The 113,939-nt window shown below is 61.4% G+C and carries 103 protein-coding genes and 8 pseudogenes (1 of these 111 running past the window's edge); 41 read left to right on the plus strand and 70 right to left on the minus strand.

Annotated features, from left to right (window positions below; translation table 11 throughout):
• Positions 1-187: 187 nt before the first annotated feature.
• Together C4N04_RS06845 and C4N04_RS06850 are read right to left on the minus strand one after the other, a co-directional pair.
• Complete coding sequence (locus C4N04_RS06845) at positions 188-1,066, minus strand: FkbM family methyltransferase (RefSeq protein WP_106795660.1); 879 nt, start codon at positions 1,064-1,066, stop codon at positions 188-190.
• Positions 1,066-2,778 (minus strand): adenylate/guanylate cyclase domain-containing protein, encoded by a 1,713-nt coding sequence (locus C4N04_RS06850; RefSeq protein ID WP_106795661.1) that lies wholly within the window; start codon positions 2,776-2,778, stop codon positions 1,066-1,068. Before C4N04_RS06850 ends, C4N04_RS06845 begins: the two co-directional genes overlap by 1 nt.
• 180 nt (positions 2,779-2,958) lie before the next feature.
• Between C4N04_RS06850 and C4N04_RS06855 the strand changes: the two genes are divergently transcribed.
• A complete protein-coding gene (locus tag C4N04_RS06855) occupies positions 2,959-4,050 on the plus strand; it encodes a glycosyltransferase family 4 protein (RefSeq protein WP_106795662.1) in 1,092 nt (363 codons plus the stop codon).
• Positions 4,047-4,799, plus strand: a complete 753-nt coding sequence (locus C4N04_RS06860) for a polysaccharide deacetylase family protein (RefSeq protein WP_077989504.1) — start codon at positions 4,047-4,049, stop codon at positions 4,797-4,799. Before C4N04_RS06855 ends, C4N04_RS06860 begins: the two co-directional genes overlap by 4 nt.
• Here the strand turns inward: C4N04_RS06860 and C4N04_RS06865 are convergent, their stop codons facing one another.
• From C4N04_RS06865 to pcaD, 8 genes are all read right to left on the minus strand, one after another.
• Positions 4,800-5,675, minus strand: a complete 876-nt coding sequence (locus tag C4N04_RS06865) for an alpha/beta hydrolase (RefSeq protein WP_106795663.1) — start codon at positions 5,673-5,675, stop codon at positions 4,800-4,802.
• Positions 5,672-6,046, minus strand: a complete 375-nt coding sequence (locus C4N04_RS06870) for a GFA family protein (RefSeq protein ID WP_040140894.1) — start codon at positions 6,044-6,046, stop codon at positions 5,672-5,674. Before C4N04_RS06870 ends, C4N04_RS06865 begins: the two co-directional genes overlap by 4 nt.
• Positions 6,047-6,196: 150 nt before the next feature.
• Positions 6,197-7,027, minus strand: a complete 831-nt coding sequence (locus tag C4N04_RS06875) for an MBL fold metallo-hydrolase (RefSeq protein ID WP_010060644.1) — start codon at positions 7,025-7,027, stop codon at positions 6,197-6,199.
• 301 nt (positions 7,028-7,328) lie between these two features.
• Positions 7,329-8,375, minus strand: a complete 1,047-nt coding sequence (locus tag C4N04_RS06880) for a 3-carboxy-cis,cis-muconate cycloisomerase (protein WP_106795664.1) — start codon at positions 8,373-8,375, stop codon at positions 7,329-7,331.
• 161 nt (positions 8,376-8,536) lie between these two features.
• Positions 8,537-9,148 (minus strand): protocatechuate 3,4-dioxygenase subunit alpha, encoded by a 612-nt coding sequence (pcaG, locus tag C4N04_RS06885; RefSeq protein ID WP_106795665.1) that lies wholly within the window; start codon positions 9,146-9,148, stop codon positions 8,537-8,539.
• Positions 9,148-9,897: a protocatechuate 3,4-dioxygenase subunit beta gene (gene pcaH, locus C4N04_RS06890; RefSeq protein ID WP_106795666.1), complete on the minus strand. Its 750-nt coding sequence runs from the start codon at positions 9,895-9,897 to the stop codon at positions 9,148-9,150. Before pcaH ends, pcaG begins: the two co-directional genes overlap by 1 nt.
• A 9-nt stretch (positions 9,898-9,906) precedes the next feature.
• On the minus strand, positions 9,907-10,305 hold the full coding sequence (gene pcaC / locus C4N04_RS06895) for a 4-carboxymuconolactone decarboxylase (protein WP_010060636.1): 399 nt from the start codon (positions 10,303-10,305) through the stop codon (positions 9,907-9,909).
• A complete protein-coding gene (gene pcaD, locus C4N04_RS06900) occupies positions 10,302-11,111 on the minus strand; it encodes a 3-oxoadipate enol-lactonase (protein WP_106795667.1) in 810 nt (269 codons plus the stop codon). The genes pcaC and pcaD overlap by 4 nt, the downstream gene beginning before the upstream one ends.
• A gap of 891 nt (positions 11,112-12,002) precedes the next feature.
• On the opposite strand from pcaD, the gene pcaQ reads away from it, so the two are divergent.
• From pcaQ to C4N04_RS06915, 3 genes are all read left to right on the plus strand, one after another.
• Positions 12,003-12,920 carry a pca operon transcription factor PcaQ gene (gene pcaQ, locus C4N04_RS06905; protein ID WP_106795668.1) on the plus strand — a complete coding sequence of 306 codons (918 nt, stop codon included), beginning with the start codon at positions 12,003-12,005 and terminating at the stop codon, positions 12,918-12,920.
• A 71-nt stretch (positions 12,921-12,991) separates the two neighbouring features.
• Positions 12,992-13,504: an MbcA/ParS/Xre antitoxin family protein gene (locus tag C4N04_RS06910; RefSeq protein ID WP_009991053.1), complete on the plus strand. Its 513-nt coding sequence runs from the start codon at positions 12,992-12,994 to the stop codon at positions 13,502-13,504.
• Positions 13,501-14,193 carry an RES family NAD+ phosphorylase gene (locus C4N04_RS06915; protein WP_106795669.1) on the plus strand — a complete coding sequence of 231 codons (693 nt, stop codon included), beginning with the start codon at positions 13,501-13,503 and terminating at the stop codon, positions 14,191-14,193. Before C4N04_RS06910 ends, C4N04_RS06915 begins: the two co-directional genes overlap by 4 nt.
• Here C4N04_RS06915 and C4N04_RS06920 read toward each other — a convergent pair.
• Positions 14,190-14,828 carry an alpha/beta fold hydrolase gene (locus C4N04_RS06920; protein WP_077989496.1) on the minus strand — a complete coding sequence of 213 codons (639 nt, stop codon included), beginning with the start codon at positions 14,826-14,828 and terminating at the stop codon, positions 14,190-14,192. The two genes, C4N04_RS06915 and C4N04_RS06920, sit on opposite strands and share 4 nt — an antisense overlap.
• Before the next feature lie 68 nt (positions 14,829-14,896).
• Here C4N04_RS06920 and C4N04_RS06925 point away from each other — a divergent pair, with 68 nt between their 5' ends.
• Together C4N04_RS06925 and C4N04_RS06930 are read left to right on the plus strand one after the other, a co-directional pair.
• A complete protein-coding gene (locus tag C4N04_RS06925) occupies positions 14,897-15,079 on the plus strand; it encodes a hypothetical protein (RefSeq protein ID WP_010039227.1) in 183 nt (60 codons plus the stop codon).
• A gap of 477 nt (positions 15,080-15,556) precedes the next feature.
• A complete protein-coding gene (locus C4N04_RS06930) occupies positions 15,557-16,258 on the plus strand; it encodes a DUF899 family protein (RefSeq protein ID WP_040140908.1) in 702 nt (233 codons plus the stop codon).
• Positions 16,259-16,270: 12 nt separating this feature from the next.
• Here C4N04_RS06930 and C4N04_RS06935 read toward each other — a convergent pair whose 3' ends face one another.
• The 6 genes from C4N04_RS06935 to hutI form a co-directional block, all read right to left on the minus strand.
• Positions 16,271-16,900 (minus strand): J domain-containing protein, encoded by a 630-nt coding sequence (locus C4N04_RS06935; RefSeq protein ID WP_040111341.1) that lies wholly within the window; start codon positions 16,898-16,900, stop codon positions 16,271-16,273.
• 174 nt (positions 16,901-17,074) lie between these two features.
• Positions 17,075-17,650 (minus strand): HutD family protein, encoded by a 576-nt coding sequence (locus C4N04_RS06940; RefSeq protein WP_106795670.1) that lies wholly within the window; start codon positions 17,648-17,650, stop codon positions 17,075-17,077.
• 5 nt (positions 17,651-17,655) lie between these two features.
• Positions 17,656-19,329 carry a urocanate hydratase gene (gene hutU / locus C4N04_RS06945; protein ID WP_106795671.1) on the minus strand — a complete coding sequence of 558 codons (1,674 nt, stop codon included), beginning with the start codon at positions 19,327-19,329 and terminating at the stop codon, positions 17,656-17,658.
• 16 nt (positions 19,330-19,345) lie between these two features.
• The gene (gene hutG / locus C4N04_RS06950; protein WP_106795672.1) at positions 19,346-20,149 is read right to left on the minus strand and encodes an N-formylglutamate deformylase; all 804 of its coding nucleotides are present in this window, start codon (positions 20,147-20,149) and stop codon (positions 19,346-19,348) included.
• A 183-nt stretch (positions 20,150-20,332) separates the two neighbouring features.
• On the minus strand, positions 20,333-21,868 hold the full coding sequence (hutH, locus tag C4N04_RS06955; RefSeq protein ID WP_106795673.1) for a histidine ammonia-lyase: 1,536 nt from the start codon (positions 21,866-21,868) through the stop codon (positions 20,333-20,335).
• On the minus strand, positions 21,865-23,127 hold the full coding sequence (gene hutI / locus C4N04_RS06960; protein WP_106795674.1) for an imidazolonepropionase: 1,263 nt from the start codon (positions 23,125-23,127) through the stop codon (positions 21,865-21,867). The genes hutH (C4N04_RS06955) and hutI overlap by 4 nt, the downstream gene beginning before the upstream one ends.
• Before the next feature lie 122 nt (positions 23,128-23,249).
• Between hutI and C4N04_RS06965 the strand changes: the two genes are divergently transcribed.
• Together C4N04_RS06965 and hutC (C4N04_RS06970) are read left to right on the plus strand one after the other, a co-directional pair.
• The gene (locus tag C4N04_RS06965) at positions 23,250-24,596 is read left to right on the plus strand and encodes a formimidoylglutamate deiminase (protein WP_106795675.1); all 1,347 of its coding nucleotides are present in this window, start codon (positions 23,250-23,252) and stop codon (positions 24,594-24,596) included.
• Between the two features lie 61 nt (positions 24,597-24,657).
• Positions 24,658-25,380 carry a histidine utilization repressor gene (hutC, locus tag C4N04_RS06970; protein WP_106795854.1) on the plus strand — a complete coding sequence of 241 codons (723 nt, stop codon included), beginning with the start codon at positions 24,658-24,660 and terminating at the stop codon, positions 25,378-25,380.
• A gap of 31 nt (positions 25,381-25,411) precedes the next feature.
• Here hutC (C4N04_RS06970) and hutC (C4N04_RS06975) read toward each other — a convergent pair whose 3' ends face one another.
• Positions 25,412-26,167 carry a histidine utilization repressor gene (hutC, locus tag C4N04_RS06975; RefSeq protein ID WP_106795676.1) on the minus strand — a complete coding sequence of 252 codons (756 nt, stop codon included), beginning with the start codon at positions 26,165-26,167 and terminating at the stop codon, positions 25,412-25,414.
• 195 nt (positions 26,168-26,362) lie between these two features.
• Between hutC (C4N04_RS06975) and C4N04_RS06980 the strand changes: the two genes are divergently transcribed.
• The 5 genes from C4N04_RS06980 (at position 26,363) to hutH (C4N04_RS07000) (ending at position 31,043) form a co-directional block, all read left to right on the plus strand.
• Positions 26,363-27,205, plus strand: coding sequence for a transporter substrate-binding domain-containing protein (locus C4N04_RS06980; protein ID WP_106795677.1), 843 nt, complete (start codon positions 26,363-26,365; stop codon positions 27,203-27,205).
• A gap of 105 nt (positions 27,206-27,310) precedes the next feature.
• Positions 27,311-28,036, plus strand: coding sequence for an ABC transporter permease subunit (locus C4N04_RS06985; RefSeq protein ID WP_040140925.1), 726 nt, complete (start codon positions 27,311-27,313; stop codon positions 28,034-28,036).
• A 10-nt stretch (positions 28,037-28,046) separates the two neighbouring features.
• The gene (locus tag C4N04_RS06990; RefSeq protein ID WP_040111352.1) at positions 28,047-28,751 is read left to right on the plus strand and encodes an ABC transporter permease subunit; all 705 of its coding nucleotides are present in this window, start codon (positions 28,047-28,049) and stop codon (positions 28,749-28,751) included.
• A gap of 25 nt (positions 28,752-28,776) precedes the next feature.
• The gene (locus C4N04_RS06995; RefSeq protein ID WP_106795678.1) at positions 28,777-29,553 is read left to right on the plus strand and encodes an ATP-binding cassette domain-containing protein; all 777 of its coding nucleotides are present in this window, start codon (positions 28,777-28,779) and stop codon (positions 29,551-29,553) included.
• The gene (gene hutH / locus C4N04_RS07000) at positions 29,550-31,043 is read left to right on the plus strand and encodes a histidine ammonia-lyase (protein WP_106795679.1); all 1,494 of its coding nucleotides are present in this window, start codon (positions 29,550-29,552) and stop codon (positions 31,041-31,043) included. The genes C4N04_RS06995 and hutH (C4N04_RS07000) overlap by 4 nt, the downstream gene beginning before the upstream one ends.
• 14 nt (positions 31,044-31,057) lie before the next feature.
• Here hutH (C4N04_RS07000) and C4N04_RS07005 read toward each other — a convergent pair whose 3' ends face one another.
• Positions 31,058-31,600, minus strand: a complete 543-nt coding sequence (locus C4N04_RS07005; RefSeq protein ID WP_106795680.1) for a hypothetical protein — start codon at positions 31,598-31,600, stop codon at positions 31,058-31,060.
• Positions 31,601-31,787: 187 nt separating this feature from the next.
• Here C4N04_RS07005 and C4N04_RS07010 point away from each other — a divergent pair, with 187 nt between their 5' ends.
• Complete coding sequence (locus C4N04_RS07010; RefSeq protein WP_096762944.1) at positions 31,788-32,528, plus strand: phosphatase PAP2 family protein; 741 nt, start codon at positions 31,788-31,790, stop codon at positions 32,526-32,528.
• A gap of 197 nt (positions 32,529-32,725) precedes the next feature.
• The gene (locus tag C4N04_RS07015) at positions 32,726-33,628 is read left to right on the plus strand and encodes a LysR family transcriptional regulator (RefSeq protein ID WP_106795681.1); all 903 of its coding nucleotides are present in this window, start codon (positions 32,726-32,728) and stop codon (positions 33,626-33,628) included.
• A 59-nt stretch (positions 33,629-33,687) separates the two neighbouring features.
• Here C4N04_RS07015 and C4N04_RS07020 read toward each other — a convergent pair whose 3' ends face one another.
• The 9 genes from C4N04_RS07020 to C4N04_RS07065 all read right to left on the minus strand — a co-directional run bounded on the left by C4N04_RS07020 (position 33,688) and on the right by C4N04_RS07065 (position 42,676).
• A complete protein-coding gene (locus C4N04_RS07020) occupies positions 33,688-34,320 on the minus strand; it encodes a nucleotidyltransferase family protein (protein WP_106795855.1) in 633 nt (210 codons plus the stop codon).
• A 14-nt stretch (positions 34,321-34,334) separates the two neighbouring features.
• Positions 34,335-35,345 carry an XdhC family protein gene (locus tag C4N04_RS07025; RefSeq protein WP_106795682.1) on the minus strand — a complete coding sequence of 337 codons (1,011 nt, stop codon included), beginning with the start codon at positions 35,343-35,345 and terminating at the stop codon, positions 34,335-34,337.
• 139 nt (positions 35,346-35,484) lie between these two features.
• A complete protein-coding gene (locus tag C4N04_RS07030; protein ID WP_096762895.1) occupies positions 35,485-35,859 on the minus strand; it encodes a cytochrome c family protein in 375 nt (124 codons plus the stop codon).
• 6 nt (positions 35,860-35,865) lie between these two features.
• A complete protein-coding gene (locus C4N04_RS07035; protein ID WP_106795683.1) occupies positions 35,866-38,022 on the minus strand; it encodes a molybdopterin cofactor-binding domain-containing protein in 2,157 nt (718 codons plus the stop codon).
• A gap of 14 nt (positions 38,023-38,036) precedes the next feature.
• Positions 38,037-38,489 (minus strand): (2Fe-2S)-binding protein, encoded by a 453-nt coding sequence (locus tag C4N04_RS07040; RefSeq protein WP_106795684.1) that lies wholly within the window; start codon positions 38,487-38,489, stop codon positions 38,037-38,039.
• 537 nt (positions 38,490-39,026) lie between these two features.
• On the minus strand, positions 39,027-41,588 hold the full coding sequence (locus C4N04_RS07045) for an FAD-dependent oxidoreductase (RefSeq protein ID WP_106795685.1): 2,562 nt from the start codon (positions 41,586-41,588) through the stop codon (positions 39,027-39,029).
• A gap of 259 nt (positions 41,589-41,847) precedes the next feature.
• The gene (locus tag C4N04_RS07055; protein WP_106795687.1) at positions 41,848-42,087 is read right to left on the minus strand and encodes a hypothetical protein; all 240 of its coding nucleotides are present in this window, start codon (positions 42,085-42,087) and stop codon (positions 41,848-41,850) included.
• 10 nt (positions 42,088-42,097) lie between these two features.
• A complete protein-coding gene (locus tag C4N04_RS07060) occupies positions 42,098-42,358 on the minus strand; it encodes a hypothetical protein (protein WP_106795688.1) in 261 nt (86 codons plus the stop codon).
• A complete protein-coding gene (locus C4N04_RS07065) occupies positions 42,359-42,676 on the minus strand; it encodes a hypothetical protein (protein WP_106795689.1) in 318 nt (105 codons plus the stop codon).
• A 197-nt stretch (positions 42,677-42,873) separates the two neighbouring features.
• Between C4N04_RS07065 and C4N04_RS07070 the strand changes: the two are divergent.
• Positions 42,874-43,931: pseudogene (locus C4N04_RS07070) on the plus strand (methyltransferase domain-containing protein).
• Positions 43,932-43,956: 25 nt separating this feature from the next.
• Here the strand turns inward: C4N04_RS07070 and C4N04_RS07075 are convergent.
• Positions 43,957-44,799, minus strand: a complete 843-nt coding sequence (locus C4N04_RS07075; protein ID WP_106795856.1) for an AraC family transcriptional regulator — start codon at positions 44,797-44,799, stop codon at positions 43,957-43,959.
• 244 nt (positions 44,800-45,043) lie between these two features.
• On the opposite strand from C4N04_RS07075, the gene C4N04_RS07080 reads away from it, so the two are divergent.
• The 6 genes from C4N04_RS07080 to C4N04_RS07105 all read left to right on the plus strand — a co-directional run bounded on the left by C4N04_RS07080 (position 45,044) and on the right by C4N04_RS07105 (position 54,101).
• Positions 45,044-46,510, plus strand: coding sequence for an alpha-glucosidase/alpha-galactosidase (locus C4N04_RS07080; RefSeq protein ID WP_106795690.1), 1,467 nt, complete (start codon positions 45,044-45,046; stop codon positions 46,508-46,510).
• Between the two features lie 124 nt (positions 46,511-46,634).
• Complete coding sequence (locus C4N04_RS07085) at positions 46,635-48,722, plus strand: ABC transporter substrate-binding protein (protein WP_086156550.1); 2,088 nt, start codon at positions 46,635-46,637, stop codon at positions 48,720-48,722.
• Positions 48,723-48,882: 160 nt separating this feature from the next.
• Positions 48,883-49,890 (plus strand): ABC transporter permease, encoded by a 1,008-nt coding sequence (locus C4N04_RS07090; RefSeq protein ID WP_106795857.1) that lies wholly within the window; start codon positions 48,883-48,885, stop codon positions 49,888-49,890.
• A 1-nt stretch (position 49,891) separates the two neighbouring features.
• A complete protein-coding gene (locus tag C4N04_RS07095; protein ID WP_086156552.1) occupies positions 49,892-51,028 on the plus strand; it encodes an ABC transporter permease in 1,137 nt (378 codons plus the stop codon).
• A gap of 10 nt (positions 51,029-51,038) precedes the next feature.
• Entirely contained in the window at positions 51,039-52,706 is a 1,668-nt protein-coding gene (locus C4N04_RS07100) for an ABC transporter ATP-binding protein (protein WP_086156553.1), read from the plus strand.
• 24 nt (positions 52,707-52,730) lie between these two features.
• A complete protein-coding gene (locus C4N04_RS07105; protein WP_106795691.1) occupies positions 52,731-54,101 on the plus strand; it encodes an alpha-glucosidase/alpha-galactosidase in 1,371 nt (456 codons plus the stop codon).
• Between the two features lie 100 nt (positions 54,102-54,201).
• Here C4N04_RS07105 and C4N04_RS07110 read toward each other — a convergent pair whose 3' ends face one another.
• Positions 54,202-54,501, minus strand: a complete 300-nt coding sequence (locus C4N04_RS07110; protein ID WP_106795692.1) for a hypothetical protein — start codon at positions 54,499-54,501, stop codon at positions 54,202-54,204.
• 82 nt (positions 54,502-54,583) lie between these two features.
• On the minus strand, positions 54,584-55,636 hold the full coding sequence (locus tag C4N04_RS07115) for an HNH endonuclease domain-containing protein (RefSeq protein ID WP_106795693.1): 1,053 nt from the start codon (positions 55,634-55,636) through the stop codon (positions 54,584-54,586).
• A gap of 219 nt (positions 55,637-55,855) precedes the next feature.
• Here C4N04_RS07115 and C4N04_RS07120 point away from each other — a divergent pair, with 219 nt between their 5' ends.
• The gene (locus C4N04_RS07120; RefSeq protein ID WP_106795694.1) at positions 55,856-57,817 is read left to right on the plus strand and encodes an elongation factor G; all 1,962 of its coding nucleotides are present in this window, start codon (positions 55,856-55,858) and stop codon (positions 57,815-57,817) included.
• 50 nt (positions 57,818-57,867) lie between these two features.
• Here C4N04_RS07120 and C4N04_RS07125 read toward each other — a convergent pair whose 3' ends face one another.
• Positions 57,868-58,428, minus strand: a complete 561-nt coding sequence (locus C4N04_RS07125; RefSeq protein ID WP_106795695.1) for an N-acetyltransferase — start codon at positions 58,426-58,428, stop codon at positions 57,868-57,870.
• 411 nt (positions 58,429-58,839) lie between these two features.
• Positions 58,840-59,301 carry an NUDIX hydrolase gene (locus C4N04_RS07135; RefSeq protein WP_106795696.1) on the minus strand — a complete coding sequence of 154 codons (462 nt, stop codon included), beginning with the start codon at positions 59,299-59,301 and terminating at the stop codon, positions 58,840-58,842.
• Between the two features lie 102 nt (positions 59,302-59,403).
• Between C4N04_RS07135 and C4N04_RS07140 the strand changes: the two genes are divergently transcribed.
• Entirely contained in the window at positions 59,404-60,855 is a 1,452-nt protein-coding gene (locus C4N04_RS07140; protein WP_106795697.1) for a CHAD domain-containing protein, read from the plus strand.
• 62 nt (positions 60,856-60,917) lie between these two features.
• Here the strand turns inward: C4N04_RS07140 and C4N04_RS07145 are convergent, their stop codons facing one another.
• The 5 genes and pseudogenes from C4N04_RS07145 to C4N04_RS07165 form a co-directional block, all read right to left on the minus strand.
• Positions 60,918-61,229, minus strand: a complete 312-nt coding sequence (locus C4N04_RS07145) for a hypothetical protein (protein ID WP_077990374.1) — start codon at positions 61,227-61,229, stop codon at positions 60,918-60,920.
• 173 nt (positions 61,230-61,402) lie between these two features.
• Positions 61,403-61,795: a hypothetical protein gene (locus C4N04_RS07150; protein ID WP_009994560.1), complete on the minus strand. Its 393-nt coding sequence runs from the start codon at positions 61,793-61,795 to the stop codon at positions 61,403-61,405.
• 339 nt (positions 61,796-62,134) lie between these two features.
• Positions 62,135-62,476 (minus strand): hypothetical protein, encoded by a 342-nt coding sequence (locus tag C4N04_RS07155; RefSeq protein WP_225880864.1) that lies wholly within the window; start codon positions 62,474-62,476, stop codon positions 62,135-62,137.
• A gap of 255 nt (positions 62,477-62,731) precedes the next feature.
• Positions 62,732-62,872 (minus strand): annotated as a pseudogene (locus tag C4N04_RS32085) (ATP-dependent DNA ligase); the annotation flags it as partial.
• A 10-nt stretch (positions 62,873-62,882) separates the two neighbouring features.
• Positions 62,883-63,239, minus strand: coding sequence for a response regulator (locus C4N04_RS07165; protein WP_086156556.1), 357 nt, complete (start codon positions 63,237-63,239; stop codon positions 62,883-62,885).
• Between the two features lie 508 nt (positions 63,240-63,747).
• On the opposite strand from C4N04_RS07165, the pseudogene C4N04_RS32090 reads away from it, so the two are divergent.
• The 4 genes and pseudogenes from C4N04_RS32090 to C4N04_RS07200 all read left to right on the plus strand — a co-directional run.
• Positions 63,748-63,943 (plus strand): annotated as a pseudogene (locus tag C4N04_RS32090) (thermonuclease family protein); the annotation flags it as partial.
• Between the two features lie 172 nt (positions 63,944-64,115).
• Positions 64,116-64,397 (plus strand): hypothetical protein, encoded by a 282-nt coding sequence (locus tag C4N04_RS31555; protein WP_141399513.1) that lies wholly within the window; start codon positions 64,116-64,118, stop codon positions 64,395-64,397.
• A 265-nt stretch (positions 64,398-64,662) separates the two neighbouring features.
• Positions 64,663-64,965: an ATPase inhibitor subunit zeta gene (locus tag C4N04_RS07185; RefSeq protein WP_009995593.1), complete on the plus strand. Its 303-nt coding sequence runs from the start codon at positions 64,663-64,665 to the stop codon at positions 64,963-64,965.
• 937 nt (positions 64,966-65,902) lie between these two features.
• A complete protein-coding gene (locus C4N04_RS07200; RefSeq protein WP_077990367.1) occupies positions 65,903-66,118 on the plus strand; it encodes a hypothetical protein in 216 nt (71 codons plus the stop codon).
• A 45-nt stretch (positions 66,119-66,163) separates the two neighbouring features.
• Here the strand turns inward: C4N04_RS07200 and C4N04_RS07205 are convergent, their stop codons facing one another.
• Complete coding sequence (locus C4N04_RS07205; RefSeq protein ID WP_096762898.1) at positions 66,164-66,529, minus strand: hypothetical protein; 366 nt, start codon at positions 66,527-66,529, stop codon at positions 66,164-66,166.
• Between the two features lie 454 nt (positions 66,530-66,983).
• Here C4N04_RS07205 and C4N04_RS32585 point away from each other — a divergent pair, with 454 nt between their 5' ends.
• Positions 66,984-67,130, plus strand: coding sequence for a hypothetical protein (locus C4N04_RS32585; protein WP_348628311.1), 147 nt, complete (start codon positions 66,984-66,986; stop codon positions 67,128-67,130).
• Between the two features lie 141 nt (positions 67,131-67,271).
• Here C4N04_RS32585 and C4N04_RS07215 read toward each other — a convergent pair whose 3' ends face one another.
• The 3 genes from C4N04_RS07215 to C4N04_RS07235 form a co-directional block, all read right to left on the minus strand.
• The gene (locus C4N04_RS07215; RefSeq protein ID WP_009992481.1) at positions 67,272-67,538 is read right to left on the minus strand and encodes a BON domain-containing protein; all 267 of its coding nucleotides are present in this window, start codon (positions 67,536-67,538) and stop codon (positions 67,272-67,274) included.
• Between the two features lie 38 nt (positions 67,539-67,576).
• Complete coding sequence (locus C4N04_RS07220; RefSeq protein ID WP_009992482.1) at positions 67,577-67,843, minus strand: DUF1488 domain-containing protein; 267 nt, start codon at positions 67,841-67,843, stop codon at positions 67,577-67,579.
• Positions 67,844-68,390: 547 nt separating this feature from the next.
• The gene (locus tag C4N04_RS07235) at positions 68,391-69,164 is read right to left on the minus strand and encodes a hypothetical protein (protein WP_106795698.1); all 774 of its coding nucleotides are present in this window, start codon (positions 69,162-69,164) and stop codon (positions 68,391-68,393) included.
• A 777-nt stretch (positions 69,165-69,941) separates the two neighbouring features.
• Here C4N04_RS07235 and C4N04_RS07240 point away from each other — a divergent pair.
• The 5 genes from C4N04_RS07240 to C4N04_RS07265 all read left to right on the plus strand — a co-directional run bounded on the left by C4N04_RS07240 (position 69,942) and on the right by C4N04_RS07265 (position 74,731).
• Entirely contained in the window at positions 69,942-70,187 is a 246-nt protein-coding gene (locus tag C4N04_RS07240) for a hypothetical protein (protein WP_096769658.1), read from the plus strand.
• A 508-nt stretch (positions 70,188-70,695) separates the two neighbouring features.
• Complete coding sequence (locus C4N04_RS07250; protein ID WP_106795699.1) at positions 70,696-72,813, plus strand: carboxy terminal-processing peptidase; 2,118 nt, start codon at positions 70,696-70,698, stop codon at positions 72,811-72,813.
• A gap of 106 nt (positions 72,814-72,919) precedes the next feature.
• Positions 72,920-73,216, plus strand: a complete 297-nt coding sequence (locus C4N04_RS07255; protein WP_106795700.1) for a DUF1778 domain-containing protein — start codon at positions 72,920-72,922, stop codon at positions 73,214-73,216.
• Positions 73,213-73,707: a GNAT family N-acetyltransferase gene (locus C4N04_RS07260; protein ID WP_106795701.1), complete on the plus strand. Its 495-nt coding sequence runs from the start codon at positions 73,213-73,215 to the stop codon at positions 73,705-73,707. The genes C4N04_RS07255 and C4N04_RS07260 overlap by 4 nt, the downstream gene beginning before the upstream one ends.
• Before the next feature lie 127 nt (positions 73,708-73,834).
• A complete protein-coding gene (locus C4N04_RS07265) occupies positions 73,835-74,731 on the plus strand; it encodes a GGDEF domain-containing protein (protein WP_106795702.1) in 897 nt (298 codons plus the stop codon).
• Positions 74,732-74,750: 19 nt separating this feature from the next.
• Here C4N04_RS07265 and C4N04_RS07270 read toward each other — a convergent pair whose 3' ends face one another.
• From C4N04_RS07270 to C4N04_RS07325, 12 genes are all read right to left on the minus strand, one after another.
• Positions 74,751-75,125 (minus strand): hypothetical protein, encoded by a 375-nt coding sequence (locus tag C4N04_RS07270; protein ID WP_106795703.1) that lies wholly within the window; start codon positions 75,123-75,125, stop codon positions 74,751-74,753.
• Between the two features lie 30 nt (positions 75,126-75,155).
• A complete protein-coding gene (locus C4N04_RS07275) occupies positions 75,156-75,623 on the minus strand; it encodes a hypothetical protein (protein ID WP_106795704.1) in 468 nt (155 codons plus the stop codon).
• 19 nt (positions 75,624-75,642) lie between these two features.
• Positions 75,643-76,863 (minus strand): hypothetical protein, encoded by a 1,221-nt coding sequence (locus tag C4N04_RS07280; RefSeq protein ID WP_106795705.1) that lies wholly within the window; start codon positions 76,861-76,863, stop codon positions 75,643-75,645.
• Between the two features lie 42 nt (positions 76,864-76,905).
• On the minus strand, positions 76,906-77,739 hold the full coding sequence (locus C4N04_RS07285; RefSeq protein WP_348628312.1) for a TfuA-like protein: 834 nt from the start codon (positions 77,737-77,739) through the stop codon (positions 76,906-76,908).
• On the minus strand, positions 77,660-78,817 hold the full coding sequence (locus C4N04_RS07290; protein WP_106795707.1) for a YcaO-like family protein: 1,158 nt from the start codon (positions 78,815-78,817) through the stop codon (positions 77,660-77,662). Before C4N04_RS07290 ends, C4N04_RS07285 begins: the two co-directional genes overlap by 80 nt.
• Positions 78,818-78,826: 9 nt before the next feature.
• Positions 78,827-81,823, minus strand: coding sequence for an AAA family ATPase (locus C4N04_RS07295; protein WP_106795708.1), 2,997 nt, complete (start codon positions 81,821-81,823; stop codon positions 78,827-78,829).
• Positions 81,824-81,931: 108 nt separating this feature from the next.
• A complete protein-coding gene (locus C4N04_RS07300; protein WP_077989745.1) occupies positions 81,932-84,541 on the minus strand; it encodes an AMP-binding protein in 2,610 nt (869 codons plus the stop codon).
• A 125-nt stretch (positions 84,542-84,666) separates the two neighbouring features.
• Complete coding sequence (locus C4N04_RS07305) at positions 84,667-85,170, minus strand: SRPBCC family protein (RefSeq protein ID WP_106795709.1); 504 nt, start codon at positions 85,168-85,170, stop codon at positions 84,667-84,669.
• Positions 85,163-85,510 (minus strand): metalloregulator ArsR/SmtB family transcription factor, encoded by a 348-nt coding sequence (locus tag C4N04_RS07310; RefSeq protein WP_077989785.1) that lies wholly within the window; start codon positions 85,508-85,510, stop codon positions 85,163-85,165. The genes C4N04_RS07305 and C4N04_RS07310 overlap by 8 nt, the downstream gene beginning before the upstream one ends.
• A 61-nt stretch (positions 85,511-85,571) precedes the next feature.
• Positions 85,572-86,387, minus strand: a complete 816-nt coding sequence (locus tag C4N04_RS07315) for a carbohydrate ABC transporter permease (protein WP_096762910.1) — start codon at positions 86,385-86,387, stop codon at positions 85,572-85,574.
• Entirely contained in the window at positions 86,384-87,325 is a 942-nt protein-coding gene (locus tag C4N04_RS07320; RefSeq protein WP_179363832.1) for a sugar ABC transporter permease, read from the minus strand. The genes C4N04_RS07315 and C4N04_RS07320 overlap by 4 nt, the downstream gene beginning before the upstream one ends.
• Positions 87,326-87,441: 116 nt before the next feature.
• The gene (locus tag C4N04_RS07325) at positions 87,442-88,782 is read right to left on the minus strand and encodes a sugar ABC transporter substrate-binding protein (protein WP_106795860.1); all 1,341 of its coding nucleotides are present in this window, start codon (positions 88,780-88,782) and stop codon (positions 87,442-87,444) included.
• A gap of 386 nt (positions 88,783-89,168) precedes the next feature.
• On the opposite strand from C4N04_RS07325, the gene C4N04_RS07330 reads away from it, so the two are divergent.
• Genes C4N04_RS07330 through ssuD form a run of 4 tightly spaced genes read left to right on the plus strand, consistent with a single transcriptional unit; the run spans position 89,169 to position 94,377 of the window.
• Positions 89,169-90,578 (plus strand): LLM class flavin-dependent oxidoreductase, encoded by a 1,410-nt coding sequence (locus C4N04_RS07330; RefSeq protein WP_077989742.1) that lies wholly within the window; start codon positions 89,169-89,171, stop codon positions 90,576-90,578.
• Positions 90,579-90,609: 31 nt separating this feature from the next.
• Positions 90,610-91,878: an SfnB family sulfur acquisition oxidoreductase gene (locus tag C4N04_RS07335; protein WP_077989741.1), complete on the plus strand. Its 1,269-nt coding sequence runs from the start codon at positions 90,610-90,612 to the stop codon at positions 91,876-91,878.
• A gap of 6 nt (positions 91,879-91,884) precedes the next feature.
• Positions 91,885-93,147 (plus strand): SfnB family sulfur acquisition oxidoreductase, encoded by a 1,263-nt coding sequence (locus C4N04_RS07340; protein ID WP_077989740.1) that lies wholly within the window; start codon positions 91,885-91,887, stop codon positions 93,145-93,147.
• Between the two features lie 60 nt (positions 93,148-93,207).
• The gene (ssuD, locus tag C4N04_RS07345; protein WP_086156561.1) at positions 93,208-94,377 is read left to right on the plus strand and encodes an FMNH2-dependent alkanesulfonate monooxygenase; all 1,170 of its coding nucleotides are present in this window, start codon (positions 93,208-93,210) and stop codon (positions 94,375-94,377) included.
• A gap of 72 nt (positions 94,378-94,449) precedes the next feature.
• On the opposite strand, the pseudogene C4N04_RS32095 reads toward ssuD, so the two are convergent.
• The 11 genes and pseudogenes from C4N04_RS32095 to C4N04_RS07400 form a co-directional block, all read right to left on the minus strand.
• Positions 94,450-94,613, minus strand: a pseudogene (locus C4N04_RS32095) (ABC transporter ATP-binding protein); the annotation flags it as partial.
• Between the two features lie 26 nt (positions 94,614-94,639).
• Positions 94,640-95,026 (minus strand): annotated as a pseudogene (locus tag C4N04_RS07355) (adenylate/guanylate cyclase domain-containing protein); the annotation flags it as partial.
• 74 nt (positions 95,027-95,100) lie between these two features.
• The gene (locus C4N04_RS07360; RefSeq protein ID WP_096762947.1) at positions 95,101-95,829 is read right to left on the minus strand and encodes an SDR family oxidoreductase; all 729 of its coding nucleotides are present in this window, start codon (positions 95,827-95,829) and stop codon (positions 95,101-95,103) included.
• Between the two features lie 22 nt (positions 95,830-95,851).
• Complete coding sequence (locus tag C4N04_RS07365; RefSeq protein ID WP_106795710.1) at positions 95,852-96,580, minus strand: SDR family oxidoreductase; 729 nt, start codon at positions 96,578-96,580, stop codon at positions 95,852-95,854.
• Positions 96,581-96,605: 25 nt separating this feature from the next.
• Positions 96,606-97,676, minus strand: a complete 1,071-nt coding sequence (ugpC, locus tag C4N04_RS07370) for a sn-glycerol-3-phosphate ABC transporter ATP-binding protein UgpC (protein WP_106795711.1) — start codon at positions 97,674-97,676, stop codon at positions 96,606-96,608.
• A 46-nt stretch (positions 97,677-97,722) separates the two neighbouring features.
• Positions 97,723-97,839, minus strand: a pseudogene (locus C4N04_RS07375) (SDR family oxidoreductase); the annotation flags it as partial.
• A 97-nt stretch (positions 97,840-97,936) separates the two neighbouring features.
• Complete coding sequence (locus C4N04_RS07380) at positions 97,937-98,977, minus strand: NAD(P)-dependent alcohol dehydrogenase (protein ID WP_106795712.1); 1,041 nt, start codon at positions 98,975-98,977, stop codon at positions 97,937-97,939.
• A gap of 4 nt (positions 98,978-98,981) precedes the next feature.
• A complete protein-coding gene (locus C4N04_RS07385; protein WP_106795713.1) occupies positions 98,982-99,188 on the minus strand; it encodes a DUF2160 family membrane protein in 207 nt (68 codons plus the stop codon).
• 1 nt (position 99,189) lies between these two features.
• A complete protein-coding gene (locus C4N04_RS07390; protein WP_077989734.1) occupies positions 99,190-100,023 on the minus strand; it encodes a carbohydrate ABC transporter permease in 834 nt (277 codons plus the stop codon).
• Complete coding sequence (locus C4N04_RS07395; RefSeq protein ID WP_064692242.1) at positions 100,020-100,898, minus strand: sugar ABC transporter permease; 879 nt, start codon at positions 100,896-100,898, stop codon at positions 100,020-100,022. The genes C4N04_RS07390 and C4N04_RS07395 overlap by 4 nt, the downstream gene beginning before the upstream one ends.
• A gap of 126 nt (positions 100,899-101,024) precedes the next feature.
• Complete coding sequence (locus C4N04_RS07400; protein WP_106795714.1) at positions 101,025-102,455, minus strand: extracellular solute-binding protein; 1,431 nt, start codon at positions 102,453-102,455, stop codon at positions 101,025-101,027.
• A gap of 243 nt (positions 102,456-102,698) precedes the next feature.
• Between C4N04_RS07400 and C4N04_RS07405 the strand changes: the two genes are divergently transcribed.
• Positions 102,699-103,625: an AraC family transcriptional regulator gene (locus C4N04_RS07405; RefSeq protein WP_106795715.1), complete on the plus strand. Its 927-nt coding sequence runs from the start codon at positions 102,699-102,701 to the stop codon at positions 103,623-103,625.
• Between the two features lie 94 nt (positions 103,626-103,719).
• Here C4N04_RS07405 and C4N04_RS07410 read toward each other — a convergent pair.
• Positions 103,720-104,148, minus strand: a pseudogene (locus C4N04_RS07410) (adenylate/guanylate cyclase domain-containing protein); the annotation flags it as partial.
• An 89-nt stretch (positions 104,149-104,237) separates the two neighbouring features.
• Between C4N04_RS07410 and C4N04_RS07415 the strand changes: the two are divergent.
• Positions 104,238-104,624 (plus strand): annotated as a pseudogene (locus C4N04_RS07415) (GGDEF domain-containing protein); the annotation flags it as partial.
• 18 nt (positions 104,625-104,642) lie between these two features.
• Here C4N04_RS07415 and C4N04_RS07420 read toward each other — a convergent pair.
• The 4 genes from C4N04_RS07420 to C4N04_RS07435 form a co-directional block, all read right to left on the minus strand.
• Complete coding sequence (locus C4N04_RS07420; RefSeq protein WP_106795716.1) at positions 104,643-111,290, minus strand: hypothetical protein; 6,648 nt, start codon at positions 111,288-111,290, stop codon at positions 104,643-104,645.
• Between the two features lie 429 nt (positions 111,291-111,719).
• Positions 111,720-112,475, minus strand: a complete 756-nt coding sequence (locus C4N04_RS07425) for an ATP-binding cassette domain-containing protein (RefSeq protein WP_106795861.1) — start codon at positions 112,473-112,475, stop codon at positions 111,720-111,722.
• 47 nt (positions 112,476-112,522) lie between these two features.
• Entirely contained in the window at positions 112,523-113,512 is a 990-nt protein-coding gene (locus tag C4N04_RS07430) for an ABC transporter ATP-binding protein (protein ID WP_106795717.1), read from the minus strand.
• Position 113,513: 1 nt separating this feature from the next.
• Positions 113,514-113,939, minus strand: the end of a protein-coding gene (locus tag C4N04_RS07435; protein WP_106795718.1) for an ABC transporter permease. Its footprint extends 432 nt past the window's final position; 426 of the gene's 858 nt are visible here — the last part of the coding sequence; the start codon falls outside the window, past its right edge — the gene reads right to left on this strand; the stop codon is at positions 113,514-113,516.

Below are 113,939 nucleotides of genomic sequence, written 5' to 3' on the forward strand. Positions count from 1 at the left end.
CCGCTGCCGCCTGCCTGCGGCAACAACGCATCAACAAAGCTGAATTGACCCGTCTGCTTCACCGCCATCCAAATCATCTCCGTTCAAAAACAACGGAATCATATTCTCAGCATTTTGCAACAGTCCCCAGCGGGGAGAAGGTGGCCCGAAGGGTCGGATGAGGGGGCCGCACGCACAAGGCCCGCCTCTACGGCAAAAACAGCACATTGTACTGATCGATGTCCGGTGGCAGATCCCGCACCTTCATCTCCTCCTCGTGATCCTCGAAGAGCACGAGGCAATCCTCGTAAAAGCCGGCAAGCATCGAGATGAAGGCTTTCGTGCCCTTGGGCCCATAGAATAGCGGCGTGAACTCCATGTGGAGCGGCACGCGGCGGGCAAGCAACGGCTGCATCGAGCGGCAGGCGACCGGCTCATAACCCTCAATATCCATCCAGACGAGGCCGATGGCGGCCGGGTCGGTCGCCAGGTCGGCAAGGATTTCGGATACCGGTTTCACCGGCACGCTGATCTTCGTGTCGGTCGCACTTTGGCGGATGGCGCTGCTCTTGCCGTGATTGTTGCGATTGAGGAAAAAGTCGATCTCGCCTTGGCGCTCGCCGGCGGCGCAATTGACCAGCCGCACTTTCTCTTCCAGCCGGTTCTGGCGGATATTGAGGGCAAGGAGCGGGAAATTGCGCGGGTCGGGCTCGATGCTGACGATCCGGGCGCAAGTGCCGCTCAAGGCGAAATAGACGGTCTGGGTGCCGATATTGCCGCCGATCTCGAGCAGCGTCGCATCCTTTCTGAGCAGGCCGCGCTCGCGCAGGATGACGATCAGCCGGTCCACGGCATCGCGCTCGAAATGGCCCTTCCGGAAGACCTTGCGGCCGATATAGTCGGCCGGTGAAAAGGTCATCAGGTGATCGCCGGCGTCGACCGTCATCGAGACGACGCGCGGGCCGATGTTCTCGATCAGCAGGCGGCGGCCGAAGCGGGTGTCGAAGAAGCGCGAGGCGGCGGCATTGCGCGCCTTGCGCAGACGGCGGCTCCAATATTTGGCGGTGAGCCAGGGCTTGCCGGGCATCAGTCTTTTCCTTCGAGCGGTTCTGCCGCTTTCTCTCTCGGAATCACATAGACTTTCAAGGGTAGGGCCCGGCCGCGCACGCTGATTTCACGACTTTCGATGCCGGAGAGATTGGCGTCGGCAAGCTTCGCCACCGGCTCGGAGATGACGATCGCCGCCTCGAATTCCTTGGCGGCACTTTCCAGCCGGCTTGCGACGTTCACCGTATCGCCGATCGCCGTCATGCTGCGCACCCTTCCATATCCCATCGTGCCGACGACGGCCGGGCCGGTGTGGATGCCGATCGCGATGCGTAGCGGCAGCGTCAGTTCGTCGGCGAGTTCTGCGGCGAGTTTTTCGATCTCGGCGACAATCGCCGCGGCGGCGTTAAGCGCCTGGCGGCAGGCCTCTTCCGGTGCGGTGTTGAGGCCGAAGAGCGCCATGGCGCCGTCGCCGATGAACTTGTCGAGCCGCCCGCCCGCCTGCTCCACCGCCTTGCCGATGATGGCGAAATAGCGGTTCAACAGGAAAACGACGTCGAAGGGCAGGCGCGTTTCCGTCAGCGTGGTGAAATGGCGGATATCGACGAAGAGCACGACGATCTCGCGTTCGCGGCCGGGGCTGGTCTCCTGGCTGTTGGCGGGAAGGGCGGTTTCGACCGCCGGCACGAGCAGCGGCGCGACTGCGAGGTCGCGGTCGGGACGAAGCTGACAGGCGAGACGCACATCCGGGCCGGCATTGATGCGCCTCAGTGTCGTCTGTTCCATCTTGTCGGCGGGCGGCAGGCTTTCGTAATCGCCGAGGATCTGCACCCGGCAGGTGGAGCACTGGCCCTTGCCGCCGCAGACGGAATAATGCGGCAGGCCGCCGAGCCGGCTTGCCTCCAGCACGGTGAAGCCGCGCGGCACGCGGATCACCTCGCCGCCCGGATAATGCACCGCCACCTGGTCGAGCCGCTCCTTCAGCCGGCGCCGGGCGCGGGCGGCAACGACGATCAGCAGCGAGGCTGAGAAGGCGCCGTAGAGGCCGGCGCGCACCGTTGCGACATCGGCGCGCACTTGCGGGTCGGAGAGAAAACGGGCGTTGAGGTTCACCTCGTAAGGATTGGTCGACAGCTGATAGGAAGGGTCGGCGAGCGTGCGGCCCATCTGGACGAAACCGAGCAGCGAGAGCACCGGCACGAGGATTGCCAGCGCCAAGAGCGGCGCGGAGACGTTTGCATACCATGCGCGGTAACGCAGCCAGAAATGAATGCCGATGCAGCCGTGGATCCACACCACGATGACGGCGACAGCCTGGCGCATGCCGGTCGCCGGCGACTTGATCCACTGCTGTTCGACGATCGTCTGGTAATCGTCGATATAACCGTAGAGTTCGTGGCCGATGCGTGTGCCGATGACGTGATCGATCAGAAGCAGCGGAATGAGCAGGCCGAGCAGGGTCTGGGCTGTTTCGCCTTTCGGCATCACCAGGCTGCGGCGCATGTAGATGGCGCGCAGCACCAGCGCCATATGGATCAGCACCGAGGAATAAAACACCGCGGTGCCGACGGGATTGCGCCAGATGCCGATAAAAAGATGGCGAGCGTTATCAGCGGCGGAAAGCGAAATCAGCCCCAGCGCATGGTTCGACAAATGCAATAGGACGAAGGTGAAAATGACGAGGCCGGATCCAAGCCTCGCCCTTCTGATCGTCCGTTCCGAAAAAATCCCTGTGGCCGAGACCGTCGTCATTCATTCCCGTTCTTGTCGATGCAACCGCAGGCCCATAGAAATTGAGAAGGAGGCGGAATTGCTTCCATCGCGATCACATTCCATATGCTTATGCGCAAGTTTTCGGGAAATGGACAATAGCGGAGTTTCGCCAGCGGCCAGGCCGATTGGAAACAGTGTGTCTTTACGTGAGGAACGCGGATGCGGGTGGCTTTCTACGCGCCGATGAAATCGCCGAACCATCCGGTGCCGTCGGGCGATCGATTGATGGCGCGGCTGCTGATCCGGGCGCTGAAGCTGGCCGGGCACGAGGTCGAGGTCGCCTCCGAATTCCGGACTTATGCCGCAACGCCGGAGGCGGCAGCCGCGCTCGCGCCCGCCATCAGCGCCGAAGACGAGCGACTGCGGCTGAAATGGCAATCGGCGCCGCGCCCCGAGCTCTGGTTCTGTTACCACCCCTATTACAAATCGCCCGATCCCTTCGGGCCGGCGATCTCAGCCGAATTCGCCATTCCCTATGTCACCGCCGAGGCCTCCTACGCGGCAAAGCGGGACGGGACCGGCTGGGCGGCCCAGCAGCAGCGCGTGGGTGAGGCGGTCCTGCAGGCGGCAGTCAATATCTGCTTCACCGATCGCGACCGGGTAGGCCTTTCCGCCGCCTTTCCGGCGGCGCGGCTCGCCGGCCTGAAGCCCTTTATCGATGCGGCGCTCTTCGAAGCGCTGCCACCCACGCCGGATCCGCGCCGGCTGGTGACGATCGCAATGATGCGGGCGGGCGACAAGATGGAGAGTTACGCGATGCTTGCAAAAGCATTGCGCCTGATCGAAAGCCGGACGTGGAGCCTTTCGGTCATCGGCGACGGGCCGATGCGGCATGAGGTGCAGGTGCTGTTCGCCGGCCTTTCCGGCCGGATTGAATGGTTGGGCGCGCTTGGCGCGGGCGAAATTGCCAAAGTCCTCGGGCGTGGCGGCATCTATGTCTGGCCGGGCTGCGGCGAGGCTTACGGCCTTGCCTATTTGGAGGCGCAGGCGGCCGGCCTGCCTGTCGTTGCGCAAGCAACGGCCGGCGTGCCCGCCGTCGTCGAGGCTGGTGCGACCGGTCTTTTGACGCCGGATGGAGACGTTGCCGCTTATGCCGCGGCGGTGGCCGCCCTGCTCGAAAACGGTGAGACGCGTGATGTGATGGGGCAGGCGGCACGGCGCTTCGTGCTCGAGGAGCGCTCGCTTGCGACGGCTGCGCGCGCCTTGGACGGAATTTTGCGTGAAAGCGCCGGAACAGGAGCAAGAGAATGAGCGAAGGCAAGAGCTGGGAGCCGCTGCGCCGCGAGCTTGACCGCTGGCAGGCCACCGGCCGCGTGGCCCGGTTCTGGCTGCGCGATGACGATGCCGTCGCGCCGACGCAGGATCTGGAAACGCTGCTGGCGCTGACCGGCACGCATGACATTCCGCTGACGCTTGCCGTCATTCCCGCTTTGACCGGCGAAGCACTGGCCGCGCGGCTGGCGGAGGAAGCAGCCGTCGCCGTCGCGGTGCATGGCTGGTCTCACACCAATTATGCCGGGCGTGAGCGCAAGAAGCAGGAACTCGGCAGCGAGCGGCCGGCGGACGTGGTGCTCGGTGAATTGCGCGACGGTTTTCGGCTGCTGCAGCGGCTGCATCCCGCCCGCTTCGTGCCGGTGCTGGTGCCGCCATGGAACCGGATCGACGCGGCGCTCATCTCGGCATTGCCCGAAAACGGCTTTTCGGCGCTTTCGGTTTACGGGCGGGCAAAGCCGGGCGGCCGGGTGCGGCTTCTCAACACCCATGTCGACATCATCGACTGGCACGGCACGCGCGGCGGGCGCGGCGACGAGGAGCTGGTGGCCGAGTTGGTGGCGGAACTCCGCGACCGTTTTGCCGGCAGCGACGAACCGATCGGTCTTCTCACCCATCACCTGGTGCATGACGCCGCTGCCTGGGACTTCCTGTCGGCCCTGTTTGCTGCGACCGGTCGGCATCCCGCCGTCCGCTGGTCGCCGGCGCCGGCGCTTCTGGATGCATGATCAGCCGGGGTGAACGCGTCCGAGAAAGTCCCGCATGAGGGCTGCGACTTCATCGAGATGCGTCTCGAGCAGCCAATGCCCGCCTCCGAGCAGATGCAGTTCGGCATCGGGCAGATCACGCAGATAGGCTCGCGCCGACTTTTCCGGCATGTAGTGATCGTTCGGTCCCCAGACGATCAGGGTTGGCGGCCTGTTTTCCCCAAGGTATTTCCGGTGCTCGGGAAACCAGGCGCGGTTCTCCCTCAATCCGGCGATCAGGTCGATGGCGATTTCCTTGCGCCGCTGGGTGATCAGCGACCAGTGCAGCTTCCACATGTCAGGCGGGATCGTATCGGCCAGAGGCGGCGCCAGATCGTTGAGAAACTCCTCCCTGAAGGTCTCCTCGCTGATTGCTTCGCCCAGCGCTTTCCTCATCTCGGCGGGCGGAAGTGCCCAGGTCGCCTCGATGTCATTATATTTCGGGCCGAGGGCATCTTCATAGGGGATATCGCCGTTCTGGATGATCAGCGCCGTGATCCGCCTGGGATTTCTGATTGCCAGCCGCGCCCCGATCGGCGAGCCGAAATCATGGAGATAGAGGGCGAAGCGGTCGGCATTCACGGCGCCGACAAAAGCCTCCAGCCAGGCGGCATAGCCGTCGAAGCTGTAGTCGAAATCATCAGGCGTACCGCTGTAACCTGCACCTGGGAAATCCGGAGCGATCAGGTGCCAGCGGTCGGCCAGGCGCGGCATGAGATTGCGGAATTCGTAAGACGAGCAGGGATAGCCATGCGGCAGCAACAGGACCGGCGCGTCCGGCCGACCGGCCTCGCGATAGAAGGTCTCGATGCCGGCAACGGTGATCCGGCGATGCCGGACGAGCGTAGCCGGGTTCACCTTCGGTCCTCCTCATACTGCTCTGCGCCCTCCACCGGTCGCAGCCATGGTTCGCGGCGCTTGATCCAGAGTTCATAACGCGGCACGAGCGGTGTCGGGGCTTCGGACAGGACGCCGAGTTTGATTTCCGCCTCTTCCGCATCGGCGGAAAACAGCCGCGAGCCGCAGCCGGTGCAAAAACGCCGGCCCTGGAACTCGCCCGTTTCTCCGGAATATTCGAACTGGCCGGCCGGCCAGATTCCATAGAAGGTGAAGGCCGAGCCGCTCTCCTTCCTGCAATCGGTGCAATGACAAATGCCGACGCGCAACGGTTCGCCGCGAACAGAAAGCTGCACCTGCCCGCAAAGGCATTGTCCTGACAACACGGTCATGGTTGATCCCCGCTTCATCGATCTTGCGCTGCCGGGGAAACGGTCGGGCCAGGCAACTGTTCCGTCAGGAAAGCGCAAGCACACGGGCTGCGATAGGCCGAGGTGTCCCTACCTTGCCCTGGGGCGGAGAAAGGAGCGGTTCGGCAGCGGTCAGATCACCACGGTCTGATTGTCGCGCGCGGCAAAGGCGCCGGGGAAGGCGGCCTCGGCCTGCGCTTCCATCTGCGCCAGCTGTTCGTCCGTGCGGGAGGGGGCGTGATGGAATAGCGCGAAGCGTTTGGCACCGGCCATCTTCGCAAGCTCGGTGCCATGCTGCCAGGTCGAATGGCCGAAACCCTTGAAACGCTGCATCTCGTCTTCATTGTAGGTGCAGTCGTAGACGACGAGATCGGCGCCCTGCATCATTTCCAGCGAGACGGGATCATAGCTGCCGGGATTGTGCTCGATGTCGTAGATCAGAGCGATCGAACGGCCCTGCCATTCGATGCGATAGCCGATGGCGCCGCCCGGATGGTTGAGCGTGAAGGTTTTGATCTCGATCCCCTGATGCGGGGTCAGAACCTGACCGGCATGGAAGTCGCGGAAGTTCATCGTCGCCTGACAGATGTCGGTCTTGACGGGGAACCAGGGCGGGCTGATGAACTGCTCGACCATTTCCCGTGTGCTCATCTTGCCGTCGAGATGGCCCGACCAGATGTTGACGTTGATCGAGGGATAGTAGATCGCCTTGAAGAAGGGCAGGCCGATGATGTGGTCGTAATGGCAGTGGCTGAAAAACAGATCGACGTCGCTGACGCCGTCGGCAAGCAACGACAGTCCCGCCTCGCGCAGACCGGAACCTGCGTCGAAAAGCATCCGATGTTTTCCGCAGCGAATTTCGATGCAGGAAGTGTTACCGCCGTAGCGGTCGAACTCGGGGCCCGATACGGGAATACTGCCGCGGACGCCCCAAAATTTTATCTGAAACAGTTCTGTCGTCATCGTTTTTCAAACCGGCCTTCCCGCATCGCCATCGTACTCATAGTTCATCCCGATGCGAAGCAGCAGAATTCCACGGGTTTGCCTGCGCCCCCTCTCATTCTCCTAACCGCTAGCGGAAGAAGAAGTATATTCTCCTAAGCAATCGGCTTTCGCGTCGGAAAGCAACCCAGTATGGTTGGTTTTCGGTAAATGGGCTGCCGGGGCGGGGCGTTTTCCGCAAGTCATGCCTATTAGATGGTTGCACGCGATCGAAAAAACAATTGCCGCCTCTTGTGCCGTTGTCTCTGACGTTGCGACAGGCTCAGGCGCTTCCCAGACGCTTGATATTGCCAGCCAATTCTCCCGCCAACCTCAGGCTGGCAGCCGTTGCCATGGCCATTTGCGGCAGCAGCAGCCATTCGAGTGTCCATGCCGCGCCCGAGCGTTCCTGTTCATGGACGAGGGACTGGTGGATGCCGGACAGCGCCGTGGCGTTGAAGCGGGCAAGCGAGACCAGGACTTCGGCGGCGACGGGATTCTGCTTGTGGGCCATGGCCGAGGAGGTGCCGCCGCCTGCCATTTCGATCTCATCACCGGCTTGGGCGAGCAGGGCGATATCCTGGCCGATCTTGCCGAGGCTGCCGGAGATCGAGGCGAACAGGCCGGCGAGATCGGCGATCACAAGGCGCGTGCTCTGCCATTGCGCGACGTCGGTGAGGCCGAGCTCCTGGGCGAGCGAGGCGCGCACGGCTGCGGCCTGCGGCCCAAGCTTGTCGAGGGTGCCGGCGGCGCCGCCGAACTGAACGGGGAAATTCTGCTCGGTCAGGCGGTCCCGATAGGTCGTCAGCGGCGCGCGCCAGGCAGCGAGACGGTCGGCGGCGGTGATCGCGATCGCCGCCTGCATGCGGGTATGCCCCATCAGCCGGTTGTCGCCGAACAGGCGCTCGAGTGCATCGAGGCCTTTGACGATGGCGGAAAGCCGGCCTGCAAACAGGAAGGCGATCGCCTTCAGCCGGATCATCAGACTGGTGTCGATGACATCCTGGCTGGTGGCGCCGAAATGCAGGCTCTTGCCCGCTTCCTCGCCGACCGCGGCGCGCAGCTGCTTGATGAAATCGGGGACGACAACGCCATCGCGCGCCGTTGCCGCGCGAAGACTGGCGAGATCGGGAGAAAAGCCCGCGCAGGCTTCGGCGATCTTTCTTGCCGCTTCGCCGGGCAGGACGCCGTGTGCGGCTTCGGCTTTGGCGAGCGCGGCCTCGAAGGAAAGCATGGCGCGGAGATCGGCTTCAGCGGAGAAGTAAGGCGCGATTTCATCGTCGCCGACGAGGCCGGAGAGGAAGGGATGGTCGAAGGGCGATGCGGTCATGGTCTGCTCTTTGTGGCTGCGGCCCCCTCATCCGGCTGCCGCCATCTTCTCCCCGAGGGGAGAAGGGATTTGAGGCACTGTTCCCCTCTCCCCTCGGGGAGAGGGCAGGGTGAGGGGGCTACTTGCGCAAGACTTCGTGAAAAAGCAATTCGCGAGCCCACTCAAATATCCAAAAACACCGTTTCGTCAGGACCCTGCAAACGGATGTCGAAACGGCAGATAGCCCCGTCGCGGGTGGCGACCATCGTCGCGACGCGTTCGCGATGTTCGATGCGCGACAGCAGCGGATCGGCGGCATTGGCCTCTGTCTCCTCCGGGAAATACATGCGCGTCTGCAGGCCGATATTGATGCCGCGGGCGACGATCCAGACGGTGATGTGCGGGGCTTGTCTGCGGCCGTCCTTGAAGGGGACGCGGCCGGGCTTGATGGTCTCGAAGCTGTAGACGCCGTCCTCTGCGCGGGTCGGGCAGCGGCCCCAGCCAGTGAAATTCGGATCGGCGGCGCCGCGCATTTCCGAGGGGCTGTTGTAGAGGCCGGCGCTGTCGGCCTGCCAGATCTCGACGACCGCGTCGCGCACCAGGGCGCCGGCGCCGTCGAAGATGCGGCCGGTGACGGTGATGCGTTCGCCGAGCGTCTTGTCGTTGACCATCGCCACGCCGAGATCGCTGTCGTAAACGCCGGTTATGTCGCAGAAATTCGGCGTCAGGCCGATATGGACATAGGGACCGGCCGTCTGCGACGGGGTTTCCTTGAGATAGCCGAGCTGCTGCATCAATTGCCCTCCAGCCTGTTTTCGAACATCGTCGAGCGGCGGCCGCGCAGCACGATATCGAATTTATAGGCGCGTGAATCCATCGGGATCGTGTTGCCCCAGTCGAGCAGCGCGATCAACTGCTCGATCGCCGCCTTGTCAGGGATCGTGCCGACGATCGGACATTTCCAGATCATCGGATCACCCTCGAAATACATCTGGGTGATCAGCCGCTGGGCAAAACCGTGGCCGAAGATCGAGAAGTGGATATGGGCGGGGCGCCAGTCGTTGACGCCGTTCGGCCAGGGATAGGCGCCGGGCCGCACTGTGCGGAAATGGTAGCGGCCTTCCTCATCGGTGATGGCGCGGCCGCAGCCGCCGAAATTCGGGTCGATCGCCGCCAGATAGCTTTCCTTCTTGTGGCGATAGCGCCCGCCGGCATTGGCCTGCCAGAACTCGACGAGGGCGCCGGCTACCGGCTTTGCGCGCTCGTCGAGCACGCGGCCGTGGACGATAATGCGTTCGCCGATGGCGCTTTCGCCGGGCCGCGCATAATTCAGGATCAGGTCGTTGTCGAGCTCGCCGATCATCGAATGGCCGAAGACCGGACCTGTCGTTTCGGAGATCGTGCCGTCGAGCGACAGCAGGGCGCGCTGCGGCGCCCGCAGCACCGACGTCTTGTAGCCGGGCGTCAGCGCCGGCGCATGCCAGGCGCGGTCGCGGGCGAAGAAGGCGCCGGTCTCCGGCTTGCGATTGACCAATTCGGACATGTTTCCCCCTCAGGCCGCCTGCTCGGCGTCCATTTGTGCAAAGGTCTGCTTGGCGATCTTGATCGCATGGTTGGCGGCGGGAACGCCGGCATAGATCGCCACATGCAGGAGCGCCTCGCAGATATCCTCGCGGGTCGCTCCGGTATTGGCCGTGGCGCGCACATGCATAGCGACCTCGTCATCCTGGCCGAGCGCCGCCAGCAGCGCGATAGTGACGATCGAGCGCTCGCGCTTGGTCAGGACAGGGCGTGACCAGACATGGCCCCAGGCCGCTTCGGTGATCAGCTCCTGAAAGGGGCGGTCGAACTCGGTTGCCGTTGCGGCGGCACGGTCGACATGGGCGTCGCCGAGCACGGCGCGGCGGGTCGCCATGCCCTGCCGGTAGCGTTCGGAGGGAGTCTCGTTCATGGGCTGCTTTCTCCAGGCGAAATCGATGTGAGGAAGGCGAGGATGATCGCCGTCAGCGCTTCCGGCTGTTCGACGCAGGGAATGTGGGCGCAGTCCGCGATGACCTCGTAACGGGAGGCCGGGATCAGCTTGGCGGTTGCAAGCACGAGATCGGGCGGCGTCGAGCCGTCCTGGTCGCCGACGATGCAGATGGTCGGAACCGTGATCCTCTTCGCCGCCTCGGTGAAATCGGCATCGCGGATCGCTTCGCAGGCGGCGATATAACCTTCGACCGGCTGGCGCGTCAGCATGTTGCAATAGCCTGCATAGGCTGTGTTCTCGGGCCGGCGGAAGGCGGGTGTGAACCAGCGCTCCATGACGGCGTCGACGATGCTGCCGATGCCGTTTTTCTCGACCGCGGCGATGCGGGCATTCCAGCTCTCTGCCGTGCCGATCTTATGGGCGGTGTCGCTGAGGATAAGGGCGCGCACGAGATCCGGCCGGCGCTGATAGAGCGACTGGGCAATCAGGCCGCCGACGGAGAGGCCGCAGATGACGGCATCCTTCACCGACAGCAGATCGAGCAGGCCGGCAAGATCGGTCGCATGGTCCTCGATCGATGCGGGGAGCTGGCCGACATCGGACAGGCCGTGGCCGCGCTTGTCGTAGAGCAGGATGGCGACGTCGCCGGCGAGCCGCACCACGACGTCGCGCCAGATGCGGAAATCCGTTCCGAGCGAATTGATGAAGACGATCACCGGCCGGTCGGCGGGCGCGCCGATGACCTGATAATGGATCGTCACGTCGTTTATGCGGGCGAATTGCACTTCAATCTCCTCAATTCAGCGGGGGGCGGGCCCCTCATCCGGCTGCCGCCACCTTGCCTGGGTCGATCCACGCGTCTCGATCCGTCTTTCAGACCCCCGCCAGCGGGAGAAGGACATATGCCGCGCCGTCTCCCTCAACCTCGACGCTCCGTTTGGCACGTCCCCTCGCCCCGCCTACGGGGAGAGGGTTAGGGTGAGGGGCGTCCATTGGCGTTTCCGTTATGCGGCATCCACCAAGCCGCGCCATGGATCCTCGGGTCAAGCCCGTGGATGACGGAGAGTGGGGCGGCGTCTCGCCCAACTCGCCAGCCCTACAAAGCACACCGCGTTTCGGATGCTTCACTAGGCTGGCTTTCACTTCTCCCCTCATCCGGCTCTACGCCGCGAAAAGCTCGATCCGTCCCCCCGCCCTCCGTCATGCTCGGCCTTGAGCCGAGCATCCACACGACACCCACCAGCATTTGCGCCATGGATTCTCGGGTCAAGCCCGAGGATGACGGAGATTGGGTTTGGCCGCCCCTAATCCTAGCGTGCCGGAATCGAGCCCCGCGCGTCTCGACCCGTCCCTCGGCCCCGGCAGTGGGGGCGCGAGGGGCTATGCCGCACCGTCTCCCTCAATCTCGGCGCCGCGAATGTCTTTATCGCCTACCCACCCTCCGTCATGCTCGGCCTTGAGCCGAGCATCCACGCGGCATCCACCAAGCAGCCGTGGAATGGATCCTCGGCTCAAGGCCGAGCATGACGGAGGGCGGCGTTGGCTTTTGCCAAACTCGCCCCGCCGCACGGCGCCCATCCAACAGTATATACTCCTACTGATAAAACTGACCGGTTGATCCGGTTAAGTAAAATGATATTTTCTAGCTTTTCGATAACCAGGGAGTTATGCGAACAATGATCGACAGCCGCATCAAGTTTCGCCATCTGCAGACCTTTGTCGAGGTGGCGCGGCAGAGGAGCGTGATGAAGGCGGCCGAATTGCTGCATGTCAGCCAGCCGGCGGTGACTAAGACGATCCGCGAACTGGAGCAGGTGCTGGGTGTCGACGTCTTCGAGCGCGACGGCCGCGGCATCAAGATCACCCGCTACGGCGAGGTTTTCCTGCGGCATGCCGGGGCGGCGCTGACGGCGCTGCGCCAGGGTCTCGATTCCGTGTCGCAGGAACAGTTCGCCGAAGCGCCGCCGATCCGCATCGGCGCCCTGCCGACGGTCTCATCGCGCATCATGCCGCGGGCGATGGAGCTTTTTCTTCAGGAGAAGACCTGGAGCCGCGTGAAGATCGTCACCGGCGAGAACGCGGTGCTCTTGGAAGAGCTGCGCGTCGGCGACCTCGATCTGGTCGTTGGGCGCTTGGCCGGCGCCGAAAAGATGGCGGGCTTTTCCTTCGAACACCTTTATTCCGAACAGGTGGTGTTTGCCGTGCGCACCGGCCATCCGCTGCTTGACGGCCGGCAGTCGCTGTTCGCAGTCTTCGGGGACTATACGGTGCTGATGCCGACGCGCGGTTCGATCATCCGGCCGGTTGTCGAAAATTTCCTCATCGCCAACGGCGTCTGCAGCCTGCCGAACCAGATCGAGACGGTGTCGGATTCCTTCGGCCGCGCCTTCCTGCGCTCGAGCGACGCGATCTGGATCATTTCCAACGGCGTGGTGGCCGGCGATGTCGCCGACGGGCGGCTGGTGCTTCTGCCGGTCGATACCGGCGAGACCAAGGGGCCGGTCGGGCTGACGATGCGTGCCGATGCCGTGCCGTCGGCGCCGCAGTCGATCCTGATGCAGACGATCCGTGAGGCGGCGCGGGAGCTTTCCTGACCTCACCTCTTCAAATCCGCTTGCTGAATGCCCAGATTTGGACTAAATCTAATTCAAGACAGGAGAGCATCATGCAGCAGGCGCGACGCAGGGAGCAAGAGCCGGAACGGCTGGAAACGGAGCGGTTTGCGCCGGCAAACCGACGGAGGCTGAGCCCGCCGGCCTTGCGGACCTTTTTGGCGATCGCCGATCTCTGGGGCTTAAGCGAAGAGCAGCGCCTGCTGGTGCTCGGCTATCCCTCCCGCTCGACCTATCATAGCTGGGCCAAGCAGGCGCGCGAACACGGGGCTTTCACGCTTGATGTCGATACGCTGACCCGGATTTCCGCTGTGTTCGGCATTCATCAGGCGCTTGGTGTGCTGTTTTCCGACGAACGCGCCGGCGTCGCCTGGCTGCGCACGCCGCATCAGGCGCCGGTTTTCGGCGGCCATCCGCCGCTGGATATCGTCACCAACGGAACCCAGGACGGGTTGATGACCGTGCGCCGGTTCCTCGATGGCGCCCGCGGCGGCCTCTACATGCCGCCGAACCGGCTTGACGAGGCCTTCACGCCGTATGAAGACGCGGACATCGTCTTCCGGTGAGCGAGCGTTTTGCCGAGGCGCCGCGGCCGTCCTATCGGCTGATCCCGTCGCAATTTCCGCCGATCGGTCTCTTCGATACGGTGGCGAGGGCGGCCGATCTCGAAGCCGTGATGGAGCTCGTCGGCTGGACCAATGATCGGCTCGTGGCCGACCGCATCCGGCGGCTTCCCGAGACCGAATGGGTCTACGGCACGCCCAATGCCAGCATCGTCATGGCGGCCTTCCTGCATGTCACGCCCGGCGGCATGCGCTTCAACGGCCCCGATCTCGGCGCCTGGTATGCCGCCGACAATCTCAAGACTGCCGCCGCCGAGGTCGGCCATCATCTCCGGCGCGAGGCTGTCGCGCGCGGGGTGACGACGATGGCGCGCACTTATCGAAGCTACACCTCCACCCTGGTCGGCGACTATCTCGACATTCGCGGTGAACAGACGCTGCGGCCCGATGTCTATGACGGCGCGAGCTATGCGGCCTCGCAGCTGCTTGGAGAACAGGTGCGTTCGAGCGGCGGCGCCGGCATTCTCTATGACAGTGTCCGGCTGAGGGGCGGCGTCAACATCGCCGCGCACCGGCCGCGCAACATTCGCGACGTGGTTCAGGCCGATCATTTCGAAATCACCGTATCGGCCACTGATCGGCGCATCGATGTCCGCAAGCTCGCAAGCCGGCGACGACAGCCGAAAGCCTAAGCAGGCAACCGTTCGGCCCATGCCTTGGCCGCCTTGGCCATCGTGGCAAGGTGATCGGCAGTTGAGAAGCCGGAGATCTTCTTGCGCGGCTTAAGGTCATGGTCGCCGTCCTCGAGCCAGAGGATCTCGATCCGGTCGGAGAGATCGTAGCCCGGCACCTCGTCGCGCGTGCCGAATTCGTCGCGCGTGCCCTGGCAGATCAGCGCAGGCGTCGCCAGCCGCTTGAGATGGCCGGTGCGCAGCTTGCCCGGCTGGCCGGGCGGATGGAAGGGATAACCGAGGCAGAGGAGGCCGGCGATCTTTCCCTTATCATGGAGATCGTCGGCGACCATGCTGGCGACCCGGCCGCCCATCGACTTGCCGCCGATGATGAGGGGGCCTCTTGCGCCGAGCGCGGCAATCGCCGCCTCATATTCGGGATTGAGCGTTTCGGCGCGCGGCGGCGGCTTGCGGATTCCGCTGCGGCGGGCAGCCATATAGGCGAATTCAAACCTGATAACGCGGAAACCGACATCGGCAAGCGCTTCCGCCGCCGCCGTCATCGACGCCGAATCCATCGGCGCGCCGGCGCCGTGTGCAAGCAGGATCGTGAAGCGCGCATCCTCGGGGCCTTGCAGCAGAAACCTGTCAAGCATCGGCAATCCTCCATCCGCCATCGGAACCATGTCGATGGCCGTGACTTCTTCCTGGAAAGGAGATGACAATGTCGACGAATGACGAAAACGTAAAGCCGGAGCAGCGCCGTCCCAAGGATGTCGCCGCTGTTCCCGAGAAACCCGAGCCAGCCGACTCAGAATCGGTGGCGCCGCCAGCCGTGCAGCCGGCCGGAGAAGGGGACAAAAGCGAACGGCCGGTGGTCAACCCCGTCACCGGTGTCGCCTTTTAGGGGATCGCAAAAGTATCGTGCAGACCGGCCCTTGAAACGGCGACGCAAAGGGCGCATATAGCAGCCCTGCCTGAAAAATGGATGCCCGGGGTATCGACGTCGTCGAACCCTTTGCTGTCCAACAGGATAAGGGCGCTCCCCGCAAGGGTCGAGCGCCCTTTTTGCTTTCGGACGTTCTCGAGGCCTCGCTTCGAAGCTGGGCGATCTTGAGGAACTCCCACCAAAATCTAATATAGCACTTCGGAATCCCGAAATTGGCTGTGGGACTGATATTATTACATATTTTTGCGCCGCGGCGGGGCAAAAAAGCCCGCGCATTTCGGAATTCCGAAGCGGGGGAATTTCGGGATTCCGAAGTGGGACTTTTTCTTTAGGCGCTTTTCTGCGCCGTGCTGTCGATTTTCGCATCCGCCGTTCGTCATCTTAACGATGTGCTGCAGGTCAGCACGTTCTCAGGCAATTGTAGGAGATATGAATATGAATAGTCAGAATCTCGTACCCGCCGCCGTGCTTGCGGCAAAGAACGGCGTCCATTTCCCCAACGAAAGCGAGGAATATCGCATCGCCCGCGATGCGCTGCTCGCGGAGGAGATCGAATTGCGCCGCCACATCGAGCGCGTGGCGAGACAGCGCCGGGCGTTGCCGCCGGGCGGCGAGGTGACGAAAGACTACCGCTTCGAAGGCAGCAATGGGCCGGTATCCTTCAGCGAGCTCTTCGCCGACAAGGACACGCTCGTCGTCTACAGTTACATGTACGGGCGTGAACGCGAGCGCCCGTGTCCGATGTGCACCTCGCTGCTGTCGGCCTGGGATGGTGAAGTGCCCGATATCCAGCAACGGGTGGCGCTTGCCGTCGTCGCCCGCTCGCCCATCGAAAGGCTGCTCGCTTTCAAGAAGGAGCGCGGCTGGCATCACCTGCCGCTCTATTCGGATATGACCGATGAATACAGCCGTGATTATCACGCGATCGGCAGGGATGGCAGCGATGGTGCCGCCTTCAACGTCTTCACGCGGCGCGACGGCACCCTCCGTCATTTCTGGAGCGAGGAGATGGGCGAGGTGACGGCCGATCCCGGCGAGGATCCGCGGGGCGCGCCCGATCTGATGCCGCTCTGGACCGTGCTCGATGCGACGCCAGAAGGCCGGGCGCCGGACTGGTATCCGAAGCTATCCTATTGAGGCTGCAGGCCTTCAGCCGGTGGAGCGGTTTCTCGACGCCTCGGCCCATTCGAGGTTGGTGATCGACGCCTCCGGCAGCGGCGGCGGATCGATGTCGTAGACATAGCCGGCGAGCATATCGGCGGCGCGTTCCGCTGCCTTGATCTTCGCCTCGGTTTCCGCGACCGCCTTGCCGATCGCTTCGATGCGGGCGCGGAACATATGGGCGAGCACATCGCGGCCGGACTGTTTTTCGAGCCGTTCCAGATGCAGGCCGATGCGCGAGGCGTGGCGTTCCAGCTCGCTCTTGCTGAAGCGCGCTTTCCGCAGCTCCTCCGAAAGGCTGTCCTGCATGACGGCGACGGGATCGAAGCTTCCCGGCGCCCGCTCGTCGAGCACTGCATCGGTGACGAGCTTCTCGATCATGACAAGCGCCTGCAATTCGGCGGCGTCGGCGAATTCGACGTCGTAGCCGGTATCGTCGTAAACCTTGCGGCGGACCGGATCGAGAAGCAGCGCATAGGCCTTCTGCAGATTGTCGAAGGCTTGCGAATCGCCGCCCGAATCCGGGTGGGCGACCTTCGCAAGCTTCCGATAGGCTGCCTTCAATTGCGCATCGTCCGCATCGCGTTCAACGCCGAGAATATCGTATGGATCCGTCACGCCTGCTCCCCTGCTGCCCCGGTCTCGCGGGCAGTCTAGGTCTTCTTCTGCATCAGAAAGGCGAAGTTTAGACCGAAAGCACGAATGACGTCCATGGCCCGACACGGAAATAGCCGATGCGAAGGCCGGGACTATTCTGCGATTGTCAAATCTTTCCAAACCGTTGCGTCAGGATCAGCGTGCGGCGATCGAGATGAGATAACATTCGGCCTCACCGTCGATTTCAAGCACGCTTTCCCCAGCATTCTCGATCAGCAGCGCATCGCCGGCCGCGAGCGCGACGGTCTCGTCGTCCCGCCGGAACGACAGGGTGCCGCGATGGCAGAGCAGCAGGCATGTCGATGACGTCAGCGGCACCGTCTTGCAGCCGGCGATCTCGATGCGGACCAGCCCATGGGGAATGCCGTCGCGGCGGGTCATGACATTGAGATCGGTGATTGCGCCGTCCTGGAGTTTTGCCGTGACCGGGATATCCGCCGGGAAGACCAGCGGGTCGCTCGCCGTCGTCAGCAGCACCGGCGTCCTGCCTTCGATGTCGAGCACCATGCCGTTGCCGTCGAGGATCGCCAGCGTGCGGTCGATGCCGGGAAAGATCGAGAACGGCCCGTCGGCTGCGACGGTCGCCATGCTGACGCGCCAGTCGAAGCCGGGCAGGCCGGCATCATCAGGCGAAACGGCGATCTCCACCGTTTCGCCGCCGCCGTTTTTCCACGGCATGCGCTTGTGATCGGCAGCGCGCAGGATCTTCACGGGTCTCAGTTCCCGAGAATGCCGGGCAGGCGCAGGCCCTTGTCCCGGGCGCAGTCGAGGGCGATGTCGTAGCCGGCATCGGCGTGGCGCATGACGCCTGTCGCCGGGTCGTTCCAGAGCACCCGCTCGAGACGCTTGGCCGCATCGTCGCTGCCATCGGCGCAGATGACGACGCCCGAATGCTGGGAGAAGCCCATACCGACACCGCCGCCATGATGCAGCGATACCCAGGTGGCGCCCGACGCGGTGTTGAGCAGGGCGTTCAACAGCGGCCAGTCGGAGACGGCGTCGGAGCCGTCCTTCATCGCCTCGGTTTCGCGGTTCGGTGAGGCCACCGAACCGGAGTCGAGATGATCGCGGCCGATGACGATCGGAGCGGAAAGCTCGCCATTCCTGACCATTTCATTGAAGGCCAGAGCCAGGCGGTGACGGTCGCCGAGGCCGACCCAGCAGATGCGCGCCGGCAGGCCCTGGAAGGCGATGCGTTCTCTCGCCATGTCGAGCCAGTTGTGCAGGTGCTTGTTGTCGGGCAGCAGCTCCTTCACCTTGGCGTCGGTTTTGTAAATATCCTCGGGATTGCCTGACAGGGCCGCCCAGCGGAAGGGGCCGATGCCGCGGCAGAACAGCGGTCTTATATAGGCCGGCACGAAGCCCGGGAAGGCGAAGGCGTTTTCCAGGCCCTCGTCCTTGGCGACCTGGCGGATATTGTTGCCGTAGTCGAGCGTCGGAATGCCGGCATCCCAGAAGGCGATCATCGCCTCGACATGCTCGCGCATCGAGGCGCGCGCCGCCTTTTCGACAGCCTTCGGATCGCTTTCGCGCTTGGCCTTCCACTCGGCCATCGTCCAGCCCTTCGGCAGGTAGCCGTTGATCGGGTCGTGCGCCGAGGTCTGGTCGGTGACGATATCGGGACGGATGCCGCGGCGGACCATTTCCGGCAGGATTTCGGCGGCATTGCCGAGCAGGCCGACGGATTTGGCTTCGCCCGCCTTGGTCCAGCGGTCGATCATCTCGAGCGCTTCGTCGAGCGTCTCGGCCTTGGCGTCGAGATAGCGGGTGCGCAGGCGGAAATTGATCGAATCGGGGTTACATTCGACGGCAAGGCAGCAAGCGCCGGCCATGACGGCGGCCAGTGGCTGGGCGCCGCCCATGCCGCCGAGGCCGCCGGTCAGGATCCATCTGCCCTTGAGGTTGCCGCCGTAATGTTGGCGGCCGGCCTCGACGAAGGTCTCGTAGGTGCCCTGCACGATGCCCTGCGTGCCGATATAGATCCACGAGCCGGCCGTCATCTGGCCGTACATGGCAAGGCCCTTCTTATCCAGCTCGTTGAAATGATCCCAAGTCGCCCAGTGTGGCACGAGGTTGGAGTTGGCGATCAGCACGCGCGGCGCATCCTTGTGGGTGCGGAACACGCCGACCGGCTTGCCGGATTGGACGAGCAGGGTCTCTTCTTCCGTCAGCGTCTTCAGCGTCGCGACGATGCGGTCGAAATCTTCCCAGGTGCGGGCGGCGCGGCCGATGCCGCCGTAAACGACGAGTTCGTTCGGATTTTCGGCGACGTCGGGATCGAGATTGTTCATCAGCATGCGCAGCGGCGCTTCGGTCATCCAGCTCTTGGCATTGAGCTCGTTGCCGCGGGGTGCGCGGATTTCGCGGATATTATGGCGTGGATTGCTCATGGCGGTTCCCCTGTCGTTATCGTTTCAGGCCCGGCGCGATCTGCTCGATGCGCACCAGAATGTCTTTGAGATGGACGCGAAGCCTGTCCGACTTGGCGGTGTCGTAGGCGAAGGGCGGTGCCTCGGTCTCAAGATGAGTCGATTGCGCGAGCTCCATCTGGATCGCATGCACGCCGGTTTCCGGCCGGCCATAATGGCGGGTCGTCCAGCCGCCCTTGAAGCGGCCGTTGAGCACGCTGTCATAGCCTTCAGCGGCTTCGACTACGGTGAGCGTCGCCTGCTCGATCGACCCGTCGCAGGTCCGGCCCATATCGGTGCCGATATTGAAATCCGGCAGCTTGCTTTCGAAGAGGAAGGGAATGTGCGAGCGGATCGAGTGGCAGTCGTAGAGGATGGCGACGCCATGGATTGCTCTGACTCGCTCGATCTCTGCGACAAGGGCGGCATGATAGGGCGCATGAAAATCCCTGAGCCGCGCCGCGATATCGGCCTCATCGGGCGCCTGCCCATCCTTCCAGATCGGCTTGCCGTCGAAGTCCGTTTCTGGAACGAGGCCGGTGGTGTTCTGGCCGGGATAGAGGCTGACGCCCTGGGGATCGCGATTGGCGTCGATCACATAGCGGTGGAAGGTGGCCCGTACGGTCGTCGCGTCGGGCAGCAGCCCGTCATAAAGCTCGTGGATGTGCCAGTCGGTATCGGCAAGGATCCGGCCGTTGTCGTTGAGGCGATCGTAAATCGCCGGCGGCACGTCGGTGCCGGTGTGGGGGAAGGCGAGGATGACGGGGGAGGTGCCTTGGTGGATTTCGTATGGTGTGGTCATGGCAAAAACCCCTCCCCAACCCCTCCCCACAAGGGGGAGGGGCTAAGCTGTGGCACCGGCTCGCAAAACAACAAGCCGGCTGCATATGCTGCGCTCAAGAGTGAATACGGCGAGGGCCGCAGGTTAAGCCCCTCCCCCTTGCGGGGAGGGGTTGGGGAGGGGACTTTTTCTTTCCCGATCATTTCAACCCTCCAGAACCGGCAAGATGCCTGACGAAACCGAGGCGTTCAGCGCCCCCGTCGCCACCAACTCAGCCGCGGCGGCGAGATCGCCCGCCATGTAGCGGTCGACGTCGAGGCTCGGCACCTGGCTGCGGATCGTGGCGATTGCCTTCAAAAGCTCCGGGCTCGTCGAAAGCGGCGCGCGCAATTCGACGCCTTGCGCGGCGGTCAGCGCCTCGATGCCGATGATGCCGAACAGGTTTTCGGTCATCTGCAGAAGGCGGCGGGCGCCATGGCAGGCCATGGAGACGTGGTCTTCCTGATTGGCCGAGGTCGGGGTCGAATCGACCGAGGCGGGGTGCGACATCTGCTTGTTCTCAGACATCAGCGCTGCCGAAGTGACCTCGGCAATCATCAGGCCGGAGTTGAGGCCCGGCTTCTTGGCGAGGAAGGCAGGAAGGCCGTAGGAGAGCACCGGGTCGACCAGCAGCGCGATGCGCCGCTGCGAGATCGCGCCGATCTCGCAGACGGCAAGCGCGATCTGGTCGGCGGCGAAGGCGACGGGTTCGGCGTGGAAGTTGCCGCCGGAGACTACCGAATTGTCCGACAGCACCAACGGATTGTCGGTGACGGCATTGGCCTCGATTTCGAGGGTGCGGGCGACCGAACGCAAGAGATCGAGGCAGGCGCCGTCGACCTGCGGTTGGCAGCGGATGCAGTACGGATCCTGCACGCGCTCGTCGCCCTCGATATGGCTCTGGCGGATGACGGAGTTTTCGAGCAGGCCGCGGAGCGCGGCTGCGGTATCGATCTGGCCCTTATGGCCGCGCAGCGTATGGATATCGGCATGGAAGGGCGCCGAAGAGCCCATGGCCGCGTCGGTCGACATGGCGCCGGTAATGAGCGCCGATTGCGCGGCGCGATGGGCGCGGAAGAGGCCGGCGAGCGCCAGCGCCGTCGAGGTCTGCGTGCCGTTGATCAGCGCCAGGCCTTCCTTGGCGGCGAGCACGATAGGTTTCAGTCCGGCCCTTTCGAGGGCTTGCGCGCCCGAAAGACGTTCGCCGGCGAAGAAGGCTTCGGCCTCGCCCATTATCACCGCCGCCATATGGGCGAGCGGCGCAAGATCGCCGGAGGCACCGACCGAGCCTTTTTCCGGGATCAGCGGAATGACGCCCCTATCCAGCATGGCTTCGATCAGCCGCACCAGTTCCAGCCGCACGCCGGAGGCGCCGCGCCCGAGCGAAACCAGCTTCAGCGCCATGATCAGCCGGACGATATTTTCCGGCAGCGGCGCGCCGATGCCGCAGCAATGCGACAGGATGAGATTGCGCTGCAGCGTGGCGACATCGGCGCTGTCGATCTTGATCGAGGCGAGTTTGCCGAAGCCGGTATTGATGCCGTAAACCGGTGCATTGCCGGCGGCGATCTCGGCGATGCGGTCGGCGGCCTTGGCGATGCCGGCATCGAAGGCGGGATCGAGCCTTGCCGGCGCGCCGGTCCAGTAGATGGTTTCCAGATCCCTGAGCGAGACGGAGCCCGGGTGGAGCGTGATGGTCATCGACCGTTCCTTTCGCCTTTGAAGACGCGTGTATGAAGCGGGTTGAAGCCGATGCGGTAGACGAGCTCGGCGAGGCTTTCGATATTCCAGACGGCGAGATCGGCGGATTTGCCGGCTTCGAGCGTTCCGGTCTCGCCGATGAGGCCGAGCGCGCGGGCGCCTTCGCGGGTGGCGCCGGCGATGCATTCCTCGACGGTCAGGCCGAAAAGCGTCGCCGACATGTTCATCGTCAGCAGCATCGAGGTCAGCGGCGAAGTGCCGGGATTGCAGTCGGTGGCGATGGCGATCGGCACACCGGCCCGGCGCAGCGCCTCCACCGGCGGTTTCTGTTTTTCATGGATGGCGTAGAAGGCACCGGGCAGCAGCACGGCGACGGTGCCGGCAGCGGCCATTGCGGCAACGCCGTCCTCGTCGAGATATTCCAGATGATCACAGGAAAGCGCGCCATAGGCGGCTGCCAGCCTGGCGCCGCCGAGATTGGAGAGCTGCTCGGCATGCAGCTTGACCGGCAGGCCGAGCGCCTTGGCCTTGTCGAAGACGCGGGCGATCTCGGCTGTCGAAAACGCGATGCCTTCGCAGAAGCCGTCGACGGCATCGGCAAGGCCGAGATTATACATGTCGTCGAGACCGGGCAGCACGACATCGTCGAGATAGTCGCCGTTGCGGCCCTTATAGTCGACAGGCGTCGCATGGGCGCCCAGATAGCTGGTGGCGACGCGGACCGGCCTGACATGGCCGAGCAGGCGGGCGCTCTGCAGCATCTTCACTTCGCCGCTGCGGTTGAGGCCATAGCCGGATTTGATCTCGATCGTGGTCACGCCTTCGGCCAGCAGCGTATCGAGCCGCGGCAGCGCCGTGGCGACGAGTTCTTCGACCGACAGCGCATTGGTCGCCTGAACCGAGGAGACGATGCCGCCGCCGGCCCGTGCAATCTCCTCATAGGTCGCGCCTGCAAGGCGCATTTCGAACTCGCGGGCGCGATTGCCGCCGTGGACGATATGGGTGTGGCAGTCGACGAGACCCGGTGTGACCCAGCGGCCTTCGAGATCGACGATGTCGGAGCGTTCGATGGCCGATGCCGGCAGCTCGCTTTCGGCGCCGGCAAAGGCGATGCGGCCATTTTTGGTGAGCACGGCGCCCTTTTCGACGATGCCGAGCCCCGGACGATCGGCCGCGAGCGTCGCCAGCCGGGCGTTGCGCCACAGCACCGGCCTGACGTCGGCGGATACGGTTTCCTCAGAAAAATTGTTCCCGGTCATCAGCTTTGCGCCTTTCCTTATGCCGAAACATGTATATACATAATAAGCAGGTGACAAGAGAAATTTTGCGCGCTCTTCTGGAAAAGAAAGATCGGCGGCGCGGCAGAAGGGGAGAAGAGGCCATGACCATACTTCACGCGAGGACGGCGCTGACGCCGCAAGGCTGGCGGAAGGACGTGCGGCTGACGCTCGAAGCCGGGCGCCTCGCGCGGATCGAGGTGGGCGTTGCCGCCGCACCCGGCGATGAGCGCCATGCCCTGATCGTCCCGGCCATGGGCAATCTGCACAGCCATGCCTTCCAAAGGGCGATGGCCGGTCTTGCCGAAGTGCGCGGTCCCGCCAACGACAGCTTCTGGAGCTGGCGCACCGTCATGTACAAATTCGCTTTGGCGATGACGCCGGAGCATGTCGAGGCGGTCGCGGCCAAGCTCTATGCGGAGATGCTCGAGGCAGGCTTTTCCCGCGTCGGCGAATTCCACTATCTCCATCACGACAGGGATGGCGGCGCCTATGCCAATATTGCCGAGCTTGCCGAGCGCATCGGTGCGGCGAGCCAGGAGACCGGCATCGGTCTGACGCTTCTACCGGTTTTCTATGCCCATTCCGGCTTCGGCGGCGCTCAGCCGATCGACGGCCAGCGGCGCTTCATCAATTCGCTCGAAAGCTTCGAAAGGCTGATAGAGGGATGCCGGGCGGCGACCGGCCGGCTCGATGGCGCCGAACTCGGGCTTGCGCCGCACAGCCTGCGCGCCGCGACGCCCGATGAATTGGCGATGCTCGTGCCGATGGCGGGCGACGGCCCGATCCATATCCATGTCGCCGAGCAGGTGAAGGAGGTCGAGGATTGCGTCGCCTGGTCGGGCGCGCGGCCTGTGGAATGGCTGCTCGACCACATGCCGGTCGATCAGCGCTGGTGCCTGATCCATGCGACTCATATGACCGAGGACGAGACGCGGCGGATGGCGAAAAGCGGCGCGATCGCCGGCCTCTGCCCGATCACCGAAGCCAATCTCGGCGACGGCGCTTTTGCCGCGCCGCTTTTCCTCGAAGAAGGCGGGCGGTACGGCATCGGTTCGGATTCCAACGTGCGGATCTCCCTGCCGGAGGAGCTACGCCAGCTCGAATATTCGCAGCGTCTGGCGCTGCGCGCCCGCAACGTCATTGCCGCACCCGGCGGTTCGACGGCGCTTTGCCTGTTCAACCAGGCGCTTGCCGGCGGCGGCGCGGCACTGAAGGCGCCGGCCGGTCTCGCCGACGGCCATCACGCCGATCTCGTTTCGCTCGATACGTCGGCCGTTCCCTATCTCTCCGCCGACCAGATTCTCGATCACTGGCTGTTTGCCGGCGGCGTTTCCGTCGATTGCGTCTGGGCGCGCGGCCGCAAGCAGGTGGAAGGCGGCCGTCATCTCAAGCGCGAGGCCATCGACCGGCGTTTCCTCGCGGCAATGGGCGAATTGCTGGCCGGCTGAAAAAGCGCTTTTCATGGGCGAGGCATTCGGACTAGATCGGGAAACCAATCGGAACGTGGCGATGAATCAAAGCAGGGACCCCACCTTGCATCAGCGCATCCTGAGCGACATCGAGGGCCGTATCGTCTCGGGCGAATGGCCGCCGGGCCACCGCATTCCCTTCGAGGTCGATCTCGCCACCCAGTATGACGTCTCGCGGATGACGGTGAACAAGGTGCTGACCCAGCTCGCCAAGGCTGGCCTCATCGAGCGCCGCAAGAAATCCGGCAGCTTCGTCACCCAGCCGCAGGCGCAATCGGCCATTCTCGAAATCCACGACATCAAGGCCGAGGTGCAGTCGCTGAACCTGCCCTATTCCTATGCGGTTGCGAAGAAGGCGAGCCGCAAGGCCAAGGCGGAAGACAGCCGCCGGTTGGAACTGCCGGTCGCTTCCTCCGTCGTCGAGATCGTCTGCATCCACAATGCCGGCGCACGTCCCTTCTGCCTGGAAGAGCGGCTGATCAGTCTTGCGACCGTGCCGGAGGCCGCCGACGCCGATTTCCTGACGGTGGCGCCGGGGCCGTGGCTGCTCAATCAGGTGCCGTGGAGCGCCGCCGAACACCGGATCCACGCCGTCCCCGCCAATGCCGAGGTGGCCGCCGCCCTCGACATCGCCCGCAACGCCGCCTGCCTGGTGGTCGAGCGCCGCACCTGGAGCGGCGCCGGCCCGGTGACCCATGTGCGCTTCACCTATCCCGGCGATCGTCACGCGCTGGTGGCGCGGTTCACGCCGGCGTCACAATAAGCAAGGTTCCATATACAAGATAACGGGTGTTTTAGTCTTCGAACATCTTGCCGCTGCGCGCTTCGAGCCGGTAGCGATAGCCGGGATAGACGAGGCGGGCGGTCGAAACCACCTGTTTTGCCGACCATGTGCGTCGGCGGATCGTCAGGCAGGGCTCGCTCTTCAGAATGGTCAGTAGCTTGCATTCCCAGGCCTGCGGCATCGCCGCCTCGACGACGTGCTCGGAGCCGCTGAGCGGGGCGGCGGCCGTCAGATAGGCGTTCGGCGTCAGCGTCGTGAAATCCTGCTCGAGATATTCGGGAGCGGCCTCCGGATGGACGAACCGGTCCTCGATCTGCACCGGAACGCCGTTTTCGCTGTGGACGATCAGCGAGTGGAAAACGGCGGCGCCGATTGCCAGTTCCAAGGCGTCGGCAATCTCGGGAGAGGCGGTTTCCCGGGCGAGAATGACGACGGAGGCCTCATGGACATGGCCGCGTTCGGCGATTTCCTCGGCGATGTTGCGCACCTCGAACAGCGCCGAATAACCCTTGCGCTCGGCGACGAAGGAGCCGACGCCCTGGATGCGCACGAGCTCGCCCTCATTGGCGAGTTCGCGCAGCGCCCGGTTGGCGGTCATCTTGCTGACGCCGAGCTCGACGACCAGCTCGTTTTCCGACGGCACGCGGTATTTCGGCGGCCATTCGCCGCTGTGGATGCGATCGAGGATCACCTGCTTGACGCCGGCATAGAGCGGCGTGCTGTCATTTCCCGCCAGGTCGCGCTTCATCTCGCCGGACCGCTTCATTGCCTATTCCTTATGCACGGATTCAATTTGCCACATAATCGACTTTCCTCTTGCATATCACAAATTTTTTCATATGGTACCATATACAACCACCCCAATCGGTCCTTGAGACGAAAATAGGACGGAAAGGGCAAGCCGGCGAAGATCGGCGGAAGGTGCCGCAGGTCTGTTTCAACTCCAGAGGAGAATTCATCAATGAAATTCAGCGCAATCCTGTTTTGCGGCGTCGCCGCTCTTTCCGCCTTTGCCGCCCCCGCCTTTGCCAAGGACTGGACGAAGGCCACCATCACGCTTGAAGGCGCCTATGCGCCTTGGAATCTCACCAATGCAGACGGCACGCTCGGCGGCTTCGAGCCGGAGCTTGCCAAGGTGCTTTGCGAACGCGCCAAGATCGAATGCACGCTGGTCGCCTCCGACTGGGACGGCATGATCCCGGCGCTCAATGCCGGCAAGTTCGACGTCATCATGGATGCGCTGTCGATCACTGAAGAGCGCAAGCAGATCATCGATTTCACCATCCCCTATGCCGCGACGCCCGCTGCCTTCGCCACCGCCAAGGACAGCCCGCTGGCCAATGCCGCCGGCACCGGCGCCACGATCAAGATGACGCCCGGCCAGACCGGCGTGAAGGAGATCGACGCGCTGAAGGAACTCTTCAAGGGCAAGACGATCGGCATTCAGGCGGCGACCGTCTATGCCAAGTTCGTCTATGACAATTTCGGCGATATTGCCGAGATCCGCGAATACAAGACCGGCGCCGACCGCGACCTCGACCTGCAGAACGGTCGTATCGACCTCGGTTTTGACGATGCCGTCTATTTCGCCAACGCCTTCAAGGCCGCCAACGACACGCTTGCCTTCACCGGTCCCGAGATCGCCGGTCCGATCTGGGGCGAGGGCGAAGGCCTCGGACTGCGCAAGGCCGATACGGACCTGCGTGACAAGTTCAACGTGGCGATCAAGTCAGCGCTTGCCGACGGCACGGTCAAGAACCTCTCGATGAAGTGGTTCAAGATGGACGTCAGCCCCCAGCAGTAAGCGTTTCGGCCCTTCGGCCGCAGACACGGGTCTCCGGCTTTATCGCCGGGGACAGCGTGTTATTGTCAATCCACAAAACACTGCCGCGGACGGGGAACGGACGATATGGCAAGTTTGGAACTGCTTGGCTTCGGCTCGACGGGATGGGGCGCGCTGCTTATTTTCGCCGCCTTGATGACGCTCGCCGTCACCGCGACGGCGCTGGCGATCGGCGCGGTGCTGGGCGCGATCGTCGCGGGTGCGAAGCTCTCCGGCAATCCCCTCTTCGTGGCGCTCGGCAATGTCTATACGACCGTGTTTCGCGGCGTGCCGGAATTGCTGATCATCTATCTCATCTATTTCGGCGGCTCTTCGGCCGTCACCTCGATCGGCAAGGCGATGGGTTATGAGGGTTTCCTCGGCCTTCCCTCCTTTGCCGCCGGCGCGCTTGCCGTCGGCATCATCTCCGGCGCCTATCAGGCGGAGGTGTTCCGCGGCGCTTTCCTCGCCATTTCCAAGGGTGAGCTCGAAGCCGCTTCGGCGATCGGCATGCATCGCGGCATGCGCTTCCGTCGCATCATCATCCCGCAAGTGCTTCGCTTCGCCATTCCCGGCCTCGGCAATGTCTGGCAGCTCAGCCTCAAGGATTCCGCGCTGATCTCGGTCACCGGTCTTGCCGAGCTGATGCGCACCAGCCAGGTGGCGGCGGGTTCGACCCGGCAATATTTTCTGTTCTTCATCGCCGGCGGCTGCCTCTACCTGATCCTCACCAGCCTTTCCGACCGCATCTTCAACGGTGCGGAGCGCCGCGCCAACCGCAGCATGCCGGCTTCCGCCATGGGCCAGGCGTAAGGAGGCGATGATGGATTTCACCTTTCTCGCCTCGACCATGGTAACGCTGCTGAAAGCCGTGCCGACGACGCTGATCCTGTTTTCGCTGTCGATCTTCTTCGGCGGCCTGCTGGCGCTCGTCATCGTCACGATGCGGGTCAGCGGCAACCGCTATCTGTCCGGTTTCGCCAAGGGCTATATCTTCGTCTTTCGTGGCTCGCCGCTGTTGATCCAGATGTTCCTGGTCTTCTACGGCCTCGGCCAGTTCGGCGTCATCCGCTATTCCTTCCTTTGGCCGTTCCTGCGCGAGCCGATGGTCTGCGCCGTGCTGTCGCTGGCGCTCTGCACCGCCGGCTACACGGCGGAGATCTTCCGCGGCGGCATTCGCGCCGTTTCGCCGAAGGAGATCGAGGCGGCGCGCTCGATCGGCATGTCCGGCTTCCTGATGGTGCGGCGCATCCTGGCGCCGATCGCCTTCCGCCACGCGTTGCCGGCCTATTCGACCGAGATCGTGCTGATGATGAAATCGACGGCGCTCGCTAGCCTCGTCACCGTCTGGGAGGTCACCGGTGTCGCCCAGCGGCTGATCTCGCAGACCTACCGGACGATGGAAGTCTTCCTCTGTGCGGCGATCATCTATCTCGTTTTGAACTTCATCATCCTGCAGGGCATGGCCCTGCTGGAATATTCGCTGTCCCGACACCGCCGCGCGGCCCCGCAGCCGCTGAAGGCGTAAGCGATTTGACCTGATTGGAGCAACCATGCCAGGCGTAACCCGACTTTCGGTCCGCAATATCCGCAAGAGCTTCGGCACGCACGAGGTGCTGCGCGGCATTTCCCTCGATGCCGAGGATGGCGACGTAATTTCGCTGCTCGGTGCCTCCGGCTCCGGCAAATCGACCTTTCTGCGCTGCATCAACCTCCTCGAAACCGCAAGCGACGGCGAGATCTGGGTCGATGGCGAGCACATCGAGATGGTTCACAAGAACGGCAAGACAAGGCCGGCGAGCCAGAAGCAGGTCGACCATATAAGATCCGAGCTCGGCATGGTGTTCCAGTCCTTCAATCTCTGGTCCCATATGACCATCCTGCAGAACGTCATTGAAGGCCCGATCCATGTGCTGAAGCGGCCGCGCGCCGACTGCATCGCCGAGGCCGAAGCGCTGCTCGAAAAGGTCGGAATCGCAGACAAACGTCACGCCTATCCCGCCCATCTCTCCGGCGGCCAGCAGCAGCGCGCCGCAATCGCCCGCGCGTTGGCGATGAAACCGAAGGTGATGCTTTTCGACGAACCGACCTCGGCGCTCGATCCGGAATTGGTCGGCGAGGTGCTGCGCGTCATGCGCGCACTTGCCGAGGAGGGCATGACGATGCTCGTCGTCACCCACGAGATGAGCTTTGCCCGCAATGTCTCCAACCGCGTCGTCTTCATGCGCGAAGGATTGGTCGAAAGCAGCGGCAAGCCGGACGAGATGTTCACAACAGGCGCCACACCCGCCTTCCGCCAGTTCATCGGCCATTTCGGAACAGGGCAATGACGGTCATCATCGATCAAATACTGACCTGGCGCGACGTCGCGCGCGTCGGGGCGGGCGAAGCACTTGCGCTGTCGGCGGCCGCCTGGGCGCGTATCGAACAGGCAAGCCGTATCGTCGAGCGCATCGTCGAGACCGGCCTGCGCGCCTATGGCGTCAATACCGGCGTCGGCGCGCTCGCCGATACCGTCGTCGACCGTGCCTCGCAGAGCCTGTTGTCGCGCAGCATTGTTCTCAGCCATGCCTGCGGTGTCGGGCCGCTGCTCAACGCCGGCGAGGTGCGCGCCATTATCACCGCCCAAATCGCCAACTTCGCTCACGGCCATTCCGGCGTGCGCCGCGAGATCGTCCAGCATCTCACAGCCTTACTGGAGCATGATTGCATTCCCGACGTGCCGTCGAAAGGCTCAGCCGGTTATCTCACCCACAATGCCCATACAGCGCTCGTGCTGATCGGCGAAGGCAGCGCCAGTGTGGCCGGCCGGCGCATGAGCGGCCGTGAGGCGCTGGCGGCGATCGGCCTTCAGCCGCTGGTGCTCGGCGCCAAGGAGGGCTTGAGCCTCGTCAACGGCACGGCCTGCGCCACCGGGCTCACCGCCACGGCACTTTCGCGCGCCGAACGGCTGCTCGACTGGGCCGATGCCATCGCGGCGCTGACGCTGGAAGCGGCAGGCTGCCAGATCGCCGCCTTCGACGAGGCGGTGCTGGCGTTGCGCCCGTCGACGGGAATTGAAAAGGTCGGCGCCGCGCTCCGCGCACGCCTTGCCGGCAGCGGCCTCGTCGCCGCCGCCTTCGGCCGGCGCACGCAGGATGCGCTCAGCCTGCGTTCGGTGCCGCATGCCCATGGCGCCGCCCGCGATGTCTTCGACAATTCCGCCCGCATTGCCGATCAGGAGCTTGCCTCGGTGACAGACAATCCGGCCGTCTCGGGCACGCCGGAGCAGCCGATCGTCTCCTCAGAGGCGCATGCCGTCGCCCCGGCGCTTGGGCAGGCCGCCGACAGCCTCTCTATTGCGGTGGCGCAGATCGGCGCGATCAGCGAACGTCGCATGGACCGGCTGGTCAATCCGCTGGTGAGCGGCTTGCCGCCGTTCCTGGCAAGCGATGCCGGCAGTCACTCCGGCTTCATGATCGCCCAATATACCGCCGCCGCGCTCAGCAACGAAAACCGCCGGCTCGCCGCGCCGGCAGCCCTGGACGGTGGCCTGACCTCCGGTCTGCAGGAGGATTTCCTCGCCCATCCGGCAGCCGCCGCCGCCAAGCTGCTCGCCGTCATCGACAATGCCGAATATATCCTGGCGATCGAGCTGATGGCCGCGGCCCAGGCACATGATTTCCTGGCAGCGACGGCGGCGCGGGCGGTCGGCACCGATCTCATCTACAAGGTCGTGCGCGAACATGTCTCGCATTATGGCGACGATCGGCCGCTCAATGGCTATATCGAGGCTGTGCGCAGCCTGATCCGCGAGACGCGCCCGCCACCGATCGACTGAAGCGGGCGAGTGCGTCAGAAAGGCTTGCTGCTCGCTGAATCCTGCTTGGCCTTGTCGCCGACCTCGAGGCGTTTGAGGCATTGGGCGAAGGTGGGATAGAGCTGGTCGACCCTTGAGAGCGGCAGCGTCCAGTCGCCTTCATCGCCGGCAAAGGTCAGTTGCACGTCAGGGGTTCCGGAAAAGGAATTCTTGATAAGCTTCTTCAGACCGCCGCTGCCCTTGCTGCCTTTGGGCCAGAGGCGAAGCGTATTCTTGTCGAAGAATTCGGCGGCGACCACCTTCGTTATATTGCGATCGGTCAGCGTCACCTCGGTCTTCGTGCCGGCGGGAATGTCCCATGTGTTCTTTCCCACCAGCCAGAAAGTTTCGCTGGCGCTCTGACGAAATTCCATCGTCTTGCCCAGTTCGCTGTCCCACAGCAGCCGGCAAGAGGCGGGATGTTCGCTGGCAAAGCCGACCGACCATTGCCTTGCGCCGCCCATCCATTCGGTCTCGCCGAAGGCCGAGACCGGCGGCAGGACGGCTGCCATCAGAACCATCGCGGTCAGAATTTTCATCGCCGAACATCTCCAGGACAATCGGCTCCAGCCATAGCAAAAGAAGGTTGAGCCTTTGCTACCGCGCGTTCCGATATTGTCGGCGACAGCCCCAAGGTTGTTCCTCAATGCCGCAAGGCCTTGAATTTCCGGCTCACCTTGCCGATCTCGCGGGGATCGGCAGGATGAAGGGAGTTCGATGGCAGGCATGAGTGAGATGCAACGACGCGGATTTTTGGCGAGGCTCACGGCATATGAGCCACTGACACTGATCACGCTGGCATCGGTCGCGGGCGGCCTGTTCGTGCTGCAGCGGCTGACGAGCGAGGTTCTAGAGGGAGAGACCTTCAGGTTCGACGAGGCGATCTTGCTGGCGTTGCGCCGGGCGGACGATCTGGCAATGCCGATCGGACCGGCCTGGCTGACGCATGCCGTCGACGACATCACCAGCCTGGGCGGCGTAACGGTGCTCACCCTGCTGACGGTTCTCATCACCGTCTACCTTTTGCTCGACCGGCGCTGGCCGATCGCGATCTTCGTCTTTTCCTCGGTGTTGACGGGCTGGCTCGCCAGCGCCCTGCTGAAGATCCTCGTCGCGCGGCCACGTCCCGACGTCGTGCCGCATCTCGTCGAGGTCAGCGATCTCAGTTTTCCCTCTGGCCACGCGATGGTTTCGGCTGTGACTTATCTGACGCTGGGTGCACTCGTGGCGCGCACCCAGCGTTACCGCTCGACGCGAATCTTCGTGATGGCCTCCGGGGTCTTCCTGGCCGTCATCATTGGTCTCAGCCGGATATATCTCGGGGTCCATTATCCGACCGATGTCTTCGCCGGATGGTGCGCCGGTGCGTTGTGGGCACTCGGCTGCTGGCTTCTCTCGAAGCGGTTCATTTCAAGCCGTTCTGTCGACGATGGCACCTCAAGTGGGGTAAGCAAGATAGAACGGTGATGAGTCAAAGCGGCTCTCGACAGTGTCAGATAAGCGGGCGCCAAACGACTTGCGAGTGGTTCTGCGACACTGACATCCACATCGGCAGCCACGATGACCATTGTTTAGATTTACATCCTAATGCCAATGGTACTAAATAGAAAAAGCTGGTTCTGCTTCGACGATTCCATGAACAAGCCGCTGACAGAAGGGACGGAATGGGCCGCGAGAAAACATTCGATGGTGTGCCCGAGTTTCTCGCTGTCGCAAAGCGGCAGAGCGTTCGGAAAGCGGCCCTCGAGCTCGAAGTGACGCCGGGCGCTATCAGCCAGGCGCTGCAGAAGCTCGAGCGGCGTCTCGGAGTCCCCCTCTTCTACCGCACCACCCGCCGCATTGCATTGACGGAGGCGGGGGAGGCTTTGCTCGCAAAAATAGCCCCTGCGGCACAACTAATCGAGACAAGTTTAGGGGATGCGGTTCAGTCGTCCAACGAACCGTCCGGCACCCTGAAACTCATCGTCGAGCGCCTCGCACTGCCCCATGTCATAGAGCCGATTTTGCCAGCTTTTCGCAAAGCGTGCCCTAACGTAAAAATCGATATCACTGTAAGCAATTTGCACGGCGACATCGTTGCCAGCGGGTATGATGCCGGTATCATGATCGGATCATATATCGCCAAGGAGATGATAGCGGTGAGGCTTTCACCTTCGTTTAAATGGGCGGTGTTCGGGTCACCTGAGTACTTCAGAGAAAATGGCCGTCCGATGGCGCCCAGTGATCTTATCAAACACCAATGTGTCCGATTTCGTCGACCAGAGAAGGGCGATATTTACCGGTGGGAGTTCATCGAAAATGGACAAAATGTCAGCATGGAGCCGAACGGGCCCATTACAGTGAACGATGGGGAGCTCATGCGGAAGATTGCGTCTCAAGGCTTGAGCCTGATCTATTCATCAACCTTCCACGCATCACGAGAGCTCGCGAACGGGCAGCTTGAACCGGTCTTGCTCGACTATTCGCCGGGAACTGACGGGCTATTCCTATACTTTACCAAGACAAAGCAACACCAGCCGAAGCTCCGTGCATTCATTGATACGTGTTCTCAACTGAGGCGCTTGTAGGTCATCTGAAGTCCAGCGAAGAAAATTCGAATGATGCAGCCGTTTGCGGAGTTTCGTGGTCAGGCCTTGAGCATGCCGCCGGCCGCAACGATGGCCTCGGCAGTGTCGACGTCAATATGCGCACCTTGCCCGATATCAACTTGGATGCGAGCAAGTTTGGAATTCCCGATGACCCCGCGGGCGCCGCGATCTCCCTGCAGGTCTAAGATCGCCTGGTGCAGCGATCTTGGCAGGATCACCGGATTGCCTGGTCTTCCTTGCCCAGCAGCCTGCACGATCGCACGTCCCCCAGCGTCTTTGAAGGCAGCGATCAATCGATCGAGGTCCAAGCCCGATATGAACGGCATGTCCGCGAGCATGATCAGGCATCCGTCGGCCCCGCCCGCATAGGCGGCCTGCCAACCCGCTATGATCGAGCTTGCGATGCCGGATCCAAAATACGGATTGAATACCACGGTTACATCGACGCCTTCGAGCGCGGCTTCTATCTCGGGACCGCGGTAACCAGTGACCGCAAAGACCGCCGAGGCTTGGCTCGCGCGGGCGACGATCGCGGACCTGCGAACGAGTGATACGCCATCGAATTCAGATAAAAGCTTGTGCCGATGATTGTCACCCAAGCGCGTTGATCTGCCGGCGCAGAGCAGAACGATCGAAACCCCAATGTTTTGAGACCCCTGTGACCCCTCCACAACAGGCAGCGCCTTCAATGCTCGTTCATCACGCGGAGAACTTCCGCAATGACCGAGACGGCAATGGCGAAGGGACTTGATCTGCCAACGGGCAGCCCAACGGGAGATCTGAACTTGGCAATCTCTTCCTCGCTCAGCCCAAACTCCCTCAACCACCTGTCTTTCGCTGGGCGCTGTCTTTTGGCCCCCACCATGCCGACGTAACCGGCTTTCGAGCTCAGCGCTCTGGCAACGTCTTCCCTGCTGGCCTCGAAGTCATGATTGGCAAAAACGACAGCGGTCCGATGATCAAGCCGGAACTCTTCGAACACTTTCTGCGGGTTCGTCGTACGATAGAGTTGGGGCGCGATAGGGGGTGGCAAGTTCGGACCATGCGGCCGCACGAAAACGACCTCGAATTCTGCATCTTTTGCAAGTTTCGCGATAGCGAGCGCGGTCGGATCCGATCCGATGACGATAAGCCTTGTTCGGGGGCGGTATCGCACCCAATAGCGCTCAGCGTCGATCTGGCCTGCCTGCAGCGATTCCAGCTGACTTTGTTCGACGCCCACCAACTGAAATGACGGGTCAGTCTGGCATGAAGTGGTTATCCTGGACCTGCCATCGGAAATCCAGATCACTTCCTCTCGCCTCGCCATCGCTTCAAGGAGGCTTTGAACGACGGGATCCGAGGGGAGAACGCGCTCTACCGCAATAGTGATAGAGGCTCCGCACTGAAGTTGGATGTCGAGGAATGGGCTTCCTTGCCCATAGATCAACCTCCGCGGCTGTCCGTCAAGAAGCGCTGCCCCGGCATGAAGGGCGACATCCGCCTCTATACATCCCCCGGATAGAAAGCCCATCTTCCGGCGATCCGTGAAAGCCATCTGCGTTCCCACGGGGCGTGGCCCTCCTCCATCGGAATGGATGATGGTAGCAAGCGCAATTTTTCTCCCTCCGGTCAAGTTCGAGAGTGCAAACTGCAACGCGTCTTCCTTAACTCCAAAGATGGGCCACTCGGGATATGCCCAACCGGTAGGGGCCATGTGCAACTTGAATCCTTCCTTGAAAGTCAGGTCGGGCGAGGAGCGTGGTTTGGTAGCCAAGTCTGAAGGATACCGTGGCGCTGGGGGCGGGCGGGGCCCCGCGGCGCACAAGGCTTGGCGGATGCATCATGATGCCACCTCACTGAGCGGGAAGTGTCCTGAGATACGCTACGATGTCCGCACGATCGGCCTCGCTCAAAACACTCGTCGTCATGCGTGTGCCCCGCAGCATCTTAGAGGGTCCCGACAAGAAGGCATCGAGCGTTTCATCACTCCAGACGACAGCCGAATTCAAGAGGGCTGTCGAATAGCGATAGCCTTCCACAGCGCCGGCTTTTCTGCCGAACACGCCATTCAAGGCGGGTCCGGATTTGTTTTGCCCTTCGACCGAATGGCAAGCTGCACACCGGCTGAAGAGCTGCTCGCCACGAGCGGCATCTCCTTCCGCGAGCACTGTAGCGGGGCAGACGAGACTGATGATCGACACTGAAATGAGAGTGCTCAGAACCTGCATGACAATCTAGGCCTTCAACTCATCGGTATTGACCGGAAGTGTCCGCACCCGCTTGCCCACAGCCGCGAAGATGGCGTTGGTGACCGCCGGGAACACTGCCGAGGTCGCCGCCTCGCCTATTCCTCCCGGGGGCTCGGCGCTTGGAACGATGTGAGTTTCAACATGCGGCGCTTCTTCGATGCGCAGCGGCTGGTAGTTGTCGAAATTGCTCTGTTCGACACGACCGTCCTTCAGCGTGATGGCGCCGTGGAGAGCCGCCGTCAGACCATAAAGGGCGCCGCCTTCCATCTGCGCCGCGATCGTATCCGAGTTCACGGTCAGGCCGCAGTCCACAGCGGTGATTATGCGTAAAACCCGGACGGTGCCGTCCGCTCCCACAGTGGCGTCGGCAATCATTGCGAGGTAAGTGCCGAATGCGAATTGCACGGCAACCCCACGGCCCCGCCGGCTCGGCACTGGTTTGCCCCACTCAGCCTTCTCCGCGGCCAAGTCCAGCACTCTTAGCGCACGCGGGTTTTCGGTGAGCAGTCTTTTGCGGTACTCGACCGGATCGGCCTTGGCGGCGGCGGCAAGCTCGTCAATGAAGCTCTCCACCACAAACACGTTGTGCGAGGGGCCGACACCACGCCACCAGCTCGTGAGGACGCCCTGCGGTTCAACCTGCTTGAATTCGACGTGTATCGCTGGGAGCTTGTAGGGAGGATGGGCCGCGCCTTCCACCCCATCGGGATCAACGCCGTTCTGCATTGCGCCTGGCGCAATTCGAGCGAAGATCGAAGATCCGGAAACGCGATGCTTCCAGGCGACCGGGTTTCCGTCGGCATCGATCGCGCCTGACATTCGATCATAGTAGTACGGCCGGTAATAGCCGTGCTGGATATCTTCCTCGCGACTCCAGATGACTTTCACCGGCCCTTTGACCTGCATTGCCACCTTGACCGCATGGGTGATGCCGTCGACCTCGAGGCGGCGGCCGAACCCGCCGCCGACAATGTGATTGTTGATAATGATCCTTTCGGGCGCCAGTCCCGTAACCGTGGCTGCCGCCTGTTTGGCCGCGGAGAGATTCTGCGTTCCGACCCAAAGCTCGCACGCGTCCTCGCGTACGTGAACGGTGCAGTTCATCGGCTCCATCGCCGCGTGGGAAAGAAAGGGCAGTTGATATATGGCCTCGACTCGCGCCACCGCGTTGTCCAGTCCTTTCGCGACGTCACCCTCGCTCCGTGCTACGGCACCGGCTTCGAGGGATTCCTGATCCAGCTGTCTTATAATGTCTGCGCTGGACACTTGGGCATTGGGACCGTCGTCCCACTCGACCGCTGCCGCTTCCAGCCCCTTCTTGGCCGCTGCCGTATGATCCGCCAAAACCGCCACGGCGCTGTCAGTGAGCACCACCTGTCGCACCCCCTTGACCTGCAGCGCAGCCTGTTCGTCGACGGACTTCGGCTTCCCGCCGAGAACGGGCGAGATGGAAATCGCCGCGATCTTGGCACCATTGGGAAAAGCGTCGATACCGTACTTGAGAGATCCGTCGACCTTGCCAGGCGTATCCAGCCGCTTTGCAGGGGTTCCCAGGAGCTTGAATTCGCGGGGGTCCTTGAGTTTTACCATGTCTGATGAAGGCGCAGGAAGTGACGCGGCAGTGTCGACCAGTTGTCCGTAGGCCAGTTTCCGGGCTCCGCTATACTCGAAAACGAAGCCATCTTGCGCATGGCAAGTTGCGGGATCAGTATTCCACTCCTTGGCTGCTGCCTGAACGAGCAAGGTGCGGGCCGTCGCGCCGGCTATACGCAAGGGCGTCCAGAACGCGCGTATTGACGTGGAGCCGCCCGTCATTTGACGCCGGAGCATTGGATGGCCGTAGAGAGCCTCGTTAACGGGCGCTGGTTCCAGCTTTACAGCTTCAAGTGCGACTTCAAGTTCTTCAGCGAGCAGCATTGCCTGGGCGGTGTAGATACCCTGGCCCATTTCCACTTGCGGCATGACAAGAGTGACTGCTCCTTCGCGGTTGATACGAATGAAAGCGTTGGGAACAAAATCGCCCGCAGCCAACGCAAAAGCAGGACCGAGAGTGAGATTGACAACGAGACCGCTACCCATTGCAGCGCTGGCCTTGAGGAATTGGCGCCGATCCAATCGAGAGCCGAGAGTGCTGTTCGACATGATCTTTTCTCCCTTCACGCGCTTGCCTGTTTAATGGCAGCGCGAATGCGCTGATAGGTCCCGCAGCGGCAGACGTTTCCCGACATGGCATCGTTGATATCCTCGTCGGTCGGTCTGGGGTTTTCGGACAGCAGCGCGGCGGCGGACATCAGTTGCCCTGACTGGCAGTAACCGCATTGTGGGACCTCAAGCTCAATCCACGCCTGCTGAAGCGCCTTGCCGTGGGCAAGCGTATCCAATGCTTCGATCGTCGTAATTTGGCTGTCTCCCACCATCTCTATCGAAGTGATACATGAACGTGTGGGAGCACCGTCGACGTGAACGGTGCAGGCGCCGCAAAGAGCCTGGCCGCATCCAAATTTGGTGCCCGTCATGCCGAGGATGTCCCGGATCACCCAGAGAAGCGGAGTGTCACCGTCCACGTCTACCGAGTGTGTGCGTCCGTTGATTTGGACCGTAAAATTCATGGTCGTGCTCCGGCTTCACCTCTTGCTTGGCAAAAGATGGCCGGATTAGCGGCAAAGATAAACGTGCTGTCCGTGCACTGGGTGTATAGCTGCGCTGAACAATAGCTGCAAAAATTGGAGGTAGGCGATGAGTGAACGGTCACCTTGCAGCGTGATGTGCGCGATGCAGCGGAAATCGGTTGAAGGCAGCAATATCGACGTCACCGCACGTCTCGGTCTCAGGCCGGGCGCAGTGACGCGCGAGCAGGAAGCCGGCGTTCACTTTGTGGCCGAATGTCTAGCCGGATCCACAACAGGGAATGCAGTGGGTACCAGCGAGCTCAATCGAGCCGCCGTTCAACGTGACCCTTCCGATCGACGCGGAGCGGTGGGCCGGTCTCGATCCCGCGCGTCGGTCCCAGGCCCAAATCGCAGCAGAAAGATCGACCTGACGTGCGCCGACTATAACAATCCCGAATTGCCTGCTCTGGCGTTCGGGCGACTGAGTTTGTGGCGCCGCCTTGCTGCGGCGCCACATGTGCTTGAGTGCGTGAGCGCTTAGGTGCGCGGCTTCAGATTTTCCGGGTCGTAGATTGGCTTGTAGCCGACGCCGACGACCTCCACCGGATAGCTCTCGGCAAAATACTCGACATTCAGCTTGCGTCCGACCTGGCAATGCGACCACGGCAGATAGGCCAAGGCAATGTTCTTTCCGACCGTCGGGCCGTAGGCAATCGAGGTGGTGTAGGACCGGCGGCCAAGCTCGTCGACCAGGACCTCTCCCGTGGCGGGATCGACAACCGGAAGGTTTCCGACGGGATAACGCTTCACGCCTGTCTTGTCGGTATTCTCGGTCATCACGAGCGTGCAGAGCATGGCGGGCTGGTGCTCACGCGCCTTGTATTCCAGATGCTTTGCCTTGCCGCGGAAATCGGCTTCCTTGACCTTCGGACGGGCGAGATCGGCTTCGATCAGGTTGTACTGGGTCAGGAGGTCGGCGTTCTGCAGGCGCAGGCTCTTTTCCATGCGGCGCGAGTTTGCATAGGTTTCCACACCGAAGGCCATCACGCCGGTCGAGCGCAGCGCATCCCAGACGGCGAGGCCGTCTTCGTACTTCATGTGCAGTTCCCATCCCTGTTCGCCGACATAGGAGATGCGGAAGGCGGTGACGGTCTTGCCGGCGATTTCGATCGGCTTGATCGCTGCGAAGGCGAAGTTTTCCTGATCGAGACCGACCGGATCGGCAACCACCTTCTTCAGCGTCTCGCGCGCATTCGGTCCCCAGATGCCGATCGTCACGAATTTTTCCGAGACGTCGGTGATCGTCACATCAAGGCCGCGATCCTGGGCGACGCGCTTCATATAGTGCAGGTCGCGCGGGCCGGCATCGGCGCCGTTGACGAGACGGCAGCGGTCGGCCATGCGGAAGACGGTGAAGTCGGCGCGCACCATGCCTTCGTCGTCGAGGAAGTGGGTGTAAACGCCTTTGCCGATATTGGCATCGCCGCCGATCTTGGCAGCGCACAGCCATTCCATCAGCTCGACATGGTCAGGTCCTTCGATATCGACCATGTGGAAGTGGCTGAGATTGACGATGCCGCAATCCTCGCTCATCGCCAGATGCTCGGCATTCGACACGCGCCAGAAATGCCGGCTGTCCCATTCGTTCTCGCGAACGGGCACACGGTCGCCGTATTTTTCCAGCAGGTGCTCGTTGGCGGCGTAGCCGTGCGCACGCTCCCAGCCACCCAGCTCCATGAAGTAGCCGCCCAGCTCCTTTTCGCGCTCGTAGAAGGGCGAGCGCTTGGCATTGCGGCCGGATAGATAGGGTTCGCGGGTGTGGACAGCCGGGAAATAGATCTTCTGGGCGGCTTCGTAGCAGCGGCCTTCGATGAACTCTTCGGTCAGCTGATGCGGATAGAAGCGGGCGTAGTCGATGCTGTTGTGGTCGATTTCCGTGCGGCCATCGGTCATCCAGTCGGCGATCAGCTTGCCATAACCCGGGCCGTCCTTGACCCAGATGGCAACGCAGTACCAGAGACCGCGCACCTTCTGGCTCTCACCGCAGGATGCGCCACCGCCGGCGGAAACCTGCAGCAGGCCATTGAAGGAGTGACCTTCGTTATAACCGAGTTCGCCGAGGATCGGCGTCAGTTCCATGGCGCGCTCGAGCGGCTCGAGGATCTGTTCCATCTCGAGGTCACGCTGCGAGGGCGAAAGCCGTGCCTCGTGTTTTTCGAGAAGCTCGCGCGGATGGCACATGCGCGGATTGGTGGCTTCGTAATAGCCCCACTCGATCTGGCCGCCCTCGGTCGTCGCCGGGTCGCCGGTATCGCGCATATAGGCCGAGTTGCCCTGGTCGCGCAGCAGCGGGAAGCCGATTTCCTTGCCGGTGCCTTCGAACTCGTTATAGGGGCCGAAGAAGGTGAGCGGGTGGTCGACCGGCATGACCGGCAGGTCTTCGCCGACCATCTCGGCGATCAGGCGTCCCCAGAGGCCGGCGCAGACGATGACGTGGTCGGCCATGATCGTGCCGCGATGGGTGACGACGCCCTTGATGCGGCCGCCTTCGACGATCAGCGATTTGGCCGGCGTATTGCCGAACACCTGCAGCTTGCCGGCCTTTTCGGCGGCATCGACCAGCTTGCCCGCAACGGTCTGCGAGCGCGGAATGACCAGGCCGGCATCCGGATCGAAGAGGCCGCCCATTACCTGATCTTCCTCGATCAGCGGGAACTTTTCCTTGATCTCGGAGGGGCTGACATAATGGGCGCGCGTGCCGAAAGCGCGCGCCGAGGACAGCTTGCGCTTGATTTCCTCCATCCAGGCATGGTCGCCGGTGCGCGCCACTTCGAGGCCGCCGATGCGCGCATAATGGCCCATCTTCTCGTAGAAATCGACCGAATATTGAGTCGTCCAGACCGACAGATAGTCGTGGCTCGTGGTGTAACAGAAGTCCGAGGCATGGGCTGTCGAGCCGATATCGGTCGGGATGCCCGACTTGTCGATGCCTACGATATCGTCCCATCCCCGCTCGACGAGATGATGCGCGATGGAGGCACCGACGATGCCCCCGAGCCCGATGATGACGACCTTTGCCTTTTCCGGAAATGCTGCCACGTGCTGTTCCTTCTACTTATGGCACGAATTAAATAACCTAGCCGCGCTTGGTTTGCGCTTCACGCATGAGATCCAGGAGCCATGTCAGCCTCGTAAGCGTGTCACGTTTACCGAAGCTGCAAAACCCCCAGGCCTCTTCGCAAGGAAGCTGAGATGAGGGCATTATGCCTAAGGCTCATGATCGTCATTGGTCCTACGCCGCCGAGTAACGGCGCAATTGCGCTAGTCCGGATCGCCGCTGAAGCAAAGCGCCTCCCCGTCACGCCGCCGAAATCGCCTGGAGCCGGTCGATATCGACGCGCACGATATCTTCCGATACAGGCTCGCGATTGTGCAGCCGGAACCATTCCATCGCTTCGCGCACCCGGTCCCCATGCGGCGGTGGATAGGCGCCCAGTCCGAGAACCCATTCGCGCACGGTTTCGCGCTCCATCCGCCCGCCCCGGTATCGGTCGCAGACGGTTTTCGCCGAGGCGACGAGATCATTGATGCTTTTCACGAGCTGCCCCTCAATGCACGGAAGGTTCTTCGTCTTCGAGAAAGGATTGGATGCCGTCGCGGGCCACCACCGCCAGGAATTCGTCGAAAGCCTCCCGGTCGGTCGCAAACGGCTCGTCCCAGCGGATCAGATCTTCAGACTGGGTGACGACCTCCATCGTCCAGTCCTCGTTGCTGCCGGCGGTTCGAAAGATATCGACGAGCACGGTAATCCCCTCATCGGTGAATTCCCCCGCCAGTTCGGAATGCTCCAATTTCTGCTTCTTTGTCATTCAGCCGCCAGCGCCGGGAGGGGCGTCGTTTTTGAGATATTCTTCATATTGAACCGTCTCGGTCTCGTCCGTGTCTATAGAAGCCGACGCCGGTTTTGCCAAGCGAACGCCGGCGCCGCCGCCATTCTCCGCGATGAAAAGCACGCCGGCGTCTTCCAGGGCGCGCTTGATATGCCGCAGCGTTCGCTCGTCAGGGGAAAGCCTTCCTGCCTCGAAACCGGCAATCGTCGCCTTGGTTATCTGAGAGGCTGCGGACAGATCCTGCTTGGACCAGGCGATGAGAGCACGCGCGGCACGGCATTGGGCTGGAGACAGCATGAATATCCACCTGGCATTGAGACCCTGATCTGGCGCTGGGACAGCTCTATAAAAATGTGAGCGCGCCCGCAGAAGGCAAGCCGATGCAATTGCTCCGACCTTCGATGCCTAGCCTCATTGGGCGATGGGGTGGGTTGATTGACTGCATATTATTAGAGTCTAATTTACTGCCCTTTTATCACGCCCGGGAGGCAACGATGCGTGAGCCAGATATGCAGAAACTCGATGCACTTGTCGGCCGTCTCGTCGGCGATGTCGGCGCCGCCATGTCAGGTGCCTTGGTCGTGCTTGGCGACAAGGTGGGGCTCTTCAAGGCGATGGCGGACGGGAAGCCGGTGAGCGTTGAGCAGCTTGCCGCCAAGACCGGGATCAAGGAGCGCTATGTCCGGGAATGGCTCAGCGCCCAGGCGGCTGCGGATTATATCGTTTACGATGAAAAGACCGATCGCTTCAGCCTGACGGCGGAACAGGCGATGGTGTTTGCCGAGGAAAACAGCCCGGCCTTCTTCGTCGGCGCCTTCGAGGTCGTGCAATCCATGTGGATGGACGAGCCGAAGGTCACCGAAGCCTTCCGCACCGGCAAGGGTCTCGGCTGGCATGAACACAGCACCTGCCTGTTCCGCGGCACCGAGCGGTTTTTCCGGCCGGGCTACAACAGCCATCTCGTCAACGAATGGATTCCGGCGATTGCCGGGATGGAGGAGAGGCTGAAAGCCGGCGCCAATGTCGCCGATGTCGGCTGTGGTCACGGCGCCTCGACAATCCTGATGGCGCAGGCCTATCCCGCCTCGCATTTTACCGGCTTCGACTATCACAGCCCGTCGATCGAAAGAGCCAAGGCCGCCGCCAAAGAGGCCGGCGTCGCCGAGTCACCTTCGAGCAGGGCAAGGCGGCGGAATTTCCGGGTCGCGGCTATGATATGGTCGCCATGTTCGACTGCCTGCACGACATGGGTGATCCTGTCGGCGCCGGCCGGCATGTCAAGGAGACGCTGGCGCCGAACGGCACCTGGCTGATCGTCGAGCCTTTTGCCCATGACCACCTCAAGGACAATCTCAATCCTGTCGGACGCGTCTATTACGGCGCCTCGACGATGATCTGCACGCCGGCATCGCTCTCCCAGGAGGTGGGGCTCGGGCTTGGCGCCCAAGCGGGGGAAATGAGGTTGCGCAAGGTGGCGCTCGACGCCGGCTTCAAGCATTTCCGCCGGGCGACCGAAACACCGTTCAACATGGTGTTCGAAGTCCGGGCCTGAGAAGCCGGCGGCGGGGCGGCCGGCGCTATTTCGGCCGGCCGATGCTGGCATACATGCCAGTCGTGCGGAATTCGGTGGGATTGGTGCCGTAGACGCGGCGGAAGACCTTCGAGAAATAATTGGCGTCCTCGAAGCCGCACATGATGGCGACTTCCTTGACCGGCAGGAAGTCCGCCTTGGTCAGCAGCTTGACGGCGCGCTGCAGCCGCTGCTGCAGCACGAATTCGGCCGGCGGCACACCTTCGCTCTCGGCGAAGCTGCGGGAGAAATGGGCGCGGCTGAGGCCGACGATGGCGGCGAGTTCATTGACCGGCAGCGGCTTGTCGAGATTGGCATTGATATGGTCGATCACCGGCTGCATCAGGCTGAGCTCGGCGGCAAAGGCCGATGAGCCGAAGACGTCGTCATAAAGCGCCATCGCCGCTTCATAGGCGATCGCCGAGGCGGCGCCCGGCGAGGTCGCGCCCTTGACGAGGCGCAGGCTGCAATCGGCGAGATGATCGATGGTCGAAGGCTGCAGTTTCAAGACCGGGCCGGCGGTGGACAGCACCAGCTGGTGGATGCGCAGGGTTTCCTCGCCATTCATCGAGATCCAGAAATACTCCCAGCGTTCGCCCTTCTCCAGCCAGTAGCGGTGATTGTGCGGGACGAGCACCAACAGCGTGTCGCCGCCCTGGAGGCGATAATTGCGATTCAAATAGCGCAGCCGGCCGCTGCCGCTGATCGTGTGCTGCAGCACCGTGAAGGGCGTCTGGCCGCGCCGTCGACCGTCCCAGTCATAGGTTTCGTTCTCCCGCACTTCATAGCCGGCGCTGGTCGGCATGGCGTGCAGACGCTGGCGGCCGCGGGGCAGCGAAACCGTCCTCATCGACTGTCCGTTGGCGATCAAATCCTGCAGCACAAAATTACCCCTGAAAGCATAATCCTTCTCTGGTCGGCCCGCCGGATTCGGGCATAATCCCGCTCAACAAAAAGAGGAGAACGCGGCCGATACGGCGGCCGGGAGGAAAACAGGCAGGTTTTACGGCTTTTTCAACCACATGCGCCGGCATGCGGCCTGATCCCTCACAACCATCTTTTCTCTAGCATTCCATTGGGTCGAGGTGAAGATCATGAGTTTCAAAATCGCTATCATCGGTGCGGGCAGCGTCGGTTTCACCAAGAAGCTGTTCACCGACATATTGTGCGTGCCGGAGTTCCGCGACGTCGAGTTCGCGCTGACCGATCTCAGCGAACACAATCTCGAAATGATCAAGGCGATCCTCGACCGCATCGTCGAGTCGAATGGGCTGCCGACCAAGGTGACGGCGACGACCAACCGGCGCCAGGCGCTGGAAGGGGCGCGCTATATCATCAGCTGCGTGCGCGTCGGCGGGCTCGAGGCCTATGCCGACGATATTAGAATCCCGCTGAAATACGGCATCGACCAGTGCGTCGGCGATACGATCTGCGCCGGCGGCATTCTCTACGGCCAGCGCAACATCCCCGTCATCCTCGACTTCTGCAAGGATATCCGGGAGGTCGCCGAGCCGGGCGCGAAATTCCTCAACTATGCCAATCCGATGGCGATGAACACCTGGGCGGCGATCGAATACGGCAAGGTCGACACCGTCGGTCTCTGCCACGGCGTCCAGCACGGCGCCGAACAGATCGCCGAGGTGCTCGGCGCCAAATCGCTTGGCGAGCTCGACTATGTCTGCTCCGGCATCAACCACCAGACCTGGTTCATCGACCTGCGCCTCAACGGCCGCAAGATCGGCAAGGACGAGCTGGTGGCCGCCTTCGAGGCGCATCCCGTCTATTCGCAGCAGGAGAAACTGCGCATTGACGTGCTGAAGCGTTTCGGCGTCTATTCGACGGAGAGCAACGGCCACCTTTCGGAATACCTACCCTGGTACCGCAAGCGGCCGGAGGAAATTACCCGCTGGATCGACATGTCCGACTGGATCCACGGCGAGACCGGCGGTTATCTCCGCTATTCCACCGAAACGCGCAACTGGTTCGAGACGGAATTCCCGCAATTCCTGGAATCCGCCGGCAAGCCGATCGATCCGGCCAAGCGCTCGAACGAACATGCGAGCCATATTCTCGAGGCGCTGGAGACCAACCGGGTCTATCGCGGCCATTTCAACGTCAAGAACAATGGTGTCATCACCAACCTGCCGGCCGATGCGATCATCGAATCGCCGGGCTTCGTCGACCGCTTCGGCATCAACATGGTCTCCGGCGTCACCCTGCCGGAAGCCTGTGCGGCCACCTGCATTGCCTCGATCAACGTCCAGCGCATGTCGGTGCATGCCGCGATCTCCGGCGACATCGATCTGTTGAAGCTTGCCGTGCTGCACGATCCGCTGGTCGGCGCCGTCTCGACGCCGGAGGAGGTCTGGCAGATGGTCGACGAGATGGTCGTTGCCCAAGCGCGCTGGCTGCCGCAATATGCCGAGGCCGTGCCGGCCGCCAAGGAGCGGCTGTCGAAATCCAAGGTGCAGACCCGAGACTGGGCCGGGGCCGCACGCCGCAGCGTCCGCTCGATCGAGGAACTGCGCGCGGAAAAGGCGGCGCTGAAACAGGCCGGCTGATTTACGTGAAGGATGGGTCGTCATGGATTTCCGGGAGGGAAATCCATGACATCAACCCGCCGTCACGCCGTTCGAGGAGAAAGGAGCCGGCTGCCCCCGTGCTCCGAAACAAGAGGGAGAAACGATGATGAATTTCCGCAAAGCAGGCATTCTGGCCGGACTGGCGCTCGGCGTCTCGGTCTTGGCGCTGCATGCCCATGCTTCCGAACCGACCGTGCCGCCGGTGCCGCCGGAATTTCCGGCCGAAGGCAAGATCAACTATGTCGCGCGCGACTCCATTCTGGAGTTCAAGGCGCTGCCCGAATATCACGAGCCCGACTGGGTGACGAAGAATTTCGTCTCCGCCGGCAAGCTTCCCCCCGTGAAGGATCGTCTGCCGAAGGAGCCGATGGTCTTCAAGACGGGCAATATGCCCGATGGCGTCGGCGTCTACGGCGATACGATGCGCCATGTCATCGGCGGCCGGCCGGAAGGCTGGAACTACGGCGCCGGCCAGACGCAGGGCTGGGGCGGCATCGATATCGGTCTATCCGAATGCCTGACGCGCACCGCGCCGCTGTTCCAGGTGAAAGCCCAGGACACCGAGCCGCTGCCGAACCTGGCCAAGAGCTGGGATTGGTCCGAGGACGGCCACAAGCTGACCATGCATCTGATCGAAGGCGCCAAATGGTCGGACGGCGCGCCCTTCAATGCCGACGACATCATGTTCTACTGGGACGACGAAGTGATCGACCCGAACGTCTCGCCGCTCGGCGGCGGCGCATCGCCTGAGGCTTTCGGTGTCGGCACGACGCTGAAGAAGATCGACGACTACACGGTCGAATGGACCTTCAAGGAGGCCTTCCCGAAGCAATATCTCTACACGATGGCCTATCCGAACTTCTGCCCGGGTCCGTCGCATATCCTGAAGCCCCAGCACCCGAAATACTCGAAGAACACCTACGACCAGTTCAAAAACGCCTTCCCGCCGGAATATATGAACATGCCTGTGATGGGCGCCTGGGTGCCGGTGGAATATCGCTCCGACGACATCATCGTGCTGCGCCGCAACCCCTATTACTGGAAGGTCGATGAGAAGGGCAACCAGCTGCCTTATCTCAACGAGCTGCACTACAAGCTCTCGACCTGGGCCGATCGCGACGTTCAGGCCGTGGCAGGCTCCGCCGATATCTCCAACCTCGAGCAGCCGGAAAACTTCGTCGCCTCGCTGAAGCGGGCCGCCGAAAAGACCGCGCCGGCCCGGCTTGCCTTCGGGCCGCGCCTGATCGGCTATAACCTGCGGATGAACTTCTCCGCCAATGGCTGGGGCAACCCGGATGAGCGCGGCCAGGCGATCCGCGAGCTCAACCGCAACGAGGACTTCCGCAAGGCCGTCACCATGGCGCTCGACCGCAAGGCGATCGGCGACTCGCTGGTCAAGGGGCCGTTCACGGCGATCTATCCCGGCGGGCTTTCCTCCGGCACCAGCTTCTACGACCGCAACTCCACCGTCTACTATCCCTTCGATCTCAAGGGCGCCAAGGCCGAGCTTGCTAAGGCCGGCCTCAAGGATACCGACGGCGACGGCATCGTGAACTTCCCGGCCGGCACGGCGGGCGGCAAGAATGTCGAAATCGTCATGCTGGTCAACAATCAGTACACGACCGACAAGAGCCTTGCCGAAGGTGTGGTCGGCCAGATGGAGAAGCTCGGGCTGAAGATCGTCCTCAATGCACTCGACGGCGCCAAGCGTGACGATGCGCATTATGCCGGCCGCTTCGACTGGCTGATCCAGCGCAACACCACGGAACTGTCGTCGGTGGTGCAGAATACCGAGCAGCTCGCCCCGGTCGGCCCGCGCACCAGCTGGCAGCATCGCGCCGGCAAGGATGATCAGCTCGATCTGATGCCCTTCGAAAAGGAACTGGTCGACGTCGTCAACAAGTTTACGACGAGCCAGAACAATGACGAGCGCGTCAATCTGATGAAGCAGTATCAGAAGATCTCGACCGAGCACGTCAACACCGTCGGACTGACGGAATATCCGGGCGCGCTCATCATCAACAAGCGCTTCTCGAACGTCCCCCAGGGCACACCGATCTTCATGTTCAACTGGGCTGAAGATTCGGTGATCCGCGAACGCCTGTGGGTGGCCGCCGACAAGCAGGGCAAATACGAGCTGTTCCCCGAGCAGCTGCCCGGCAAGCCCGGCGATAAGGGTCCGATCAACTAATGTGAAAAAAACGCACGTCGCACCTCGTGCGACGTGCGGGAAAAAGTTCCCTCCCAGCTGAAGCGAGAGTCAGGCCGCGCGTGGCGCGCGGCCTGATATGACCAACAAGCCGGCCGCGCCGACAAGGAGCGACTGGCAGCAAGGAGAAGCGGACCGTCCGATGTTACGATTCCTGCTCGTGCGCATAGCCTCCGCGATCCCCGTTCTGTTCATCCTGAGCGTGGTGACCTTCGCGATCATCCAGGCTCCGCCCGGTGACTATGCCGATTACATAAGATCCCAGCTGATCAACCAGGGCGGCGCCTCCTACGCCCAGGCCGAAGCGCAGGCGCAGGCCTACCGGGTCGAGCACGGCCTCGACAAGCCGCTGGTCGTGCAATACGTCAACTGGATCGGCGGCATCGTCACCCGCGGCGATTTCGGCTACAGCATGTTCTACAACAAACCGGTTGCCGACGTCGTCGGCGAGCGCCTGCCGCGGACATTGCTGCTGGCCCTCGTCTGCCACATCTTCGCTTCCGTGCTCGGCATCGGTTTCGGCATCTGGGCGGCGACGCGCCAGTACAGCTGGATCGACAGCCTGCTTTCGGGAATTTCCTTCCTCGGCATGACAGTGCCGCGCTTCCTGATGGCGCTGATCATCGTCTATCTCCTGGTCTTCCAGTTCAACGTCTCCGAGATCGGCAGCTTTTTCTCGCCGCAATATGGCGGCGCGCCCTGGTCCTGGGCGAAATTCGTCGATCTCGTCCGCCATGTCTGGCCGGTTGTAGCGATCGCCACCTTCGGCGGGCTTGCCTACAATATGCGCGTCATGCGCGGTAATCTGCTCGACACGCTGAATGCCCAATATGTCGAAACCGCCAAGGCCAAAGGTCTTACGGGCGGGGCGGTGGTGATGCGCCACGCCGTGCCGAACGCGCTGCATCCGCTTGTCATGTATCAGGGCGTCGTGCTGCCCTACATGCTGACCGGTGAGATCGAAACCGCGATCATCTTCGCGCTGCCGACCGTCGGGCCGGCGATCGTCGGCTCGATGGCGGTCGGCGACGTCTACGTCACCGCGACCTTCATGATGGTGCTGTCGGCAACGCTGATCGTCGGCAATATCATCGCCGACATGCTGCTTGCCTTGCTCGATCCACGCGTCCGCCAATTCGGAGGAGCCTGAGATGCTTGCCTTCGACTCTTCCGACACGCCTCCGACAACCGAGCGCGCGATCAAGAAGCCTCCGCACGGCAATGAGAGCTATCTGGCGCTCGTCTGGCGCCGGCTGCGGCGCTCCTGGACCGGCATGGCCGGGCTGGTACTCGTCGGGCTGCTGCTCCTGATGGCGGTCTTTGCCGATTTCTTCGCGCCGATGGATCCGAAGGCGACCGATGTCGGCTTCGCGCCGCCGCAGGTGATGAGCTTCCACGACAAGGACGGCAATTTCGTCTTCCAGCCGCGGGTCTATGCGCTTTCGGATTCCGAGGAGCTCGACCCGGTCACCTTCCAGCCGATCGTCGGCATGGATTACGACAATCCGCGCCTGCTCGGCTTCTTCGTCAAGGGCGCCGAATACAAGCTGTTCGGCCTCATTCCGGCCGACCGCCACTTCTTCGGCTCGACCGACGGCCAGCCGGTGCATTTCCTCGGCACCGACAAGTTCGGTCGCGATGTGCTGTCGCGCGCCATCATCGGCTCGCGCATCTCGCTGATGATCGCGCTGACCGTCGTCTTCATCGTCACCCTGATCGGCACGACCGTCGGCATGGTGTCGGGCTATTTCGGCGGCACCTTCGATATCTGGCTGCAGCGCTTCGTCGAGCTGGTGCTCGCCTTCCCGCAGCTGCCGCTCTATCTGGCGCTGACCTCGCTGATCCCGGTGACGGCGCCGACCAATGTCTTCCTCGGTTTCGTGATCGTCGTGATGTCGGCGCTCGGCTGGGCGCAGATGTCACGCGAGGTGCGCGGCAAGACCCTGGCGCTCGCCCGCATCGACTATGTGAGGGCGGCGATGGCCGTCGGCGCCACCGACCGGCGCATCATCATGCAGCATATTTTCCCGAATGTGATGAGCCACGTCATCGTCGCGGTGACGCTGGCCATACCGAGCGTCGTGCTCCTGGAATCCTTCCTCGGTTTCTTAGGCTTTGCCGTCAAGCCGCCGCTGATCTCCTGGGGGCTGATGCTGCAGGATACGGCGACCTACTCGGTCATCGGTTCCTATCCCTGGATTCTCTCCCCCGTCGGCTTCGTGCTCGTCACCGTCTTCGCCTTCAATGCGCTCGGCGACGGACTGCGCGATGCTGTCGACCCCTATTGAGGTGATTGATATGGCTCTTTCCCTGGTCAATTCCTTCGCCCCACCCGTCCGTCATGACCATGATGGCCGGTCGGAAACGCCGATCATCGATGCGCGCAACGTGGCGGTGAATTTCAAGGTCGAGCATGGCATGGTCGAAGCCGTCAAGGACGTGTCCTTCCAGCTCTATCGCGGCGAGACGATCGCCATCGTCGGCGAATCCGGCTCCGGCAAATCGGTGACGGCGCGCACGGTGATGGGGCTCTTGTCGAAACGTGCCGTCGTCTCCGACAAATCGACTGTTTCCTATGACGGCAGCAATATCCTGAAATTCTCCGAGCGGGCCCGCCGCAAGCTGCGCGGCGACCGGATCTCGATGATCTTCCAGGAGCCGATGAGCTCGCTGAACCCGATCTATACGATCGGCAGCCAGATCGTCGAGGCGATCCGCGTGCATCGGCGCATGAGCCGCAGGGATGCGCAAAAGCGGGCGCTGGAACTGCTGGAACATGTGCAGATCCCCGATCCCGCCGCTAGGCTCATGCAATATCCACATCAGCTTTCCGGCGGTCAGCGCCAGCGTGTAATGATCGCCATGGCGCTCGCCAACGATCCCGATGTGTTGATCGCCGACGAGCCGACGACGGCGCTCGACGTCACCGTGCAGGCGCAGATCCTCAACCTGATCCGCAACCTGCAGAAAGAGTTGGGGATGGCGGTCATCCTCATCACCCACGACCTGACGGTGGTGCGGCAGTTCTCCGACTACGTCTATGTCATGCAGCATGGCGAAGTGCGCGAGCACAATGTCACCGAAGCGCTGTTTGCCAATCCGCAGCACGCCTATACCAAACACCTGCTCGCCTCCGAACCGCGCGGCCAGGCCAATCCGCTGCCGGAGGGATCCGATATCATCCTCGACGCCAAGGGTGTGCGCGTCGGCTTCATGATGCGCCACGGCACTTTCCTGAAGCCGGAGATGCGCGAACTCGTCGCCGTCGACAGCCTGAGCCTGACGCTGCGCCGCCACGAGACGCTCGGTCTCGTCGGCGAATCCGGCTCCGGCAAGACCACCTTCGGCCAGGCGATCCTGCGGCTCAACACGCCGCAGGCCGGCGAAATCCATTTCGACCGCCAGCCGATCCACGGCCTCTCCCGCGCCGAGATGCGCCCCTTCCGCGCTCGCATGCAGATCGTCTTTCAAGATCCGTTCTCATCGCTCAACCCACGCATGACGATCGGCCAGATCATCGAGGAAGGCCTCGTCGTCAACCGGCTCGGCGCCACCAGGGCCGAGCGGCAGGACCGGGTGCGCGAGGCGCTTGTTGCCGCCGGCATGCCCGGCAATATCCTCTCGCGTTTCCCGCATGAATTTTCCGGCGGCCAGCGCCAGCGCATCGCCATTGCTCGCGCCATCGCGCTGGAGCCGGAATTCATCCTGCTCGACGAACCGACATCGGCCCTCGACCTCTCCGTCCAGGCGCAGATCATCGAACTCTTGCGCAAGCTGCAGGACGAGCGGGGCTTGAGCTACCTCTTCATCTCCCACGACCTCAAGGTCGTCAGGGCGCTCTGCCACCGCGTCATCGTCATGCAGCATGGCAAGATCGTCGAGGAAGGTCCCGTCAACGAAGTTCTCACCCATCCCAAGACCGCCTACACCGAACGGCTCGTCAAGGCCGCTTTCGAGGTAGCATGATTGACCCGCATGCCGGAGGTTATAATGGCTGCAAATCCCAAAATCACGTTCATCGGAGCAGGCTCCACCGTCTTCATGAAGAACATCATCGGCGACGTGCTGCAGCGTCCGGCGCTCTCGGGCGCAACGATCGCCCTTATGGACCTCAATCCGCAGCGGTTGGAAGAAAGTGCCATCGTCGTCAACAAGCTGATCTCGACGCTCGGCGTCAAGGCCAGGGCCGAGACCTATTCCGACCAGCGCAAGGCGCTGGCCGGCGCCGATTTCGTTGTCGTCGCCTTCCAGATCGGCGGCTATGAGCCCTGCACCGTCACCGATTTCGAGGTGCCGAAGAAATACGGGTTGCGCCAGACGATCGCCGACACGCTCGGCGTCGGCGGCATCATGCGCGGCCTGCGCACCGTGCCGCATCTCTGGAAGGTCTGCGAGGATATGCTCGCCGTCTGCCCGCAAGCGATCATGCTGCAATATGTCAACCCGATGGCGATCAACACCTGGGCGATTGCGGAGAAATACCCGACCATTCGCCAGGTCGGCCTCTGCCACTCGGTGCAGGGCACGGCGATGGAGCTCGCCCACGATCTCGACATTCCCTACGAGGAAATCCGCTACCGCGCCGCCGGCATCAACCACATGGCCTTCTATCTCAAATTCGAGCATCGCCAGGCCGACGGCTCCTACCGCAACCTGTATCCCGATCTTTTGCGCGCCTATCGTGAGGGCAGGGCGCCGAAGCCCGGCTGGAATCCGCGCTGCCCGAACAAGGTGCGCTACGAGATGCTGACGCGGCTCGGCTATTTCGTCACCGAAAGCTCGGAGCATTTCGCCGAATACACGCCCTATTTCATCAAGGAGGGCCGCGAGGACCTGATCGAGAAATTCGGCATTCCGCTCGATGAATATCCGAAGCGCTGCATCGAGCAGATCGAGCGCTGGAAGGGCCAGGCGGAAGCCTATCGCAGCGCCGACAAGATCGAGGTTCAGCCGTCGAAGGAATATGCCTCCTCGATCATCAACTCGGTCTGGACCGGCGAACCCTCGGTGATCTACGGCAACGTCCGCAACAATGGCTGCATCACCTCGCTGCCGGACAATTGCGCCGCCGAAGTGCCTTGCCTGGTCGACGCCTCAGGCATCCAGCCAACCTTCATCGGCGACCTGCCGCCGCAGCTGACCGCGCTGATCCGCACCAATATCAACGTGCAGGAGCTGACGGTGCAGGCGCTGAAGACGGAAAATCGCGAGCACATCTACCACGCCGCGATGATGGACCCGCACACGGCCGCCGAACTCGACCTCGACCAGATCTGGTCGCTGGTCGACGACCTGCTCGCCACCCACGGCGACTGGCTGCCGGAATGGGCCCGCACATCGAAGAAAGTCCAGGCCGCCTGACCTCTTTCTCCCGGGTTAGGCATCAAGGAGCCCCGCGGTGTGGCAACGACCGCGGGGCTTTTGCTTGGAGGCGCCTGTCGGCATTTATTTGCCGAAAACTCTAAATCCCCGACCCATCGAGCTGCTCGTCGTCATCGCCTTCCCAGGGCGAAGGCATCGAGGTGCGATTGGCCGATGGCATCGGCATCCAACACTTCAACTCCGGCTCGGCATATTCGATGATGTGCCCGGGCGAGGAATCCGAGGCGCGCCAGCCTTCTCCCGCGAATTGATCTCCATGCGACCAATAGGCGAGATCAACTTCCGCCGGCCCCTGCTCGGACGCCCGGATCGTCACCAGGATCCGACTGCCGTCCTTCGGTGCGGTTGCCATATTGCGCCAGCGGTCTGGGTCATCCATCGATTTTTCCTCCTGCCTTGCTGCTGGGGCAAGTGTTGCTTCGTCATCGACAGCGGTCAACCCAAACTTTATGGACTCTCTGTCATGAATGCCGCCAGTCGGGAAAACGTTTCCGGGCGAGATTCACCAGCGGCTGCAGTGTCTCGTGCATGGCTGCTTCGAACGCCACGGGATCCGCAAAGGTCTCGGACGTTATTCCAAGATCGTCAAGATATTCTTCCCTCATGTCTTCCATCTTCGGTATTGAAGCGTCGAATGCTGCCTTCAGGGCGCTAAGATGTGCACGGGCGACGGACGGTATCAGGCCAGGATCTGGCACGCCCACGCCCTTCCTGAGGTTGATTTCCGGCACGACGGGAACGAGGTTCCACAGTCTGTCGTGGGCCACGAAGCGGCGCGGCACGAAGTGATCGAGATGAAAGTTCTCGGGATCTAGTGGCGTCCCTGTGTAGAGACATGTGGAGGATGTCTTCCGCATCGCGTTCTTCCAGAATAGGCGTTGGTTCCGGAGACCCGGCCTTTCCTCCTCCCGCAGCTTGAGCGATATCGCGGGCACATTCGGGTTGCGCCGCTGCAAGTAATTTATGTATGCCATGTCGGCCCATCCATCGAGGAGAGCCATGTTGCTAGCCACATATCCTTTGAATGTCCGGTCGAGCCTCAGGCCGTCTGTCTCCACATCGTAAGGCAGATAGATCGCGCACGCAGCGCTTGAGATGGCTGTTCGTCCCAGTTTTACATCAAGCGGCGGCTTCCTGCCGGCGACATGGAACCAGGGTCTGAGAAAAACCGAAAGCGGCCACCGGAAAATCCGCTCCTGCGTCTGTCGCCCGAGATCAAGATGCGGGAGCGCCTGCTGAAATGTGCCGTAGAGACGAACGTCTTCGGGAACAGCATCGAGGAGCTGGGAGAGCTGGTCGGTCTGACCGAGCGTGTGACGGAAGCGGGCGACGGGTATCCAGATTGACTCGAGGATACTGCGCAGGAGGGCATCGAACGGAACGAAATCGGATCCTCCTGCCTGCACATGGCGGAGAATCGCCTTGACGAGAACTATCTTGTAAGAAGCAGTCGTGTGGTCGAGGGTCTGTCCGAGGAGCTCTCCATGGACGGGCCCCTTATCAGGCAGTGTCAACAGCACCTCCACGGCTCAGTCAAGATCAGCGTATTCCATCCATTCAGATTTGAATAGAGCGGGCGAGAAAGAACGCTCCGGCCCGCCCAGAACACACGACGATAAATGCAAGTCCTGGCCAAAAGCGTTGTGAAACTGAACACCTCTGGCGCCTTGCAGCGGTTCAGGGCATCCTATGATGGCTGAACATTGTGTTTTATGGCAGTTGGAGGAAGGCCGATGCGTTGCTTTACCGTGCTTGGACCCTCGCAGACCGGAAAATCGACAGTCGTGGAAAAGCTCGGCTCACTGGAGGGGACGCCGAGAAAATCCAGCTCCCCTTATGGATTGAACCTGACAGAGTTCACCTTCGGAAACGAGGCGTGGTGTGCACTGGATGCGCCAGGACCCAACGAAGCATTGGCGCATGCGCAGCACGCGCTTCTTGCCAGCGACGCCTGCATATTGTGCGTTTCATCGGCACCCGAGGAGGCCGTGCTCGCCGCGCCCTATCTCAGGATCGTCGAAGCCTCGGGGACGCCTTGCATCCTCTTCGTCAACCGGATGGACGAACCGAGAGGGCGGTTGAGGGACGTGATCGCCGCGCTTCAAGACTACGCCAGCCACACCCTTTTGCTTCGCCAGATCCCGATCCGCGAGGGGGACAGGATCATTGGCAGTTGCGATCTAATTTCGGAGCGGGCGTGGCGCTATCGGGAAGGCCAGCCTTCGGCGCTGATCGCAATCCCCGAAAGCACTGCCGAACGCGAGCACGAAGCGCGCACCGAACTCCTGGAACACCTGTCCGAATTTGACGACTGGCTTCTCGAGGAACTGATCGAGGACCGAGAGCCATCCAGCGACGCGCTCTATGCCATTTCATCACGGGTTCTCAGGGAAAACAGGATTATCCCGGTGCTGATCGGTGCTGCAAGTCACGGCAACGGCATGATGAGGCTGATGAAGGCGCTGCGCCACGAGGCGCCGCCGGTGGGGGTTCTTCGGCAGCGTCTCGCTCAAACGGGAACTGTCGATGAAGGCAAGCTGGTGGCCGTCAGCTTCCATGCCTATCATCGCCAGAATGTCGGCAAGACGGTGCTGGTGCGCGCACTTGGCGAGGGACTGCGGCAAGGCGCATCTCTCGGCGGCTCCGGCCTCGGCGCCGTCCAAAATCTCGCAAACGGGCGGTCCAATTCGGCGGTTCTGCCGGCACCCGGGGATGTCTTCGCCACCGTCAAGTCCGACCACCTGCCCGTCCCTTCGCTGTTGGCCTCCGGCGCGGTGGTCGCCCCGCCTGAGTGGACGGAACCGCCCACGCCGATGCTTGAAAGGATCCTGGTTCCGGGCAGCGAGCGCGATGAAAACAAACTTTCCGAAACGCTGGCGAAACTTTCCGAGACGGATCGCGGTCTGAAAGTCTTGCAGGAGGAAGGCACGGGCGCTCAACTCGTCCGCGCCCAAGGGCCGGTGCATCTGCGTGATCTCTGCCGAACGCTGGCCGAAGTCTTTCACATCTCCGTGACCGAGCGGACGCCCAGCCCGATCTACCGCGAGACGATCGCCAAACCATCGGAGGTTCATTACCGCCATCGCAAACAGACCGGCGGCGCCGGGCAGTTCGCGGATGTGAAGTTGAGCATTCACCCCAACGAGCGCGGCCAGGGCTTCACCTTTGGCGAAACCGTCAAGGGCGGCGCCGTTCCGCGCAATTACTTCCCCGCCGTCGAAGCGGGCGCGCGCGAAGCGATGGAGAAAGGACCCCTGGGCTTCGAAGTCATCGATGTCGGCGTAACGCTGTTGGATGGTCAGCACCATGCCGTCGACAGTTCGGAACACGCCTTCCGGACTGCGTCGAAAATGGGGGTGCGACAGGCGCTTTCTGAAGGATCCCCCGTCTTGATGCAGCCGGTCTTCCGCACCGAGTTCCACATCCCGTCGGTCTATTCAGGCAGCCTCGTCCAGATCGTTGCCGCTCTCAACGGCCAGGTTCTCGGCTTCGACCGTGATGAAACCGCCAAGGGATGGGACATCTTCCGGGCGCTCGTTCCGGGCGGCGCACTTGAAGATCTGGCGCGGGCGCTGCGCTCGGCGACGCAGGGCATTGGCTATTTTTCCAAGAACTTCGATCACTTCGAGGAACTATACGGCAAGGAAGCGGACGCCATCCTGAGGGCAAAGGAGAAAGCGGGCACCGCCCACTGAAATGTTGGCGGCACTTCAAGGCGCCCAAGCACGGTCGGATCGAACCGAGCTCAATGGGGCGGCCGCAGCATCGGCACGAGCGTCGGCGATGACCCGGCCTGGATCGCGCCGAGCGGTTCGAAACCGTAGCGCCGGTAGAACGGAATGTTGCGCGGGTTCGAGGATTCCAAATAGGCTGGCGCGTTATCGCGATCGCACCTTGCGAGTGCGTACACCATCAAGGCGTCGCCGTGACCTTCGCCTTGATGCGCCGGGTCGACGCCGATCAGGGGCAGATACCAATGTGGTTCCGTCGGGTGATACGTGGCCATCTGCTCGAATATGACCGTGGTTTCGGGGGTGAGAGAGGGTGCAACGGTGCTTGCGAGCACCGCGCCAAGTCCTTCCTCGTCAGAATGCACCCCGGGCGGCAGCCACAGCGCCGCCCCGGCGTAACCGTCGGTGCAAAAGGCGCTTCCGTTGGAGAAGGCGCTGCTCCCGAACGCCCGGATCATTCGCGGCATGGCCGCAAGGTACTGGTGTGCATTGGGCCAGGTCCATCGCGCCATAGGATCGGCTGCAAACGCCAACAACACCGTTTCGACCGCAAGATCTTCCTCGGCCGCGGCCATCAATCTCACTGTTGGGCTCACACTGGCCTCCTAAGTTAGGTGGTCGGACTAGGCGCCTACACCCGTTCTCAGCCACGCATCGTAACCCGGATGGCGTGGGAGCGACACCGGTTGCTGCGGGCTCAGCGGTTCCGGCTTCGCTTCGGTCCATTCTGGCCCTCGACAGGAGCGAAAGGAAGTTGCGGAATGCCTGCTCAAGTTCAATTCGGAACGGATGACGGCTCTCACTGCCGACGGCCACGAATATCCCGAGGATCCAATTCGAGGATCGATCTCGCTCCAGACCTACATAGGCAAGCTCGTCGCGGCTCATCGTGACGCGTCCTGATGGTCGAGCAAGTTCGGAAAATCTACCGTCTCAACGTCGTAGTCCAGCACCTCTTGGAACATATCGGCCGCGACGCGGACCCTTCAAAAGGAAGGAACTCTCATCGAATTGGCAAGTTTCATCATCAGCGCCCTCAGTCCCGGCTGAGATGCTTCGGTGACCGCAGCGTCAAGCGGGAACCAGGCCTTCTTGCGGATCGTTTTCTCCGGATAGTCGTCCGAAATACCCGTCACCTCGAGAAGGTGAACGGCGACATGGTAGCGATGCGGGGTGCTGTCCTTCCGGTAGGTAAGGGAGCCAAATACCGCTCTGTCGACACTGCCGATGACGCCTGCTTCTTCGAACGACTCGCGGCTCGCGGTGAGGTCGCTGCTCTCGCCGGCGGCGAGATGTCCTTTCGGCACGCCCCACCTGCCGTTCCGACGGCTCCCGACCATGAGCACTTCAAGTCGTCCGTCGCCGGCCCTGCGATAACAGATCGCGCCCGCCTGCGCAATTTCGCGGGCGAGATCGCCGCTCGGGGACTTATTGTCGTTTGCGAGCATAGCCGTTTTAGATTTCTTTCTATTTCATCAGGTCGCAGTAACACCGTACTATGACAGTCAGATCCGCGTTGGAAGTCCGTCGTCAAGCAGGAGGAGTTCATCATGTCGTCAGAAACCGAAATCAAACTTGATCTGTCACATGAAGCCTTCGATGCCTTGATTGGTTCCGATCTCCTGGGCGAACCCGCTGAGGTTGTCCAGCAAAGCTCTGTTTACTTCGATGCCGCCGACCGCAGGCTTTGGAACAATGGCTACACCCTTCGCATACGGAAGGTAGAGACCGCGAGAACGCAAACGGTAAAGGTTACTGGCCCCAGTCGTGCACTTTTTGCCAGATCGGAATGGGAGACCCCCGTCGAAAACGACGAACCCGTCCTCGACCACACAAGCCCGCTTTTGGCAGAGTTTGGTGGCGAGCTGAAGCTTGTACCTCTGTTCGACGCGGTCTGCGAAAGACGGCTCTGGAAGGTGGAAGAAAATGGTTCTCGGATCGAGGTCGCCGTCGATGCCGGACAAGCTGTTTCAGGGGACCGGCTCTCTCCTTTCCTCGAAGCTGAGATCGAGCTGAAGGACGGCAGCTCCAACGACTTGTTCGTGTTCGCCAGAAAAATCGACGCAGTCGCCGGGTTCAGGATCGGCGTCCGGTCGAAGGCAGAGCGAGGCTTCGGCCTGATCGAGGCGCAGAAGACAGCGTACAAGTCGGAGCCTGTGGATCTTGATCGGAATATGGATGCCGCCGTGGCCTTTCGAGCCATCTCGCTGTCGTGTTTCCGCCAGTTCCGATTGAATGAAGAGGTTCTCCTTCATCGGCGCAACCCGGAGGCGCTTCATCAAGCGCGGGTGGCGCTGCGGCGTCTCCGTTCGGCTTTTTCGCTGTTCAAGCCAATCATTCCCGGAAACGAGCCGCTGCGGCTGAAGGATGAGCTGCGCTGGCTAGCAGTCGTACTCGGCGAGGCGCGCAACGTCGACGTCCTTCTGACGAAAGCGACGGACCCTGATCTCGTGTTCAAGCTCAAGTCGGCTCGGGAAAGTGTTTACCGCGACGCTATCGATGCTCTGAATTGTTCGCGGTCTCGGACCTTGATGCTCGACCTGTTCGATTGGCTGGAGTGCGGCGACTACCTTCCTAGCAACGGCGCGGCGTCAGTGGCGATTCCCAGCGCTCGGGGCTTTGCAGAACGTGTATTGGACAAGCAGCGGAAGCGGCTGAAGAGGGACGGCGGCTCCTTGGCGACGCTTGACGACGACCACAGACACGAGGTTCGCAAGGATGCGAAGAGATTCAGATACGCCGCCGAGTTTTTCGCCTCACTCTTCGACGACGCGCGGGGCGTCCGTCGTCATAAGAAATTTCTTGCGGCCATGGAAGCGCTTCAGGACGATCTGGGTGCATTGAACGACCTGGTAACCGGCCCGGAGGTTCTGGACAAGCACGGTCTGTCCGGACATCCGGCGAAAGATTCGGTCATTTCCCATGCGGACAAGGAAGCCCTGATCGAACGAGCGCAAGCATCTCTCGATGACGTTCTCGACAGCGAGCGTTTCTGGCGATAGCAGCATGCATCTTCGATAGCTCGCGCGCCCCAAGAACGCTTTAAGGTGAGTGATTACTGGGCTTAATCCTTAAGGCGGTCCATATTGCGAGACCAAGGGAAAGAAATCACCGGTTTCTGCGCAACGGGCGTATGTTCGCTTGGTGCTTCCTGTTCAGCAGATCCGGCATCGCGCAGTGCCTCGCGAAGAGCCTGACCTTGCGGATGATCGCCGAAGTGCTCCAGAAAGCTCGAAATCGGCCATCTCGTCTCAGTGCCGCCGGAGGCGTCGTTGGCGCGATGGATCACGATATGCTGGTCCGCAGTTCCGTTATGTCCGAGATACCATTTGTCTCCGTTTGTGCTCGCTGCAAATTCCTTTCGTGCTTCTCGCATTTCAGCCTCCTCTGATGGTGCCCATTATTGTGCCGTTTCCCGGCGCACTGTTGCCGATTTATGGTTTCGGCAAGTGCAGCAACGGGCTTGAGTGAACGGCTTGGTCGCTCTGCCGGGCTACCCCGATGATATAAAGCAGCAGGTTCATCTGCTGGGGGCATTCCGACGCCGTGTCACTGAGTTGCAGGCAGTTCATGGCACGGAGCGTCGATGACTTCCTGCGCCGCCGATGCTTGCGCGAGGGCGATGAGTGTCTGTTCAGGCGCCGGGGGCGCCTTAACCACAACAGCTGAACGGATCCCCTGGATCGACTTGCGATTTTTTTCGAACTCCGCGGATGATTTCGAGGACAGTGGTGTTTTTCCAAAGTGCCGGCTGAGTTCGATGGAAAGGGCGGCAGGCGAGGTCATTCCATCATTATAAAGATTGAACAGCAATTTGACGGCGATGTTGTAATATTTCGGATCTGCGAGGCTACTTGTGGAATCGTATCCGGCGTCGTCGAGGACGCCTTGCAATACAGCCAGGTCAGAGGTCCGCACAGATATGTGGAGATTGGAAGACATGCTGTCCTCCTTCAATTTGGGGCGAAGGCAACAACCGACCTCCACGCAGTAGCGCCCTGAGAAACAGCTACTGAAGACCTACCATGCGCCTAATCAACACGGCTGGCAAACTGTATATTCCGGGGGGCAGCAAAAAGCGGTCAGGCCTGTGAGTGTTCGCGCCTCCGCCATTCCCGCCCGAGCCACCCATCACTGTGCATTGCGCCTGAATATGCACGCACCACTTCTGCAAAGCGGGCGAGGGCGAGGTTCTTCTAGGAAAGATTAAGAACGAACTAAAGGAAAATGCAGCCACTGTTTGACATGAGGTGCTGTCGAGGCGGATCATCCTTCATTGGATCAAAGCTCGTGCATCAGCTTCGCTATACTCTTGCGGTCGAAAGGTATGTCGCGACCGTGAGCGCGGATGCGTAGAACTATCTCGAGCGGGATAGGGGACAATGCCTTCAGGTAATCGACAGCATCTCGCATGGTCGGGAAGGTCTTTTCCTCAGTGAAGAATTCATCCCGAACGAATGTAACGGTGGTTTCACTCTCACCGTATATAGCGAAGGTTTCTTTGGCGCTGAAGTTTTCGCTCATCTCATCTGCTCCGATTGCAAGCAAACCATCCGGCTGCAGCACCGGCGGTAGCGCCCACAGCAATCCCGAGTGGAATGTTCCCGAGAATGGCGGCACCAAGAACCACTCCTAGTCCCACGCCTATCCCGGCACCTAGTGCCATTTGTCCCTGCGGTTTGTTGGCCGCGCTCGCTCGCGGCCGGGCGCCGCCGCAATGTCACCTATGGCTGCCCCGGCGCGAAAAAAGCCGGACGCGCCGCCGCCACGATTGCCACGGTGATGAAATAGCTAGCCCGGGTTTCATGCCTTTCGCGGCTGTTTGCTCCGTGTTGCTCATGCGGAGAACAACATCGATGAAGTATAGAAGTTCCAGCCGAGTATCGCGGTGGAGACGGGAGGGCGTTTTGCCTCGGCCGCGATCGCAGGGAAGCGATCGGTCCAATCGTGGCGCCGCGCGTGAACACGGACGTCGGACGGCTCGATGTGGACAGCCAGGCGAGAGCCGTCCCATTTCAATACCCGTGACCTACAGAGACCGAATTGTCTCGACGAGCCGCTGCAAATCTGTTGGCTTGCCGAGATTCAAAGCATCGGCAAAGAGGAATGCCGATGCCAATCCCGTTTTGTCATACGCTGTGGCGAGGACATACGGCACTTTGAGCGTCTTTAGATGAAGTGCTACAGGTACAACATTCTCGCGGCCCAGATTGAAATCTAATACCGCTGCATCGGGCCGTTCACTGTTGATCAAATCAATCGCCTCCGTAACTGTTGCCGCTGGCCCAAGCACCAGAAATCCTCCTGCCTCGAGTGCGTCTTGGAGTTGGTGTGCAATAAAAAATTCGTCCTCGACGACCAGCACGGAGTGGATGCGTTCTGCCATTTCCCTCACATCGTTGTTTTGCCCAGGGCACGACTCAAAGTTCTGCGCCCGCTCTAACTTGTCAGATCGGCCTCAGTTCCTTACTTGTTGTCTCCAAGCATCTCGTGGCTCTCGTTCATTGGCTTTAATCCCGGCGACTTGGCGCATCAGGAATTGATTTAAAAGTATTGGGGGCCACCGTCGCCAAGTCATTCATCGCGGCGTATAGTGACCGAATGGGTAGCGATGAGACGCCGGCCGAGATGGCCTTAAGGCACGTACTCGAGGGCGAGAAGCACATCGCTGACCAGATCGCTTTGATTGAGCGGTGGCGCCTCATGGGTTTACCGACCGAAGACGCTGCGGATTTATTGGAACGCTTCCACCTGTTGCAGGCCCAGCACGAGGAGCATCTGCGCAGGATCTCAGACGAGTGCGAGCTCGGGCTCCGGGACAAACAAGGCCATCTCCTCCCACCGGCGGCAGCGATGAGGCGCTGAGGGCGCTCGTTGCCCAGCGTTGCGGTATCAAGCTGGCGTTGATTGCGAAGGGCCGCCTAAAAGAGTTACTGGCCCAAAAGGGATTGCGTGTGATGTTCAGCGGCGCGGTGGACAAGACGCCATCGCACCGGCCGCTCGTTAATATCTCTCGAGACGAATTGCGAAAAGATCGGGAAGAAGCTGCGGAAGGAGGGCTTGCCGGGACATAATGGTTGGTGCGATTGATCTTAGACCCATCGCTTGCTCAATTCCCAACACACCTGAAAGGTGGGTGCTGGATTTCGAGCATGGCTTGAAATGGATCGGCGTCGCCTTATCTCAGAATAAGCTTATCCGGAGAATGGTTGTCGCCACTTCTCGGTCATCTTTCGGACAGCACCCTCTTAAGGAGTGCACCATGTCCCATAAAATGCCTTTGGAAGATATGAGCAGGGAACGCCGCGAGGCGGTCATACGCGCCCTGGCTTCAAAGCTCCAGTCTTCGGCCGAAATCGCCAAGGTTCAGCAAGATCCTAACTGGCCTCAGTTGGAGGAATTGGCGGCAACGCTGTTTCGAGATTCCTCGGATCTTGCCCGAGCTGAACCGGAAACCGCGAGAACCTCTGTCATGGAAGGCATCCGGTTGCTAGGTCAGTTCCAGATGAGCCAAATCGCAATAAAACCGCGCATAGCTCATTGACTCAACGACGCGATCTATTCCGTGGAACTTCTGGGACATCAGGGGTGGTTTAGGGCAAGGGTGTAATGCACCGTCGACATCGTTCCCGACATTCACATATACCACTTTGCCCTGCGAGCATTGCGGGCGTTTTTTCTTTGACCCAGTCCCAAGATTCGGAGCGATCTTTGGGGTCGACCCTCGGAAGTTGGGAGCGCGTCAGCCCGGTTCCTATCCGCAAACTCAGGCGTTGAGGGGGTTCGATAACAAAAATCAGGAGGAAAATATGGTCGACTTAAGAGACCGAGAAAAGGGAATGGAAGATCAATACTTTCGGGACGCAGAGAGGGTCCTCAAGCTCAAATCGCGTTGCGACAAGCTTTTAGCGAAGTGGGTCGCAGGACTCATTGATCGAGATGACTTTGTAGCTTATGCCGATGAGATCACTGATGCCCGCTTCAAAGGTGGGGACCCTGGCGTTCTCTCGAAAGCGCTATCTGATCTTCAAGCGGCAGGTCGCAATCTCAGCGAGCAGGACGTCGCAACAAAGATGCGCGAATTTATGTTCGAGGCCACTGAACAGCTTTGAGCACAACTGGTCAAATGGCAGCATTATTGCTGTGAAGAAGCAGCGGGTGCAGGCGTCGGATTGCTGTCCGTCGGAGCCGTCGGTTTCACTGGTGCCGGTGCTGGCTCAGAAGCGGTGGTGGAAAGGAAATAGTCGTCTGCGGGTCAGTATCCGGCGCGTCTAGCTACTCGGTGATTGCGAACCCAGCCGCGGCGACGAGCGCGATCATGGCCTCGCTAAATCGCCTCGCGGCGTCATCAATTTTTCTTGTCCGCAGGCGGGTGCACAGCTCGTGTGGCGCCTCCTTCGTTCTCCCATGATGCCAAAGCCTCAGGGTCGGCATGCAGCTTCCGCCGTCTCGAAGAGGGGTAGGCGGGCGTCAGGATCGTCGCCGCCCTGATGCGTCTTATCACCATCGCCTCTTCGTGATGGTCGCCATTTTCTGAAGCCGCGAGATCTGTCGTCGCGTCGTCCGCTCGCTTGAGGACGGACCGCAGCCGCCAATTCTCGTCGCGTTTCGCAGCAGTTCCAGTTGTGATGATTACTACCATAACCATCCTCTCAAAATTAAACTAATGATGACGGCGAAGCTCGCCAGGATGGAAGCCCTGAATAAGAAGTCACCGTAAGCCACGATATGAGAAGAGCGCTTGAAGGTGGAAGACATCTTGTCCTCCTTTGATTGGGGCGAAGGGAGCCACCCCTTGATCGGCAGCGCCCGTTTCATTGGCTGCCGATATGCGAATATGCGCCTCCATTGCGCTTTATCCAAGGCAAAAGCGACGAACGCTGTGCCAGGCGCCCTATAATGTTCCGTCCTGGGGCCACTCGGTCACGGGGCGAGAGGGGCGGGCTCTGTCTCGGCTCGTTCGGCGACGGCAAACCAAGCCGGCGGCCGCGATGATACGGGAGCCGCGAAATGAATCCCACTGTCGCCGCCTGCGTGCTATAGTCTCTCATGACCTATTCCCTGCAGGACTTGGAAGTCGCGCGCCGGCGAGTGATCAAGGACCGGCAGATGATTTGCGCTCAGCAGAGCCTGATCGACGGAATGCGGGCGCGAGGCGAACCCTCGGGGCTGGCCAGCGAAAGGCTGGTCAAATTGACAGAGGATTTGCGCAGCCATTGCTTCCATCAGGATCTGATTCAGGCGTCGATCCGATTGGAGCGCTGAGCCAGCCGCCGCCCACGGGGGGCGGTCGGCGGGTCTAGTCCTCGTTCACTCGCCGGCTTTTTCGTCAGGCTCCTCGGCACGCCTCTCGGCTTCCCGGGTGGCGATCTTCCTGCTGTGATCGGTCCGCGCCTGCTCGAGTTCTCCCATCGTAGGAAGATCCCGGACAGCCAGACTCTTATCATCGGCCTCAGTGCTTCGGCGCTTTGTGAACCGATGCCGCAAGTTCTTTGCTTCACGCAGTTCCTCAACTGCGCGCGCTTCCTCGGCCGGCACGGCGAGGTCCGTGCGTGCGGCGACGGCATAGGCGATCAATTCCTTCGCGGAGGGATTGCCGTCCGGTCGCTTTGCGTTAGCGCCGAAGTCGTGGCGGTCACTGGCGGTAAGGAGCTTGGCGTTGTTATGTCTCGACATTTGAATGCCTCTTTTTTCATGAAGTCATGAGCCTGCCGTTCGCGCGGGACGCGCTTTCGTGGCCGGCCTCCTGCTTGTCGAGCAGGCTGGGGAAGGTTGTGTATATATTCTGCAAATTCCGATCTTTGGACTTGCTGGATTATGTATTTCAGGAAAATAACGCAATAAAAAGGCGAAGACGGCTTTATTCTGCGGCTAGTTTAATTTAATTTTATCCAGGATAATATTTTATATTTGACCAGTAAATCTGAATAAAACCTTCAATTTAGGATTTCGTCCCAGTTGTGACGCAATTGGGGCGTAGAAGTCTCCTATCGTCGTTTGGCCCTGTGGCTCTCGTCCGTGTCAGAGACCTGAGGACTATCATCGCTCCGAATTCCGATCGCCATGCCAATGCCCGGAAGGAAGTATTCAGCGGGTCTTGGCTAACCGCCTTCAACTGGAGCCTTTCACCATGTCCGACATATCATCCACACGCACGACGGACACCATCGTCCACTTCTCCGCCCCTTTCGCGCTTCCCGATCTTGTTGGCGAGATGCATCCGGCAGGCGACTACAAGATCGAGCAGGATGAGGAGCCGATCGAAGGCCTGTCGTAGCTTGCCTACCGCCGCGTCGCGACCTACATTCATCTGCCGTCGATTGCAGAGGGGAACCGCTTGCGCAGGATCGTCCGGATCGAGCCGATGGCCCTCGCTGATCTCTTGGCAGCTGCGAACGCGACGCCGGACGGACTTGCCTCATAATTCCGGCGACAGTTCATTGTGAACCTTGCGCACGCCGTTGGTTCTCAGTGTAATCTCCTCAGCCCGTGACACCTCAGCTTTCAAATGCACCCATCCGGCCAGCGTGATGTCGCGGCCGCGCGCGGTGACGAAGATATAGCTGGGGTCGAGATCGCCGGCATGGGCGAGCGCGCTGTAGACGGCCGATTCAAGATCGCCCTGGTCGGGACAGCGGGTCGCCACGCGGCCCGCGACACTGAGATGTTTTCTGTCGACTGACATGGGTTCGTCTCCTGCACGGCATTGCCGGGTGTAAAAGTCTACCGGCGGATATCCTGCGCCGTCAGGGTGTATCGGTCTTTGCCGCCGCGGCCGTAGGCATGGGTGGCGGCTTCCAGAATGATCTCGCGCGCCATGTCGAAGGCTCTCAGGCACTCGTCCTCGGAGCGGCCGGGCTGGCTCGCGGTCCGCAAGGCGTTAGCTTCGACTAAAAACCGCACCTCGAACATGCCGTCATAACCGGAGAAGCGGACCGCATTCCGGCTCTCATCAAAACTACGGCTTTTATTGGGAAAGGTCAGTGTCACGCATTCTCTCCCGGAGGATCAGTAATGCCCAATCCATTCGGACTGTAGCAAGAACATGCTGTTGGGGACGGAGTAGCCGGTCTCGCCTAAGACGCGGCAGGGCTGGTCAAACTGCCGGTGTGCTACGGATGCAGAAACACCATCATCCTCCTGCGGGGCGCCTGAATTCCCGCAAACGGCTGCAGCTTCGCAGTTCCGCTCCTATAGAAATATGGGGCGCGGCATTCGAATTGCAATGTAGGCCGGGTGGCTAGCCGTCTGCGCTTGAGGCGGTGACTATGGTTCCCGCTATTAAGCGCGCTTACCTAAGCTTAATTCTGTAGGAATCGCTGAAGGCGATGATCTCCTCGGGCTTGGCCGTCGCCGACATGCTGCAGATGATTGCATCGAACTTGCCGGCGATAAGCCTCGGGATCTGACGCTCTGCGTCTGCAGGTCCGTCCCAGGCGTTCAGTCGTTGCTTTCCGAAAGGCAAAAAAGTGCAGGCTGATATCATCAGCCATTTTGAGAGCGAGGGAGGCGCCGGACAGTGGACTTCGGCTGATCTTTAATCGCTCATGCAGGCACCACTGCGAAGCTGGTACGGACGATTGCAGTCCCAGCCGTTGCCCGCCGAGTTAAGATGTGCGTTTTCGGGAAGCTTGACCTGCAGGCATTGATTGCTCCTCGTCTGGAAGCCTCGGTCGCATTTCCATTTTTGCCCGTAGGGCGTGTCGACGAAGATGGCATTCTCCGGAACCTGGACGGCGACACACGCCTGATCCTTCTTTTCAAAGCCTCTATCGCACCTCCACTCATTTCCGCCGGTTGTCAGATAGGCGTGGGCGGGGAGTTCGAGCTTGAGGCATGCTTGTTGTGTCGCGCGATAACCTCTTTCGCATTCCCAGCCGGATCCTGTGGTGGTATCGGACAGGAATGCTTTCTCCGGGACCTTAATAAGGTCGCAACCCACATTGGTTTGACGGTATCCACGCAGGCATCTCCAGCGGTCGCCGGAAGATGGGTCGAGATATGCATTGGTCGGAATTTGGACGGCGAGGCACCGATCCCCCTTCTCGAGAAAGCCGTAATGGCAATCCCAGCCATTGCCAAAGGAGGAGTTCGTCAGGAACGCGTTGTCGGGAAGCTGCACCTCGAAGCAGGTGTCATCCTGCCTTCGAAAACCACCGTTGCATGTCCAGCCGGAGCCGTAGCGGCTTGCCTGAGCATTTTCAGGCACCGGCCTTGCGGTCTGGCCGAACGCCGAGGAGCTGAGTCCCGATGCAGTTTGCAGGAGGACGGTCATCGTGAGGGCCAGCGCTCTGTAATATGATTGGCGCATGAGTTGTCTCCAAAGGCCTGCATCTGCGATCTCCAGATCCGAGATACAACGCTGATGGTTAAAGAGGGAAGACAGATACGGTGCGAAGCTACCAGAGCCTTACTTTTTCTCGGGAGCTTTCTCAGGAAAAATGGGCGTCGGACGTATCTCACGACCGACAAGTGACGAGCCATGAAGCTGCCGTCTCTTGCGAACCATCGGAAAGGCCCGATGGACTTCCCGATTGCATGGATTGTGCCTGCTTTCGCCGTTGGCGTTCAGGAGCATTTTCTGAAAATAAAGCAGGAAGCAGGCATGTGAGGATCGGGACGTCATCGCGTCCTCCTCTTGTCGGGGCTAGGGCGCGCGCATGTCCCTCAGGCGGCAGCGCCCTGACCAGTTGCAGCCGACATCGCACTCTGGGCTTCATTTCCGCCTTTGGCAAGTAAGGTTTGCTATTCATGTGGTGCCTTGAAAGAGGCTGATCAAACCCTTACATAAACTGCACGTTTTCAGCCTTTCGGCTACCTGATCCTCCCGGCTGCGTCGGTTGCTTGGCAAACCCTGATTTTGCGAACGTTGCGAATTTCGCCATACTGGCTGGAGCGGTTTGTTTCGGATGTGTTCGTCCGGCAGGATTTCCTCAGCCGATAAGTTCTCCGGAGGCGAGAGAGATACGCCAAGATGCAGCAGCGTCTGCTGAACGGTTGGCCTGACTTCTTTTTTCCGTTGATACCGCAGACAGGACGGTGATGATCAACTGTCCTCGACAATCGCACCAATCGCAAGGATCAGGTTATGACCGTTTTCGACTATAGTGCCGGCGCGGGGCTTTACCCGTGCAAGACAATCAAGAGAAAAAGCAGCCTCGCTTACAAAAGGTTCGATTCCGTCGCCGAAGCTCTTCGCTTTGCGATCGAGGACATGCCGGCCTCTCTCCTTCGCGGATCCGTGCTCGAAGTCGAGGAGGCGCGCTTCGATGGTTTGCAGATGCGCAAACTCTATGAAGCCGAGGCATATCCGCTGACGCGCCGGAAGTCGTGAGGCGGTGGTGCCAATCCGACTGTTTGGCCGCTGTCTCTGGATCCTTCGAGCGCAGCAGAGGGACCGTAGGCGACAATTTCCGATATTTCTACCAGTGCCAGGCTAACTGCGAAAACAATCACGCCGACACCGCCCAGACCAGAGGCTTGAAGCTCGCCAAAGGAAGGCGACCTGTTTCCACGGGACGCGAATTGGACGCATTGCGATGCCTCCATCATCGATGCCAGAGCGACCGATTCGGGGAGCGGCCGCAAAAGGTCAAGTTTGTGACGTCGGCGACCTTAGGCTCATTGTTGGAGCGCGGACTGCTGCGCAGTCTCGATTCGGACGGGGGGACGCAAGGAGCAGCACGGTATCACCATGGCCGGTAAGATGTGGCTGCCTCCCGGCTGAATATTAAAATGGCTCCCCAGACGCATCCCGTTTGCCAGCTGCTTGCCAAAATACCATAATTGCGCCACCTAAATCACCCATCGACAAAGCAGCATAAGAATTGGATCCACGCTGAATGCGCATAGCCTACGTTTTTCTTGGTGCATTTCTTGCAATTGCGCCGTCCGCATATGCTGAAGTTGCACCGCCGCCTGTTTTGAAGCCGCTGGAGCGGCAGGCGGATGCGGCTTTGTTGAGCGCGCAGTTTCTGTCGCGCTATAGCTACAAGCCGGTGGCGCTCGACGATGCCTTGTCGGCGAGGGTGATGGATGGGTTCATCAAGTCGCTGGATCCCGACCGCATGCTCTTCCTGCAGGCCGATATCGACAAGTTTATGGCGGACCGCAGCAAGATCGACGATTCGATCGAGCGGAAGGATCTGAAGATCCCGTTTGCGATCTTCAATGCCTATGAGCAGCGCGTTGCCGACCGCATGACCTATGCGCGCAGCCTGCTGAAGCAGGGTTTCGATTTCAGCGTGAAAGAAGATTATGCGGTGCTGCGCGAGAAGGCGCCCTGGCCGCAGTCGGAAGCCGAGAGCAACGAGCTTTGGCGCAAGCGCGTCAAGAGCGACTGGCTGCGGCTGAAGCTCGGCGGCAAGGCGGATGCGGCCATTCGCGAAACGCTCGACAAGCGATATGAAAACACGCTCGAGCGCGTCTACAAATTCAAGAGCGACGATGTTTTCCAGTCGTTCATGGATGCCTATTCGAACGCGATCGATCCGCATACGGATTATTTCGGCGCGGCCGCTTCGGCCGATTTCAACGTCTCGATGAAGCTGTCTCTGTTCGGCATCGGCGCGGTGCTGCAGGAGCGCGACGACTATACGACGATCCGTGAGCTCGTGCCCGGCGGGCCGGCGCAGCTCTCCGGCAAGCTTGCCGTCGGCGACCGCATCACCGGCGTCGGCCAGGGCAAAGACGGGCCGATCAAGGAAGTGGTGGGCACGCGCCTCGACGAGGTCGTGCAGATGATCCGCGGCAAGAAGGGCACCGTCGTGCGCCTGGATATCCTGCCGGCCGATGCCGGCGCCGATGCCACGCATCGCGTCGTCAGCCTGGTGCGCGACAAGATCAGCCTCGACAAGCAGGCGGCCAAGAAGACGGTGCTGTCGGTCAAGGCGGGCGACGCCACGCGCAAGATCGGCATCATCACCCTGCCGGTCTTCTATGAGGATTTCGATGCCAAGAACAAAGGCGACAAGGATTATAAGAGCGCCAGCCGCGACGTCGCCAAGCTGCTCGAGGAACTGAGCCAGGAGAATGTCGACGGCGTTCTCATCGATCTGCGCAACAATGGCGGCGGTTCGCTGGACGAGGCGATCGATCTCACCGGCCTCTTCATCGGCAAGGGTCCGGTCGTTCAGCAGCGTGCCGGCAACGGCAAGATCGTGGTGAAAAGCGCGGATTTTTCAACCCCCGCCTGGACAGGTCCGATGGGCGTGCTGATCAATCGCGGTTCGGCCTCGGCGTCGGAAATCTTTGCCGCGGCCATCCAGGATTACGGGCGCGGCGTCATCATCGGCGAACCGAGCTTCGGCAAGGGCACGGTGCAGACGGTCGTCGATCTCGACGAGGTGGTTCACAACAGCAAGCCGGAGCTCGGCGAGCTGAAGGTGACGATTTCGCAGTTCTTCCGGGTCAATGGCGGCACAACGCAGCTGCGCGGCGTCACCCCCGATATCAGCCTGCCCGGGCTCTCTGATCCCAGCAGCTTCGGCGAGACGAGTTATGACAATGCCCTGCCCTGGGCAGAGATCAAGCCGGCGAAATATACGCCGGAAGGCGATATCACCGCCTTGCTGCCGGCTCTGCAAAGCCGCCATGAGGCGCGGGTCAAGAGCGATCCGGATTTCCAGCGGCTGATCGAGGATATTGCCGAGCTGAAGGCGCAGCGCGAAAAAGGCGTCGTGTCGCTGAACGAAGCCGAACGGCGCAAGGAGGCGGCGGCCCGCGAGAAGCGGTTCAAGGACCGGGCCGAGGCGAGCGACGGCGAGGATCCCACAGGCGATGATGGCCTGCAGTCGGACGAGCGCAGCCTGAGCGCCGATATCGCCATGGAAAACGCCCGCAAGAAGGCCAAGGACGTCCTGCTCGACGAGGCGGCCGCCATTGTTGGCGACGAGGCGGATTTGCAGCAGGGCGGCGTCAACGCAGCGACGACACAATCGGGAAAGACCAAGGGAAACTAGGGGCCTGCGCCGCGCGAACGAGGGGTAGCGTAACGGCGATATCTTGACGATGCTTGTAAAGATGGTGTCGTTACGCTATCTGTAAAGCTCCAGACAGGAGTTTCCCGTGCCCGCCTCGTCTACAAACAAAAATTCAGAGGCAAGCGTGCCGCTGAATATGCGCATCAAGCCCGCGACCCGCAATTTGATCGACCGCGCCGCCGAGCTGCTTGGCAAGACACGCACGGATTTCATGCTGGAGGCTTCGGAGCGGCGCGCCGAGGAGGTGTTGCTCGACCGGACCGTATTCACGGTCAGCCCCGAGATCTATGCCGAATATCTTGCCCGCCTTGATGCGCCGGCTGAGCCCAATGAGCGTCTGAAACGGACCATGTCCATCAAAGCGCCATGGGATGAAGCGTGACTTTCAGCCCGCCGGCGCCGTTGGCCGATCATCACGAGCTGGCCGAATTCAGTTCCGGCGTGGCTGAACTGGATGAGTGGCTGCGTCGCCGCGCCCGCGCCAATCAGGCAGGCGGCGCGTCGCGCACCTTCGTCGTCTGCCGGGGAAACCGGGTCATCGCCTATTACGCGCTCGCCTCCGGGGCGGTGCGGCAGCCGGAAGCGCCTGGCCGTTTTCGGCGGAACATGCCCGATCCGGTTCCGGTTGCGGTGCTCGGCCGCCTCGCCATCGATCAATCCCACCAGGGGCGCGGCATCGGCAGGGCATTGGTGCGCGATGCGGGTTTGCGCCTGCTCAACGCCGCAGAAATCCTCGGAATCCGCGGTCTGCTGGTGCATGCGATTTCCGACGACGCGCGAGCCTTCTATGAGGCGGTCGGCTTCCTGCCCTCGCCATCCGATCCCATGATTCTGATGGTTGGGCTGCATGATCTCAATGGCGCGCTGCGCTGAAGCCGGTCGCGGCGCTGTTTGTTGACGTTTCCGTAATCACGGGTGGCGCCTTCGCTTGCCGCAACCGGCCCTTTCCTCGTAAGATTTCTGCGCCATGTCATGCCAGGACAACCAGACAGGGTACGGTATGGACGCGCGTGTCGAACAGCTTCTCAACCTTTCCGCACAAACCGAAACGCTGATTGCGGTCTATGACGGCGATGATCGGCTGCAATATGCCAACAGCGCCTTTCGTTCGGCCTATTTCATCGAGCCGGATGAGACGCCGCTCTGGCCGGATCTCATGCGGCGCAATTTCGAGCTGAACCGGGGCACGGTCCTTCGGACCGATGATTTCGAGGCGTGGCTGCGCTCGACCCAGTCGCGCCGCGGAAAGATCGGCTATCGCGCCTTCGAGACCGATCTCACCGACGGCCGCTGGCTGTGGATGACCGAGGCCGTGCAGAGTAACGGCTGGATGCTGTGCATCGCCAGCGACATCACCCGGTTGAGAGCGCAGGGCAGGACAGTCCGGCAGGATCGCGATCAGGCGATCAAGGCGTCCTACACCGACGAACTCACCGGGGTCGCCAACCGCCGCTTCGTCATGGCCCGCGTCGACGACATGCTGGCCGCCGCCCGGACCGGCGGCAGCGGCTGCCTCGCCGTCTTCGACATCGACAATTTCAAGCGCATCAACGATCGGCTCGGCCACCACGCCGGCGACCTCGTCCTGCGCGATTTCGCCCATCGCATTCATCAGAATGTTCGGCGCAACGACTGTTTCGGCCGGGTCGGCGGCGAGGAATTCCTGCTCGTCATGCCGGCAACCGGCCCGGAAGACGCCTTGGTCATGGTCGAGCGCATGCTGACGGTGATCCGCTTCTCGCGGCCACTCGTTGACTCGCCTGACTTCAGCTACACCTGCTCCGCCGGCATCGCCGCCTGTCTCCCGTCGGACAGCGTCTCGGATCTCTATCGGCGCGCCGACGAGGCGCTCTATGCCGCCAAGATGAGCGGCCGCGATAGGGTGCGCGCGGCGTAGTGTGTCGGGGTATAACGCTCTACTCCCCCGGCTTGTTGCCCGCGTTTTTCTGCTCTAAAGCCTTGATCCTTGCGTCAAGGTGGTCGAGATCGCTTTGCATCGGGACCTTTTTTTGGGATTTAGGGAACGTGATTTTTCCGGTGTCATCGAGGTCCGCTGGAATTTTGTAGTCGGAAGGCACAGGAGTGACACCTGCTACCGTGTCATAGATGATAACGCCACCTACGCCTTTTTTCTGGCCAATCCATACCTCGAGGGTAGCGGACGAGTTTACCGGGAGGTTTTCGATTTTGTTACCCGTTTTGGTGTCCTCGCAGGGAGTATTGCTAAGCCAATCTTTCACCGTGATCGCTGCGTAGGTATTCGCAAAGTAAACGCCAACTCTATATGCCATAATTGCCCTCCCGTTGCTGTAGAATCGGAGCTAGTCGTTATTGAGGCGACCATTGCGATGCGCCATCCTTAGGGTAATGGCGTAGGAACTAGGAGATCTCTTACCAGGCAACTGCGAATCCAGAATGAGGCTCCTTGCGTCGCCAAAGGCCGTTGAGATTTCGAGGATTTGTTCAGATGCGGTGATCCGCCACATTTTGTAACCCGCAACTTTGTCGAAGCCGCACCCCGCTGCCTCCTCGGCAATCGGACCTGTAATAATAAAAATGCGAGTTGAATCCAGTCTGTAGCAGTGGCCGTCGAAAGCGTAGCCATAAGCAAGCACTGTGTAGGCGGTCACTATTCCGGCATCCAGCTTTATTTGCAGGTCTCCTTCATCTACGAGCCCGACGTCCAGATGGGCGACGCCGTTGGCGTCGTTCAAATCTATGCCGTAGAGTATGATCTCATCCGCGATATAGCGGGGTCCAGGCGGTGCTGGAATGCCGTCGTCTGTCATCGATGCCTCCCGTCGTTGGTTAAAGAATGCCGCGCCACCTCATGCAATCGTCAAGCTGGTCGAGATAGGAGATCCCGCGCCCGCGGCTCGCCGCCTCGAGGAAGGCCAGGGCCGCCGCTTCAAAGGTCAGGCTGTTGGGGTCGAGGTATTTCCAGGAGCGAATGAGCGCTTCGCCGATGATGTCGCGCGCCTCCTGCAGCGCGGCTTTGGCGGCGAAATGCATCAGCTCGTAGGATGCTCTGTCGCCGCGCAGTCCTTCTTCCATCAGGGCCGGCGCCATCTGCTGGCGCAGGTCGCTGAACTGCCTCGGATCGATAGTAGACAGTCCGCGCTCGAACAGCAGCGACTGATGGACCTCGATGAGGCAGTCGAAGAGGCCGGCTGCAAAGGGTTTCGACCGGTCGTGCACTTCCTGGCTGACATCGCCGATGCGAAGCGAATTGTTGAGTGATCTGACCTGCTTCTCGTCACTGAGCTCGGCAAATTTGTCGAGTTCGTTGTGCAGCAGCAGATTGCCGCCGGTGCGGCGCAGCAGCCGGTCGAGCGCCGTGTCGAAGTGCAGCAGTCCGAGCAGCGAGATGAAATCGGCGATGGCTTCATGATAGGCAAAGAAATCGCAGCTCGATCCGTCGCTTTCGAGGATGCCGAGTTCGCTGAGCAGAATGAGGTGACCCATTTCGTGGGCGACCGCATCGAAATTCAGCGCGAAATAGGATGCCCGGCCATGCTCCTCGCTTTCGCCGAGTTCGAGAAAGCCGAAGCCGGATTGGGCGTTGCGCCAATGCGGGATGCGGGGAACGATTTCCAGCCGTTCCAGCGTCGGCTGGAAGAACCAGACGATCGAGCGGCCGAGATAGCTTTCGCAGATGTCGAGAACGCGACGGGTGCAGGCATAGCTATGGGTCGCAAGGAAGCCCGGTGAGCCGGGCCCGATGTGATCGAAATGGCCGTCGGGGCCGGGTTCGGCCGGCGGCTGCAGCAGGCCGGGATAGGGCGGGATATAAGGCGCCGCATAGGGCGATTTTGCCTCGAGCGGATTTGCCACATAGATGCGGGCGTCGGACGGCCCCGCAAGGATCGGCCCTGCCGAAGGCCCGATCCACACCACTTCGGGTTTTTCGTAGCCGGGAATGAAGGATGGCTGGGGAAAGACAAGGAAACGTGTCCCAAGCGGCCGCTCTGCAGCTGCCCCTTGTCCTGCGCCCTCGTTATGCGTGATGGCATCCAATGCTGCCCCCACCGCTCGTTGCCCAACGTCAAGCGATCGTCAACTATACCAGTACTACGTGCCTTTCGACAAGACAGTACCGAGCATGTTGTAGTATTCCATGTCGTTGGCGAACGATTCCGTAAGTTCAAACTCGCGATGAATGGGTTTATTCGGACTGCTGATATTTTGCTTGGCCAGATATGTGAGCAGATTTACCGCATCGGTCCTTTTCTGGTTTGCAGCCCCAATTTTCAGCCAAGCCTTTAGTGCTTGAAGCGCGCCGGCCGGGGCATGGTTGTTTTCGGCCGCCGTCAGAAGCCTGGCGAATGATCGTTCGCTGAAGTGAAGCGCGCGCGCCAGCGTTTCGAGATCGCATCGCAGGCGTCTGTCGATGACGCCGGCGCGTTCGGCTCCTTTGAGCGTCAGCCTGATGTCGATAAGGGCGTCGCCCAATGCGCGCGATCCGAGTGCGGCGGGCGCCATCGGCACCGTCACGTCGGCATCGTCGGCGAGCGGGTGCCTCCGGTACCAGCGGTAGATCAGTCCATGGCCGATCATGCCCTCAGGCGCGAGTTCGGCCGCCCGCAGCGCGCCGATGCTGGCGGCGCCGTAGATGCGCACGCCGCGGGTCATCGCCCAGAGGATTTCCTGGTGGCGGACCGCCGGAAGCTCTCCGAAGACGCCGTCGATCAGCACGATCGCCGCGGGCGTATATTCGGCCACGGCCCGCACGACATCCGCGCAGCCGACGGGAGGACGATAGACCGCATCCAGATAGGTCCGGGCTTCCCTCTCGGAGAGAGTCGGGCCGAGAAAAACCACGATATCATCGCGCAAGATCGGCCTCCGGATTGGTTTCCAGCGGCGGCGCAACGACGCGGACGACGTGAAGCGGAATGCGGTCATCCGAATGAAGAACCACAAGGACGGCCGCATGCGCCCCGGCCAGCTTCAACGCTTCGATGACCGGCCGTAGGGACCGGTCGCCGGCGCCGGAACCGGGGGCATAGGAGCGGCCGCTTTTTGCGAGTTGTTCGCGCCACGCGGCCAGTTCGCTCACGTCGGCATGGCCGTAAAGCTCCGTCCTGATATCGTCGCGCGCCGCTGAAATGACGCCGAGGCGGGACTGGCAGGCTTCGAGCAAGGCGCTGGTCAGCGCCCTGTCGTGGCTGAAATCGCAGCCGAAGCCTTCCGCCGGCAAAGGCGCAAAGGGGGCGTGGCTCGCATCTTCCATGACGTGACACCAATAGACCGGCAACGCGTGCGGCGCCGGGATCTGCCAGATTCCGACGACAAAACCTGTTTGGGCGAGCCGCTGCATGATGTCGCCGGCGCTTCCCCATTGCACTGACCGGCTGTCGATCTGGAAGCGGTCGAAGAAATGCGGCGTCTTCATCGCCGTGCAGCGCGCCTGCCGTTCCAGAATTTCCAGGCAGGCATGCAGGACGGCGCCTTGCAGGCTCGTGCCGGCGGCGAGGCCCGTCGTGTCGCGGGCGATCCAATGGGGATGCGGCGACGGGACGATGTAGGCGGTATCGACGAGGGCAAGCGGAACGGCCATTTGCCGCCCCGAAAGGAGATCCAGCCCGGCAATCCAGGAGAGCATCTCCTGGTCCCGTCCGATGCCGAGATGCGACCAGTCTCCCCGTGCGTTCATGGCGCGCAGGCTTGCCATGAAGGTACGCTCCGGCTCAATCCGCTCCGAGGCCCAGCCTTCCAGCGACTCCATCAGGCCGGAGATCGCCGCCAGGGGAAAGGTCAGCCCCTTGCCCTGGCTGACGGTGACGGAGCGTGAGCGCGGCCGCACGACCTGGACGACCGGGACGCCGATCCGGTCGAGCCCGGTGATCGAACCAAGCCGGGTGATGCCGTATTCCGCTTTGCGCGCGAGGATATGCTGCACCGTCTGCCGGGGATCGGGAGGAGAGGGGGGCTCGGTATCAGCGAGGATATCGGCGATGTTATCGAGCATCCCTATGTCCATCGCATCCCTCTATCTCGAGCCAAGCAGTCCATCCAGGCTGCTCTTTGCCCTTTCGGCCAGCCAGGCGGCCTTTTGTCCCTCGGCAATCTGGATCGCGCGCGTGAGGTCTCTTCTGATTGATGACGGCGCACCGTTGAGATCGCCCTTCAGTTTGGCGCTGAGGCGATAGAGTTCGCCGAGCCAGAACCACTGGCCGCTGCTGCGCCCGACATTGATGGCATTCTGGACGATTGCCAGCGCTTCGGCAGGCTTGCCGAGCCGCTGCAGCACCTGCGCATGCATGTCGCTGTGCATGGAAAAATTATCGTCGGTGCCCAATTGCTGCTGCAGCAGCAGACCGGCCTCGAAGCGCGCCTCGCCGCGTCCCGCCGGTGAGCTCATCAGCTCAGCCCAGCCGCAATACATATTGGCTCGCGCCTGGCTTGCCGCCAGCCCGTGCCGCTCGGCGAGCGACAGCATCTGTTCGCCCAGCGCGTGGACCTCGGCATATCGGCTCTGGCAGCGGGCAAGCACCATGGCGTAGTAGAGCGCATGCACCATGCTCCCGGCGTGATCGGTCGCCGTCCCCCATTCCAGGCATTCTCGGATCGCATCCTCGCTGGCGCCGGTTTCGTTGAGCAGCAGGTAGGAGAGGGCGCTCTCGCCCAGCCCGCAGACCTTTGCGTCATGTCCGCCGAAGAAAGCGCGATTGCGCACCGCGCTGTCGGCCTCGTAAAGATCGAGGCCCTTGGCGACACAATCGAGACAGAAGGCGTGCTCGCCGGCATGGAAGCTCGTCGCCCAGCCGCAATGATAGGACTGCAGCCTCGTCTCCCGATCCTCGACCGCCTGCATGTCGCCGACGACAACCCGCGCGCGCGACTGCTGCGTCAGAATATTCGGCGCCGTGAACCACCATCCCCAATAGACCGGGAAGTGTTTCATCCGAACGGCCGGCGGCTGTTTCTTCAGGAGCTGCATGGCGCGGGAATAGACCCGGCGGGCGCTCTGCGAACCCTCGCCCTCGAGGGCTGCCGCCACGACGCCTCGCAGTTCGAACAGGCTCAAGGCGAGCTCGGTGCGGTCGGGATGGCGCCGCGGCAGGCTGTCGATCTCCCGCCCGCAGAGCTCCAGCGAGACATTTGCCTCGCGCATGGCGGAGCGAAGCACGCAGGCTTCCGCCGCCGCCAGGGCAAATCGGGCGGCTGCATCATGCAGGCCCGCCTCGGCACATTGCCAGGCGGCGATCGCTGACGGCAGGCTCGGCTTCGCCTCGCCGATCAGGCGATCGGCGATCCGCCTGTGGATGCGACGCCGGTCGCTCCTCAATAGGCTGCCATAGGCCGCCTCCTGCGCCAGCACGTGCCGGAATTGAAAGGAGCCATGCGTGACGGAAGAGGGCTCGATGATGCCCTGAGCGAGAAGCCGCTCGATGTCGGTCTCGACCTTCTGGCGGCTCACGCCCTCGAGAAGGTAGGTTAGCAGCGAAATGCTGAATTCGCGGCCGATGACGCTGGCAAATTGCGCCGCCCGCCGCGCCGAACCGGTCGCTGCCAGTCGGGCGGACAGCAGATCATTGAGCGAGGAGACGCCGCCTTCCCGCAGCAGCCCTTTCCACTCGGACAGCGACTTGCCGAGCGGCTGCCGTTCACGCAGGAAATTGGTCAGCTCTTCGGCGTAAAGCGGCATGCCATCGCATTGATCGAGAACAAAATCCGACAGGCCGGGCGGGGGATGCTCGCGCCAGATCGAGGCGACGAGATCGCGAACAGCAGCAGCGGTCAGGCCCGACAGCTCGATCTCGGTTGCGAGCGCGAGGGATCGTCTGATCCGCGATGTCTGCACGATGAGCAGCGGCAGCCCGACCGCCAGCGCCCCCAGCCGGTCGATCAGCTCCAGCGTCATGTCGTCGGCCCAGTGCACATCCTCGAAAATGAGCAGCGTCGGAACGTCGGGCGCTTTGCATGTCAGCACGCCGGCGGCCGCTTCGATGACCTTGCGCCGGAAGGCGCGCCCGGCCAGATCGGAGACACGAATATTGCGCGACGGCGCCGCAGATTGGTCGGCGGTGAATGCAAGGATCGTCTCGACCGCGGCTGCGTCCACCTCTCGGCCGGATGCCTGAAGCGCCCGCATGAAGGCGCTGATGTTGCCATCCTTCAGAACCGAAGCGTCGCCGACGAGCCGCTCGAGAAACGAAACGAACGGATGCAGCGGCTGGCTCTCCAGCCGCCTGCCGCACTGAAAGACCACGGCCTCATGCTGGGTTGCCTGCAGATTTCGCGCGAATTCGCCGACCAGCCGGGATTTGCCGATACCCGCCTCGCCGACGACGGCGATCAGGCTGCCCTTGTTCTGGAGCGCCGAATTCCAGGCGCTCGCAAGAGCGGCAAGCTCTCTTTCCCTGCCGCGAATAGGCCGGTCCGGCTCCGCAGATGGCGCCGGTTCCCCGGCCGCAGGATCACGCTCCTGCGGGCGCCAGAGCCCGATCGGCTCGACAAAGCCTTTCAGCCTCGCCTCCCGCAACAGGGCGTAATCAAATTTGTGCCGTGTCAGCTGAACGGTGGAATCGGCGACAAGCACTGAATTGGGCTCGGCCTCGGCTTGCAGGCGCGCCGCCAGAACCGGCGCCGCGCCGACGATCTCGTCACCTTCTGTCGAGAAGACGACAAGGCCGGTGGCAACGCCGATCCTCAGCCGGAAGGGCGTGCGCGCCTTGCCCTTGGCCCCGGCCGCCGCGATGCGCAGCAGCTCCAGCGAGGCCCGCACCGCGCTTTCGGCGGCATCTTCGGATTGCTCGGGATAGCCGAAGAAGCAGCATCCGCCATCGCCGAGCCGCTGATGAAGAAATCCGCCGTGTTTCCGGATGATCGTTTCGGCGCTCTGATGTAACGCCGAAACCGATCGGAAGAATTTCTCCGGTTCGCTGCGCAGCAAAAGCTCCGTCGAACCGACAATGTCATAGAATAGGGCCGTGACCTGTCGCCGCTCACCTGTAAACCGAATTCGTGCGTCGAGGGTTTTCATAGCGGGGCGCCCAACACCACTGAAGCCGTGTTCAGGACATCCGATTTAATGCCTGCATGCAAGCTTTTCGTGCGGTGATGCTAATATATTCTGCTATTCGCTTGCGGTTCAGGCAGTCTCCGCCATGACAGTACGTCCGCCTGTTCCGCGGGCCATTGCTATCCCGCCAAGCAGATTGCGAAGGTCGGCCGCGATTTTGTTGGCGACGACGCCGAGCGCCAGGCCACCTGATATTGCCAGCAGATGAAAGAGGGGAACCGGCAGCACGGCCGCTGTCTGCGGCATCAGCAGTTCCGGCACGAAACGGTGCAGCAGGTAGGTGGGAAAGGCCGAGACGGCGCTCAGGCTCACGAGACGCCCCAGCCGCACGGGCAAGTGAATGCGCGGCAGGTAGAGAAGGGCGAGAAATGCAGCGAAGATCGTCAGATATTTGACCGTCGTTCCGATCCAGAGCGTTTCCCAGAAGGCGAGATAACCGAGCACGGCGGCGGCAACCGCCGTCAGGATGATCCGTTGCGTCTTCTTGCCGGCCAGGCCCGCGCACCAGCCGAACATGCCGAGATGCAGGCCCCAGTAGATGGTGAAAATCTGCCGCCTGCCGACATCGAAGAGGAGCGGCAGCGAAAACCGCGCTGTGACCGCCAGCGCCAGGAGGGCGAGCGAGAAGACGAAGGGTTGCGATCGCGCCAGCCTTCGTACCGCAGGCACGGCGAAAATCAGTGAGAAGACCAGAAGCGTCTGCGCATAGGCTTCGATGAACCAGTAGAGATAGGGAAGCATCTCGTGGCGCTCCGGCTCGGCATAGCCGAAATTGCCGGTCAGCGTAACCGAGGCCCAGGGAACAGTACGCCAGGCGAGCCCATAGGCGGCAACGATGAGAAAATAGGGAAAGAGAACATTGATTGCCGGCCGCAGCGCCTGGCGAAAATTGCCGGCGAGGAAATGGCCCGACTGGAAACGTGCCAGGCTGAAGCCGACGAGGAGCAGCATCACGCCCGATCCGCCGGGGATGGGCCAGAGCATTTCGTGATGGGTGACGACGAGCAGGATGGCGATCGCCCTCAGCACCAAATCGGTCGGCAGCGCCCTGACCTCTGCGATGTCAGTCCGTGCAACCTGCGGGCCGATATCGAGCTCGGCGATGGCCGTCTGCTCCCAGCCTTCCGGCAGCTCGATGCCAAGCCTGTCGAGTTCCATCGTCAATTGCAGGAAGCGGAGGGAATCGCCGCCGAGCGAGACGAAGCTGTCGCTGCGGCTCACATTGTGGGGGTAGAAGACCCTGATATAGGCATCGAGCACGCTGACCGCCGCGGCTCGTCTCGTCTCGCGCGTCGCCAGCATCTCCTCGTGGAGGCCGGCATAGTCGATCTTGCCGGAGGCAAGCCTCGGGAGCTCTCGTCGCACACTGACGGCGACCAGGCTCGCCGGAAGATGGCTCGCCTCGACGAGCATTCCGAGCGCCCGATCGGCGGAAGCGGCATCTGTCACATAGGCCTGCAGACCGTGATCGTCACCGACAACGGCAGTCGCGATTCCCTCCTCGGCCAGAACCTGTTCCATGATGTCGAAGCCGATCCGGAGCCCGGCGACCTTGGCGAAACGGCTCTTGCGGCCAACAATCCGGAAGAAACCGTCCTCGTCGCGCATGGCGATATCGCCGGTCTTCAATGCCGCGACCTCGGCGCCGCGCTGAAGATCGGCGCGCTCGGCGCCGTAGCCCATCATCACGTTCGGGCCGGCATAGACGAGCTCTCCGGCAACGTCAGGTCGGTCGAGCGGATGCCCGTCATCGCCGACGAGGCTGAGGCTGCCGCCGGGAATGGCGATGCCGATCCGCTCCTCATTGTCGGCCAGGCTTTCCGGCGGCACGAAGGCGATGCGGGCGGCCGCCTCGGTCTGGCCGTACATGACGAAGAAGCGGCCGCCGTTTGCGCGCATATGGTCGCGGTAGAGGCGGATAAGTTCGGGCGCCAGCCGCCCGCCGGCCACTGTCATGAAGCGCAGCGCCTTCAGCTCGTGGCTTCGGAAGCGCGTCCTTTCCATCAGCTCATAGGAATAGGGCACGCCCGAAAGATTGGTGCAGCCGCTTTCGTCGAGCAGTCTTGCAAAATCCTCGCTCACCACGGAGACGCCTGGAATGAAGATGCTGCCGCCGGCAACGAGGTGGGAATGGAGGACGGAGAGGCCGTAGGAATAGTGAAGCGGCAGGACGAGCGCGGTTCTGTCGGCAGGGGAGAGTTCGAGATAACCGGCAATCGCGCGCGCATTGGCGTCAAGATTGGCATAGGAAAGACGCACGGCTTTCGCGAGCCCGGAACTGCCTGAGGTCATCAGCAGCAATGCGAGATCCGGATGCAGCGGCGCGTCGCGTTGCCCGGGCCGGCTTTCCCGGACGAGCCGCCAGCGGCCGCCGGCGGGGCGGTAGGTGAAATCAGGCCGAAAGGCAGCCAGAAACTCTTGCCACAGCCTGTCATCGCAGGGCGGCAGCATCGCCACTGCATGGCCGGCGCGCAGCGCGCCGAGATAGGCGACGATCACATGTTCCGAAACGTCAGCCGAAATCGCCACAAGCCGCTTATCCCCGCGTCCCAGCCGCTCGGCAAAACGCAGCGTCCGGGCATTGACGTCGCCGTAGGAGAGCGTCCGTCCGTCGGCGAAGATAAGGGCCGGGCGCTGATCGGCGCGAGCGATTTCAGGAAACAGGTCGGCGGGGGTCATGCTCGCGCTTCGAATGGCAGAAACTGGCCGAAGCGCGTATAATCCCTGATAATCGCAGTCAAGTAATTTACGGCTACATAGCCCATGGGGCCTTTTGGCTCCCCGAGGCGGATTCCCGACCGGCGCTACTTGCCTATGCTGGCAAGCAATTCGTCGAGCTGCTCCAATTGCTCCGGCAATGCGACCGCCGAGCCCTGCAGCGCTTCCTCAAGCGCCTCCTTGGACGGATAGACTTCGTGGAAGGTCAGGAGTGTCCTCCCGCTCTGGTCCTCGAAGGTCACCGTCGTGATCGCGCCCTCTTCACCTTCGTCGTTGGTCCAGACGATGCGCTGGTTCGGCACCACCTCGAGATACTTGCCATAGAAGGCCATGGTGTCCGAACCGCCGGCGCCGAATTCCAGCCGATATTTGCCGCCGGTGCGGACGTCCATCTCGCACGATACGAGCGAAATGCCGGGCACCGATTTCGGCACCCACCAGCGCTGGAACAGCTCGGGCTGGCTCCACGCCCTGTAAACCGTGCCCGGCGGCGCATCGAATGTCCTGGTTACCAGGAGTTCGCGATCCCCTCTGCGCTCGACCGATGTGCGGTACTGCGCGCCACCTGCACCGTTAACCTGCTCAGTCATCGCTTCCCTCCTGTTGCATCTCGCTGATGATTTCGTCCAATGCTTCGAAGCGGGCCTCGAAGAGCTTGCGATGCGCCTCGATCCACTCGGCCTCCGCCTTGAGGCCGCGTTTCCCGAGCTTGCAGGTTCTCACCCGCCCGACCTTCTGCGTGACGACGAGCCCCGCCCGCTCGAGAACCTGGACGTGCTTCTTCATGCCGGTCAGCGTCATCTGGAACGTGTCCGCGAGACTGGTGATCGACGCGTCCCCCCGCCCAAGCTGATCGATGATCCCGCGGCGGGTCGCATCGGACAGCGCCGCAAACGAGAGATCGAGGGGAGGACTTACATACTGAACCATCTGGTTCAGTATGTATCCTGTTCGCGCGGGAAACGCAAGCGTTTCGAGCCGTCTGCGGTGATCATTTGAGGCCGCCATGGGCCAGCCCTGCCACGAGATAGCGCTGCAGGAAGAGCGCCACCAGATAGACCGGTGCGATGCCGGCGAGCGAGGCGGCTGCCATTTGGCCGAAATTGACCAGCCGATCCCCCTGGAAAAGCGAGATGCCGACAGGAAGCGTGCGCGTCTCATCGGAAAAGGTGAAGGCGGAGGCAAACAGGAACTCGTTATAGGCGAGGACCGAGACGATGATCAGCGTCGCCACGATGCCCGGTACAATGATCGGTACGACGATATGGACGAGGATCCGAAGAGGGCCGGCTCCGTCGAGTGCCGCCGCCTGTTCGATCTCCAGCGGCATGCGCCGGATAAACGGCGTGAGAAGCCAGAAGGCGACGGGGATATTGGCAAAGCCGTAGAGCGTCACCAGGCCGGCATGGGTGTTGAGGAGCCCGGTTGCCTTGAGAAGATAGAACAGCGGAATGAGAGCCACGATCGGCGGCGCCATGTAGCTCGACAGAGTGAGATCACCCAGCCACTTGCCGCCGATGCCGAGCCGCAGCACGGCGTAGGCGGCCGGCAGGGTAAGCAGCAAAGTCATGGCACCGGCGAGCAGCGAGACGGCAACGGAGTTGGCGATGAACCCTGAGAGATGGGCGGCCTCGAAAGCGGCCGGCCAATTGTCGAGCGTCGGGCTCGTCGGCAGGAAACGGCCGCTCAGCACGTCGTCCTTGGTCTTGAAGGACACCGACACGAGATAGGCGATCGGCAGGGTGAAGAAGACGAAGATCGGTGCGATCGCGGCAATGAGCGGGATATCGGAACGCCTGATCTTCATGCGTCTTTCCTCTCGAGATGCTGGTGGATGCGGATGACCGGCCAGAGCACTGCGCCAATCACCAGACTGTAGATCAGGGTCTCGGCAGCGGCGCGGGCGACATCGAACTGTTCCAATGCGCGGCGATAGATGGAGAAGCCGGTCGTCGTGGTGGCAAAGCCCGGACCGCCGAACGTCAGGACATAGACGAGGTCGAAGACCTTGAAGGAGAGGATGAGCTTCAGGAGATAGATCGAGGAGAGCGGCGCCGCCACGAGCGGAAGCGTGATGTGCCAGAAGCGTTGCAGAGGTGACGCTCCATCGATGATCGAAGCCTCGTGGACGCCTTCGGGAATGGTCGAAAGGGCGGCGAAGCTGAGGATGACGACGAAGGGCGTCCATTGCCAGACATCGGCGACCGCGATGGCGAACCAGGCAAAGACCGGATCGCCGAGGAAGCTCACGGGTGCGTCGACAATGCCAAAGTTCAGGAGGAGACCGTTCAGGAGCCCTCCGGCCGGCGCGAGGATCAACTTCCATGCGACTCCGACCATCACCGGCGGCGTCATCAGCGGCAGCAGGATCAGGCTTACCAGGAACCGTCCGGCCTTCAGGAGCCGGGTGAAGAGCAAGGCGATCAGGAAGCCGACAACCAGTTGGATGCTCGCCGTGACGAAAGCATAGGCGATGCTCTTAGTCACAGAGGTCACAAACAGCGGATCCTGGAGGACCTCCCGCACATGCTGCAATCCGACAAAGCTGCGGAAGGGTTTGCCGAGCGTGCTCTTGCTGAGCGCAAGGGCCACCAGGAAGAGTGTGGGGTAGACCAGGGTCGCGGCGAGCCCGAGCAGGATCGGAGAGATCCACAGCCAGCGGACGAGCCGGTGTGCCGAAATGCCGTGATCGGCCGTCGCTGAGGCGGCCCGTCGTCGAGCGAGGGGAAAATCGATCGCAGTCATGTCATCGCGCCTGTGGTCTTCATTGTTCTTCTCTCGAAAGGCGTGCCCCGCTCTGCCGCGAGGCACGCCTTCGGGTCCCATAGTCCACGTCGGCCAAGTGGGCCGGGGCTCAATAATCAGCCATTGGCTTCAATGATGTTCGTCCAGGCCTTATGGGCATCGGCGATCGCCTGTTCGGCACTCTTGGTCCCGGCAAGGGCCAGCGCGAGTTCATCGGTCAGCGCGTTTTCCAGCTTTGGGGCATAGACGGCGGTCGGCCAGGCGAGGCTGTTTTCCAGTGCACCGTCTGCCAGCAGCGGCTGGACGAGCGGCTGAAAGGCCTTGAACTTCTCCGAGTTGAGGCTGGAGTGACGGTCGGGATCGATGCCGGAGCCGGTCAGCGTGAGCAGCTGTTCGTGGTAGTCCCTGCTGGTCGCGAGCTTGATCAGTTCCCAGGCGACGTCCTTGTTCTTCGAGCCGCTGGTGATTGCGAAGCCGAAGCCGGCGTTGAAGGCAAGACGCGGCGTCTTGTTGGCTCCGCCGACGGGAATACGGGTGACGCCCCACTTGTCCACGATCTTCGAGCCCTTGGGATCCTGGGCATAACCGCCGAGGTCGGTCCAGAAGTCGATCTGGGCGGCCCTGCCGCTGAGGAAGGCGGGCAGACCTTCCTCGAAGCGCGTCTCGAGCGGCGTCGGCAATGAATGCGGTGCGGATGCGAGCAGCGACTTCAGCGCTTCCACGGCTTCGGTGCTGTCGAGGGCCGAGGTGCCGTCTGCCTTCAGGAAGTTGCCGCCGAAACCGGTGAGGCGGTTGGCATAGGTCGACAGGATGATGACAGGGATCTTCGCGCCGAGGACCGCAGCACCGTAGATCCCGTTCCTGGATTCCGCCTCGGTGATGACCTTGGCGTTTTCGGTGTATTCGTCCCAGGTCGTTGGCGGCTTGAGACCGTAACGATCGAACAGTTCCTTGTTGTAGAACAGAAGGTGGCTGTCGCCATCATAAGGCAGGCCATAGCGACGGCCGTCATGCAGCGTGTACTGGTCATAGATCGTCTGGATGAAGTCGTCAGGCTGGATTTCCGCCTTGTCTTTCTCGATCAGGTCGGTCACGTCCTCGATCACGCCGTCCTCGGCGAGCTGGCCCTTGTAGGTATAGAAATAGTCGATGACGTCGAATTCTCCGGCCCCGGACTGAAAGTCGAGGGTCGCCTTGACACTGACCTGGTCGTAGGGAACGGCGGTCACGTTGACCTTCGCACCCGTCAGCTTTTCGAAATCCTCGGCGATCTTCTTGCCCGTGACGACATGCGGCTGAATGATCAGGAGATTGAGGGTGCGGCCGGCGAACCGATTGTCCGCGGCCAGGGCGGAGGAGAAGACGCCCGATGAGAGAAGAGGGAGCGCTCCTGATGCCAGCATGGTCTTCAAGACCGTGCGGCGGCGATAGGCTTGGTCGATGATGGGGTTGGACATGAATTGATCCTCGGTTGCGACGGCGCCGGCCGCAGGAATGACCACGGAGCAATATTCCGTGTGGCAGCTGCGCCGGCCGTGTTGAGATCATTCGACAGATAACTCCTGCCGTTAACCAACAGGAATTTAAAGTACACAAAATTTATAGAATTTATTTCCAAGTTCGTCGACGTCTCACTTAAGAAATCGGGTCGAGCGGAAAGGCATGATCGGACGCGGTCGGATAAGGCCGGTCAGGCGTGATAACCGAGGCCCAGAGCCGCCCATCAACAAAGTCAGAAAAAATTTCCACGAAATAGTCCATAAAAAACATATAATAACTGTCAAATGGATGCCGTATCGGGATGCTTCAGGAACCACGCCTGAAATCCGGATGGGACCGAGGAATGACCAAGCAGATACATTTCAACGCCTTCGACATGAACTGCGTTGGCCACCAGTCGCCCGGCCTTTGGGCGCATCCCCGCGACAAATCCTGGAAATACAAGGATCTGGACTACTGGCAAGATCTTGCCAGGACGCTCGAAAGCGGGGTCTTCGACGGCATCTTCGTCGCCGACGTGATCGGCTACTACGATGTTTACAAGGGCAACAATTACCACGCCATCCACCAGGCGGCGCAGATTCCGGTCAATGATCCGATCCAGCTCGCGGCCCCGATTGCGCTCGCCACCGAACACCTCGGCATCGGCATCACCGCCTCGATCTCGTTTGAGCACCCCTATCCCTTCGCACGGCGTCTTGCCACCGCCGACCACCTGACAAAGGGGCGCGTCGGCTGGAATATCGTGACCTCCTATCTGGAGAGCGGCGCCAAGAACATCGGGCAAGGCGGATTGCGTGCGCATGACAACCGCTACGAAGTGGCGAGCGAATATCTGGAGGTCATCTACAAGCTCCTTGAGGGATCCTGGGAAGACGGTGCCGTGCTACGCGACCGCGAGAAACGCATCTTCACCGATCCCTCGAAAGTGCACGAGATCGGCCACAAGGGCCGCTTCTTCGAAGTGCCGGGCTACGCCCTGACCGAGCCGTCGCCGCAGCGCACCCCGGTGCTCTACCAGGCCGGCGCTTCCGGGCCGGGCAAGCAATTCGCGGCGGAGCATGCGGAATGCGTCTTCGTCGCGGCGCAGACCAGAACGATCCTGAAGAACTATGTGCTCGATGTCCGGCTGCGGGCGGCGGCCGTCGGGCGCGATGCGTCGAAGTTCCGCATCTACAATCTGATGACGGTCATCGTGGACGAGACCGACGAGAAGGCGCGCGCCAAATTCCGCGACTATCTCGATTACGTTTCCTATGACGGCTCGCTGGTCTTCATGTCCGGCTGGACCGGCGTCGACTTTTCCCGCTACGCACCGGATGATCTCGTGCGCAAGGTCGAGACCAACGCTATCCATTCGGCGATCGAGAGCCTTTCGGAAGGCGATCCGAACAAGCGCTGGACGATCAGGGAGCTGGCCGAATGGGGCGGTGTCGGCGGCATGGGGCCGGTGGTCGTGGGATCGCCCTCCACCGTCGCCGACGAGCTCCAGGCCTGGGTCGAGGAGACCGACGTTGACGGCTTCAACCTTGCCTATGCCGTAACACCCGAGAGTTTCGAGGATATCGTCGGCTATCTGGTGCCGGAACTGCAGAAGCGCGGCGTCTATCCGACCGGTTATCGCGCCGGCACGCTGCGGGAGAAGCTGTTCGGCGAAGGGCCTTATCTGCCCAAGGCGCATCCGGCCGACCGTTACCGCGACATCGAAGCTTTCAAACGCAACCAGGCAATTACGCTGGCCAATGCCAGCTGAAAATTCCAGTTCAACCCGACGAGGTTTTCCCATGGGAAGCATCACCGACACCACGATCGATTACAGCGTCCACCCGCGCGTCAATTCCACCGATCCCTTCACGCCCCGTCCGCGCCCGGTTACGCCGGCGCATGTGATCGGGAGCGACGAGGAGGCGATCCAGATCGCCGAGACGCTGGCCGCGAGCTTCAAGGTCGGGGCGGCCCTGCGTGACCGTGAGGGGCTGCTGCCGGTCGCCGAGCTCGACGCCTATTCGCAGAGCGGTCTCTGGAGCATCAACGTGCCGAAAGCCTATGGTGGTCCGGAAGTCTCCTATGCCACGCTCGCCAAGGTGATCGCCATCATCGCTGCAGCCGATCCGGCCATCGCGCAGATCACCCAGAACCATCTGGCGATCGTCGCGACCGTCGATCTCGACGGCACGGAAGAGCAGAAGAAACTGTTCTTCGGCTGGGCGCTCGAAGGGATCCGATACGGCAACGCTTTTTCCGAACTGAAGAGCAAGACCGTCGCCGATTTCGAGACCAAGGTCGTTCATGACGGCGACGACGTGGTCGTCGACGGAGAGAAATTTTATACGACTGGCGCGCTCCTTGCCCATATCGTGCCGATCGTCGGTGTCGATGAGACCGGCCAGGGCTATCTCGTCTTTGCCGACCGCGATGCCCCGGGTCTCACCGTCACCAACAACTGGTCGAGCTTCGGCCAGCGCACCACCGCGTCGGGTTCGGTCAAGATCGAAAACGTGCGCGTGCCGAAGGCGCGGGCGCTGAAGGTCACCTCTTTCGACCATCCGACGGTCGGCGGCCCCGTCTCGCAGATCATCCAGTCGGCGATCGATGTCGGCATCGCCCGGGGCACGATCGACGATACGATCGAGTTCGTCAGTAGATATAGCCGCCCCTGGATCGACAGCGGCAAGGCGACGGCCGGCGAAGACCTCTTCACCATCGCCCAGATCGGCGACCTGAAGATCAAGCTGCATGCGGCCGAAGCGTTGCTCGAGATCGCCGGTCACGCCATCGACGTCGCGCGCGCCAATCCGACGCTGGAGGCGGTCTCGGAAGCGACGATCAAGACAGGCGAATCCAAGGTTCTGACGACGGAGATTGCGATCCTGTCGACGAACAAGCTGTTCGAACTTGCAGGAACGCGCTCGACCCTCGCCGAGCACGGGCTCGATCGCCACTGGCGCAATGCACGCGTCCATACGCTGCATGATCCCGTGCGCTGGAAGTACTACCATGTCGGCAATTATTATCTGAACGGCGTCCATCCGCCGCGTCACGCCTGGAACTGAGCCCAGATGAGCACGAATGATCGCAAGCTGCACCGGGAGGCCGCGCTCACCGCCGGCCGTCCTGCGCCGCACATTGCCGCGCGTCGGAGCTTGGCCCATGTCGTCCGGGATGATGCCGAGGCCATCCGGATCGCCAAGGACCTTGCGCTGGAATTCGCGGTCGGTGCCGCCCAGCGGGACCGCGAACGACGCCTTCCGCTCGCCGAGATCGACCGCTTCTCGCAGAGCGGTCTCTGGGCGATCAGCATCCCGAAAGAATATGGCGGCGCCGGCGTCTCGGCGGTGACGCTGGCCGAGGTCACAGCCATCATCTCGGCTGCGGATTCATCGATCGGGCAGATCCCGCAAAACCATTTCTACATGGTGGAGGCGCTGCGACTGGCCGGCGGCGAGGAGCAGAAGCAGCACTATTTCCGGCGCGTGCTGGAAGGTGACCGTCTTGGCAACGCCTTCACGGAGATCGGCACGAAGACCCCGGTCGACTTCAAGACGCATTTCGCCGAGCGCGACGGGAAGCTCTATCTGAACGGTCAGAAGTTTTATGCGACCGGCTCACTCTTCGCCCATATCGTCGTCGCCGTGGCGAAGGGACCGAACGGCCGTGTCCATTTGGTCTTCATCGACCGGGCGACGCCGGGGCTCGACTTCGTCGACGACTGGTCGTCCTTCGGCCAGCGTTCGACGGGCAGCGGGACCGTGACCTTCGATGACGTCGAGGTGACGCCGTTCCAGATCGTCGACCATGATGGAAGCTTCGAAGAGCCGACGCCGATGGGTCCTTTCGCGCAGATCATCCATGCCGCCATGCAGGTCGGCATCGCGCGCGGGGCGCTCGCGGAAACGATTTCCTATGTTCGTGCCCATGCGCGGCCATTTTTTGAACTGACGATCGAGCACGGTTATGAGGATCCGCACACCATACACGGCGTCGGCGATGTGGCGATCAGAGTGCATGCGGCCGATGCGCTGCTCGCAAGGGCCGGCCGGATCGTCGACCGCGCCACCACAGAACCGACGGCGTCGAACGTAGCCGAGGCATCCATCGCTGTCGCGGAGGTCAAGGCGCTCGGGACGGAAGTGGCCCAGCTTGCCGCCACCAAGCTTATCGAGTTCGGTGGCGCGCGTTCGACGCTCGAAAGCTATGGGCTCGACCGCTTCTGGCGCAATGCCCGGACGCATTCGCTGCATGATCCGGTGCGCTGGAAATACCACCATATCGGAAACTTCTATCTGAACGGCATCCTGCCCCCGCGGCATGGCGCCCTCTGATTTCGGAATTCACAACCTCGCGACTATCTGCGACGGCTCCCGCGTTTCGACAGGAATGGAATAATGGCAATCGACAAGCCTCTCGACTTTCTATGGTTCATCCCCTCGTCCGGTGACGGTGCGTATCTGGGGTCGGACGATCTCAGCCGCCCGGCCGATCCCGGCTATTTTCGCGAGATCGCGAAGGCCGCCGACCGGCTGGGATATTCCGGCGTGCTTATCCCGACGGGGGCGGCGTGCGAGGAATCCTTCATTCTAGCCGCGGATCTCGCCGCCCATACCGAGCGACTGAAATTCCTGGTGGCCATTCGGCCGGGCACGGCATCGCCGGCCTATTATGCGCGCCTCGCCGCGACGCTCGACCGCGTTTCCAACGGCCGCCTGCTGATCAATATCGTCGTCGGCGGCAGTGCCCAGGAGCTCGCCGGTGACGGCATTTTCCTGCCGCATGACGAGCGCTACGATCATGCCGGCGAGTTCTTCCAGGTGTTCAACTCGCTGGTCGAGACCGGTAAGGCCAACCTCGACGGCAAGTATATCAAGGCCATCGATGCGAGACTTGGCCTGCCGCCCGTACAGGAACCGCGCCCTCCGCTCTATTTCGGCGGATCGTCCGACGCTGCGATCGCGTTTTCCGGCGGCATCACCGACAAGTACCTGACCTGGGGCGAACCGCCGGCGCAAGTGGCAGAGAAGATTGCCAAGGTCCGGAAGGCCGCCGCGGCGCAGGGCAAGCACGTCACCTTCGGCATCCGTCTCCACTTCATCGTTCGCGAGACCGATGAGGAGGCCTGGGCCGCGGCCGACCGGCTGATTTCCAAGCTTTCCGACGAAACGATTGCCGCAGCGCAGGAGGTGTTCGCGAAGAGCTCGGATTCGGTCGGCCAGGCGCGCATGGTCGCCCTGCATCAGGGGCGCCGCGACAAGCTCGAAGTCTCTCCCAATCTCTGGGCAGGGATTGGTCTCGTCCGCACGGGCGCGGGAACCGCGCTGGTCGGATCTCCGAAGACGATCGCGGAACGACTGAGGGAATATCAGGAGCTCGGGATTGATACCGTCATCGCCTCCGGCTATCCGCATCTGGAAGAAGCCTACCGGGTTTCCGAGTTGCTCTTCCCCGAAATCGGCCTGCCGGGCCCCCACGGGCAGATCCGCTCCTCTTTCGGCGAACGCCGGGTCTTTGGGGGAGGCGGACATGGCGGGAACGTGAAGATCGCATCCGCCTCCTGAGGAATTACAACGAACGCCTCCAGTCTCAAAGGACTGGGGGCGGCGGCGCTACGCTGCATGTTCCACGGCGCCCTACACCGCCACGCCGAAATCCGCCGCCAGCACCGCATCCTCAGCGCCCGCGAATACGGACGCTGCGGACTATCCAGCACCGTCCGCGCCTAGCCGCGCTCGACGATTTCGCTCTTGCGCATGATGACGATATTGTCGGTGACGTAATAGGCCGTCGCGAGATCTGCGTGAGCCCTCTGTCAGTTGACCGCAGCGCGTCGACGATCTGCTGGGTGACATCGTCCTGAACCGCGAATATGTCGGTCAGGTCGCGATCGAACCGCTCCGCCCAGAGATGGCCGCCGGTGGTCGCGTCGATGAGCTGCGCGGTGATGCGGAGCCTGTTCCCCGATTTGCGCACGCTGCCCTCAAGCACATGCCGCCGCCGAGCTTGGTGCCGACCTCCTGAACATGGACGTTCTTGCGCTTGAAAATGAACGACGAATTGCGGGCGATGACGAAGAGCTGCGACAGCTTCGACAGCGCCGATGTCTTCCGAGATGCCGTCGGCGTAATAGTCCTGTTCGGCATCGCCGCTCATATTGACGAAGGGCAGCACGGCGATCGACAGCTTCGGCGATGCTGCCGCCGCGGGTTGGCCCAGATGGATACCGATCCGGAACTCGATGCGACGGTCCTGCGGCACGCCGGCAACGACTTGGTATTCCTTCCCTACACGTCGAAATTTGTCGGCAAGACAATCATGTCCCGGATCGTGACATTGCGCGGGCGGGTCAGCATGAAGATGATGGCATCGGAGACCTCTGAGGGCTCGATCAAACTCCCATTGGCTTTTGCCTTCTCCAGGTTTTCCGCGGGCCAATCGGCAAGCAGAGCGGAAACAACCGGGCCGGGCGACACCTGGCTGACCCTGATGCCGTGGTTTTTCAGCTGCCGGCGCATGATCTGGACGAAACTGGTAATCGCCCATTTGGAGCTGGAATAGACCGGCTCCCACTGGATTGGCGCATGGCCGGCGACCGAGCAAGTGACCAAAATGTCCCCGGTCCCGCGCTCGATCATATGCGGAGCGATGTCGCGGACGTTCTTCATGACGGCGTTCACGTTGAGGTTCAGCATCCGATCGATTGCCGCGGTATCGGTATCAATAAGATCCCCGCCGATGTAGGACCCTGCATTGCAGTGCAGGATGTCGAGATGATCGACTTTTGCCAGGATTTCCGGCACCATGGCCGCACAACTTGCGGCGTCCAGAAGATCGGTGACCTGCATGACGACGGCGTCGCCGAACTCGGCAGCATAGGTTTCCAGCGCCTGTCTGTTGTAGTCGACCATCACGACCTTGGCGCCGGCATCGATAAGGGCACGGGTCGTCGCCAGGCCGATACCGGAAGCTGCGCCGGTTACCGCAGCGATCTTTCCTTCGAGTGGTTTAGTCATCATCTTGTCTCGCTTTTGATTTTCAGACAGCAAGGAAGCCGCCATCGACTGGCAGGACTGCGCCGGTGATCATCGGGGCGTCCTCTGACATAAGCAGTGCGATCGAGCGTGCGACATCGTCGACCGCTGCAAAACGCGCCATTGGGTGGCGAACAATCATCGGGTCACGTTTGGAAGGCTCGGACCACGCCTTGGCGGCAAGCTCCGTCATGGTCACCGTAGGCGCCACTGCATTGACCCGGATTCCATAGGCGCCGAGTTCCCTGGCCATGACACGTGTCGCGCCTTCCAGTCCCGCCTTCGAAGCGGCGTAAGCCATGTGATCCACGAAACCCCGATGTCCGGCGATCGAGGTGACATTCACGATCGTGCCGCCGCCTCCGTTGGCAATGCGAGCTCGCGCGAACTCCTGCGCACAAATCAGCGCGGCCCGCAGGTTGATGCCGAGGACCTGCTCATAGCCCTCCTCGGTCATGTCGATGACGCTTTCAAGCACATTGGTTCCCGCGCAATTGATCAGCGCGTCTGCCAGTCCCGCCTTCTTCATGGCGGCGCGTGCTGCTGCATTGTCGGCGAGATCGACTGATATCACCGTCGCGCCGAACTTTGACGCAAGATCATCCAGATCGGCCTGGGTACGCGACAGGGCTACAATTCGTGCGCCACGGTGGGCGAGCAGTTCAACGCAGGCGCGACCGATGCCCTTGCCAGCACCGGTGATGATTACCGTTTTTCCTGTAAAGTCCGACATGGTTGATCCTTCCGATGCCTGTTGCTCAGAACGGGAGTCTTTGCTCGGTTTGCTTGTCGAACACATGAGCCGCGGCGGGATCGACGTCGAGAAGTATCCTGTCGCCCGGCTTCAGCGCGTGGCGCTCGCGAAAGGCGCACAAGACCCGCTTGCCCGCCAATTGGACTGCCAGCAGAATTTCGGCCCCCGTCGGCTCGATCAACTCGACAGTCGCCGGTACGCCCGCATCGCCGTTCGACAATATCCACTGGTCAGGACGGACCCCGTATATCACCTCCTGGCCGTTGCTTGCCCGCGTGCCTTGTGGAAGGGCAAGAGCCGACCCATCGGCGAGCCGCGCTGAGTTTAAAGAGAGATCGATTGTGGCCGGCAGCATGTTCATCGCCGGCGATCCGATGAAACCGGCGACAAAGGTATTTGCCGGCCTGTCGTAAAGCTCCAGTGGCGCACCGATCTGCTCCACCTTGCCGTCGCGAAGCACGACAATGCGGTCCGCCATTGTCATGGCTTCAATCTGGTCATGCGTGACATAGACGGAAGTCGCGCCGAGGCGCTGGTGAAGAGCTTTGATCTCCGAACGCATATCCACCCGCAACGCGGCGTCCAGGTTCGACAGCGGCTCGTCGAAAAAGAACGCCTTTGGGCTGCGAACCATCGCGCGCCCCATGGCGACACGCTGCCGCTGGCCTCCGGAGAGCGCCTTCGGATATCGGTCGAGATAGGGCGTAAGCCGCAACATCTCGGCAGCCTTGTCGACCTTGGCGTTGCGATCCGCAAGATTTTCGCCGCGCAATTTCAGTGCGAAGGCCATGTTCTCCCGAACGGTCATGTGCGGATAGAGCGCGTAGTTCTGGAACACCATCGCCACGTCCCGATCCTTGGCGGCGATGTTGTCGACGCGATTTCCGCCAAGCTTGATCATGCCGCCGGTGATCTCCTCAAGGCCGGCAAGCGACCGCAGCAGCGTGGATTTGCCGCAACCGGAGGGACCGACCAGTACGACGAACTCACCGTCGGCTATATCGAACGAGATGTCGCGCAGTGCGTGGTAGGAGCCGTAATGCTTGTCGACCTTGTCGAGCTCGATCGTCGCCATGTGTCAATCCTTAGTCAGTTGTGGTCGGGGCGGGTCCGCGGGCAGATCACCACGAGGTGTATCCTGCATCGGCAACGACGATGCTGCCGGTCATCAGGCTGGCGGCATCGGAGGCAAGGAACAGGACGACAGAGGCAATTTCCTCGACTTCGCCCATGCCCGCTTCCGACAGGGCATCAGCGCAGGCATAGCCGATGTTGCGCCCCTGGCCGGTGACGACCGCCACTCTTTCACTGAGATCCAACTTCCGCAGGGACATGCTACTTCCCAAGCTCGATCTGGATCTTCACGGAGGACGGCTTCGGTCGCACGGCGTAATCGAACGCTTCGACAGAATCCTCGAAGGCGTAGGTATCGGTGATCAGCGCATCGACATTGATCTGGTTCGATCCCAAGAGCGCGACGATGCGCGGGTAGACATGGGCGTAGCGGAACACGTGTTCGATGCGCAGTTCCTTGGTCTGGGCGATGACGACATCGAGCGGGACCGGCTTCACGGGCATGCCGACAAGGACGATCGCGCCGCCGGGGCAACCATGGTGCGCCGTGTCTGCGATCACTTCGGACGCGCCGGAACATTCGAAGACGACATCGACGCCCCAGCCGTCGGTTTCGCGGGCTATGACACTCTTCAGGTCCTGTGAGCGCACGTTGACGGTCATGATGGCAGGGCCGAGCCTGCGCGCCACGGCAAGCTTTTCGTCGACAACGTCGGTCACGATAACTCTAGCGCAGCCAGCCGACAGCGCCGCGATCGCTGTGACCATGCCGATCGGCCCGGCACCCGTGACCAGCGCGATCGCCCCGGGCGTCAGCCTCGCCTTGGAGACTGCGTGAAAGCCTACGGCCAGCGGCTCGACCATGGCGCCAGCGGCGTAGGAAACATTGTCAGGAAGCTTGAAGGTGAAGGCCGCCGGGTGGACCACGCTCGGTCTCAGCACGCCATGCACCGGCGGCGTCGCCCAGAAGCGCACCGCGGGATCGAGGTTGTAGAGACCCAGCCGCGACGCGCGACTTTGAGGGTCGGGAATGCCGGGCTCCATGCAAACGCGGTCGCCCACTTTCAGGTTCTGGACCGCGCTGCCGACCTCTTCGATGATGCCGGCGGCTTCGTGGCCGAGGATCATCGGCTCGCGCACGACGAAAGGGCCGATCGCGCCGTGCGTGTAATAGTGAACGTCCGATCCGCAGACGCCAACGGTCTTGATGGCAATGCGCACGTCGGTGGGACCGAGCGCCTCCTTCGGGTCCAGGTCGCGAATGCGCAGTTCGTCTTTTCGTTCGAGGACGAGTGATCTCATGTCTTCAGCCCTTTCGGATAATGAATACGGCAAGCGCCAGGCAGAGCACCGTCGCCACCCACAGGGGCAACACGCCCTCGAGGAAGCGCATCCATAGAAGATGCACCAGGATCAGGATCACGACCGAGATGAAGCCCCTGTCGAAGGCGTTGGTTCGGATTGGCAGGAATCCGTCGCGTTGGGTTTTCTGGGGTTGAACGCCAGCCATCATCTCACCCTTTCAATGCGCCGAACGTGAGGCCGGTCACGATGTGCTTCTGGACGAAGCCGAGCACGATCAGGGCCGGGAGCGTGGTCAGGAACGCCATCGCCGCCATCTCGCCCCAGTTCGTTCCGGTGACCGAGACATATTCGGCGAGAGCGGTCGTCACGGTCCTGGCGTTAGCCGACGATGTTAGGGTCGCTGCGAACAGGTACTCGTTCCAGGCGAAAATCCAGGTCAGGATGAAGGTGACGGCCAACCCCGGCCGCGCCAGCGGCAGGATGACGTTGGACAGCACCTGGCCGGTGGTCGCACCATCGACCCGCGCCGCTTCGTCCAGCTCCAGCGGAATCCCGTCGAGCATGCCCTTCAAGAGCCAGACGGCGAAGGGCAGGTTGAAGACGCAATAGAGCAGGATCAGGCCAATCTTCGTATCGAACAGCATGAAATCGCCGAACACGAACCACTTGGTGAACAGCAGGAAGAGCGGCAGCAGAAACACGGCTGGCGGCGCCATGCGGTTGGTGATCAGCCAGAAAAACACGTTGTCGCCGCCGCCGATTTTGTAACGCGACAGCCCGAACGCCGCGAGCAGGCCGAGCGCGCACACCAGCGCTGCGTTCGATGTCGCCACGATCAGCGAATTCCAGAGATACTGCAGGAATGTCGAGCTGTTCAGCACCGCCAGGAAATTGTTCCAGTAAAGATCGTCGATCAGGAACGATTTCGAATAAAGCTTCACGCGGGGGCGCATCGAAACGACCAGCATCCACCAGACCGGAAGCAGCGTCAGAATGGTCAGGCATATCCAAAGGACGAAGGAGGCTATACCGGAGCGTTTCATTGTGCGCCTCCCTTGCGGCCGGTCATGGCGACGAACAGTAGCCAGCTCAGAACGATCGTGACGTAAAGCGTCAGGAGCGACATGGCCGCACCGTAGCCGTAATCGGTCTTCGGAAAGACGTTGATCCAGATATGAAGGCCGATGAACCGGGTGGCCTCGGCCGGACCACCCTTTGTCAGCATCCAGATTTCGTCGACCGAGCGCAGCGCGTCCATCAGCCGGATGAAGACGGTTGTCAGCAGCACCGGCTTCAACATGGGAACGATCACGTACCAGAAAATCTGCAGCTTGTTGCCGCCGTCGATCTGCGCCTGTTCGAGCGGTTCTTTCGGCAAGGCGGTCAGTCCCGCCATGAGCGACAGTGTGACGAACGGCGTCCAGTGCCACAGGTCCATGATGATCGCCGTGGCGAAGGCGTGATAGGCATTGGTCGAGATGTTGTAGTCGATGCCGAACCACAGTTTCAGGTAATAGGGCACGATGCCCAAGCCCGGAACGCAAAGCAGGCGCCAGGTAGCACCTACTGCAATGGGCGCGACAACGATCGGCAGTGTGTGGATCGTGCGAAAGAACTGCCGGCCCCACAGGCGGTCTGCCATCAGCGCGCGGGCCAGGACGTAGCCTAACAACAGTTCGCTCACGACGACGAAGAATGCAAAGACCAGGGTGCGTGCAAGCGAGTTCAGGAATGTCGTGTCAAAAACGAGGCTGCGATAATTCTGGAGGCCGGCCCAGCGCAGTGTGGGGTCGACTGCGTTGGTGTTCCAGTCGAAGAAGCCGACATAGAGAATGTAGATGAAGGGAACGAACCCGACGACGAACAGGATTAGCGTGGCTGGTGTTAGAAACAGCCATCCGATGTTGGATTGTCTCATCCTGCGCTCCGTCAGATCGTCCTTGACACTTGTTCGCCCGACTGCCTGCATCCCCGCAAACCGCAGTCAGGAAAGGGGCGGCCACCTTGCCGAAGGCGGCCGCCAACCGCTTGGGAGGTGCGGTCTTTACTTGCGGTAGCCGAGCTTCACGAGTTCAGCTTCGGCTGCCGTGGCGGCCTGGTCCAGCGCATCGTCCGGCTTGATCTCGCCGACGATCGCTTTGTAGATGAACGGCGCGACGACCTGCAGAACCTGCGCGTGGAACGGGAACGGCGGAGCTCCGGCAAACAGCTTTCCGTCCTCACGCATCAGCGTGTAGTAGCCGTTCATCTTCTTGTCCTGATCGACGATCTTGGGATCGTCGTAGGTCGAGTTCATGACGATGCGGGAGCCGGCCAGCGCCCAGTCGGTCTGAACTGAAGCCTGCCCGATATACTGCAGGAACAGCAGCGACGCGTCCTTGTTCTTGGACGAATGCGGGATGCCGAACGCGCCACCATCGTAATAGCCGATATATCCTTTGCCGGATTCGGCTGCTTCCATGACACCCGCCTCGACCGGGGGCAACGACACGCCCACCTTGCCGACGACCGTCGATTTGCTTTCGTCAGTAGCGATCCAGGCAGCGTTTTCACCGTAGACGAGGCCTTGGGCTGCGCGGCCGGCGGCAAATGTCCCGGCAACCTCGTCCCAGGTGGACGATGTCGATTCCGGCGGCGCGTATTTCAGCAGGCCGACCCAGTAGTTGAGTGCCTTCTTCGCGGCGGCGGAGTTCATCTGGCCGCCGTTGGCTTCGGTGGCCGCGAAGGTCTTGCCATCGATGCCCCAGTTGTACACGCCGAAGGTCGGCGCGACCGACTCGAAGAATTCGTAGAAGGCGGCGGGGTGGCTCGACGAGGCCTGTACGGTGGTTCCCCAGAGTTCCTTGTCTGCGCCGTATTCGGTGAAGAACTTGGCGATCTGGGTATACTCTTCATGCGTCGTCGCGGGCTTCAGATCCGCACCGGTGGAATCCTTGTAGGCTTTCTGGATCGCCGGATCATCGAAAAGATCCTTGCGGTAGAGGTAAGGCTTGATGAATGCTTCCATGGGGACGCCCATGACATTGCCCGACTTCGGATCCTTGAAATAGTTCAGGAAAGTGGTGAAATTCTCCGGCTTGAAGTCCGGCGAAGCGATCTTTGCATTATCGGCGAGCGACTTGGTGATATCGACCAGGAAGTTGCGGGCCAGATACGTATAGACGATGTCCTGCTCGATATAGACGAAGTCATAGATGCCGGTATTGGCCTCCATGTCCTTGATCGCCTTGTCGTACATCTGGTCCCAGGACGTGGCCTCGAATTCAACCTTGATGCCGGTCTCTTCGGTGAACTTGGGACCGAGCACCTGCTCGACATATTTCGACGCTGGGGTCGATTCCGAGATGCCCCGGATGGTCGCGCCCTGATAGGGCTGGGCGGCGGTCTTCCACCAGGAATCCTGAGCAAGAGCGGTCGAGCTCCAAAGGCCAAGCGAAATGAAGCCGACGCCCACGGCTTTGACGAAACTGTTCATTGTTCTCCTCCATTTGGATCGCAAAATCGGTCCGGTTGTGCGTGCTAAACTCTCCTCCGACACGCTCAACGGACCACAATATTTGTAGAAAGAACGGGTGGACACAAGCGCGGCCGTTGCGCGATACTGATACTTTCATGCGCGAAATGCCGAAAATATCCATGAAATCTTGTGTGCGTTGCACAATCCAATATTGATTGGCAGCGCAGCGAGCATGGCGGGAAGCACGGGAGGATGTCCGCAATGTCAGTTGTTTCGCCGACGGTCGCGAGATTTGAATATGTCTTGACCGGCGCGGACGAGTCGTTCCTCTGGCGCCGCGACGACTATCCGTGGGAACGCAACGTCTGGAATTTCCACCCGGAGGTGGAGATCCACTACATTCCCAACGCCAGCGGCGTCCTGCTTGCAGGCGATCACGTCGGCGCGTTCACGCCGGGCCATATTTCCGTCATCGGCAGCAACCTGCCGCACGACTGGGTGACGCCGCTCGGACCGGATGAGCGCATTCCAGGACGTGACATCGTCATCCAGTTTCTGCCGGCCAAGTTGGAGCAGGCTTCGGCCTTCCTGCCGGAACTGGCGGGCCTGCGTGACTTTCTCACCCGCGCAAAGCGGGGGCTCTCCTTCAAGGGCCGGGCGCGGGAGCAGGCGGAGGCGCTGATACTCGACATGGAGTTCCAGACCGGCTCGCTGCGGCTTTCGACCTTCCTGTCATTGCTCTCGCTGCTGCGGGACACTGACGAGTTCGATACGCTGTCTTCGGAGGCTTATGTGCCGGACCTGAGCTATGGTTCGCTGGAAGCCCTGCAACAGGTCTTCGCGTATCTCTTCGCCAATCTGTCGGAGGACATCCGATTGCCTGATATGGCGCGCATGGTCGGCATGAGCGACAGCGCCTTCTCGCGATTCTTCAAGAAAAACAGCGGCCACAGCTTCACCGACCACGTCAACAAGCTTCGCATCTGGAAGGCGGGTCAGCTATTGACCGATACCTCCATGCCGATAACCGACATCTGCTTCGAGGTGGGCTATCGCAATCTGTCAAATTTCAACCGGGTGTTTCTCCGTCACCATAACTTGACACCGACAAAATACCGGAAACTCTCCACCAACCGCAGAACCGTTCCGGTAACTCGGACAGCGACAGATCAAATGCCTGTGCAGTGATGCCATGCCGATTTTGCTCGCCACCGAAATCGAGAACACGGTTTGCTACATTGGCGTCGACATCGACGACGCGCTGGCTCGCCGAGCCGATCGGCCTCGCCTTGACCTGGCAATAGGCATCCTCCGACAGGCAGATCGCGCCCGCCGCGGCGACGCCCTCCAGGCGCGAGGCGATGTTGACGCCGTCGCCCATCAGATCGCCGTCGCTTTCCTCGACGACGTCGCCCAGATGGATACCGATCCGGAACTCGATGCGACGGTCCTGCGGCACGCCGTCATTGCGCTCCACCATGCCGTTCTGCACCTCGATGGCGCAACGTACGGCGTCCACCACCCTGCGGAACTCGACCAGCGCACCTTCGCCGGTTCGCTTCACCACCCGGCCATGATGCACGGCGATCGTCGGATCGATGAGATCGCTGCGCAGCGCCCGCAACCGCGCCAGGATGCGCTCTTCGTCGGCGCCGGCAAGCCGGCTGTACCCGACCACGTCTGCGGCCAGGATTGCAGCCAGCTTTGGCATCTCGCTCGTGGCGCCGTCTCCTGACTTTCAGGATAGCAGGGTGAAAGGGGCGAGAAAGAGGTTTTAGCCGGTGCTCAGGGCGATCTCGGTTGGCCCTCGTCGAAGACATGCTGGCCGCCGCCCAGGGTGGAGCCAACGGCTGCCTTGCCGTCTTCGACATCGACAAATTCAAGCAGATCAACGATCGGCTCGGCCATCACGCCGGCGATCTCGTGCTGCGCGATTTCGCCCCATCGTATTCACCAGAGCATTCGCCGCAACGATTGTTTCGGCCGGATCGGCGGCGAGGTATTCCTCCTGGTCATGCCGGCAACCGGCGCGGAAGACGCCCTTGCCATCATCAAGCCCGTGCTGACGGTGATCCGCTTCTCGCGGCCTCCGCCGGCATCGCGGCTTGTCTGCCGACAGACAGTGCGCCGGAGCTCTATCGGCGGATGGATCAGATGAGCGGACGGGATAGGGTGCGGGCGGCGTAGGGCTTCAAGATGAACATCCTAACCGGGTAAGTTGGTGCGCTTTGGATGAATTTTTTCTCGCGCGCGCTTCTTCGGTTTATTGCCCTCTTCCTCTTCAGCGATTGCCCGAAGCCGTATGGCGAAATCGTGCATGTCATACTGGCCAAGTTTCGACACGGCCTCCCTTTGCGCGGCCGTCGGTTCGATAACGCGGGCATTCAAGTGCTTGTCGAGGATCGCAACCAGGAACGTGTGTGTGAAATTACCATCCTCACCCGGTTCATCACCATAGCGTTTTTTTTCCTGATAGTGGCGAAGCTTCACCAAGACCATAAGGGATCTATCGAGTTCGGTCAGGAGCTTGGAAAGGAACTTCCGGTCGCAATAGAGCGCGTGTCCAGAATGCCGTTTTTCGACTTCACCTTCGCCTTGCCAGCCCCCCCATGCATCATATTGGAATGCCGGTGAGCCATGCTTTTCCAGCCATGCGTGCGACCACGGTTCAGTGGCGGTAAGTCGGAATCGGGTGATGATTGGTTGAGCTGGCTTATAGGTCGATAGCGCAGAAGAAGCTCCGAACGGATCGCGCTCATCGAGGTTTTCCGATCGTTGAATATGCGTAACCCACGGCTCACAGGGCTCCATGCCATCGCGGGCATCGTCCTCATCATCATATGACTCGTAGAACGGTAGCCACATATGAAACGGTGGTGACGTGGCAACGGCGAGAGCTGTTATCTCGGCTTGTGCAGGGTTTACGAGGCTTGACATCACGCTGCAATCCACACCATCCGGTGAAGACCAGGATGCCTGCACGACAATCCCCTCCGGCACAGTCTCGCCAAAGCCGGCAAGCGACCCGAGGAACGCCTTGTCGTTGATCGGCAAGTCGCGCTCGTTTTCAGAACCGGTGCCGCTTTTCAGATCATTCAGCGCCACCAACGGATAGCGGCCGGTTCCGTCGGAAATCCAATACCCATCCCTCCGTGTGATGCGGAACTCAGACAGCCACTCCTGCCACGGATCATCGTAGTAACTCTCGTCGGTGACCGGGCGCTCCGATAGCAGCCGCCCTCCGACAACTGCAAGTGCGTGCCACGCGAGATAAGTGCCGTGCGATTGGTATGCTTCGTCTGTAGGGCGATAATAACCGTGCCGGCTGTAGGGGCTTTGCCTGCCCGAAAAGTCGTTCATCGAAGTGACATTCGGCGCCCACGTGCGAACCCACTCTCGGCAGAGATCGTTTATGCGCCATCTGGGAAGTCCAAAGACCCTGGCCAGATTGTCGATTTTGTATTTTTCGAAATCGTAGTCGGAATAAAATCGCGGCTCTGGCTCTGGCATATCTTTCGGACGTTCCAACGGAAAATCCCGCACCTTGCTGCCGCGTGTTTTGGCAAGGGGAAACGGCGAAGCATTGATCTTAGCGATTTGAGCCAGCAGCTTCTTGGCATCCGCACTGCGCGTGTTCGCAAGACAATGCCTTATAGCATCGCGCGCAGCTTCACGAAGCCCGACATGCGGAAAGTCGTCGTCAAAAGCGATTGCCTCCAAATGGGCACGGAATCGCGCTATCTCGCTCGGGAAGTCCAAGGCAATTCGTGCGATGGCCAGCAGGAACCACATTTGCGCATTCTGCTTGAAAAACGGAAGCGATCGATCCTGAAACGCTCCGGCGTCGGGAGCTGCAAGCATTGCGAACATGCGCTCTATGATGCTCCAGTGCCCGTTCCGAGCCACCGAGCGGACGGCATGTGCGGCACGCCACCTCGCGTTGGCGACTGGCGAGCCAAGTCTGAACCACAAAAGCCCGGCGACGATCTCATCGGCGTCTCTACCTGCATGCAGTTCATCCCGCCACGGCCCATCGCCGATTTCGTCGGCCAATCTGGCGGCGCCGCTATTAAGCAGTCGCTCAAGTGCGGATCGCGGCGCCGAGGCATCAGCGCGTTGTGAAAGCATTGTTGCGATACTCAGCCACGTCGTAGCGGCCGCATTCAGTTCTCGTGTCGTCGCCGCTTCAACCAAAACGATAGCGAGTTCGTCTGTCGGGGTGCCCGTCACTTGCGACAGTTTGAAGAGGTCAGAAGCAAAGCCCCATTTCTCGCCAAGCAGACCTTCCGCGTGATCCAGAACCAGTCGCAAACCACACTCGGCAAGAGATGCCAGTTGGGTCGGCGAATCTTTTGTCCACTCGTCTTTTATTGCCTGTAAGAGATAATTTTTCTCTGAGAGTTCTAAGTTCCGGGCTGCCACGATCGCTTCCAGATGCTTCGCGCGATCGGCGTAGCCGACGCGATCACGAAGGGTCTTGTATGCTTGTGACTTGTCGAACGGCCAACCGGGGAGTGTTTCCAGCTTTTCAACGAAGCTCTCGAACGATGCAGCATCAAGCGGATCTGCGTTTGCCAGCGCTTCTCGCATTGTGGCCTGCCGCTTCGCTTCTTCTTTCTTGCGAATGCTGTCCTGCTCGCCAGGGACAGGTGATGATGAGCGATTTTCGGCGTCGATTTTCCTGGGCAAACGACCTCGCCGCTCGAACGCTGTCACGCGTTCGGCTAATGTCGTGGCGATTTTCGGATTGGCGTCGAAGACTTTGCGAAGCTCGCGGAGATGGTGGCTGGACGGCCGCCCCGGGAACGAATGCTCGTATTGATCAAGCACCTCATGCAGCATCGCATCGCTGGCACCCTGATCAAGGAGTACCTTAACGAGATCGTTCCATCCCCAACGCCACATCGTTTGCGGATCGACCAACCATAGGAGCGACACAGCGACGGCTGGGCGCAAGGCGCCATCCTTGACAAGATACATCAGAGCCGAAGGCAAAGTTAAACTCAGGTCGACTTTGTCGCGGTCGTGCCAGCGTGCGATCTGCGCAAGGTAGGCCGGTCCCGAGACCCGCGCAAAGGCTTGGGCCGTCAGCGGCCAATGCCACTTGTGCGAATCATAGACATTCATCTCGCATATCTTAGCCAGACGAAGCGCTAGCTGCGGTGGCAAGGTCCCGTTGCGTAATGTGGCGGCAAATTCTAATAGTCCGTAGGCGAAGTCGTAGTCCCCCGAGCCAATAGCGTCGAGTTCCTTCAGGCCGCGTTTGAAAATCAGTGCAGCTTCAATGCGGTTCGCGCGCAGCAGCGCACGCGACAATCGCGCGAATAGCTGGCTGCGACGTTGAACGTCATCTTCACGATCGATCAATTGCACGGCCAGAACCGCCAACTGCCCGGCCTGGGCGTGGCAGTCTCGTTGGCCGGCGAGCCGCCTGACAAAACGAATGACGGTTTCAGGCGCCAGTATTTGGCTGTTCTCCAGGCAGGACGCCAATTGCGAGGCGGAGGCAGGCGTGAGCAAATCGAGTGCCGCGAATAGTTCGACCGCGCATCCCTTGTAGAGCGCGTTGGTGAACTGCACCTGCTCTCGCGGGACATAGGAGCCGCGCTCATTTGCAGGAGACTGTGATGCTTTCCAAGCTTCAAAGAACGCGGACGTAGCGGCCTTCCTGTCGGCGGGCTTCACGGCCGAGATCATCGTCGTAAGCCGCTTTATCAATGCAAGAAGGGGCACGACACCGCGCGATATTCTATCTGACGCATGATATCGCTCGGAAGACGACAGGGTGCTTTTCTTGCGACGTTCTTCGATTTCGGGAGTCGTCTCATTTATGGGTTTTCCCAGCTCCTTCAGACGCTCATCAAGCAGTTCCCGTTGCGCTTTCTCCGTCGAAGGTCGAGGGGCATCCTCGACCAGCGCCCAGAGTTCCTGCGGCAGGCAATCGAATAACTCAGCAATCCGAGACTCGCTTGCGCAACGAGCCGCGAGGCCCAATGCAAACGGAACGAGCTGTTCGATATACCATGCCTCACGCAGCAACCAGATGCGATACCGCTCCGGCGCAGCAACCGACAACGTACGGCCCAGCTCCTTTGCCATGCCGAGGTTGGCCATGCGGATGGCACATCGCATCAACGCTCTGCGATATGTATCTTCGTGTCGCGTGCCTGCGAACTCCTCCGGCAGGTCTTTCGCCGTTTTCAGCTTCGCAGCAACCTTCTTCAACAGGGTTTTTGCTGTCGAGCGGGATGGAAACCCGGGAAATGCCGTGAGTGCAGCGGCAATCAATGCCGGCGGAGCCTTGGCTAAGGACACAGCCTCATTCAGGGTTTCCGTGAATTTCGACAAATTGCCGAATGCTTCTGTCGCCGCGCAATGCTCAAACAAGCGATTTGCGATCAGGAACCCATAATGGGGTTTCCAGCGAGCAATGTATTGTGCCGCCTGTTGCACCCGGCCTTTAGCAAAGAGATAAAATGCGATCGAAGCATAGTCGTCATAGTCAGGCCCGCCTTGCCTGCGTGTTTCCTCATCTTGATCGTCGTGCCATCGGTGCCAGTCATCTGCCCTGACGGCGTGTCCGAATGCCTCGGCCGTATCGCCGTCCGCGACATAGGCGGTGGCCAAGCGCGCATGGCGTGTGCCGGGCCAGCCGGTGCGTGCTTCAAATAGGCGCCGGAGCGCCTCCGGGTCGCCGAGCCCGACCACAAGGTCGGGCTGCTCAAGCAAATAGTCTTCACCCCGCTCATCAACGATCACGAGCGCAGCCAATTCGACCAACAGATCGACCGTGAGACTGAAGTCCCGATCCTTGGCGGCTGCTCCTACGGCCGTTCGCAGCCTGTTGAGGCGAATTGCCCGTTTGGCAAGATCGCTGTCGAGTTCGGGCGGAAATCGCGCATCGAACGCCAAAGCGCGTAACAAATCGGTTCTTCCCAGCGCGAAGAGCAAACCGGGAAGCGATCGGGCGGCATAAACAGAGGAGGCCTGTGCGCCCGTCAGTCGCGTTATGACGCCGTCAAGCAGCGAGAGCTGTTGGCCATAGGCTTGGCGTATCAGCGTTTCGGTCGGCTCGTCGCGGAAAATGAGCCCGTGCCGCGTGCGTTCCAACAACGGCGAGAGGTCTGCGGCAAAGCTTTCCACTTCGGAGACGGAAATTCCGAAGGCCGCTGCCATTTCATCAATGGGGACAGGTGGGGGAAGCACCGACAAGGCACAAAGAAATGCCGAAATCTCCTGGCGGGTGCTGCCCTTGTCGTCGGCCAGGCGTGTCGCTTTCTCAATCCGCTGTCGGATCAGATCATTCAGGTCGATGCTCGTAGTAGCGGTATCAACCTCGGCCAAGGGTCGATCGGACTCAATGAGGTTGGCCATCACGCGAGGATTACCGTTTGACCGCCGGTGAATCGCCTCAATCTGGGCGGCCGTAGCCTCGGGACGACGTTCCTTGACAAAGGATCGGCTCTCCGCGACCGAGAACGGCGCAAGCGCAAAGTCGTTGCAAAGGCTTCTACCGATAGCCAATGCACGTCGTTCGGAGCGGGCCGTGGCGATGCACACAAGACCGTCGATAGACGGGGACATATACGAAAGACTCTCCAGCAGCATCTGCGGGAACGACGCCTGTCCTCGGTCGCGTGCCTCCATCGCGGCATTGTCTGCCGCATCGAGAATGAGAACCAACCGCGCCGTGGCTCGGACGCGACGCAGAACGTGAATCGCTTGGGAGAACCTCTGAATGCTCCGCCTTACCACTTCCGTCGGATCGGTAGCGCCGGGGAGGATGGGATCGCACAGGCCTCGACAAGCCAACTCGTTCACGATGTGCATCAAGCCCCGCTCGGGACGATGGCGTACATCTAGCGGCGAACGGTATGCGCCGCCGCCGAAGCAGTCAAAAGCCACTATCTCATCGGTCGCGCACAAGCGGGAAACGACGCTCTGTACGAACACCGTCTTGCCGACACCGCCGGCAGCGTGAACGAGCCATAAGGCCGAACTATTCAAGCCGTCGAGAAATTGTTGCAACTGCTCACGTTCAACAATTGGGCCGGGTTCGGCAAAAGCCTCCGGGGTTGGAAGCAGATCGCTTTCTTGGGCGATTTCCAGTTCGGCCAATACATCGATATTGGTGATGATGTTGTTTTGCTGGCCGGCATAACCGGCTTTGTTGCGCACAAGTTGCCTGAGCTCGCCGAGCCTCGCACGTGCCAAAGCATCGTTCGAAGCGGACCAATCCGTTATGATCCTTGCGTTCCCCTTTTCGAGGGCATGCAGATCGCCGCCTTGGCCCAGGAGCGACACCTTGGCTGCGAACGCTCTGCGTTGTTCATCATCGAGTGGAATTACCGCTAAGAGTTGGTCATATTGAGCGCGAACCTTCTTCTTCGACGGCAAGGTTCCGGCCGCCAATGCGGAAATGGCTTCGATCAATTCGGGACCGATGGGACGGTTGGTATAGATCGAGTAAGTAATCTTGCCTACCCAATTTGCTTGAGGTGGCTTGGAGAGAAATGCCGCTTCCGTTTTCGCGAATTTTCCAACCGTCTTGACTGCATCGGCGGCAAGGAACTTAGTAGCCTCTCTAGCGATCGAGTATTTGAACTGTGCAATTTCAATGCGGGTGGCATCGCGAAAATTTGGCGCAGAGCCGTAGTAGAAGGTGGCATCAGCAATTTCGGCCGTGGCTTGGCTGGCGCCTTTCTGATCTTCGACAGACAGTCCTTCCACGGCGATTCCGCAAAATTTGTCGCGCGGCAGCAGCAATCCCAGCGCGCGCCTTGCCAGCCACGCTTCGTGGTATTGATGCCCATCACGTGAGGCGCGTACTTTGTCGATCGCGTTAGCTGCCATAGGTTTCCTCGTCCGTACTCGTCGTGCCTAGACGTAGGACGAGGTCGATTCCACAGCCGAAGGTGAGTCGGGTCAATCAAATTTACCCAATGTTGCGCATGGCGCGGCAACGAAACAGCAATTGCGTCGCGAGTTGTCTGTTTCCGAAACAAGATGCGTCTCAGGTGACGCTGCCCGTCAGCACCATAGCACTAAGTAAGATTGGTGAGGGTGAGATACCCGCACCCCAAGCACTAGCATCCCCGAGCGGATCTTGTGCCTTCGTCGTCTCAGAATGGGACGCTGTGAAGCTGATCCTGACTGGGTGAAGATACGCCGAGACGGCAACACCGTCTGCTTTTCAGACCTCCGGGCGCATAGCTGCCAGTCGGCTCGCAGCCCCAAATCAGACATTGCTGTCAAGCCAAGCCGATGTGGGCCACTCGCGAACTACACCACCGCACCAAACTCCGCCGCCAGCACCGCATCCTTCAGCGCCCGCGAATAGGCATGCTGCGGATCATCCAGCACCGCCCGCGCCCGCCCTCGCTCAACAATCTCACCCTTGCGCATGATGATAATATTGTCACTGACGTAATAAGCCGTCGCCAGATCATGCGTGATGTAGATGATCGAAAGCCCCAGCTCGTTTTTCAGCCGGCCGAAGAGGTTGACGATGGCCATGCGCAGCGACGCGTCGACCATCGAGACCGGTTCGTCGGCCACCAGCAGGCGCGGCTCGGGGATCAGCGCGCGGGCGATGGCGACGCGCTGCAGCTGGCCGCCGGAGAGTTCGTGGGGGAAGCGGCCCTTCACCTCCTCCAGCGTCAGGCCGACGTGGTGGAGGGCGGTATCGGCCATCTTCTCGGCTTGCTGCCGGTCCGGCCGTTTTCCCACCGAGAAATTGCGGGCGGTCTCGAAGAGGTAGCGGTCCACCCGTTTCAGCGGATTGAAGGCCTCGAACGGGTTCTGCAGAACCGGCTGCACCTCCTTCATGAAGGCCGTGCGTTCGGCCCCGTTGTGGATCGCGACGGTCTTGCCGGCAAATTGCAGCTCGCCTTCCGTCGGTTCCGTCTGGCCGAGGATCATCGCCGCCACCGTCGATTTGCCGGAGCCGGATTCGCCGACGATCGAGAGGATCTCCGGCTCGTCGCCGAGCTCGAAGCTGACATCCCTGACCGCGGTGATCAGGCGCCGGCCGAGCATGCCGCCCTGGCGGTAGATTTTCGTCACATGCGAGAGGCGAAGCAGAGTCAAACCTGATCTCCCGTAACTGCAAAACAGGCCACGCGCCGCCCGGGCTCGACGGTGACGAGCGGCGGCACCTTCTGCGAGCAGATATCCATCCGTTTCGGACAGCGCGGGTGAAACCGGCAGCCTTCCGGCGGCATGGCGAGGTTCGGCGGGCGCCCCTCCAGCGAGGGCCGCGTCGTCGGGTCGCCGATCTTCGGCAGGCTGCCGACCAGGTGCTGCGTATAGGGGTGGAGCGGCAGGCTGAAGAGCTTCGGCGTCGGCGCCTCCTCGACCAGCCGTCCGGCATAGACGATGCCGATGCGGTCAGAGACCGTCGCATGCACGCCCATATCATGGGTGACGAACAGAAAGGACGAGCCCATCTCGCGCTGGATGTCGCGGATCATCGTCAGCACGTCGCGCTGCACGATCACGTCGAGCGCGGTCGTCGGTTCGTCGGCGATGATGAACTCCGGCGTCAGGATGGTGGCGAGCGCAATGGTCATGCGCTGGCGCATGCCGCCGGAGAGTTCGTGCGGATAGGCGTCGAGCAGCTGCGGGTCGAGCTTCAGCCGCTGCAGGTGGGCGGCGACCTTTTCGAAAAAGATGCCCTTGCTCACCGTCATGTGGCGGAAGGCGAAATCGGTGAAGGAGTGGCGGATCCGGCGCACCGGATTGAGCACGTTCATCGAGCCCTGCATGATATAGGAGAGATGGCGCCAGCGCAGCGCCATGCGCTCCTCCGGCGTCATCGCATAGAGATCCTGGGTGCCGCCGCCGAAGTGGAATTTGACATTGCCCGAGACGACCCGGAGCGGCGGCCGGATGGCGCCGGCAATCGTCTTGATCAGCGTCGTCTTGCCGCTGCTCGATTCGCCCGCCACGCCATAGACCTCGCCGCGGCCGATCGTCAGGCTGATGTCGTCGACGGCCCGCACTTCGCGATCGACGCCGAAGAGGAAGGCGCGGTAATAGGCTTTCAGGTTCTGGATTTCGACCAAATTCTCCATGCTAACTTCCCATCCGGTTGAGCCGGCTGCGCGGATCGTTGTATTCGTTCATCGACATGGAGAGCAGGAAGAGCGCCAGGAAGAGGATGACGATGACGGCGACGGGGGCGGCGACCCACCACCATATGCCTGAAATCAGCGCCGAATGCGCATTGGCCCAGTAGATCATCATGCCCATGGTCGGCGTCTCGATATCGGTGAAGCCGAGCACCGAAAGCGTGATCTCCATGCCGATCGACCAGATCATGTTGTTCATCGTCGTGGCAAAGACGATCGGCAGCACATAGGGCAGGTGCTCCTCCACGAGGATCTTGCGCATGGTCATGCCGGAATAGACGCTCTGGGTGGTAAACGGCCTGGTCTTCAGGCCGAGCGCCACGGAGCGGATGAGCCGCGCATCATAGGACCATCCGAGCGAGGCCATGAT

It is taken from the genome of Rhizobium sp. H4 (assembly GCF_003013335.1).
GTDB classification, from domain to species: Bacteria; Pseudomonadota; Alphaproteobacteria; order Rhizobiales; family Rhizobiaceae; genus Rhizobium; species Rhizobium sophoriradicis.

What these genes read in the sequence shown, in the direction of transcription:
- C4N04_RS07335 (WP_077989741.1), top strand. Translation starts at nt 90,610, where the DNA reads ATGGGAAGCATCACCGACACCACGATCGATTACAGCGTCCACCCGCGC.
- C4N04_RS07150 (WP_009994560.1), bottom strand. Translation starts at nt 61,795, where the DNA reads ATGTCTTCCAATCTCCACATATCTGTGCGGACCTCTGACCTGGCTGTA.
- hutG (WP_106795672.1), bottom strand. Translation starts at nt 20,149, where the DNA reads ATGACCACACCATACGAAATCCACCAAGGCACCTCCCCCGTCATCCTC.
- C4N04_RS06875 (WP_010060644.1), bottom strand. Translation starts at nt 7,027, where the DNA reads ATGACGACAGAACTGTTTCAGATAAAATTTTGGGGCGTCCGCGGCAGT.
- C4N04_RS07120 (WP_106795694.1), top strand. Translation starts at nt 55,856, where the DNA reads ATGCGTTGCTTTACCGTGCTTGGACCCTCGCAGACCGGAAAATCGACA.
- C4N04_RS07270 (WP_106795703.1), bottom strand. Translation starts at nt 75,125, where the DNA reads ATGGCATATAGAGTTGGCGTTTACTTTGCGAATACCTACGCAGCGATC.
- C4N04_RS06995 (WP_106795678.1), top strand. Translation starts at nt 28,777, where the DNA reads ATGCCAGGCGTAACCCGACTTTCGGTCCGCAATATCCGCAAGAGCTTC.
- C4N04_RS07240 (WP_096769658.1), top strand. Translation starts at nt 69,942, where the DNA reads ATGACCGTTTTCGACTATAGTGCCGGCGCGGGGCTTTACCCGTGCAAG.
- C4N04_RS07145 (WP_077990374.1), bottom strand. Translation starts at nt 61,229, where the DNA reads ATGCGAGAAGCACGAAAGGAATTTGCAGCGAGCACAAACGGAGACAAA.
- C4N04_RS07275 (WP_106795704.1), bottom strand. Translation starts at nt 75,623, where the DNA reads ATGACAGACGACGGCATTCCAGCACCGCCTGGACCCCGCTATATCGCG.
- C4N04_RS07015 (WP_106795681.1), top strand. Translation starts at nt 32,726, where the DNA reads ATGGGCCGCGAGAAAACATTCGATGGTGTGCCCGAGTTTCTCGCTGTC.
- C4N04_RS06880 (WP_106795664.1), bottom strand. Translation starts at nt 8,375, where the DNA reads ATGACCGCATCGCCCTTCGACCATCCCTTCCTCTCCGGCCTCGTCGGC.
- ugpC (WP_106795711.1), bottom strand. Translation starts at nt 97,676, where the DNA reads ATGGCGACGATCGAGCTCGACAAGGTCGACAAGCATTACGGCTCCTAC.
- C4N04_RS07165 (WP_086156556.1), bottom strand. Translation starts at nt 63,239, where the DNA reads ATGGCAGAACGCATCCACTCCGTGCTGGTCGTCGAGGACGAATTTTTT.
- C4N04_RS32585 (WP_348628311.1), top strand. Translation starts at nt 66,984, where the DNA reads ATGTCCGACATATCATCCACACGCACGACGGACACCATCGTCCACTTC.
- C4N04_RS07110 (WP_106795692.1), bottom strand. Translation starts at nt 54,501, where the DNA reads ATGGATGACCCAGACCGCTGGCGCAATATGGCAACCGCACCGAAGGAC.
- C4N04_RS07060 (WP_106795688.1), bottom strand. Translation starts at nt 42,358, where the DNA reads ATGACAAAGAAGCAGAAATTGGAGCATTCCGAACTGGCGGGGGAATTC.
- C4N04_RS07250 (WP_106795699.1), top strand. Translation starts at nt 70,696, where the DNA reads ATGCGCATAGCCTACGTTTTTCTTGGTGCATTTCTTGCAATTGCGCCG.
- C4N04_RS07215 (WP_009992481.1), bottom strand. Translation starts at nt 67,538, where the DNA reads ATGTCAGTCGACAGAAAACATCTCAGTGTCGCGGGCCGCGTGGCGACC.
- C4N04_RS06910 (WP_009991053.1), top strand. Translation starts at nt 12,992, where the DNA reads ATGCAGCAGGCGCGACGCAGGGAGCAAGAGCCGGAACGGCTGGAAACG.
- hutU (WP_106795671.1), bottom strand. Translation starts at nt 19,329, where the DNA reads ATGAGCAATCCACGCCATAATATCCGCGAAATCCGCGCACCCCGCGGC.
- C4N04_RS31555 (WP_141399513.1), top strand. Translation starts at nt 64,116, where the DNA reads ATGTCCCATAAAATGCCTTTGGAAGATATGAGCAGGGAACGCCGCGAG.
- C4N04_RS06930 (WP_040140908.1), top strand. Translation starts at nt 15,557, where the DNA reads ATGAATAGTCAGAATCTCGTACCCGCCGCCGTGCTTGCGGCAAAGAAC.
- C4N04_RS07400 (WP_106795714.1), bottom strand. Translation starts at nt 102,455, where the DNA reads ATGAACAGTTTCGTCAAAGCCGTGGGCGTCGGCTTCATTTCGCTTGGC.
- C4N04_RS07390 (WP_077989734.1), bottom strand. Translation starts at nt 100,023, where the DNA reads ATGAAACGCTCCGGTATAGCCTCCTTCGTCCTTTGGATATGCCTGACC.
- C4N04_RS07125 (WP_106795695.1), bottom strand. Translation starts at nt 58,428, where the DNA reads ATGGCCGCGGCCGAGGAAGATCTTGCGGTCGAAACGGTGTTGTTGGCG.
- C4N04_RS07140 (WP_106795697.1), top strand. Translation starts at nt 59,404, where the DNA reads ATGTCGTCAGAAACCGAAATCAAACTTGATCTGTCACATGAAGCCTTC.
- C4N04_RS07310 (WP_077989785.1), bottom strand. Translation starts at nt 85,510, where the DNA reads ATGGTTCAGTATGTAAGTCCTCCCCTCGATCTCTCGTTTGCGGCGCTG.
- C4N04_RS06990 (WP_040111352.1), top strand. Translation starts at nt 28,047, where the DNA reads ATGGATTTCACCTTTCTCGCCTCGACCATGGTAACGCTGCTGAAAGCC.
- C4N04_RS06985 (WP_040140925.1), top strand. Translation starts at nt 27,311, where the DNA reads ATGGCAAGTTTGGAACTGCTTGGCTTCGGCTCGACGGGATGGGGCGCG.
- C4N04_RS07285 (WP_348628312.1), bottom strand. Translation starts at nt 77,739, where the DNA reads ATGACCGCATTCCGCTTCACGTCGTCCGCGTCGTTGCGCCGCCGCTGG.
- pcaH (WP_106795666.1), bottom strand. Translation starts at nt 9,897, where the DNA reads ATGTCCGAATTGGTCAATCGCAAGCCGGAGACCGGCGCCTTCTTCGCC.
- C4N04_RS07035 (WP_106795683.1), bottom strand. Translation starts at nt 38,022, where the DNA reads ATGTCGAACAGCACTCTCGGCTCTCGATTGGATCGGCGCCAATTCCTC.
- C4N04_RS07040 (WP_106795684.1), bottom strand. Translation starts at nt 38,489, where the DNA reads ATGAATTTTACGGTCCAAATCAACGGACGCACACACTCGGTAGACGTG.
- pcaC (WP_010060636.1), bottom strand. Translation starts at nt 10,305, where the DNA reads ATGAACGAGACTCCCTCCGAACGCTACCGGCAGGGCATGGCGACCCGC.
- C4N04_RS07075 (WP_106795856.1), bottom strand. Translation starts at nt 44,799, where the DNA reads ATGAGGACGGTTTCGCTGCCCCGCGGCCGCCAGCGTCTGCACGCCATG.
- hutC (WP_106795676.1), bottom strand. Translation starts at nt 26,167, where the DNA reads ATGAAGCGGTCCGGCGAGATGAAGCGCGACCTGGCGGGAAATGACAGC.
- C4N04_RS06870 (WP_040140894.1), bottom strand. Translation starts at nt 6,046, where the DNA reads ATGACCGTGTTGTCAGGACAATGCCTTTGCGGGCAGGTGCAGCTTTCT.
- C4N04_RS07360 (WP_096762947.1), bottom strand. Translation starts at nt 95,829, where the DNA reads ATGACTAAACCACTCGAAGGAAAGATCGCTGCGGTAACCGGCGCAGCT.
- C4N04_RS07265 (WP_106795702.1), top strand. Translation starts at nt 73,835, where the DNA reads ATGGACGCGCGTGTCGAACAGCTTCTCAACCTTTCCGCACAAACCGAA.
- C4N04_RS07425 (WP_106795861.1), bottom strand. Translation starts at nt 112,475, where the DNA reads ATGCTCGGCCGGCGCCTGATCACCGCGGTCAGGGATGTCAGCTTCGAG.
- C4N04_RS07085 (WP_086156550.1), top strand. Translation starts at nt 46,635, where the DNA reads ATGATGAATTTCCGCAAAGCAGGCATTCTGGCCGGACTGGCGCTCGGC.
- hutH (WP_106795679.1), top strand. Translation starts at nt 29,550, where the DNA reads ATGACGGTCATCATCGATCAAATACTGACCTGGCGCGACGTCGCGCGC.
- C4N04_RS06925 (WP_010039227.1), top strand. Translation starts at nt 14,897, where the DNA reads ATGTCGACGAATGACGAAAACGTAAAGCCGGAGCAGCGCCGTCCCAAG.
- C4N04_RS07290 (WP_106795707.1), bottom strand. Translation starts at nt 78,817, where the DNA reads ATGGACATAGGGATGCTCGATAACATCGCCGATATCCTCGCTGATACC.
- hutC (WP_106795854.1), top strand. Translation starts at nt 24,658, where the DNA reads ATGAATCAAAGCAGGGACCCCACCTTGCATCAGCGCATCCTGAGCGAC.
- C4N04_RS07205 (WP_096762898.1), bottom strand. Translation starts at nt 66,529, where the DNA reads ATGTCGAGACATAACAACGCCAAGCTCCTTACCGCCAGTGACCGCCAC.
- C4N04_RS07185 (WP_009995593.1), top strand. Translation starts at nt 64,663, where the DNA reads ATGGTCGACTTAAGAGACCGAGAAAAGGGAATGGAAGATCAATACTTT.
- C4N04_RS07405 (WP_106795715.1), top strand. Translation starts at nt 102,699, where the DNA reads ATGTCAGTTGTTTCGCCGACGGTCGCGAGATTTGAATATGTCTTGACC.
- C4N04_RS06860 (WP_077989504.1), top strand. Translation starts at nt 4,047, where the DNA reads ATGAGCGAAGGCAAGAGCTGGGAGCCGCTGCGCCGCGAGCTTGACCGC.
- C4N04_RS07105 (WP_106795691.1), top strand. Translation starts at nt 52,731, where the DNA reads ATGGCTGCAAATCCCAAAATCACGTTCATCGGAGCAGGCTCCACCGTC.
- hutH (WP_106795673.1), bottom strand. Translation starts at nt 21,868, where the DNA reads ATGACCATCACGCTCCACCCGGGCTCCGTCTCGCTCAGGGATCTGGAA.
- C4N04_RS07300 (WP_077989745.1), bottom strand. Translation starts at nt 84,541, where the DNA reads ATGACCCCCGCCGACCTGTTTCCTGAAATCGCTCGCGCCGATCAGCGC.
- C4N04_RS06845 (WP_106795660.1), bottom strand. Translation starts at nt 1,066, where the DNA reads ATGCCCGGCAAGCCCTGGCTCACCGCCAAATATTGGAGCCGCCGTCTG.
- C4N04_RS07330 (WP_077989742.1), top strand. Translation starts at nt 89,169, where the DNA reads ATGACCAAGCAGATACATTTCAACGCCTTCGACATGAACTGCGTTGGC.
- hutI (WP_106795674.1), bottom strand. Translation starts at nt 23,127, where the DNA reads ATGACCGGGAACAATTTTTCTGAGGAAACCGTATCCGCCGACGTCAGG.
- C4N04_RS06855 (WP_106795662.1), top strand. Translation starts at nt 2,959, where the DNA reads ATGCGGGTGGCTTTCTACGCGCCGATGAAATCGCCGAACCATCCGGTG.
- C4N04_RS07005 (WP_106795680.1), bottom strand. Translation starts at nt 31,600, where the DNA reads ATGAAAATTCTGACCGCGATGGTTCTGATGGCAGCCGTCCTGCCGCCG.
- C4N04_RS07305 (WP_106795709.1), bottom strand. Translation starts at nt 85,170, where the DNA reads ATGACTGAGCAGGTTAACGGTGCAGGTGGCGCGCAGTACCGCACATCG.
- C4N04_RS06920 (WP_077989496.1), bottom strand. Translation starts at nt 14,828, where the DNA reads ATGCTTGACAGGTTTCTGCTGCAAGGCCCCGAGGATGCGCGCTTCACG.
- C4N04_RS07095 (WP_086156552.1), top strand. Translation starts at nt 49,892, where the DNA reads ATGCTTGCCTTCGACTCTTCCGACACGCCTCCGACAACCGAGCGCGCG.
- C4N04_RS07365 (WP_106795710.1), bottom strand. Translation starts at nt 96,580, where the DNA reads ATGTCGGACTTTACAGGAAAAACGGTAATCATCACCGGTGCTGGCAAG.
- C4N04_RS07080 (WP_106795690.1), top strand. Translation starts at nt 45,044, where the DNA reads ATGAGTTTCAAAATCGCTATCATCGGTGCGGGCAGCGTCGGTTTCACC.
- C4N04_RS07010 (WP_096762944.1), top strand. Translation starts at nt 31,788, where the DNA reads ATGAGTGAGATGCAACGACGCGGATTTTTGGCGAGGCTCACGGCATAT.
- C4N04_RS07420 (WP_106795716.1), bottom strand. Translation starts at nt 111,290, where the DNA reads ATGGCAGCTAACGCGATCGACAAAGTACGCGCCTCACGTGATGGGCAT.
- C4N04_RS06965 (WP_106795675.1), top strand. Translation starts at nt 23,250, where the DNA reads ATGACCATACTTCACGCGAGGACGGCGCTGACGCCGCAAGGCTGGCGG.
- C4N04_RS07030 (WP_096762895.1), bottom strand. Translation starts at nt 35,859, where the DNA reads ATGCAGGTTCTGAGCACTCTCATTTCAGTGTCGATCATCAGTCTCGTC.
- C4N04_RS07325 (WP_106795860.1), bottom strand. Translation starts at nt 88,782, where the DNA reads ATGTCCAACCCCATCATCGACCAAGCCTATCGCCGCCGCACGGTCTTG.
- pcaQ (WP_106795668.1), top strand. Translation starts at nt 12,003, where the DNA reads ATGATCGACAGCCGCATCAAGTTTCGCCATCTGCAGACCTTTGTCGAG.
- C4N04_RS07090 (WP_106795857.1), top strand. Translation starts at nt 48,883, where the DNA reads ATGTTACGATTCCTGCTCGTGCGCATAGCCTCCGCGATCCCCGTTCTG.
- C4N04_RS07340 (WP_077989740.1), top strand. Translation starts at nt 91,885, where the DNA reads ATGAGCACGAATGATCGCAAGCTGCACCGGGAGGCCGCGCTCACCGCC.
- C4N04_RS07315 (WP_096762910.1), bottom strand. Translation starts at nt 86,387, where the DNA reads ATGAAGATCAGGCGTTCCGATATCCCGCTCATTGCCGCGATCGCACCG.
- pcaG (WP_106795665.1), bottom strand. Translation starts at nt 9,148, where the DNA reads ATGCAGCAGCTCGGCTATCTCAAGGAAACCCCGTCGCAGACGGCCGGT.
- C4N04_RS07135 (WP_106795696.1), bottom strand. Translation starts at nt 59,301, where the DNA reads ATGCTCGCAAACGACAATAAGTCCCCGAGCGGCGATCTCGCCCGCGAA.
- C4N04_RS07295 (WP_106795708.1), bottom strand. Translation starts at nt 81,823, where the DNA reads ATGAAAACCCTCGACGCACGAATTCGGTTTACAGGTGAGCGGCGACAG.
- C4N04_RS07200 (WP_077990367.1), top strand. Translation starts at nt 65,903, where the DNA reads ATGACCTATTCCCTGCAGGACTTGGAAGTCGCGCGCCGGCGAGTGATC.
- C4N04_RS07430 (WP_106795717.1), bottom strand. Translation starts at nt 113,512, where the DNA reads ATGGAGAATTTGGTCGAAATCCAGAACCTGAAAGCCTATTACCGCGCC.
- C4N04_RS07025 (WP_106795682.1), bottom strand. Translation starts at nt 35,345, where the DNA reads ATGGCCCCTACCGGTTGGGCATATCCCGAGTGGCCCATCTTTGGAGTT.
- C4N04_RS07380 (WP_106795712.1), bottom strand. Translation starts at nt 98,977, where the DNA reads ATGAGATCACTCGTCCTCGAACGAAAAGACGAACTGCGCATTCGCGAC.
- C4N04_RS07065 (WP_106795689.1), bottom strand. Translation starts at nt 42,676, where the DNA reads ATGCTGTCTCCAGCCCAATGCCGTGCCGCGCGTGCTCTCATCGCCTGG.
- C4N04_RS07320 (WP_179363832.1), bottom strand. Translation starts at nt 87,325, where the DNA reads ATGACTGCGATCGATTTTCCCCTCGCTCGACGACGGGCCGCCTCAGCG.
- C4N04_RS07100 (WP_086156553.1), top strand. Translation starts at nt 51,039, where the DNA reads ATGGCTCTTTCCCTGGTCAATTCCTTCGCCCCACCCGTCCGTCATGAC.
- C4N04_RS07395 (WP_064692242.1), bottom strand. Translation starts at nt 100,898, where the DNA reads ATGAGACAATCCAACATCGGATGGCTGTTTCTAACACCAGCCACGCTA.
- C4N04_RS07235 (WP_106795698.1), bottom strand. Translation starts at nt 69,164, where the DNA reads ATGCGCCAATCATATTACAGAGCGCTGGCCCTCACGATGACCGTCCTC.
- C4N04_RS07385 (WP_106795713.1), bottom strand. Translation starts at nt 99,188, where the DNA reads ATGATGGCTGGCGTTCAACCCCAGAAAACCCAACGCGACGGATTCCTG.
- C4N04_RS06980 (WP_106795677.1), top strand. Translation starts at nt 26,363, where the DNA reads ATGAAATTCAGCGCAATCCTGTTTTGCGGCGTCGCCGCTCTTTCCGCC.
- C4N04_RS06850 (WP_106795661.1), bottom strand. Translation starts at nt 2,778, where the DNA reads ATGACGACGGTCTCGGCCACAGGGATTTTTTCGGAACGGACGATCAGA.